The organism is Arthrobacter sp. LFS091, from assembly GCF_047977885.1.
GTDB lineage: Bacteria > Actinomycetota > Actinomycetes > Actinomycetales > Micrococcaceae > Arthrobacter.
This window is the reverse complement of record NZ_JBFPFP010000006.1, coordinates 1-113,981: the sequence shown is the minus strand read 5'-3', so window position 1 is coordinate 113,981 and position 113,981 is coordinate 1. Positions and strand designations below refer to the sequence as shown.

Annotated in this window: 101 protein-coding genes, 1 pseudogene and 1 riboswitch (1 of these 103 running past the window's edge); of the genes and pseudogenes, 51 read left to right on the top strand and 51 right to left on the bottom strand. The window is 63.4% G+C overall.

The window, feature by feature from the left end; genetic code table 11:
* The 3 genes from ACNQOP_RS12550 to ACNQOP_RS12540 all read left to right on the top strand — a co-directional run.
* On the top strand, positions 1–433 hold the 3' portion of the coding sequence (locus tag ACNQOP_RS12550) for a DUF6924 domain-containing protein (RefSeq protein ID WP_416404645.1). It extends 32 nt beyond the left edge of the window; the window shows 433 of its 465 coding nt (coding positions 33–465); its start codon lies beyond the left edge, outside the window; the stop codon is at positions 431–433.
* A gap of 183 nt (positions 434–616) precedes the next feature.
* A complete protein-coding gene (locus ACNQOP_RS12545) occupies positions 617–982 on the top strand; it encodes a DUF6188 family protein (protein WP_416404644.1) in 366 nt (121 codons plus the stop codon).
* A gap of 79 nt (positions 983–1,061) precedes the next feature.
* Positions 1,062–1,577, top strand: a complete 516-nt coding sequence (locus tag ACNQOP_RS12540) for a DUF4265 domain-containing protein (protein WP_416404643.1) — start codon at positions 1,062–1,064, stop codon at positions 1,575–1,577.
* Positions 1,578–1,645: 68 nt separating this feature from the next.
* Here ACNQOP_RS12540 and ACNQOP_RS12535 read toward each other — a convergent pair whose 3' ends face one another.
* Complete coding sequence (locus ACNQOP_RS12535) at positions 1,646–2,281, bottom strand: GNAT family N-acetyltransferase (RefSeq protein ID WP_416404642.1); 636 nt, start codon at positions 2,279–2,281, stop codon at positions 1,646–1,648.
* A gap of 261 nt (positions 2,282–2,542) precedes the next feature.
* Here ACNQOP_RS12535 and ACNQOP_RS12530 point away from each other — a divergent pair, with 261 nt between their 5' ends.
* A complete protein-coding gene (locus ACNQOP_RS12530) occupies positions 2,543–2,998 on the top strand; it encodes a hypothetical protein (protein WP_416404641.1) in 456 nt (151 codons plus the stop codon).
* A 206-nt stretch (positions 2,999–3,204) separates the two neighbouring features.
* Here the strand turns inward: ACNQOP_RS12530 and ACNQOP_RS12525 are convergent, their stop codons facing one another.
* From ACNQOP_RS12525 to ACNQOP_RS12510, 4 genes are all read right to left on the bottom strand, one after another.
* On the bottom strand, positions 3,205–3,792 hold the full coding sequence (locus ACNQOP_RS12525) for a DUF5067 domain-containing protein (RefSeq protein WP_416404640.1): 588 nt from the start codon (positions 3,790–3,792) through the stop codon (positions 3,205–3,207).
* 337 nt (positions 3,793–4,129) lie between these two features.
* Positions 4,130–4,435: a hypothetical protein gene (locus tag ACNQOP_RS12520; protein WP_416404639.1), complete on the bottom strand. Its 306-nt coding sequence runs from the start codon at positions 4,433–4,435 to the stop codon at positions 4,130–4,132.
* A gap of 609 nt (positions 4,436–5,044) precedes the next feature.
* Complete coding sequence (locus ACNQOP_RS12515; RefSeq protein ID WP_416404638.1) at positions 5,045–5,947, bottom strand: hypothetical protein; 903 nt, start codon at positions 5,945–5,947, stop codon at positions 5,045–5,047.
* Between the two features lie 9 nt (positions 5,948–5,956).
* Positions 5,957–6,976, bottom strand: coding sequence for an SPFH domain-containing protein (locus ACNQOP_RS12510; RefSeq protein ID WP_416404637.1), 1,020 nt, complete (start codon positions 6,974–6,976; stop codon positions 5,957–5,959).
* A 103-nt stretch (positions 6,977–7,079) separates the two neighbouring features.
* On the opposite strand from ACNQOP_RS12510, the gene ACNQOP_RS12505 reads away from it, so the two are divergent.
* Positions 7,080–7,817: an NUDIX hydrolase gene (locus tag ACNQOP_RS12505; RefSeq protein WP_416404636.1), complete on the top strand. Its 738-nt coding sequence runs from the start codon at positions 7,080–7,082 to the stop codon at positions 7,815–7,817.
* 137 nt (positions 7,818–7,954) lie between these two features.
* On the opposite strand, the gene ACNQOP_RS12500 is transcribed toward ACNQOP_RS12505, so the two are convergent.
* The 4 genes from ACNQOP_RS12500 to ACNQOP_RS12485 all read right to left on the bottom strand — a co-directional run bounded on the left by ACNQOP_RS12500 (position 7,955) and on the right by ACNQOP_RS12485 (position 12,068).
* Positions 7,955–8,548 carry a dTMP kinase gene (locus ACNQOP_RS12500; RefSeq protein WP_416404635.1) on the bottom strand — a complete coding sequence of 198 codons (594 nt, stop codon included), beginning with the start codon at positions 8,546–8,548 and terminating at the stop codon, positions 7,955–7,957.
* 65 nt (positions 8,549–8,613) lie between these two features.
* Positions 8,614–9,426 carry an enoyl-CoA hydratase/isomerase family protein gene (locus tag ACNQOP_RS12495; RefSeq protein WP_416404634.1) on the bottom strand — a complete coding sequence of 271 codons (813 nt, stop codon included), beginning with the start codon at positions 9,424–9,426 and terminating at the stop codon, positions 8,614–8,616.
* Positions 9,423–10,655, bottom strand: a complete 1,233-nt coding sequence (locus tag ACNQOP_RS12490) for a CaiB/BaiF CoA transferase family protein (RefSeq protein WP_416404633.1) — start codon at positions 10,653–10,655, stop codon at positions 9,423–9,425. The genes ACNQOP_RS12495 and ACNQOP_RS12490 overlap by 4 nt, the downstream gene beginning before the upstream one ends.
* 27 nt (positions 10,656–10,682) lie before the next feature.
* Positions 10,683–12,068: an SLC13 family permease gene (locus ACNQOP_RS12485; RefSeq protein WP_416404632.1), complete on the bottom strand. Its 1,386-nt coding sequence runs from the start codon at positions 12,066–12,068 to the stop codon at positions 10,683–10,685.
* A 111-nt stretch (positions 12,069–12,179) separates the two neighbouring features.
* Here ACNQOP_RS12485 and ACNQOP_RS12480 point away from each other — a divergent pair, with 111 nt between their 5' ends.
* The 12 genes from ACNQOP_RS12480 (at position 12,180) to ACNQOP_RS12425 (ending at position 22,905) form a co-directional block, all read left to right on the top strand.
* Positions 12,180–12,944, top strand: a complete 765-nt coding sequence (locus ACNQOP_RS12480) for an IclR family transcriptional regulator (RefSeq protein ID WP_257369624.1) — start codon at positions 12,180–12,182, stop codon at positions 12,942–12,944.
* 384 nt (positions 12,945–13,328) lie between these two features.
* Entirely contained in the window at positions 13,329–13,592 is a 264-nt protein-coding gene (locus tag ACNQOP_RS12475; RefSeq protein WP_235517603.1) for a hypothetical protein, read from the top strand.
* 102 nt (positions 13,593–13,694) lie between these two features.
* Entirely contained in the window at positions 13,695–13,898 is a 204-nt protein-coding gene (locus ACNQOP_RS12470) for a hypothetical protein (RefSeq protein ID WP_416404631.1), read from the top strand.
* A complete protein-coding gene (locus ACNQOP_RS12465) occupies positions 13,895–14,380 on the top strand; it encodes a hypothetical protein (RefSeq protein WP_416404630.1) in 486 nt (161 codons plus the stop codon). Before ACNQOP_RS12470 ends, ACNQOP_RS12465 begins: the two co-directional genes overlap by 4 nt.
* Positions 14,377–15,606 carry an Nramp family divalent metal transporter gene (locus tag ACNQOP_RS12460; protein WP_416404629.1) on the top strand — a complete coding sequence of 410 codons (1,230 nt, stop codon included), beginning with the start codon at positions 14,377–14,379 and terminating at the stop codon, positions 15,604–15,606. The genes ACNQOP_RS12465 and ACNQOP_RS12460 overlap by 4 nt, the downstream gene beginning before the upstream one ends.
* Positions 15,603–16,025, top strand: a complete 423-nt coding sequence (locus tag ACNQOP_RS12455) for a hypothetical protein (protein WP_309994155.1) — start codon at positions 15,603–15,605, stop codon at positions 16,023–16,025. The genes ACNQOP_RS12460 and ACNQOP_RS12455 overlap by 4 nt, the downstream gene beginning before the upstream one ends.
* Positions 16,012–16,347, top strand: a complete 336-nt coding sequence (locus ACNQOP_RS12450) for a PRC-barrel domain-containing protein (RefSeq protein ID WP_416404628.1) — start codon at positions 16,012–16,014, stop codon at positions 16,345–16,347. The genes ACNQOP_RS12455 and ACNQOP_RS12450 overlap by 14 nt, the downstream gene beginning before the upstream one ends.
* A 126-nt stretch (positions 16,348–16,473) precedes the next feature.
* The gene (locus ACNQOP_RS12445; protein ID WP_257369629.1) at positions 16,474–16,851 is read left to right on the top strand and encodes a hypothetical protein; all 378 of its coding nucleotides are present in this window, start codon (positions 16,474–16,476) and stop codon (positions 16,849–16,851) included.
* Positions 16,852–16,968: 117 nt separating this feature from the next.
* The gene (locus tag ACNQOP_RS12440; protein WP_416404627.1) at positions 16,969–17,484 is read left to right on the top strand and encodes an SRPBCC family protein; all 516 of its coding nucleotides are present in this window, start codon (positions 16,969–16,971) and stop codon (positions 17,482–17,484) included.
* Between the two features lie 129 nt (positions 17,485–17,613).
* Positions 17,614–19,137, top strand: a complete 1,524-nt coding sequence (locus ACNQOP_RS12435) for a CHAD domain-containing protein (protein WP_416404626.1) — start codon at positions 17,614–17,616, stop codon at positions 19,135–19,137.
* Positions 19,138–19,216: 79 nt separating this feature from the next.
* Positions 19,217–20,950 (top strand): ABC transporter ATP-binding protein, encoded by a 1,734-nt coding sequence (locus ACNQOP_RS12430; protein ID WP_416404625.1) that lies wholly within the window; start codon positions 19,217–19,219, stop codon positions 20,948–20,950.
* Complete coding sequence (locus tag ACNQOP_RS12425) at positions 20,947–22,905, top strand: ABC transporter ATP-binding protein (RefSeq protein ID WP_416404624.1); 1,959 nt, start codon at positions 20,947–20,949, stop codon at positions 22,903–22,905. Before ACNQOP_RS12430 ends, ACNQOP_RS12425 begins: the two co-directional genes overlap by 4 nt.
* Before the next feature lie 98 nt (positions 22,906–23,003).
* Here ACNQOP_RS12425 and ACNQOP_RS12420 read toward each other — a convergent pair whose 3' ends face one another.
* The 5 genes from ACNQOP_RS12420 to ACNQOP_RS12400 all read right to left on the bottom strand — a co-directional run bounded on the left by ACNQOP_RS12420 (position 23,004) and on the right by ACNQOP_RS12400 (position 27,191).
* The gene (locus tag ACNQOP_RS12420; protein WP_416404623.1) at positions 23,004–23,576 is read right to left on the bottom strand and encodes an MOSC domain-containing protein; all 573 of its coding nucleotides are present in this window, start codon (positions 23,574–23,576) and stop codon (positions 23,004–23,006) included.
* Entirely contained in the window at positions 23,566–24,048 is a 483-nt protein-coding gene (locus tag ACNQOP_RS12415) for an NUDIX domain-containing protein (protein ID WP_416404622.1), read from the bottom strand. The genes ACNQOP_RS12420 and ACNQOP_RS12415 overlap by 11 nt, the downstream gene beginning before the upstream one ends.
* A 79-nt stretch (positions 24,049–24,127) precedes the next feature.
* On the bottom strand, positions 24,128–25,462 hold the full coding sequence (locus tag ACNQOP_RS12410) for a hypothetical protein (RefSeq protein ID WP_416404621.1): 1,335 nt from the start codon (positions 25,460–25,462) through the stop codon (positions 24,128–24,130).
* Positions 25,459–27,075 (bottom strand): ArnT family glycosyltransferase, encoded by a 1,617-nt coding sequence (locus ACNQOP_RS12405; RefSeq protein WP_416404620.1) that lies wholly within the window; start codon positions 27,073–27,075, stop codon positions 25,459–25,461. Before ACNQOP_RS12405 ends, ACNQOP_RS12410 begins: the two co-directional genes overlap by 4 nt.
* On the bottom strand, positions 27,069–27,191 hold the full coding sequence (locus ACNQOP_RS12400; RefSeq protein ID WP_416404619.1) for a hypothetical protein: 123 nt from the start codon (positions 27,189–27,191) through the stop codon (positions 27,069–27,071). Before ACNQOP_RS12400 ends, ACNQOP_RS12405 begins: the two co-directional genes overlap by 7 nt.
* 393 nt (positions 27,192–27,584) lie before the next feature.
* Here ACNQOP_RS12400 and ACNQOP_RS12395 point away from each other — a divergent pair, with 393 nt between their 5' ends.
* Positions 27,585–28,874, top strand: a complete 1,290-nt coding sequence (locus ACNQOP_RS12395) for a hypothetical protein (protein ID WP_416404618.1) — start codon at positions 27,585–27,587, stop codon at positions 28,872–28,874.
* An 85-nt stretch (positions 28,875–28,959) separates the two neighbouring features.
* Here ACNQOP_RS12395 and ACNQOP_RS12390 read toward each other — a convergent pair whose 3' ends face one another.
* The 4 genes from ACNQOP_RS12390 to ACNQOP_RS12375 form a co-directional block, all read right to left on the bottom strand.
* Positions 28,960–29,139: a hypothetical protein gene (locus tag ACNQOP_RS12390; RefSeq protein WP_211713326.1), complete on the bottom strand. Its 180-nt coding sequence runs from the start codon at positions 29,137–29,139 to the stop codon at positions 28,960–28,962.
* A gap of 6 nt (positions 29,140–29,145) precedes the next feature.
* Positions 29,146–30,276: a glycosyltransferase gene (locus tag ACNQOP_RS12385; protein WP_416404617.1), complete on the bottom strand. Its 1,131-nt coding sequence runs from the start codon at positions 30,274–30,276 to the stop codon at positions 29,146–29,148.
* A 185-nt stretch (positions 30,277–30,461) separates the two neighbouring features.
* Positions 30,462–30,632: a hypothetical protein gene (locus tag ACNQOP_RS12380; protein WP_186313584.1), complete on the bottom strand. Its 171-nt coding sequence runs from the start codon at positions 30,630–30,632 to the stop codon at positions 30,462–30,464.
* A gap of 180 nt (positions 30,633–30,812) precedes the next feature.
* Positions 30,813–31,643: an oxidoreductase gene (locus ACNQOP_RS12375; RefSeq protein ID WP_416404616.1), complete on the bottom strand. Its 831-nt coding sequence runs from the start codon at positions 31,641–31,643 to the stop codon at positions 30,813–30,815.
* A gap of 466 nt (positions 31,644–32,109) precedes the next feature.
* Here ACNQOP_RS12375 and ACNQOP_RS12370 point away from each other — a divergent pair, with 466 nt between their 5' ends.
* From ACNQOP_RS12370 to ACNQOP_RS12360, 3 genes are all read left to right on the top strand, one after another.
* Positions 32,110–32,406, top strand: a complete 297-nt coding sequence (locus ACNQOP_RS12370; protein ID WP_416404615.1) for a hypothetical protein — start codon at positions 32,110–32,112, stop codon at positions 32,404–32,406.
* 74 nt (positions 32,407–32,480) lie between these two features.
* Complete coding sequence (locus ACNQOP_RS12365; protein WP_235517559.1) at positions 32,481–32,918, top strand: hypothetical protein; 438 nt, start codon at positions 32,481–32,483, stop codon at positions 32,916–32,918.
* A 79-nt stretch (positions 32,919–32,997) separates the two neighbouring features.
* Positions 32,998–33,720 carry a zeta toxin family protein gene (locus tag ACNQOP_RS12360; protein ID WP_416404614.1) on the top strand — a complete coding sequence of 241 codons (723 nt, stop codon included), beginning with the start codon at positions 32,998–33,000 and terminating at the stop codon, positions 33,718–33,720.
* Between the two features lie 99 nt (positions 33,721–33,819).
* On the opposite strand, the gene ACNQOP_RS12355 is transcribed toward ACNQOP_RS12360, so the two are convergent.
* From ACNQOP_RS12355 to ACNQOP_RS12345, 3 genes are read right to left on the bottom strand one after another with little or no spacing between them, the layout of a single operon-like run.
* The gene (locus tag ACNQOP_RS12355; RefSeq protein WP_416404613.1) at positions 33,820–34,359 is read right to left on the bottom strand and encodes a GNAT family N-acetyltransferase; all 540 of its coding nucleotides are present in this window, start codon (positions 34,357–34,359) and stop codon (positions 33,820–33,822) included.
* Positions 34,356–35,705 (bottom strand): LLM class flavin-dependent oxidoreductase, encoded by a 1,350-nt coding sequence (locus ACNQOP_RS12350; RefSeq protein ID WP_416404612.1) that lies wholly within the window; start codon positions 35,703–35,705, stop codon positions 34,356–34,358. The genes ACNQOP_RS12355 and ACNQOP_RS12350 overlap by 4 nt, the downstream gene beginning before the upstream one ends.
* A 56-nt stretch (positions 35,706–35,761) precedes the next feature.
* Positions 35,762–36,646, bottom strand: coding sequence for a MetQ/NlpA family ABC transporter substrate-binding protein (locus tag ACNQOP_RS12345; protein ID WP_235517552.1), 885 nt, complete (start codon positions 36,644–36,646; stop codon positions 35,762–35,764).
* Positions 36,647–36,867: 221 nt separating this feature from the next.
* Here ACNQOP_RS12345 and ACNQOP_RS12340 point away from each other — a divergent pair, with 221 nt between their 5' ends.
* From ACNQOP_RS12340 to ACNQOP_RS12330, 3 genes are read left to right on the top strand one after another with little or no spacing between them, the layout of a single operon-like run.
* Positions 36,868–37,986 carry a methionine ABC transporter ATP-binding protein gene (locus ACNQOP_RS12340; RefSeq protein ID WP_416404611.1) on the top strand — a complete coding sequence of 373 codons (1,119 nt, stop codon included), beginning with the start codon at positions 36,868–36,870 and terminating at the stop codon, positions 37,984–37,986.
* Between the two features lie 2 nt (positions 37,987–37,988).
* Entirely contained in the window at positions 37,989–38,648 is a 660-nt protein-coding gene (locus ACNQOP_RS12335; protein ID WP_144649471.1) for a methionine ABC transporter permease, read from the top strand.
* Between the two features lie 22 nt (positions 38,649–38,670).
* A complete protein-coding gene (locus tag ACNQOP_RS12330; protein ID WP_284987704.1) occupies positions 38,671–39,825 on the top strand; it encodes an LLM class flavin-dependent oxidoreductase in 1,155 nt (384 codons plus the stop codon).
* Between the two features lie 160 nt (positions 39,826–39,985).
* Here the strand turns inward: ACNQOP_RS12330 and ACNQOP_RS12325 are convergent.
* Positions 39,986–41,386, bottom strand: a pseudogene (locus ACNQOP_RS12325) (PLP-dependent cysteine synthase family protein).
* A 192-nt stretch (positions 41,387–41,578) separates the two neighbouring features.
* On the opposite strand from ACNQOP_RS12325, the gene ACNQOP_RS12320 reads away from it, so the two are divergent.
* The gene (locus ACNQOP_RS12320; protein ID WP_416404610.1) at positions 41,579–43,120 is read left to right on the top strand and encodes an MFS transporter; all 1,542 of its coding nucleotides are present in this window, start codon (positions 41,579–41,581) and stop codon (positions 43,118–43,120) included.
* Here the strand turns inward: ACNQOP_RS12320 and ACNQOP_RS12315 are convergent.
* Positions 43,084–43,539, bottom strand: coding sequence for a rhodanese-like domain-containing protein (locus ACNQOP_RS12315; RefSeq protein ID WP_416404609.1), 456 nt, complete (start codon positions 43,537–43,539; stop codon positions 43,084–43,086). The genes ACNQOP_RS12320 and ACNQOP_RS12315 overlap by 37 nt on opposite strands.
* Positions 43,540–43,578: 39 nt before the next feature.
* A complete protein-coding gene (locus ACNQOP_RS12310; RefSeq protein ID WP_416404608.1) occupies positions 43,579–44,715 on the bottom strand; it encodes an LLM class flavin-dependent oxidoreductase in 1,137 nt (378 codons plus the stop codon).
* Positions 44,716–44,937: 222 nt separating this feature from the next.
* A riboswitch (SAM riboswitch) is annotated at positions 44,938–45,047 on the top strand.
* Positions 45,048–45,083: 36 nt separating this feature from the next.
* On the opposite strand from ACNQOP_RS12310, the gene ACNQOP_RS12305 reads away from it, so the two are divergent.
* The 7 genes from ACNQOP_RS12305 (at position 45,084) to ACNQOP_RS12275 (ending at position 55,088) form a co-directional block, all read left to right on the top strand.
* On the top strand, positions 45,084–46,181 hold the full coding sequence (locus ACNQOP_RS12305) for an LLM class flavin-dependent oxidoreductase (protein ID WP_416404607.1): 1,098 nt from the start codon (positions 45,084–45,086) through the stop codon (positions 46,179–46,181).
* A gap of 54 nt (positions 46,182–46,235) precedes the next feature.
* The gene (locus ACNQOP_RS12300; RefSeq protein WP_416404606.1) at positions 46,236–47,651 is read left to right on the top strand and encodes an NtaA/DmoA family FMN-dependent monooxygenase; all 1,416 of its coding nucleotides are present in this window, start codon (positions 46,236–46,238) and stop codon (positions 47,649–47,651) included.
* On the top strand, positions 47,648–49,285 hold the full coding sequence (locus ACNQOP_RS12295; RefSeq protein WP_416404605.1) for an ABC transporter substrate-binding protein: 1,638 nt from the start codon (positions 47,648–47,650) through the stop codon (positions 49,283–49,285). The genes ACNQOP_RS12300 and ACNQOP_RS12295 overlap by 4 nt, the downstream gene beginning before the upstream one ends.
* Positions 49,286–49,292: 7 nt before the next feature.
* On the top strand, positions 49,293–50,237 hold the full coding sequence (locus ACNQOP_RS12290) for an ABC transporter permease (RefSeq protein ID WP_416404604.1): 945 nt from the start codon (positions 49,293–49,295) through the stop codon (positions 50,235–50,237).
* 10 nt (positions 50,238–50,247) lie between these two features.
* Positions 50,248–51,195: an ABC transporter permease gene (locus ACNQOP_RS12285; RefSeq protein WP_416404603.1), complete on the top strand. Its 948-nt coding sequence runs from the start codon at positions 50,248–50,250 to the stop codon at positions 51,193–51,195.
* Complete coding sequence (locus ACNQOP_RS12280; protein WP_416404602.1) at positions 51,192–52,841, top strand: dipeptide ABC transporter ATP-binding protein; 1,650 nt, start codon at positions 51,192–51,194, stop codon at positions 52,839–52,841. The genes ACNQOP_RS12285 and ACNQOP_RS12280 overlap by 4 nt, the downstream gene beginning before the upstream one ends.
* 216 nt (positions 52,842–53,057) lie before the next feature.
* Positions 53,058–55,088: a rhamnogalacturonan lyase gene (locus ACNQOP_RS12275; RefSeq protein ID WP_416404601.1), complete on the top strand. Its 2,031-nt coding sequence runs from the start codon at positions 53,058–53,060 to the stop codon at positions 55,086–55,088.
* Positions 55,089–55,148: 60 nt separating this feature from the next.
* On the opposite strand, the gene ACNQOP_RS12270 is transcribed toward ACNQOP_RS12275, so the two are convergent.
* From ACNQOP_RS12270 to ACNQOP_RS12255, 4 genes are all read right to left on the bottom strand, one after another.
* A complete protein-coding gene (locus ACNQOP_RS12270) occupies positions 55,149–55,874 on the bottom strand; it encodes an SRPBCC family protein (protein ID WP_416404600.1) in 726 nt (241 codons plus the stop codon).
* Positions 55,875–55,963: 89 nt separating this feature from the next.
* Positions 55,964–57,184 carry a metal-dependent hydrolase family protein gene (locus tag ACNQOP_RS12265; protein WP_284987710.1) on the bottom strand — a complete coding sequence of 407 codons (1,221 nt, stop codon included), beginning with the start codon at positions 57,182–57,184 and terminating at the stop codon, positions 55,964–55,966.
* Between the two features lies 1 nt (position 57,185).
* Complete coding sequence (locus ACNQOP_RS12260; protein ID WP_416404599.1) at positions 57,186–57,695, bottom strand: GAF domain-containing protein; 510 nt, start codon at positions 57,693–57,695, stop codon at positions 57,186–57,188.
* Entirely contained in the window at positions 57,692–59,095 is a 1,404-nt protein-coding gene (locus ACNQOP_RS12255; protein WP_309994211.1) for an MFS transporter, read from the bottom strand. The genes ACNQOP_RS12260 and ACNQOP_RS12255 overlap by 4 nt, the downstream gene beginning before the upstream one ends.
* A gap of 108 nt (positions 59,096–59,203) precedes the next feature.
* On the opposite strand from ACNQOP_RS12255, the gene ACNQOP_RS12250 reads away from it, so the two are divergent.
* Positions 59,204–60,082, top strand: coding sequence for a MurR/RpiR family transcriptional regulator (locus tag ACNQOP_RS12250; protein ID WP_416404598.1), 879 nt, complete (start codon positions 59,204–59,206; stop codon positions 60,080–60,082).
* A 7-nt stretch (positions 60,083–60,089) separates the two neighbouring features.
* Here ACNQOP_RS12250 and ACNQOP_RS12245 read toward each other — a convergent pair whose 3' ends face one another.
* Complete coding sequence (locus tag ACNQOP_RS12245; protein ID WP_416404597.1) at positions 60,090–62,753, bottom strand: Tat pathway signal sequence domain protein; 2,664 nt, start codon at positions 62,751–62,753, stop codon at positions 60,090–60,092.
* A 194-nt stretch (positions 62,754–62,947) separates the two neighbouring features.
* Between ACNQOP_RS12245 and ACNQOP_RS12240 the strand changes: the two genes are divergently transcribed.
* Positions 62,948–63,541 carry an adenylate kinase gene (locus tag ACNQOP_RS12240; RefSeq protein WP_416404596.1) on the top strand — a complete coding sequence of 198 codons (594 nt, stop codon included), beginning with the start codon at positions 62,948–62,950 and terminating at the stop codon, positions 63,539–63,541.
* Here ACNQOP_RS12240 and ACNQOP_RS12235 read toward each other — a convergent pair.
* Genes ACNQOP_RS12235 through ACNQOP_RS12225 form a run of 3 tightly spaced genes read right to left on the bottom strand, consistent with a single transcriptional unit; the run spans position 63,538 to position 66,730 of the window.
* Positions 63,538–64,287, bottom strand: coding sequence for a glycosyltransferase (locus tag ACNQOP_RS12235; protein ID WP_284987715.1), 750 nt, complete (start codon positions 64,285–64,287; stop codon positions 63,538–63,540). The genes ACNQOP_RS12240 and ACNQOP_RS12235 overlap by 4 nt on opposite strands.
* Positions 64,284–65,663 (bottom strand): PIG-L family deacetylase, encoded by a 1,380-nt coding sequence (locus tag ACNQOP_RS12230; RefSeq protein WP_416404595.1) that lies wholly within the window; start codon positions 65,661–65,663, stop codon positions 64,284–64,286. Before ACNQOP_RS12230 ends, ACNQOP_RS12235 begins: the two co-directional genes overlap by 4 nt.
* Entirely contained in the window at positions 65,657–66,730 is a 1,074-nt protein-coding gene (locus tag ACNQOP_RS12225; protein ID WP_416404594.1) for an acyl-CoA dehydrogenase family protein, read from the bottom strand. Before ACNQOP_RS12225 ends, ACNQOP_RS12230 begins: the two co-directional genes overlap by 7 nt.
* A 263-nt stretch (positions 66,731–66,993) precedes the next feature.
* On the opposite strand from ACNQOP_RS12225, the gene ACNQOP_RS12220 reads away from it, so the two are divergent.
* Together ACNQOP_RS12220 and ACNQOP_RS12215 are read left to right on the top strand one after the other, a co-directional pair.
* Positions 66,994–69,273: a SulP family inorganic anion transporter gene (locus ACNQOP_RS12220; protein WP_416404593.1), complete on the top strand. Its 2,280-nt coding sequence runs from the start codon at positions 66,994–66,996 to the stop codon at positions 69,271–69,273.
* Positions 69,274–69,472: 199 nt separating this feature from the next.
* Positions 69,473–70,069: a DUF1992 domain-containing protein gene (locus tag ACNQOP_RS12215; protein WP_284987719.1), complete on the top strand. Its 597-nt coding sequence runs from the start codon at positions 69,473–69,475 to the stop codon at positions 70,067–70,069.
* Positions 70,070–70,144: 75 nt separating this feature from the next.
* On the opposite strand, the gene ACNQOP_RS12210 is transcribed toward ACNQOP_RS12215, so the two are convergent.
* Together ACNQOP_RS12210 and ACNQOP_RS12205 are read right to left on the bottom strand one after the other, a co-directional pair.
* Positions 70,145–71,473, bottom strand: a complete 1,329-nt coding sequence (locus tag ACNQOP_RS12210) for an ammonium transporter (RefSeq protein ID WP_257369676.1) — start codon at positions 71,471–71,473, stop codon at positions 70,145–70,147.
* A 170-nt stretch (positions 71,474–71,643) separates the two neighbouring features.
* Positions 71,644–72,885, bottom strand: coding sequence for an MFS transporter (locus ACNQOP_RS12205; protein ID WP_416404592.1), 1,242 nt, complete (start codon positions 72,883–72,885; stop codon positions 71,644–71,646).
* 148 nt (positions 72,886–73,033) lie between these two features.
* Here ACNQOP_RS12205 and ACNQOP_RS12200 point away from each other — a divergent pair, with 148 nt between their 5' ends.
* Complete coding sequence (locus tag ACNQOP_RS12200) at positions 73,034–73,765, top strand: glutamine amidotransferase (RefSeq protein ID WP_416404591.1); 732 nt, start codon at positions 73,034–73,036, stop codon at positions 73,763–73,765.
* Between the two features lie 343 nt (positions 73,766–74,108).
* Here ACNQOP_RS12200 and ACNQOP_RS12195 read toward each other — a convergent pair whose 3' ends face one another.
* From ACNQOP_RS12195 to ACNQOP_RS12180, 4 genes are all read right to left on the bottom strand, one after another.
* Positions 74,109–75,737 carry an FAD-dependent oxidoreductase gene (locus ACNQOP_RS12195; RefSeq protein ID WP_416404590.1) on the bottom strand — a complete coding sequence of 543 codons (1,629 nt, stop codon included), beginning with the start codon at positions 75,735–75,737 and terminating at the stop codon, positions 74,109–74,111.
* Positions 75,734–76,783: an alcohol dehydrogenase catalytic domain-containing protein gene (locus tag ACNQOP_RS12190; protein ID WP_416404589.1), complete on the bottom strand. Its 1,050-nt coding sequence runs from the start codon at positions 76,781–76,783 to the stop codon at positions 75,734–75,736. Before ACNQOP_RS12190 ends, ACNQOP_RS12195 begins: the two co-directional genes overlap by 4 nt.
* Positions 76,784–76,792: 9 nt before the next feature.
* A complete protein-coding gene (locus tag ACNQOP_RS12185) occupies positions 76,793–77,122 on the bottom strand; it encodes a YciI family protein (protein ID WP_416404588.1) in 330 nt (109 codons plus the stop codon).
* A 124-nt stretch (positions 77,123–77,246) separates the two neighbouring features.
* Entirely contained in the window at positions 77,247–78,143 is an 897-nt protein-coding gene (locus tag ACNQOP_RS12180) for a LysR family transcriptional regulator (RefSeq protein ID WP_416404587.1), read from the bottom strand.
* Between the two features lie 89 nt (positions 78,144–78,232).
* On the opposite strand from ACNQOP_RS12180, the gene ACNQOP_RS12175 reads away from it, so the two are divergent.
* The 5 genes from ACNQOP_RS12175 (at position 78,233) to ACNQOP_RS12155 (ending at position 86,751) form a co-directional block, all read left to right on the top strand.
* Positions 78,233–79,039, top strand: a complete 807-nt coding sequence (locus ACNQOP_RS12175; RefSeq protein ID WP_416404586.1) for an IclR family transcriptional regulator — start codon at positions 78,233–78,235, stop codon at positions 79,037–79,039.
* A gap of 238 nt (positions 79,040–79,277) precedes the next feature.
* Entirely contained in the window at positions 79,278–80,666 is a 1,389-nt protein-coding gene (locus ACNQOP_RS12170) for an MFS transporter (RefSeq protein WP_416404585.1), read from the top strand.
* Between the two features lie 192 nt (positions 80,667–80,858).
* Complete coding sequence (locus tag ACNQOP_RS12165; protein WP_416404584.1) at positions 80,859–81,998, top strand: Gfo/Idh/MocA family protein; 1,140 nt, start codon at positions 80,859–80,861, stop codon at positions 81,996–81,998.
* Positions 81,999–82,000: 2 nt separating this feature from the next.
* Positions 82,001–84,961, top strand: coding sequence for an FAD-dependent oxidoreductase (locus ACNQOP_RS12160; RefSeq protein WP_416404583.1), 2,961 nt, complete (start codon positions 82,001–82,003; stop codon positions 84,959–84,961).
* On the top strand, positions 84,958–86,751 hold the full coding sequence (locus ACNQOP_RS12155) for an FAD-dependent oxidoreductase (RefSeq protein WP_416404582.1): 1,794 nt from the start codon (positions 84,958–84,960) through the stop codon (positions 86,749–86,751). The genes ACNQOP_RS12160 and ACNQOP_RS12155 overlap by 4 nt, the downstream gene beginning before the upstream one ends.
* Here ACNQOP_RS12155 and ACNQOP_RS12150 read toward each other — a convergent pair.
* From ACNQOP_RS12150 to ACNQOP_RS12120, 7 genes are all read right to left on the bottom strand, one after another.
* Positions 86,676–88,853, bottom strand: coding sequence for a transglycosylase domain-containing protein (locus tag ACNQOP_RS12150; protein WP_416404825.1), 2,178 nt, complete (start codon positions 88,851–88,853; stop codon positions 86,676–86,678). The two genes, ACNQOP_RS12155 and ACNQOP_RS12150, sit on opposite strands and share 76 nt — an antisense overlap.
* A gap of 108 nt (positions 88,854–88,961) precedes the next feature.
* Positions 88,962–89,462: a sensor histidine kinase gene (locus ACNQOP_RS12145; protein WP_416404581.1), complete on the bottom strand. Its 501-nt coding sequence runs from the start codon at positions 89,460–89,462 to the stop codon at positions 88,962–88,964.
* 195 nt (positions 89,463–89,657) lie between these two features.
* Complete coding sequence (locus ACNQOP_RS12140; RefSeq protein WP_416404580.1) at positions 89,658–90,245, bottom strand: DinB family protein; 588 nt, start codon at positions 90,243–90,245, stop codon at positions 89,658–89,660.
* A 250-nt stretch (positions 90,246–90,495) separates the two neighbouring features.
* Complete coding sequence (locus tag ACNQOP_RS12135) at positions 90,496–91,308, bottom strand: bifunctional allantoicase/(S)-ureidoglycine aminohydrolase (protein ID WP_235517474.1); 813 nt, start codon at positions 91,306–91,308, stop codon at positions 90,496–90,498.
* A 14-nt stretch (positions 91,309–91,322) separates the two neighbouring features.
* Entirely contained in the window at positions 91,323–92,585 is a 1,263-nt protein-coding gene (locus ACNQOP_RS12130; RefSeq protein ID WP_416404579.1) for a DUF6986 family protein, read from the bottom strand.
* Position 92,586: 1 nt separating this feature from the next.
* Positions 92,587–94,200: a malate synthase A gene (gene aceB, locus ACNQOP_RS12125; RefSeq protein WP_284987735.1), complete on the bottom strand. Its 1,614-nt coding sequence runs from the start codon at positions 94,198–94,200 to the stop codon at positions 92,587–92,589.
* Positions 94,201–94,234: 34 nt separating this feature from the next.
* Complete coding sequence (locus tag ACNQOP_RS12120) at positions 94,235–95,635, bottom strand: NAD-dependent malic enzyme (RefSeq protein WP_416404578.1); 1,401 nt, start codon at positions 95,633–95,635, stop codon at positions 94,235–94,237.
* Between the two features lie 220 nt (positions 95,636–95,855).
* Here ACNQOP_RS12120 and ACNQOP_RS12115 point away from each other — a divergent pair, with 220 nt between their 5' ends.
* Positions 95,856–96,611, top strand: coding sequence for an IclR family transcriptional regulator (locus tag ACNQOP_RS12115; protein ID WP_062071662.1), 756 nt, complete (start codon positions 95,856–95,858; stop codon positions 96,609–96,611).
* Between the two features lie 187 nt (positions 96,612–96,798).
* Here the strand turns inward: ACNQOP_RS12115 and ACNQOP_RS12110 are convergent, their stop codons facing one another.
* Positions 96,799–98,316 carry a nucleobase:cation symporter-2 family protein gene (locus tag ACNQOP_RS12110; protein ID WP_416404577.1) on the bottom strand — a complete coding sequence of 506 codons (1,518 nt, stop codon included), beginning with the start codon at positions 98,314–98,316 and terminating at the stop codon, positions 96,799–96,801.
* A 165-nt stretch (positions 98,317–98,481) separates the two neighbouring features.
* Positions 98,482–99,396, bottom strand: a complete 915-nt coding sequence (gene pucL / locus ACNQOP_RS12105; protein WP_416404576.1) for a factor-independent urate hydroxylase — start codon at positions 99,394–99,396, stop codon at positions 98,482–98,484.
* Between the two features lie 370 nt (positions 99,397–99,766).
* Here pucL and ACNQOP_RS12100 point away from each other — a divergent pair, with 370 nt between their 5' ends.
* Positions 99,767–99,943, top strand: coding sequence for a hypothetical protein (locus tag ACNQOP_RS12100; protein WP_014922716.1), 177 nt, complete (start codon positions 99,767–99,769; stop codon positions 99,941–99,943).
* A 162-nt stretch (positions 99,944–100,105) separates the two neighbouring features.
* On the opposite strand, the gene ACNQOP_RS12095 is transcribed toward ACNQOP_RS12100, so the two are convergent.
* Entirely contained in the window at positions 100,106–101,032 is a 927-nt protein-coding gene (locus ACNQOP_RS12095; RefSeq protein WP_416404824.1) for a hypothetical protein, read from the bottom strand.
* A gap of 451 nt (positions 101,033–101,483) precedes the next feature.
* Between ACNQOP_RS12095 and ACNQOP_RS12090 the strand changes: the two genes are divergently transcribed.
* On the top strand, positions 101,484–103,049 hold the full coding sequence (locus ACNQOP_RS12090) for a hypothetical protein (RefSeq protein ID WP_416404575.1): 1,566 nt from the start codon (positions 101,484–101,486) through the stop codon (positions 103,047–103,049).
* A gap of 108 nt (positions 103,050–103,157) precedes the next feature.
* Here ACNQOP_RS12090 and ACNQOP_RS12085 read toward each other — a convergent pair whose 3' ends face one another.
* On the bottom strand, positions 103,158–104,498 hold the full coding sequence (locus tag ACNQOP_RS12085) for an 8-oxoguanine deaminase (RefSeq protein WP_416404574.1): 1,341 nt from the start codon (positions 104,496–104,498) through the stop codon (positions 103,158–103,160).
* A 408-nt stretch (positions 104,499–104,906) separates the two neighbouring features.
* Here ACNQOP_RS12085 and ACNQOP_RS12080 point away from each other — a divergent pair, with 408 nt between their 5' ends.
* The 5 genes from ACNQOP_RS12080 (at position 104,907) to ACNQOP_RS12060 (ending at position 112,307) form a co-directional block, all read left to right on the top strand.
* Complete coding sequence (locus ACNQOP_RS12080; protein ID WP_142937997.1) at positions 104,907–105,401, top strand: nucleoside deaminase; 495 nt, start codon at positions 104,907–104,909, stop codon at positions 105,399–105,401.
* A gap of 6 nt (positions 105,402–105,407) precedes the next feature.
* Positions 105,408–106,997: an NCS2 family permease gene (locus tag ACNQOP_RS12075; RefSeq protein WP_257369706.1), complete on the top strand. Its 1,590-nt coding sequence runs from the start codon at positions 105,408–105,410 to the stop codon at positions 106,995–106,997.
* 330 nt (positions 106,998–107,327) lie between these two features.
* Positions 107,328–108,563: an XdhC family protein gene (locus ACNQOP_RS12070; protein WP_416404573.1), complete on the top strand. Its 1,236-nt coding sequence runs from the start codon at positions 107,328–107,330 to the stop codon at positions 108,561–108,563.
* Positions 108,554–109,489: an FAD binding domain-containing protein gene (locus tag ACNQOP_RS12065; RefSeq protein ID WP_416404572.1), complete on the top strand. Its 936-nt coding sequence runs from the start codon at positions 108,554–108,556 to the stop codon at positions 109,487–109,489. Before ACNQOP_RS12070 ends, ACNQOP_RS12065 begins: the two co-directional genes overlap by 10 nt.
* Positions 109,479–112,307, top strand: coding sequence for a molybdopterin-dependent oxidoreductase (locus ACNQOP_RS12060; protein ID WP_416404571.1), 2,829 nt, complete (start codon positions 109,479–109,481; stop codon positions 112,305–112,307). The genes ACNQOP_RS12065 and ACNQOP_RS12060 overlap by 11 nt, the downstream gene beginning before the upstream one ends.
* A gap of 18 nt (positions 112,308–112,325) precedes the next feature.
* Here the strand turns inward: ACNQOP_RS12060 and ACNQOP_RS12055 are convergent, their stop codons facing one another.
* The gene (locus ACNQOP_RS12055) at positions 112,326–112,784 is read right to left on the bottom strand and encodes a GNAT family N-acetyltransferase (RefSeq protein WP_416404570.1); all 459 of its coding nucleotides are present in this window, start codon (positions 112,782–112,784) and stop codon (positions 112,326–112,328) included.
* 19 nt (positions 112,785–112,803) lie between these two features.
* Positions 112,804–113,439 (bottom strand): nicotine blue oxidoreductase, encoded by a 636-nt coding sequence (gene nboR / locus ACNQOP_RS12050; protein WP_284987745.1) that lies wholly within the window; start codon positions 113,437–113,439, stop codon positions 112,804–112,806.
* 159 nt (positions 113,440–113,598) lie between these two features.
* Between nboR and ACNQOP_RS12045 the strand changes: the two genes are divergently transcribed.
* A complete protein-coding gene (locus ACNQOP_RS12045; RefSeq protein ID WP_044569301.1) occupies positions 113,599–113,790 on the top strand; it encodes a YegP family protein in 192 nt (63 codons plus the stop codon).
* Positions 113,791–113,981 lie beyond the last annotated feature (191 nt).

Sequence of the window (113,981 nt, the reverse complement as noted above, 5' to 3'; positions counted from 1 at the left end):
CGATGATTCACTGCTGATTCGTACTGCTTTTGAAGGCGAAGAGGCTTGGAGCAGGGCCATGTTGACGGCCATATCACCGGATGACGCCGGGTTCCGTGCTTACGTTCAGGTCGTTGACGACAGGGGCTGGGACGGAGTCTGTTGGGAAGATCTCCGCAAAGCGGTGACTGCCACGGGACGCCAAGCCTCTGTTCTCTTTGTTGTCGATGAAGCGGCACTGGATCCTGGGTACCCCATCTTGGTCGTCGATCTGGTGGGCGATAAAGAGACTTTCCGCTGCATCGCCAGTGAAGTCGGCAACGTCGAAAACAACTTGAACATCGCCAATATGGACTGGGAAGACTTCGCAGGGCGAGCTGACGACGACGGAGTTTTCAGGGGTTTTCCTGAGAGGCTCAGCAGAATAGACATCCACTTCCAGCAGCACCGGTAGGGGATCGGCAAACGGGCGCTCCTTTGGATTACCCGACGCCGTGAGAAACGCTCTTCGTTTTGGGATGCCGGCCCATGGGTCGGGCTAGGGTGGAGCGGATCGTAGTAGGAAGGGGCTGTTGTGGCATATGTTCCGGCGTCCATGAGCGGGGCTCAGAGATTCGAGGGTTACTGGCTTCTAGACGTGAGTGGGCAACTCATCCTGCAACTCGTCCTGGATTTCCAGGTAACTCTGGTTCTCGAACATTTCAGAATCACCATCGAGGAGAGCTTCGTTATTGAACACCCCGATGGCAGTTCATACGTAGTCGAACCGGGCGGCGGTTTCGACCAGCTCAGTCCCGTTCTGCCGCTCTCACGGTCCAAGGTGGTTGCTGAGGCAAGAGCCTTCGACGACGGACGGCTTGAAATTGTCATCCAGGACGGCTTCCGGCTTAGTGTGGTGCCGGAACCCAAGTCGGCGTACGAAGCGTGGAACGTCACTGGTCCAGACGGCCTACTGATCGTATCCACGCCCGGAGGTGAGCTAGCCCTTTGGGGCAGCCCGTAGAGGGATCCCTCATCGGACACGGGGAATGCATGCCCACGGGAGCGCTCTCACGGATGCGTCCATCGGGTAGTCTCAGCTGGTGACTGACTACCGGCAACATCCCAGCGTCGTGGCACATTGGCGCGATGGTTCACTCCAGCCGCTTCCGGAAGCTCAGGAAGCGGAAGAGACCATATGGTTTGCGGTGCCCCCTGAACCTGACACGGAGCAGATGTGGGAGGGTCTTCGGGGTCGCTTGGAAAAGGATGGCACAGCTACTGTCCTGGCCGTCCCCGCGTATCTTTATGACGTGAACTTTGGCGACCGGGTTAACGTGATGCGATCAGCTGAGAATGCGCTCGTTGTCACCGGAGTGGAGCGCGACTCTCTCAACTTCACATTCAGAGTCCTGCTGAAATCGGACGACCCCAACGCCTGGCAGCCCCTGGCGTCTGAACTGGCCGAGCAAGGTTGCCTCATCGATTTCATCTCTCCGCGGTTCTTCGCCATATCTTGCGGCGAGCCCCAGGCGCAGGAAGTCGCCGACAGATTGTTCGCATTGGAACGCGATGGCGTCCTTCATTATGAGACCGGCCGAACACAACAGTTGAGGTAGGCAGCCGACGAAATGGGTGTCCGGCGAAGGATCCTTTACCAGGCACTTACCTGCTCGAATGTTCGCGCCTACCCTGACGTGACTGGTTTAGGGTCCTTTGGCTGAGCCGCTAGGCGCTGTTCAAGGCGAGTGCGCACGTGGGGCCATTCCTCGCGCAGTATGGAATAGATGGCCGTGTCGCGCCAGCTGCCGTCAGCACGTCGTTGGACGTGTCTGAGCACGCCCTCCGGTTGTGCACCTATTCGCTCTATGGCCGCCCGTGAACGAATGTTGAGTACATCGGCCTGTAGGCGGACGCGCTCAAAACCGTGGGTGAATGCAGCGTTCAGCAGGAGCTGTTTGGCGTCCGCGTTCACTCCGCTTCCCCAGAAGTGGGGTGAATATGCGGTCCACCCAATGTGCGCAGACTCATTTTCCAGGTCAAAGTCCCCCAGGGTGGTGGTGCCAATGACCCGGTCGTCCTCAGAGCGAAGGCATACGGCGTACACATTGCATTGCTGCCATGGCAGCCACTGGCGGAGGAACTCTGACCACTGCTCGAAGTCGTCACGGTAAGCCCCCATACCGCCGCCCCAGCCGCCGGCGAAAATCTCGGGTCGCCCGATAGCCGTGAACAAGGCTGGCAGGTCCTTCTCTTCCAAGGCGCGAAGAAGTACGACGGTCCCTTCAAAACGGGCCAGAGGGTCAGGTCGGCAAGCAGTCATGCCATAAATCATGTCAGGCCGGATAGCGGCACTCTAACCTCAATGCCTTGTCGGCACGATTGGTCTCGATCTCCCCAGGGTCGGTCTTGTTCACCCGCCCGTTAGCCGGTGGCTCTGCGGACGCTTCAAATGCCCTATATAGGATCGGCTTACGGGCAGTGGTTCGGGTAGATCTCAACCTTGGTTCTTACCGCAATTTGCTTCATTCCGTAAGGAATCGACTGATGGGTCTCGTGACGGTTTCTCGTGGATAATCAGCGCATGCTTATTCGAGACGCCAAGGACTGCTTAGAGCAACTGCTCGCGGATGTAGAGACTGGTGAGCGCAACGAGACTCCGAACCCTGATGCCGTGCTGAAAGTCTTCCAGACGTTCGCGGCCATCCCAGCGGACGACTGCGCTCCTATGGACGAAGATGGTGACGGCGTTTTGGCCCAGTTCGGAACTTATGGCCTGCGAGGCACACAGGAATTTAGTGTGGACCTCACCCGTCAATTCATTGAGGCTGGCGATGATGGGCTGATATGGCAGTTGTCATGCACGCTCTACTGGGATCCGACACCGAATACGACGGCCCTTGGCAACGGCAGCCTTTGGTCCTTCGATTCTGAATTCGGAGACTTCTTTAGGAACGCAGCCCTACTACCCGGATGGAAGTGGGCGCTAGGCACAAGCCAGGTACCCACTTCACTGGACATTAAGCTCGAGGAAGCTTGAAACAAGAGGTGCGCGGTAGAGGATCCTTTACCGGACGGGCCCCATGGACCCGACCGAAGACCTAAGCCACAGCGTCGCATTCCATTCTTCGGCAAAGTCCCTTCAGTTACACCAAGGGACTTGCTTGCATCCAGGTGACGCAAGCAAGTCCCTTTAGGAAGCTACCTTCCCTTCAGCATGAAGGGCTCACATGGGCGGTTCTCTGTCTATTGGAGCTTGTACGTAACCTTGCCGATCTCGCCTGATCCCAGGCCCTTGGTCGCTACAAGATCTACATCTGTGGTGAGATCGTCAAGCTCGTAGGCGATGGCGTTTTCGACTGTTCCGCCCTTCTTGACTTTCTCAGTTTGGCTGCTCAGGAATCTGTCATCAGGCAAAGAACCTACATCGAGTTTGTTTTCGGCGTTCGGGTTGTTGTCTTGGTACGCCGTGATAGAGAATATAAAGTTCATCGGGCTGACTTCTTTGTCGCCGTTGTTTGTCACTTTGTACCAGAAAGCAATGACAGGCTTCTTGCCATACTCGTTGCCTTTTTCGCCCACCTGGAGGACCTTGTGGTCAGTGATCTCGATCTTCAAATCAGGCGTGGTGAGCACTCCAGACTCAAAGGTTGAGTCAGCTTTGGACGCTGATGGTGTTGAGCTTGCTTGGGTTGAGCTACTCGCATTGGTGCTGCCACCATTAGCCGACGTTGTCCCGCAACCGCCGACCAAGACCGCAACGGACACACATAAAATACTTACCAGCGACCGCTTCATAAATTCCCCTTTGTCCTTGCCTGAATACAGGCTCATGTCTACAAACAAGAACTTTATCAAGGTCGGGGTTAGTTACGCCGTGGCCAAATATTATTACGCACCGTACCAACAAGAGCTCCGGATTTATGTGACTTTCGTTAAACGCAGACCACTATTCAGCGGAGTCAAAATTGTGCTTGGGGTTAGCGCCTAGACCACTTGCACGCACAACCCTTCCTGACCCGTTGAGATACACATCGACTGTTACCAGGTCGCCGTCACGACACGTGAGTTCAGAACTTACTGATTCTCCGTCGTCGTAGGTCTCCCAAGGGGATGTGATTCTGCAGTTTTCTATTGCACGCATGACGGCCTTCGCGTTGAAGAGCACGTCTTATGCGATGTACTCAAAGGCTGTCCCATCGCCGCCAGCAGCTAACGCTGCGATCAGGATTCCTGCAGCTTTCGCTTCCGCGGCGGTCGCTGAGCGGTTGCCTTTCTCCAAAGACTTCAGTTCGTCTTCAACTTCCTTGTTGATGTATTTCTCAGCTCCCGTTGGCCGGGCTGAGTTCGATGCCGTCAGCCACACGTATCCCGCCGCTACAACCAGTACGAGCAGGAACCCGATCAACACACGCGTCGGTGTGTCCATTGCCTTTCGACGCGGATTCTTCGGACCGAACCATGTCACGTCGCTCATTGACACTTGCCGCGGCTCTGGTGCTGGATTCCGGTGTGGCGGTTGTCTAGGAGGAATAGGGTGGCCCGTGGAGACGTCGAGAACACGCACACCTGACAACTGCGTTAACGGCAAGGTTTGTAACCATTGATTCCCGTCCCAGTAGCTTGCTACGTCAGGGCGAGCACGATCCCGGTACCAGGCTGCAGTGTTCACTCTCTACCCGTTTCTCAAAGCCCGGAGGATTCAGCCGGGCGATAAATGTTGTATTTGATACTGTCATGGCCCGAGGAGCCAATCCGCCTCATGAATGTGAGTGTCAACTTAGACCCTTGTCGTCCGCCCGTTAGCCGGTCCTCCACCGGCCGCCGTTCAGGCTCGCTCGGCGCGGTTGGCACTCCCTGCGTTCCAGGGGCTTCCTGATTCCCGTAAGACCTGCCCGCAAAACTGCCCGGTGAGGGTGCGCCCTAAACGCTACACATCCGCCCTGCAAGTAGCGGGGGACCTTCACACGGCCCGTGGACCATGAAAGTTCACAGCACTCCTGTTGCGAAGATCAGTGGAAACGGCCCCTTGTGCTGCAAGGATTCTGTGCCGCATGCCGCCCCAAACCTTAAAAAGCGCTGCTGCTCAAACAACCAGCCGCAGCGGCCGCTGTCCCAGCTGAACCGTGATCTCCTGCCCCCAGGACGCCGTCAGCCGGTCGTCCTCCATCCCATCCCCGAACACCACCAACTGATCGGATGCCACGGTGATCCGGAGGACCTCGCCGGCTTCCAGTACGCCTTCGGTGAGCGAAGCACCCGTAACCGGGGACGGCCACGCTTCCCGCACGAACCAGGCAAGCCGTGGATCAGTGGGCGCCGGCAAGGCACGTCCGCCGCGCTCCAAAGCGATCGATGCGCACCAGCCCGTGGCGCCCGTGCCGGTGGAGACAATAAGGCCCGACGACGACTGCCGCTCCGTCTGTCCTCCTGCTTGGGTGAAACTGGGTACGGAAAGGGAGTACTTCGCTGACTGATGCGAGGCGTGCCCGACGAAAACTTCATTGAGCGCCGAAAGCTGCTGACCGTCGTCGAGCGTTGCTGTCACGGTGGTGAGGTCCTGGCAGCGCAGCCGCCCCGGGTCTCCGATGCGCAGCAGCGCGGCGGCGGCGGCCGGTGTGTGGCGGACCAGGACGCCGGGGTTGGCGCCGGGTTCAGGATCGACGCCGATGACCGGCTGGCCATTCAGGTATTTGGCCACGTTGGCCACCAATCCGTCCTGCCCCACCACGGCGATGATGTCCTCGGCGGTCAGCAGGAACCGGCTGAGGTCGGCGCGTTCCACTTCGGCTTGGCGCCAATCCGACGGTACGGAAGCCCTGATAGTTGCCAGGGCGTTGGCTAGACGGTCGTGCCGGTCCTGTACGTCCTGGATGCTGCGGCCCCGGGTGCTGAGGAAGAACTCCGCCTGCCCGCGGGTGGCGTGCCGGTCCAGGAGCTCCTGCAGTTCGGTTCGCCTGTGGACAATGACGATACGCGGGGTTGCCATGGTGGGTCCTTACTTGGTGATTTCGGCGGGGGCAGCGGGTTCCTTGAACAGCCCGGCGAGTGCTCCGCTGAGCAGGTCCGGGGTGATGGTGAGATTCCCGATGTTCGGGAGGCTACCGGCGGCGTCCTTGAGCGCGAGGGCCAGCAAAGTGGCTTGTTCCATCCCGCGGTACACCTCCATCGTGGCCGCTTCGCGGGCTGCGGCAGCTTCGCCAACCAGACGGATCTGGTTCGCTTCGGCGGCCGCTCCGATGCCCTTTCGCTCGGCTGATCCTTGGGCTTCGATGAGTCCGGCTGCGGCCTTTTCTTCGGCGGCGCGGCGGGCGTTGGCGCCCTCTTGCGCCACCAGGTTCTCGCGGCGGACGGCCAGTTCGATCTGGCTCGCCATCTCGTTCTCGGAGATAGTGCGTTCACGTTCGACGGCGACCGCTCGCCTTTCGTAAACCGCCCGGTCCGCTTCGGCCTGGAGTTGTTCGCGCACCGGGGTCTGCAGGGCGCGTTCGACGTCGGATTCGGGGCGAACCGCGAGGACCTGGACACCGAGGATCTCGATACCTGTGGATTGGAGCCGTGCATCGGCCCGCAGTGCGTCGGTGAGCACCAGGCGGAGTTGGCTGACTCCGCGTTCCAGGGCTTCGGCGAGCGTAGTGGTGGCGATCTGGTCGATCGCGTGGCTCTGGCAGAGCTGGCCGATGATCGTCGAAACTTGCTCGCGTCCGGTGGCCGGCGCCTTGCCTGCGGTCTGCAGCCCGAAGTCGAGGCGGGTGGAAACAGCCACGGGGTCGATGAAGCGGTAGGTCACGTTTGCCTGGACACTGACGTCCTGGTGGTCGCGGGTGATGGCGTGGAAAAGAGTGGGGAGCTCCTGATCGTCCACAGGAACCTCGCTGAGTACTGAGTTGGCGGGGCGGAAGAAGAACGCCTGGCCCACGCCTTGGTGCTTGACTGCACCCTTCTGCAGGTGCACGACGTAGCCGGTGGGGCTGCCAAGGAAGTGGCTGATCCAGGGGTAGCGCTTGATGGTTGCCATGTTGTTCTCTCCTTCATTTCTTCTCGTCAACTTGACGATAAATCGACTGTAGGGCCGGCGCAGCATTATTGTCAACATGACGATAATTACCTACGATTGATGCATGCCTCAATTCCACCCGGCGCCCCAGCGCTTCCCGGTGACCGTCGACGTCGTCGCCCTCACCGTGCGCGATGGCGTGCTGAACGCCCTGCTGATCACCCGACTCATCGAGCCATATCGCGGCAAACTGGCGCTTCCCGGTGGCTTCGTTCTGGCGGGGGAGGACTTGCTGGAAGCGGCGGGCCGGGAGCTCGCGGAGGAGACCGGCGTCGAGCATCTGCCCGGGCACCTTGAGCAATTGGGGAGTTATGGTCCGAAAGGGCGCGACCCCCGCGGTGACATCCTGACCGTCGCCCACCTGCTGCTTGCGCCCGACTTTCCCGTTTTGGCGGCGGGCAGCGACGCCGAACATGCCGCCTGGTATCCGGTTCGGGACATCCAGGATGGCACGCTTGAGCTCGCTTTCGACCATGCACAGATCCTCGAAGACGCGTTGGAGCGGGCCAAGTCGAAGCTGGAATATTCACCCCTCGGAGCGGCCTTCTGCGGCGAGGAGTTCACCATCGCCCAGCTTCGCGCCGTCTATGAGGCGGTCTGGGGTACGCGCCTGGACCCGCGGAATTTCCATCGGAAGGCAACAGGGACGCCCGGATTCCTAGAGGACACCGGTCGAATGACAACGGGCGACGCCGGCCGTCCCGCCGCGCTGTTCAGGCTCGCCCCGGCGGCGCGTCCGACGGCGGGTCAGCCCACCCGGGCGGTTCTCAATCCGCCGCTGATGCGCCCAAGGGAATCATGATAGCCAAGCCCCTCCAACGTCGTCCCCGCGGGGCGCGTCTCTCGGGAATAGCTTATTTTTCATCCAAAAGAAGCTATGTGCTTATACGTATGCGCACCTTGGCGCGGCAGAGGATCTCAAGCGGAAGCCAAAGACGCTCAAACCCGGGCCGGCTCGACTGCGGCCATCGCCCGGGTGACCTGAGCCAGTACGTCCTCGGGCATACCGTGCGCATCCACCACTACGAAGTCATTGAATTCCGAGAGCGATCGGTATGCCGCCCGGAAAGCCTCCAGGTCGGCGAGGGATTCCTTGTCGGTGCCGCGCGCCAGGACCCGCTCGTGGGCAACCCGCGGATCGACGTCGAAGTGGAACATGAGGTCCGGAGCGGGAAGCTTCCCCAGCAGCCACGGAATCAAACGGCCGCGACCCAATCCGTTGGCCTGGCGCAACGCGAGTTGGCAGTGGAGGTGGCGGTCCATCACCACCAGCCCGTCGAACTTTCGAGCGGCAGACGAGGCGCGGGCGTGATTTACCAGCACGTTGAAAACTCGAATGAAGGTCTCAACAAAATCGGCAAACCAAGGCTGCAGATGCCAGCCGAATCTTTCGGAAAGAAGCGACAAATGCCTGCGGCCGGCGTGGTTGCTGAGTAGCACGGCGTCGCGTCCGGCGGCGCGGGCCGAGTCGACCAAGGCGCGGGCCGCCGTCGTCTTTCCTGAACCGTCAATTCCCGTCAGAACAATGAGCATGAGGCCTCCCCTCGTTTCCTGTCCAACGAAACGAGGGGAGGGATTGTCCCGCGATGCGGCGCAGATCACCCCATGGGCCGCCATTGGAACTGAGGTAGCTGGCGGCTCAGGAACGCATTGATGCCGATCTCCATGTCCGGGTTGGCAGGCATCGCAGCCCAGGCAGCGGCCCATTCCTGGTCCACGACCGGTTCACCCGCTGACCCCTCACAATCCACCAGCCGCTTCATCGCGTGCATGGAGAAACGGGATCGGCTGCGCAGCGCGTTGATCAGTGCTGCGCACTTCTCTTCAAAGGACTCAGAGGGAACGACGTCGGCCACCAGGCCAAGCGCTTTGGCTTCAGTGGCGCTGAACGTCTGTCCCGTGAGGAGGATGTACTTTGCGTTGGCGTGGCCCACCAAACGGACAAGCCGTTCCAAGCCGGGACGGGGATAGATGATGCCGATCTTCGCCGGGGTCAGCCCAATGACGGCGCGTTCGTTGGCGATGACGAAGTCGCACGCTGCTGCAATCTGCCAGCCGCCACCCATGCACGCGCCGTCCACCAAGGCCACCGTCGGCTTCGCCACGGAAGCAATGGCGGAATCGGCCAGGCTGAGATGGTCCACCGTGGAGCCGTCGGGTTGTGGGTCGGTGAGGACGGAGGAGAGCTCGCTGATGGACGCGCCGGCGCAAAACGTGTCCCCGGCACCGCGCAACACGATTACTGAGACATCAGGATCGGCGTCCAAGCGAGGCATGATTTCCTGGAACTCCAGGCACATGGCTTTAGTCAGGGCGTTGCGTTGGGCAAGGTTGGAGATCTCCACTGTCGCCACGCCGTCGGCAACTGAAACGGACAAACGTCCGGTGCGCACTTCGGAAACGATGCTCATGACAGTGTTCCTGCTTCTACGGAAGCCCGGAATGCCGGCCCGCACACAACGCGACCTTCTCGCTCAAGCCGGGACACGTCGTCGTGCGTCATTCCACGTTCCAACAGAACCTCCGCTGTGTGCTCGCCAAGAAGCGGCGGCGGCGTATGGATTTCGCTCGCCTCGCCGTCCAGGCTCAGCGGCCCGCGCAGGAGGGGGAGTTCGGAACCGTCCCGTCGCTGGCGGCGCTGAACGAGCTTCAACGCGGCCACTTGCTCAGTAGCCAGCGCCTGCGTGTAGTTGAAGATGGGCCCGCAAGGGATACCGGCTTGGCTGATCAGCGGAACCCACTCGGAAGCGGGCCTGGTGGCAAGCGAGGACTCAATGAGTTCTGTCAGCTGATCACGGTTGGCCGAACGATCCGCGCCGGTGGCGAACCGAGGATCCTCCAGCGCGGAGGGAACGCCGATCAGCGTGCAGAACGCCCGCCATTGCTTGTCGCTTCCCACGGCGATGTTGATGGATTCCGTGGCGGTGGCAAACGTGCCGTAAGGCGCGATGACGGGGTGGTTGTTGCCTTGCGGGGTGGCTGCTTCACCAAGGCTAAGGGCTTTCTGGCCCTGGAATGCGGACAGATTCAGTGCGGTTTCCAGCAGTGAGGTGGACACCCGGCCGGGACGTTCACCGTTCCGGGCGCCGAGCAGCGCGGAGACGATGCCGAACGCACAAACCATCCCGGAAGTGATGTCCACGATCGGAAGACCCACACGATATGGTTCCCCGGGACCGGGCCCTGTGACGGACATCAGCCCCGACATTCCCTGAATGACCTGGTCCAGCCCCGCGTCGTCCTTGAGGGGCCCGGTGTTCCCGAACCCGCTGACGGAACCCAGCACCAGGCCAGGGTTGAGTTCCTCCAGTCGCGCGGCAGTGAAGCCCATCTTGTCCAGGGTCCCGGGTTTGAAGTTCTCCACCAGGACATCGGCATCGGCGATCAAGCCGGCGAGGATGTCGCGACCCTCGGCAGAATAGAAGTCCAGGCACACAGATGCCTTGTTGCGATTGACGGAGTCGAAATAGAGGCTGTGGCCGTCCTGGAATGGCGGCCATTGCCGGGCGGTGTCACCGCCGTTGACGCTTTCCACCTTGATGATCCTGGCGCCCATGTCAGCCAGGAGTGCCGTGCAATAGGGCCCGGCGAGAGCCCGGCTGAGGTCGATCACGGTGATCCCGCGGAGTGGTTTGAGCATGGTTGTGTACCTAACGTTGGAGCGGATTCAGAGGCTGGAGGGCAATACCAGGGCACCCACCAGAAGGAGCGGGCCGACCACCACCATGGACAGACCCCACCGGGTGAGGAGGGCGGTGATGCGGGGACGTTCGTCGGCGTCGACTGTGGCTACGAACGTGGCGCCGACAGTGGAGAACGGTGAAACGTCCACGATGGATGAACACACACCCAGCGCCGCGATGACCGCCCACCCGGCGATGTCACCGGAGGCCACCAGTGGCAAGGCAAGCGGCACAAGGGCCGCGAGCATGCCGGTGGTGGAAGCGAACGCGGACACGAGGCCGCCGATCGCGCAGATCACCAGCGCGGCCAGGAGCGGGGTTCCGACGGCGCCGGCTGCTTCGCCGAGCAGGGTGACCGCTCCCATGGTCTGAAGCACTCCGACGAACGTGATGATCCCGCCCACCAGCAGGACCGTGGACCAGTCGATCTTGGCCACGGCCGACTTGCCGGACTGCGGATCGCACAAGGTGAGGACCGAGGCGAAAGCGAAACACAGAACGCCGATGTCCGGGCTGGCGCCGAGCGCGGACATCAGGATGACGGTGATGACCAAACCCGCCATGCAGAGCACAGTGATGACCTGGTTGCGGTTGAGTTGAGGGCCCGACGCCGGTGCCTCCGTGCGCGGTCCATCCAGGACCTGGATGGTTTGTTGCACCGCTTGCTTGCCCCGCGCGATGTTGCCGTCGCGCTCAAAGGGGTGTGACGGCGTCGGGCGTTCTTTGCTGAAGCGTGGCACGGCTGTGCCAAAACCGTCCGTGGTACGGGTGTTGAGCAGCTTGAAGCCGCCGAAGAGGACGTAGGCGGCAGCTACGAGAGCCAGGTTGGTGCCAAGTGCCACGGTGAAGAGAACCAACGGATCGAGGTCGATCCCCGCTGCCCGCGCCGTGCCATAGGTAACGATTCCGAACAAACTGGTGGGGGCGAATCCTCCAGCGCTGAGGCCCGAGCCGATGGCGATCCCCATGAGCATGCGGTCGATGCCGTACCGTTTGGCCAGCGGCATCCCAATGGGCGCCATGACCAGTCCGGCCAGGGGCGACCCCATGGCAGAGATTCCAATGGTCAGCGCGAAGAAGGCCAGCGGCAGGAAGAATGCCCGGTCACCGACTTTGGCAATGGCCCGCTCAATGATCACGTCGATGGTCCCGTTCGCTTGGGCGATCGCGAAGAAATAGGTGACGCCTACCAGCAGGACCAGGATTCCGATGGGGAATCCCGCTACTACCTTGTCGATGGTCATCCCTGCCATCCACACGCCCACACCCGCTGCCGCTGCAAACATGAGCACTCCGATGTGCACTTTGCGCAGGGTAGCCAGGACGAACACGCCCACAAAGATGGCGAGAGCCGCAATTTGCAATTCCATAGCCCGTTCTCCAATCAAACTTCTTCGGTTCACTGGATGAACCAACGGTTCATTTTGGGAAGTCGCCTGTAATGTAGAGGACAGGGAAAAGGCCGTCAAGCGGGAGAGTGGATGAGTACGCAGAGTGTGGTCACGGCAATCCGGGTGCTTGAAGCGGTCTCCGACAACCAGCCGGCGGGTTTGTCCGAACTCAGCCGGGAAGTGGATGTTCCCAAGGCCACGGTTCTCCGGGTTCTGAGGACACTGGGGGAGCTGGGCTGGGTCTCGCAGTCCGAAGCCCAAGCCGGCAAATGGGTCCTGACCAATCACGCGTTCGCTGTTGCCAGCCGTGGAAGCAGCGGATCTGTTATCCGCGACGCCGCCATGGGCCCACTCAACGCGCTGCAGCTGGACACCACCGAAACAGTCCACCTGGCGGTGCCGGACCGCCGCTATATGCTCATCATCGAGCGCCTGGACACGCCGCACGTCCTCCGGGCTTTCCTGCCGCTGGGCTCGCGTCTGCCCATGCACGCCTCCTCGACCGGCATGGCGTACCTGTCAGCCGCCGATGAAGCTTTCGTCGAGGAATACCTGGCTGGTCCGCTTGAAGCACTGACACCGCAAACGGTCGTGGACCCGGCCAAGCTCCGGGCGATGATCGGAGACACGCGGGCCCGAGGGTATTCCATCAACGAGCAGGGGCTCAGCACTGGCATCACCTCGATCGGTGTTCCGCTTCTGGGGCCCGGCGGCGTGGCGGCGGGATCGATCTCCATTTCGGGGCCCTCAAGCAGGATTGTTCCCACCAAGTACCAGGAGTACGGCGAGGCTGCAGCAGGAACCGCCCGGGAGATCAGTCGTGCTCTGGGAGCTTCTTCATCAAAAGGTTACTAAGTTTCCTGACCAACTACTGCGCTGGAAGTCATTGCACGCCTATCATGATGCTGTGAACGTGCTTCTGCCGGGCAATTGTTCGTTTGAACTCTTTTCCGGGAGGGTACGTAAGCGATAAGGAGATGAATTTCTCCGATCGGTGCCCGTTGGCATGGGTGGCGCTCCTCCGGGGGTACCAGCGGACGCCTTCCTGAATAGACAAACATTTATTGAAGGGATGCGTAGCTCAATGAACACACTCCTGATAATCGCTGGCGTAATTGCGATCATCTTGCTTCTCGTCGGTGGATTTAACCAAGCCCTCAGTTTCCTGCTGTGGGTAGGAATTATCCTGCTGGTACTGGCTCTCATTGGATGGGTGCTGGGCCGGGGCCGGTCTCGCGTATGACAACTGATCCAAGCGAAGTTGCCGGCTACGCCCAGGTTCGCGACGGAACAACTACGCCCGGGCGCCCCCTTCCCAGGGACCCGGACGTGCCCGGAACCGGTGGGCAGGTGCCGGTCAGCGACGGTCCCGAGGAAGCTCCAGAGGATGCCGTTGATGCCGGACCCAGTGAATCAGCAAATCCGCCGGGACCGGCAGAGGAAAAGGATGAGAAAACCGCGGATAATCGCGGTTTGACCACCGAAACCAATCCCACGGACTGACAGTGGGCTTTTGCGGCCGCGGGCGGAAGAAATTCCGGCTGCGGCCGCACTCGTAATCAGTGACTGCGGCGGGGTGCAGCCAACTCAGCGATTGAGGTTGATATGCGGTTCGGTTCAATCATCGGGATTCTGGCAGTGGTGTGGCTGGTTATTGGTGCGGTAGCTGCGGGCCAGCGGGGTTACTACAGCGACCCGCCCGCGCAATGCTCGCAGTTTGCAACCATTGCGCTCAACATCGTCGCGGGTCCACTGAATTACACCGGCCTGAATCCCCAAGGCGGGTGTGAGATTCCGAAGCCGTCATGACCCGAAGCTGGAAGCTTCTGGCAGCAACCCTGGCCGCCTTGGTCTTCGTGGGCGGACTGCTTTCCGGGTGCGCCCAAAGCCCTTCAGCGGACTCCCTTAAAGGCCCTGCCAAGGAAGCCGCCTCCGCTGTTCGCGCCGCTTCCCTGGCGGTGGACCTCAGGCTCCAGGAACGCGCGACGGCGGCAGCGGCGACTACCACTGCGGACGACATGCTCAAGGGCATGCAATCCGCCACCGATCAGCTGGAACATTTCGGCGCGAAAACGCAGGATGAACAGTCGCTGCGGGACAGCATGCTGGCCTGCTTCTCCGCCATTTCACGGTCTCTCCTCCACGCCAGGGACGCCCTAGCCGCACCCACATCAACACCTGACGGCGGAACGGACCTCGCAGGAAGTGTCCAGCTCCCGGCGGTCCAGGGTGAACTCCGAACGGCTTCTGAACAACTTGACGCCCTCATGACCAAGGCCGGCATCCAGTGAAACGGCTCCTCGGTGTTGCACTCGGCATCCTGACGGCGATCGGGGGCTTTGTCGACATCGGGGATCTTGTGACCAACGCCGTCGTTGGCTCCCGCTTTGGACTCTCGCTGGCTTGGGTAGTTGTGGTTGGCGTGGTGGGCATTTGCCTCTTCGCCAATATGTCGGGACGGGTCGCCGCCGTCTCTGGGCGGGCCACCTTCGAGGTGATTCGCGAGCGCATGGGACCGCGGGCGGGCCTTGCCAATCTCACCGCATCCTTCCTGATCAACCTCATGACTGTCACTGCGGAGATCGGCGGAATTGCCCTGGCCCTCCAGCTGGCCAGCGGCGTTTCCTACATGCTGTGGGTTCCGTTCGCCTTGATCGCGGTATGGCTGGTGATATGGCGGGTGAAGTTCAGCATCATGGAAAACGTGACAGGGCTTGTAGGCCTGTCCCTGGTGGTCTTCGCCGTAGCGCTCTTCCTCCTCAAGCCGGACTGGGGTTCGCTCGCCTCCCAGGCGCTGAACCCCTCAATCCCCTCGGAGGAGGGTTCCGGCGTGTACTGGTACTACGCGATCGCCCTGTTTGGAGCGGCCATGACGCCCTACGAAGTGTTCTTCTTCTCCTCCGGTGCCGTGGAGGAACGCTGGAAGGTCAAGGACTTGGTGCAATCACGGATCAACGTCCTGTTGGGCTTCCCGCTGGGAGGTTTCCTGTCCCTCGCCATCGCGGCGTGCGCCGCCGTCGTCCTCCTGCCGGCCGGCATCAGCGTGACGACGCTGTCGCAGGTCGCGCTGCCAGTCATCCAGGCGGGCGGGCAACTGGCGTTGGCTGTCCTGATCCTCGGCGTTGTCGCCGCGACTTTCGGTGCTGCGTTGGAAACGACCCTGTCCAGCGGGTACACGCTGGCCCAGTTCTTCGGTTGGTCCTGGGGTAAGTTCCGGCGCCCGGCGGAGGCGGCCCGCTTCCACGTGGCCATGATCGTGGTCCTGCTGGCGGGTGTCGCTGTCCTGGCCACCGGTGTGGACCCTATCCTGGTCACCGAATATTCCGTGGTGTTTTCCGCGATCGCGTTGCCGCTGACCTACCTGCCCATCCTGATCGTGGCGAACGATCCCCAGTACATGGGCAAGCACGTCAACGGCCGGGCTGTGAACATTGTGGCCTTCATTTACCTGGTCATCATCCTGGTGGCCTCTGTGGCGGCCATCCCCCTCATGATTGCGACGGGAGCAGGGGCATGAGCAAAGCGAAGCCGATTCCGGCTCAGGACATCAAGCCCGCGCCGCGCCCGGCCGGCTTGGTGCTGGATGCCCAGCTGCACTTGCTGGACCGGCAAATACTGGACGTCGACGGCGTACCCGTCACCACGGTTGACGATGTGGAGTTGAGCGGCCCCGCACCTGATGAACCCATCCCCGAAGGAGCCGAGGCTCCCCACATCACGGGATTGCTGACGGGGCCGGTCCTGGGCACGCGGATCTTTGGCGGCAGGCCGCCGTCGAGCAGGTTCATCAGGATCCCGTGGGACATGGTGGCTGGCGTGGACACGGTGGTTTCGCTGGGAGTCCGAGCCAATTCACTCGATGCCTCCTGGGTTGAGCGGTGGATGCGGGACCAGGTCATCGCGAAAATTCCAGGAGGCCGGCATGATCCTGAATGACATTCTGGGCAGGGACGTCATGGACAGCAATGGCGAACGGTTGGGTGAGGTGTCGGACGTCAGGTTCGCCCTGGACGATGCACCGGCGCAGCTCTTGAGCCGTGCCCGGATGGTGGGCATCGTGGTGAGTCCCCGGACGGCGACGTCGTTCCTCGGGTATGAGCGGCAGGACCTGTCCCAGCCTTGGCCCGTGGCACAGCTGCTGCGATGGCGGCATCGGGGATCGTTCCTGGTGTTGTGGGAGGACATCGCCGTGATGGGTCCCGACGGTGTGACGCTGCGGCCGGCATTCACGGCGTATGAATCCACGCTGCCAAGGTAGTCGCTGTTTGCAAATGCTAAGTTTGCTGATTAGTTTGGTAGTAGGGCATGGACATGCCACAGAACGCCCTTAGGGGTTCGAAGAGTTCCATATACACGTTCACCGCTTTTGGAAAGGACAGGTCGCATGGACAAGCAGAACGCCACACCGGAAGAGGAAGTGGGCGGCTACGGCACCCCCACCGCGGAGCAGGAAGCCGGCGGCGGCCAAGCGCAGCCCCGGGTGGAGGAAGACCTCTCCGAAGCCGGACTCAGCCAGGACAGCCCCGACGGCGAAACGTTCGCCACCGGTGCGCCGAACCTCAGCCACTTGGACCCCGAAGACTCGGACAGCTCAGGGGAGCCGGGCGCTGGGCGCTTCGGCGGGACTGAAGAACAGTCGCACGCCGAGCAGTCCTTGCAGCCGGACGGCAACGACGATGACTTGCCGGACGGCAGCGGCAACGACCTCCCCCAAGAGGAGTCTCCGAATGACGATGACGAAGAAGATTTCGACGCCGGCTAAAAACTCCAGCTGGCGCGCTTAAGCAGGCGCGCCTCCGGTTAAGCAGCCAGCCGGCTGGCGTGCCACTGGCACCACCCGCAATAAAGCACCCGAGACACGATCGAAGGAGCAAAACCTATGGCCACCGTAAACAAGTCAATTGAAGTAGACGTCCCCGTATCCGTCGCCTACAACCAATGGACGCAGTTCGAGACGTTCCCCGAGTTCATGAACGGGGTGGACGCTGTTGAGCAGATCGACGAAACGGGCCTCCACTTCTCAACCAACGTGGGCGGGGTAAAGCGCGAGTACAACGCGCAAATCGTGGAACAGGTCCCGGACACCTTGGTCAGCTGGGCCAGCGTGGACGGCCCCCGCAACGGCGGCACGGTGAGCTTCGAGTCGCTCGAACCTGCCAGGACCCGGGTCTCGGTCGAGATCGTGTGGGAGCCGGAGAGCCTCACTGAAAAGGCTGGTTCGGCCCTTGGGGTGGACAGCCTGCGTGTTGGCGCGGACCTGGACAAGTTCAAGAAGTTCATTGAGGCCCAGGGTCACGAAACCGGTGCCTGGCGCGGGACGGTGTCTGGTGGCGACGTGGATGACACAGGCGAAGGAACGCTGGATTCCACCCGCCCCCGCTCGGTAGGCATCTAGCGCGGCGCTGCGGACTCGTTCACACTGGTAACAGCACCAAATAGATAGCTCCAACGAGGGCCGGCCACTGATACGGGCCGGCCCTCGCGGCATATCCGGGAGCTGAAACGGCAGAGGAGCACGGAGTACATGGCAACGGCCAGCAACATCGAGACTGAGCGGAAATTCGACGCCGATGAGTCCACGCCGCTCCCAGACCTGGAGTCCATCGAGGGCGTCGGGAGAGTCGGTGAGCCCGCGGTCCATCACCTGGAGGCCGTCTACTTCGACACCAGCCGTCTGGCCCTGGCCGCCCGCGGGATCACGCTGCGCCGCCGCACCGGCGGTACCGATGCTGGCTGGCACCTGAAACTTCCGCATAGCCCGGGCAACAGGACGGAAGTCCAGGCCCCACTGGGCTCCGTGGATTCCGTTCCCGACGAACTCCTGGAACGCGTCCTTGCCTACACCCGGGGTCGGCCATTGGCGGCGATCGCCACATTGAAAACCGAACGCACCAGCTTCGCCCTCTACGGTGACGACGGCGAACGCCTTGCCGATTTCGTCGACGACCACGTGATAGCCCACGTAGTCATCGATGGGCCGCGTGAGTCCCGCTGGCGCGAGTGGGAGCTCGAACTGGCGGCGACGGACGGGCAGGACAATGCCTTGCTGGACGCCCTCGCCGGACAGTTGGCGGACGCCGGAGCGAAGCCCAGCAAGCGTGCCTCCAAGTTGGCCACGGCTCTGGGAGATTCATGGCGAGCGCCCCGGGAAGCGGCAAGGCAATCCTCCAGCGGCAAGGCCCCGGCGGCGACTCCGGTACTGGAGTACCTGGACGCACAAATAGCAGACCTGCTCCTCCAAGACGCCCACGTCCGGCAGGACCGGGACGACGCCGTGCATCAAATGCGCTCCCTGATCCGACGCATCCGTTCCGTGCTGCACACCTACCGAAAGCTCTTTGATCCCGCGGCCGTGGAAGGGCTTGAATCTGAACTGAAGTCCTTGGCCGAAACGCTGGGCCGCTACCGGGATGCGGAGGTCCTGCACGAACGGCTTCGCGCGTCCCTGGACGAGTTACCGGCGAAGCTGGTGCTGGGTCCCGTGCATGACGAACTCGACCAGCGCATGCAGGTCAGGTTGGACACGGCGTTGTCGGCCATCCGGGAGCGATTGGACAGTGCCCGTTACTACAAGCTGCTGGAACAGCTCGAGGAGTTCACCCAAGCCCCACCCACCACCCTCAAGGGGAGCCGTCCGGCCGGCAAAACGACCGCCAAGCTCGTCAACAAGGCCGCCCAACGGCTCGGCAAACGCCATGACGCAGCGGTGGGTGCCGCCGTCGGGCCTCAACGCGACAAGGCCTTCCATGAGGTCCGGAAGGCAGCCAAGAAGCTGCGTTTCGCCGCCGCGGCTGTAGGAAGCGTGCACGGCAAGCGCGCCGGCAGGATTGAGGACGCAGCCCACAAGGTGCAGTCGATCCTGGGCGAGCACCAGGACAGTGCCATGGCCCGCGAAGAGCTGCTGAAACTGGGCTCGGCGTCGGACGTCGGGAACGCGGCGTTCACCTACGGGGTGCTTCACGCGCAGGAGCGCAGTGCCGCAGATGCGACAGAGCTCCAGTACCTGCAGAGTGGCAAGAAATCGCGAAAACTACGACTCAAGCCCTGACACAGCATTGCCCCTAGTTGCCCGCGGCAACCAGACGTAAACTGGCCTTCGGTTCATACAGCGTCTGCTTGGAGATCTCATGCTTTGGAAGGTCCTTGTCCGGTTCCTGCGGCCGCATCAGCGGCTGTTGATTGCCGTCGTCGTCTTCCAGCTGGCGCAGTCCATCGCCTCCCTGTACCTGCCCACGCTCAACGCGGACATCATCGATAACGGTGTGGCCGCCGGCGATACCGACTACATCCTGCGCATGGGCGGCCTCATGCTGCTGATTACCCTGCTGCAGATAGCGTGTGCCGTCGTGGCTGTGTACTTCGGCGCGAAAGCGGCCATGGGCATGGGTCGCGACGTCCGCGACGCGATCTTCAGCCGGGTCGGCGAGTTTTCCGAGCAGGAGGTCACCAGGTTCGGGGCGCCGTCCCTGATCACACGCTCCACCAACGACGTCCAGCAGATCCAGCAGCTGGTCCTCATGTCCTGCACCCTGATGGTCGCGGCCCCCATGCTCAGCATCGGCGGGGTGATCATGGCCGTGCGACAGGACGCGCAACTGTCCTGGCTGATTGCGGTCTGCGTCCCGGTGCTGCTGGTGGCGGTCGGCCTGATCGTGACCCGGATGGTGCCGCTGTTCCGCAAGATGCAGGTGAGGATCGACGCCGTCAACCGGGTCTTGCGCGAGCAGCTCACCGGTATTCGGGTGGTCCGGGCGTTCGTGCGCGAAGACATGGAGACAGCCCGTTTCGGTAAAGCGAACGACGACGTCACTGACGTAGCGCTGCGGGCGGGCCGTTTGATGTCGCTCATGTTCCCTGTGGTCATGCTGGTCATGAACGTCTCCAGTGTGGCGGTGATCTGGTTCGGGTCCTTCAGGATCGAGGACGGGTCCATGCAAGTGGGCACCCTGATCGCGTTCCTGAGCTACCTGATGCAGATCCTCATGTCCGTCATGATGGCCACGTTCATGGCCGTGATGATTCCCCGGGCGTCCGTCTCCGCCGACCGGATCGGTGAGGTGCTCGATACCCCCTCAAGCGTCCAGCCGCCGTCGAACCCGGTAGCCGCCGGTATCCGCCGGGGCGAACTGGCCATGCACGACGTCGGATTCGCCTACCCGGGTGCCGAGCAACCTGTACTGAGCGGTGTCACTTTCACCGCCGCCGCAGGGCAGACCACAGCGATCATCGGCAGCACCGGTGCCGGTAAAACCACTCTGGTGAACCTCATGCCGCGCCTTTTCGATGCCACCAGCGGATCCGTGCGAATGGATGGCGTGGACGTCCGCGACCTGCACCCAGACAAATTATGGGGCCACATCGGCCTGGTGCCGCAACGGCCATACCTGTTCTCCGGAACGGTCCGCAGCAACCTCCAATACGGCAAACCCGACGCTACCGAGGAAGAGATGTGGCAGGCACTGTCCGTGGCCCAGGCGCGGGACTTCGTCGAAGAAATGGAAGGTGGCCTCGACGCGGCCATCTCCCAGGGCGGCACAAACGTCTCGGGCGGGCAGCGCCAGCGGCTCGCGATTGCCCGGGCCCTGGTGAAGCAGCCGGAACTGTACATTTTTGATGATTCGTTCTCCTCGCTGGACACCGCAACGGACGCCCGGCTGCGGCAGGCACTCAAACGGCACACCAACGGAGCCACCCTGGTGATCATCGCCCAGCGCGTGTCCAGCATCGCCGACGCGGACCAGATCCTGGTGCTCGACGACGGCAGGATCGTGGGGCAGGGAACGCACGATGAGTTGCTGGAGTCCTCCGAAACCTACCGCGAAATCGTGTCGTCCCAGCTGGCATCGGAGGAAGCAGCATGAGCACGGCCACCCGGGGACCCCAACGGCCCGCCATGGGTCCAGGACGCGGCGGACCCTTCGCCGGGATGAATGTCCCGGCCGAGAAAGCATCCAACTTCGGCGCCTCCGCCCGGCGCCTGCTGGGCACCCTCCATCCGGAGCGGTTCTGGCTGACCATGGTCCTGGTGTTCGCCGTGGTCAGCGTCGCGCTGTCCGTGATCGGGCCCCGGCTGCTTGGCGAAGGCACTAACCAGATCTTTGCCGGCGTCGTCTCCAAACAGCTGCCCGCAGGAGTCACCAAAGCCGAGGTGATCGACAGGCTCCGCGCCTCAGGCGAGGGCAGCAAAGCCGACATGCTCAGCGCTATGACCCTCACTCCCGGCGTCGGAATCGACTTCGGCGCGCTGTCCTCCGTGCTGCTCTGGGCGCTGGCCCTGTATGTCCTGGCCTCAGCGTTCGGTTGGATGCAGGCGTACGTCCTCAACGGCGTCGTCCAGCGCACCGTCTACCGGCTGCGTGAGCGGATAGAAGCCAAAATCCACCGGCTGCCGCTCCGGTACTTCGACTCCATCCAGCGCGGCGAGCTACTCAGCCGGGTGACCAATGATGTGGACAACATCTCCCAAAGCCTGCAGCAATCCATCAGCCAGGTAGTATCGTCCCTGCTCACCGTGTTGGGCGTGCTGGTGATGATGTTCATCCTCTCGCCACTGCTGGCACTGATCGCCCTGGTGACCATCCCCCTGACCCTGGGCATCACCATGCTGATCGCCAAACGGTCCCAGAAAATGTTCGTGGCCCAGTGGAAAAACACCGGCGAACTCAACGGCCAGATCGAGGAAACCTACACCGGCCACGCGTTGGTGAAGGTGTTCGGGCGGCAGAACGAGGTCCAGGAGAAGTTCCGCGCGAAGAACGCGGAGCTGTACCAGGCCAGCTTCGGGGCGCAGTTCGTGAGTGGGCTGATCATGCCGGCCATGACATTCATCGGCAACCTCGTCTATGTGGGTATCGCCGTGGTGGGAGGCCTGCAGGTCGCCTCCGGTGCCATGCAACTGGGCGATGTGCAGGCGTTCATCCAGTACTCGCGGCAGTTCACCATGCCGCTGGCCCAGCTCGGATCCATGGCCAACATGCTCCAATCCGGGGTCGCATCCGCCGAACGCGTCTTCAACCTGCTCGATGAGGAGGAAGAGTCCGAAGAGCCGATGGCCAGCGCAACCGGTCCCTCCCGCGGCCGGCTCGTGTTCGAGAACGTGTCCTTCCGCTACTCGCCGGACAAGCCGCTGATCACGGACCTCAGCCTGGTCGCCGAGCCCGGGCAGAGCATTGCGATCGTTGGGCCCACGGGTGCCGGCAAGACAACGCTGGTGAACCTCATGATGCGGTTCTACGACCTCGACGGCGGCCGGATCACCTTGGACGGCGTGGACATCGCGTCCCTGTCACGGCAGGAACTGCGCTCGCGGATGGGCATGGTGCTGCAGGATACGTGGCTGTTTGGCGGGACCATCCGGGACAACATCGCCTACGGGCGGCCCACAGCTTCCGAATCCGAGATTGTTGAAGCCGCACAGGCAACCTATGTCGACCGCTTCGTGCGGTCGCTCCCGGAAGGTTACGACACCCTGCTCGACGACGAGGGCGGCAATGTGTCGGCAGGTGAGAAGCAGTTGCTGACCATCGCGCGTGCTTTCCTTTCCCGTCCGTCCGTGCTGATCCTGGATGAAGCGACCAGCTCCGTTGATACGCGGACCGAGGTGTTGGTGCAGAAAGCCATGAACGCTCTGCGCTCGGACCGGACCAGCTTCGTGATCGCGCACCGGCTCTCCACCATCCGGGACGCCGACCTCATTCTGGTCATGGAGGCCGGGCAGATTGTGGAACAGGGGACGCACTCGGAGCTGTTGGCCGCCGGGGGAGCGTACTCCAGGCTGTACGAGGCACAATTCGCAGCGCCGGCCGCCGAAGTGTAGGAGCTCCAGTGTCCACGGCCCACGTCCAAGAGCGGCACGGAACGCCCTGGGTTCGACGGGCAATTGTCCAGGTCCTTCAATGGTGCGTGCTGTGCTCCCTAGGGCAGGCGTGACGGTCGAAGCACGTTGGCATCTCCGGCCTTGGTGGGATCCAGGGGCACCGGGCTAACCAGTACCGCGGGCCCTCGATGAAGCAGGCCACCCGAGATGACCTGGCATCGCATGCCGCCGCGGCCCCGCATCGCTTTGTGGGCGCCGGGAGCCAACATTTGGTCCATCCATGCGCACGGGTGGGCTGGGCGACCCGCCTTCAACCGCACCGCATCGTCCCCGGACTCCAGGGTGAATTCGTGGCCGAGCAAGGGCGCCAGCTCGGCACCCCTGAGCACAACATTGCGGCGCGTCAGCAACGGGTCAAAAGGCCCGGCGTCGAGTTCGTCCGCGATTGCCTCCAACGCCTCGACAGAGAAGAGCGTGACTGCTGCGTCCATGTGGGCGGCCTTGCCGAAGAACCTGTCCCCAACAATTCCCTTCCCGGTGACCAGTTCCGCGTGGTGGGCATCCGTGGTGGGGACATCCGCAGCCCCCTCCCGGGCACGACCAAAGTAGGCATGCGCCGGCGACACCAATAGGTGCAGAACCTCGACGTCGTACCTGTATTCAGTGGCCATCCCTTAACGCTAGCCGACTGACCAACGCATCAACGATGGGCAGCTGCCCTTTGACCAGCTTGGTCCGGGCCGTGGCTTCATCAAACCAACGTGCGTCATCAATCTCGGGGTATTCCTTGATGGCCCCTGAGCCTTTTGGCCACTCCATGGGGAAGGTGTTGCTGACAATTGTGTCCGGCTGAAATTCCCTGGCTTCGGCGGCGAAAGCAGTGATGAGTTTGCCGGAGGGCTGCCGGAAAACCCCCAACAATTCGTAGTCCACGGATGGGGGAGGGGAGCCAATTTCCTCCAGAAATTCCCGTTTCGCTGCGTCCAGGGCGTCTTCATCGTCAGTGAATTCGCCCTTGGGAATGGACCACGCGTGCTGGTCTTTCCGTGACCAGAATGGGCCGCCCATGTGGGCTATCCATAGTTCCAACGGACCAGATGGAGGCTGCCGGTAAAGAATTATTCCTGCGCTGCGAATTGCCATGTTTTCCTTCGAACCACCCAGGACGTCCAAGGTCAGGAACCGAGCCTACCGGATGCGTTGGCCCTCGGGGATTGCCGCGTCAACGCCCGTCTGCCCGGAGCTGCTGGATCACCCTGCCGTAGTCCGCTACGCCCACCTCTTTTCCGGCGTGGCCCTCGCCCCGGAAGAGGTCCTCCTCGAAGCCGAAAAGGAACATGCTCATCCCGCACTCCGCGGCGTACTCGGGCGCCAGCCGCAACTGATCGGCAAGGCTGTGGGAGAGCGGCGACCCCCCGGTGAACGGCGCATCTGGAGGGCCGGGATTTTCACCAACCAACCCGAGCCCGGAGCGCCTCGCCAATGCAGTGGTGTATCTGTGGGACGACCATTCAGAGACGTCATCCTGGACCACCCTGGTTTGGTCCTCCGGGCGACAGCGGTCCTGCGGCGGATCGGCGGCCCCCGCCACCACATCAGAGACGTCGTCCAAACCAGTGAAGTCAATAGCCAGTCCGGGCAACGCTGCCAAAACCGCGAACTGCGCAACGTAATCAAGGCCGCGTTCCAGGGCACCATCCGGGTTGGCGCGGCCATCGAGGCGTCCCTCCACCGCTTTCCCGACGTCGGCAGGCAAGGCGCCCCGGCCGGCCACCGGAACGTGAACCAGCCCTTGGTAGCCGAGCTTCCGCAACTCGCCCACCTGCCAAACCACCGCATCCACAGCTGATCCCGTGTACCAGTCCCACCAGTTCCGGACCTGCTCAGGCGTTACCAATCGTCCGTTCCACGATCGGGAGCCCGGAACCCAACCTGGCATGGGCGACCGTGCCGCGCCTTCGGCCAGTCCGATCCCGTGTTGGGGAGCGTCGCCAAAGGCCCAATACTCGCGTTCATTTCCGCCATCCTCGGGTCCCGGATATCCCAGCTCACCGCTGGCATCCGTACCAACCCTTATGGCCGTGAAGTGCTCCAGCCCGAGATCCGATGCGACGCGGGCCAGGTATTTTTGGGCGGCATCCCGGGTTGCGGCGCTGAAGATCAGCTCCGCTCCGCCGTGGCGGGCTACGCCTCCGGAGCTGCCCTTCAGGACACCTCCAGTCAACCGCCGGACCCAGTTCGGCGCATAGTGAAGGCCAGGAGACAGGACCACTCCCATCCCGGCCTGGCGGCACGCGTCCAACCGTGCCTGCACCTCAGCGACGTAGCGTGAATCCACCCGGCCTTCCACTGGCTCGTAGCGATCCCAAGCCAGTGGCAGCTCCACTACGGTAACTCCAACCGTCCGAAGCGCGGCCAGACGGTCCGGGGAACAGCTGGAGCCCAGGACGCCGAAAGCCATCGGGGCCGCACTGACACGGCTCGTTCCGGCAGAGCAGCCGGCGCCCGATCCGAGGATTACCAGTGCCAGGACCGCGATGAGGACCACGCGGCTCACGGGTAACCCCCGGTCACCGGTGGCAGCGTCATTCCGCCCGCCACAGCGGCGTCCAGCTTGTCGTGATCCAGTTTCCACACCACCGTGTTCCCGGACGTTGGCCCGGAGAAGGTGAAGACGGGCTGGGCATTCTTCTCTAGCCAGTCCAGGAATGCAGGTGATGCGTAGCCGTAGCCTTCGCCCAGTTGCCTGCCCTGCGTCAGGACATACTCCGCGTTCCGGTCATGCAGTGACTGCAAGGACGGCAAAACCTCCCAGCCCTCGTGCGGCAAAAGTGCGAACTCACCCGTGACGGACGTCAGCCCTACTATCGCGGACGCAGGCAGCTCCGTGTTCATGAAGGCTCGCGCACGGACCAGCCCGTCGTCAACCACCGACCTTGCCTGAACACCCAAAAACAGGCCCAGGCCTGTCATGAGGATGACGACGGCGGTTACGGCACCCCGCAGGCGGGGTCGCCACGTCACCACCATGACCGTGGCTACAGGCGTTGAAACCAAAGCCGCCAGCACCACGCAATAGCCGAACTGTTCCTCGGCGGCACCGAAAAACACGGAGTAGACGCCCACCAGGCCGGTGATTAATGAGAACAAACCAATGATGCGTCGTTCCACCAGAGGGGAGGCCGCGGCCAGCACGCCGGCCACGATGGAAAGTCCCAGGAGCACGTAGCTTGTGCCGAAGCGCCCCAACAGAACCATCAGCCGATCCAGCAGCCCGACGCCAGGGACGGCATTGAAGCCGGTCATTTGCACCACGCCGGCCATTCTCAGGACACCCACGGACTTTTGTTCCAGGAACTGGGGGAGCAAACCACCCGTAGTGATCAAGCTCAGATAGATGAGGTACGGAACCACGGAACAACCCACAATCCGCAGTGCAGCCAGCGGAGGAACCGTTCGCCGCCAGAGCACACCGGCCAGCAATGGGACCACCGTGAAAATCGCCGTCATGTCTTTCATGACGATCGCCAAACCAAAAACCAGTCCTGCTGCTATTTCGAGCCACAGCCTGGTGTGTCCGCGTTCCCGCTTGAGCAGCAGCAGGACCAGGAGCCAACCGGACAGGACCGCCAGGCCAGTGGGCGTCTCCATCATCAACCGCCCGTCCATGCGGAGCACGAAGGGGTCGCTGGCCAGGATGATGCCGGCCACGGTGGCGGGCCCCAGCCCTACCAGACGGCGGACCAGCATGAAGCAGACAACAACGGTGGCCACACCCAGGAAGGCGTTGAACCAGCGCAGTTGAAGTGCCAGGTCCATGGGATGCCCATCGAGGCCCATGATCCGGATAACCAAGGCATTGAGTGCGTAGGAGCCGGGCGGATGAAGGAAAAAGGGAGACCCGGACGTTGAAGGAACCTGTCCAGCCGCCAGTTGCCTGGCCAGATCGGCGTATGTCACCTCGTCGATGAAGACGTCGTTGGCCCGCTCGACTCCTGTCACCCGGAACACCAGGGCGAGCAAACCCACTAGCCCGGCAAACCACACAGGCTGCCGGGCGAGCTTCGAGGTCCAGGACTCCTTCCGGATCCGGACCCGCAGCATGGGTGTCCCGGATTGGTCCTGTGCGTTCGTGGGATGCCCGGGAGTTATTGTGCTCGAGGTCAGCATGTAGGGGCTTGGGTGTTCCCGATGTGCGGTGTCTTGGCTTCGGCGGAGGACAGCTCACCCGGGGCTGCGTAGTGCAAAACCGGTCCGGGCTCAGCGGTGCCGCTGCGGCTTTTCATTGGATGAGTCTCCGATCTAACGTCCATGTCTTTCTGCATCAAGGCATGTGTCCTGTCACTTTGTTAGTGCGGGCAAACGAGTGATCGTGACGCGGCCGGAGTCGCCCCGGAATGCAGCGCCAGAGGTAGTGCGACGTCCCGCCGTTATCCAATTGATGTAGTAGTGCCGATTTTGCTGGCCCATTTCGCTTCCGACAGGACCCTGCCTAATCGATAATCGAGGAGTTGCACGTTCCTCGGGGGTGGAACGTCACGGCGGCCTCGGGCAATTGCCGGAGGCATTTCTGGGCGCATCAGCAGGAGGACACAGCTATGGCATTGTCAGTGAAGCTCCTTCCACATGGGGGAAGAAAAGCAATGGGATTGGCCGTCATTGCGGCGGTAGGTTTATCGATGTTCACGGGTATGGGCCCCTCAAGTGCCGCGGATACCACGCCGATGGCTGATGATCCCGGGCCGGTGGGCAGTTTTGCGTGGAAGGGATTCAACTGGCAAAAGCGTTTTTGGGGTGGGGCGCCCATGTACAACGCCAGCTGGGACGCCAACAATGTGAGCAATCCTGACGCCAACGGGTACGTCAAACTCTCCATCACCAATCCCACCGGGTCCGCTCCCAAGGGGGCGGAGTTCCAGTCCACCCGTGAAGGATTTGGCTATGGCACCTACAGCACCACGGTGGAAAAGGACGTCAGCGCCCTGCAGAAGGAAGTTGTATGGGGTTGTCTGTTCACGTACGACCCCGCAGCGGAACCCGGGTACACCGAAATCGATCTATGCGAAGCGTCGGCGTGGGGTGGCGGAGCGGCTTACGGCGAGAACTGGCCGGTAACGCAGGGGCATGGCTACTGGTTCGATGCCACCAAGCATCCAGGGCAGGGCAATAACACTGTCACCTTCGATGTCACCAACGCTCCGATTCTCACCCACAGGATGGTGTGGGAGCCGGGCAAGCTGACTTTCGAGACGTTTGCAGGGGAGGGCTACACCGGACCGCTGCTGAAGAGGACCGTCCTCCAGGGATCCACGGTTCCGGTTCCCGCCAAGGAACAGATCCATTTCAACCTTTGGGTGACCGGGGGTGGCGGTGGAAACGCCGCAGCTGTTGCTCCGGAATCCGTCACCATCCGCGATTTCTCCTTTGTCCCGGGCATCCCGCTGACAGCCCCGACTCCCACGGTGACCGGTACGGCAGCGGTGGGTTCAACGTTGACGGCCGCGCCGGGAACGTGGACCACAGGCACCGCATTGACGTATCAGTGGTACAGGAATGGAGTGGCGATTGCAGGCGGCACCAACGCAACCCGCGTCCTGGCTGCGGCAGACCAAGGCACCAAATTGACTGTCCGGGTCACCGGAACCAAAGCCGGGTACGCAACAACAACCAAGGAGTCCGCGCCAACGGCAACAGTTGTCGCAGGCACCCTGGTGGCACCGGTTCCCACCATCACTGGGACGTTGACCGTGGGCTCCACACTGACAGCCAATACGGGCACCTGGACCTCAGGAACCACCCTGACGTACCAGTGGTATCGGTCAGGGGTGGCGATTTCGGGGGCAACGGCTAAAACCTACACGCTGGTGAGCGCTGACCAGGCCGACACGATGAGTGTGAAGGTCACCGGCACCAACCCTGGTTACACCACGGCGGCCAAAACATCCGCCAGCACAGCGGTTGTGGCCTGAGTCTTAAAACAACGGGCCCGCAGTTGTGTCGCGCTGGGGGGAAAGCGACACACCTGCGGGCCTGTTGGGCTTTGGGGAGAAGCGGCTAGGCCTTCTTCTCGGCACGGACTGGGACGATCCTCTTGATGGCGAGGCCCAGGGCGAGCATTGCGAAGGCAGCCAGGGCGAACCAGAACAGATCGCCTGCGCCTGTCATGGCGAGCGTTCCTGAGCCTGTGGCACCTACGAATGCGCCTGCTGCGGGTCCTGCTGGGTTGTTGTACATCAGTGATTACCAAACTTTCTTGCGGTTGAGGGCTGCATCCAGGTAGGCCTTGGCGTGCACGGCCTGGAGGAAGATATCGATGACGGTTTCGTACATGGTGGCGGCCAGCAGCATGTACCTCCAGCCGCGGAAACGCAGTGTGACGATGCGTTCCAGGACGAAGATGCCGGTGACTGCGATCCAGAATGGCTGGAGGTTCAGGCCCATTCCGGTGGTCAAAGCAAAAATGATGGAGCCGAAGTAGGCGATGGTTACTACGACGCCGATCATGGACAGGAACTGCCGGCCCCAGTAAGCGCGCGTTACCTTGGTCCAGCCGTACTGCACGCAGTTCTCCACAGCGCCCCGCTTCCAGCGGAGCCGTTGCGCCCAGAGTTCACGCCAGGTGGGCATGACCTCGGTGACCAGGGTGCAATTGGAGGGCGAAGCGATGCGGTACCCGAGGGTCAGCAGGGCGAAGGAAAGCTCGTTGTCTTCGGTGAGGACGGAGGTGTCGTAGACGCCGCCCTTGCCGTTTCCGGGAGGCAAGGTGCCCGCCAAACGGGCTGCGACCACATCGCGCAACGTCTTGACCCTGAACAGTGCGGCCGTTCCGGTCACCACCAGGCATTTGCCGTGGAGGCGCTTGACGTCCCTTGCGTAGCGGGCGTACTCGTTGCGCTGCAGGTGGCCCACAAAACCGCCGCCGGGACCACCGCTGAACACGCCACCAACGGCGCCGAGCAGATCGTCCTTGAGCAGGTTGGCGGTGGCGTTCTCGATGAAGTCCAGGGCCAGCTGGGAGTCGGCGTCCTGGACCAGGACCAAGTCTTCGGGGTCGGCGTCCGGAAGCAATTGGCTGAGTGCGAAGTTCAAGGCACCGGCCTTCTTGTCCTTGTTACCGACGGTTGGCAGGACCTCAACGCCCTGGGCAAGTGCCAAAGCCTCGGTGTCATCGGTGCAGTTATCGGCGACCACGATGATGCGGTCCGGGCGGCGGGTTTGGTTCTTCAGAGATACCAGCGTCTCGGTGATTCCGGCAGATTCGTTGTGGGCCGGGACCAGGACTGTTACTACTCCGCCGGCGGCACGGTGGGATCCGCGCGGTGAGGCATCCGTGTCCGGTGCGTCTGCACGAACCGTGATTTCCGTGAGCATTGTGATCCCTCCGTTCGTTTGTTGAAGCGTTGACTCACTTAGAGTTCCAACGCCAACGCAAGAAATACGCAGGCAAAGCGTCAAGGAAAACTCAAGGTTTGCTCAGGACTTCCAGACGGACTTAAACGCAAGAGGACGACGCCGGCAATTACCGGCGTCGTCCTCTTGCGTTTGGTTTGGGCTGCTTAGCGGCTCAAGGCGACCGTGAAGGTTTTCGGTCCGCTGAGCGTCACTGCGATGCCGCAGTTTTCGGCGGCGGCGCGGTGTGAGAGGGACTGGATGGCGGCATCGATGGTGTGGTCGATGGCCGACTTGTCCCAGATTTTCAGCGTGATGGAGTCAGTATGTGTCGTCATTGTCAGTACTTTCACTCAGGCCGTTATCAGCCCCAAGCCTCTTCGCCCGGGGCCGCATCCTCGTCGGTGAGGATTGCTGATTCAGCTTGTAAGGGAACGAATTCCCTCATTCATGGTTCATGTTGCGCACCGCGATTGACAAGCGAATCCGGCCAAGTGTGACCGATTACACGTTGCTCGTTACTCCGTGTAACCAGTGCTGGCACTGTGCTCGCGCCAACGGTCAACCTCTGCGCGCATCGCTTCCTCCACAGCGTCGTAGGCATAAACGGCATCCGCTCCAAGCAACAGGAAAGCCGGGGTCTGCTCGGCTTCGACTGCGCTGATGATCACTTGGGCAGCCTTGTCCGGATCGCCCGGCTGGGTGCCGTGGACAGTGTCGTTTTCCTTACGGCGTTTCCCGGCCGTGTCAGCGTAGTCCGCGATTGCCTCGGCCGACTGGGTGAGCGAACGCCCGGCGAAGTCGGTTCGGAATCCACCCGGTTCCACGGCAGTGACGGAGATCCCCAACGGCTGGAGTTCTTTGTGCAGCGAACCCGAGATTCCCTCCAGGGCGGCCTTGGACGCAGAGTAGTACCCCGATCCGGGCGGGCAGATCCGGGCACCAATGGAGGAGATATTCACGATCGCGCCCGAGCGCGTGGAGCGCATGCCCGGGAGGACAGCCTTGATCATGGCGACGGGGCCGAACACGTTGGTGTCGAACAGTGCGCGGACGTCGGCGTCGTCGCCCTCTTCAATGGCTGCACGGTAACCGTAGCCGGCGTTGTTGACCAGGACGTCCACGCCGCCGAAACGCTCCGTTGCCTGCTGAACCGCCGCGTCCACCTGGGACTGATCGGTGACGTCGAGCGACACGGCGAGGGCCGTCGTCGGGAATTCCGTAGTCAGGTCCTGCAGCGAATCCGTGTTGCGGGCAGTGACGACGGCGTTATCGCCTTTTGCGAGGACCGCTTGGGCGAGGGCCCGGCCGAGTCCGGTGGAGCAGCCTGTGATGAGCCAGGTAGTCATGATGTTCCTTTTCCTAGGGGACCATTCCATTGGAACGCTACTCCTGGGAATGCGGGAGTGCCCGGCCTTCCGGGTATTGCCGGGGCCCCTCTTATGCCGCCGGGAGGATCTCGTTGTTGCTCAGGCCGAAAACCGGGCTCTGAGGGCAGGGACGGTGATCAGGTGCGTGCTGATAGTCTGCATCGGCCCACGGCGCTTCAGTTGTGTGGCTCAAGGGAATGGACCATCGGGGGAAACCGTGCCAAGAACAGACAGAAACAACAACGAGTGGCCGACTTGGATGAAAGTAGTCCAGTACACGCTGCTAGGGGCAGGGCTGGTGGCGACTCTTGCATTACCTATCTATCTGCTTCATTTGGCAACAAATGCCCTTGCAGACAACAAATCGCTGGCGGATCAGTACAGCGCCTGGTCTTCAGCGCTAGTGGCACTTGGCCCCTCCCTCTACACGACAAGTCTTCTGGCCATGTTCAGTAGGCTGCCTCTGTTTGCACGTATCGGATTTAGCCTCATTGCCCCCGCCCTAGCCGTTTACAGCTACGTTCAGTTGTGGCAAATCGGCAAGGATTTCTATATCCCCATGGTTTTGGGTATCGCAGGCGTTATTTACTGCGTTCTTGCCGACCTCTTCACTCCGGTTAGCCCGCCTAAGGCAAAGGCTTCCACAGCGGGTCTCGTCCCCACGTTGGTGACGTTGGCGGTCGCGTTCGTTTTCGCTGTCGTCCTCGGTGCGCGTGACAACCACTCCTCACGGAATCGGTGACGATTACAGCAGCCTACCTTCTTGATTCATGGTGAATCAGGAAGGTAGGCTGACAGCAGAAGAGGAGGTGTCGAATGATCACCATGGACAGCAATCTTGCTGCAATGCATCATGAGGCGCTGCAGCGTCAGGCTCGACAGCGGGTCGATTTGCTTGATGAGCTTCGGGCGGTTCGGAACGTCGCGAATCGGAACTTCAATCAGCGTGATATCGCCGAGATCCTTGTGACAAGCCAGGCCAAAGTGCACCGGTTGCTAAAGGCCATCGAACGCAGAGGCGGAGACCTGAGCCCCGATCCGGAGGAAGTGATCCTCCGCGCCTTCGCCTATGACACGTCCCGCGACAAACTTGTGGCTGATCTGAAAGCGTTCGCGTACTCCTTCGGCGAAGATGCACCATACCCGAACGAAGGTCGTGTGCCCGGGACGTGGGACCAAGTAGTGGTGGCCGTGGCCCAGGGTCTCCTCAGCGAAACCGAGTTCCAGGAGGTAAGGGCGGCAATTGGCCGTTGACCGGGACGACGTCCATTCCGCTCTTACCCAACTCTTTTCTCCAGGTGGTGCACTGGAAACGCCACCTTCAGAACTGGCCGTGCACTTCGATGACTTAGCTATAGCGCGCACCGCTAAGGCATACATGCGTCTTCAGGACGATGTGTCAACGGGCGGCCATGCGGTGGTAGTCACGCCTGGTCCGCCTGGTGCGGGAAAGTCGGAGGCAAGAGAGACGATGGCGCTTCAGAGGTATCGCGTCATCGACCCCGATGTGGCCAAAGATCTGCTCCTCAGGGATGCGGATGCCAATGGTCTGCTGGCATACAGGCACACTCACGTCCTGCCTGACGGAAAGCCCGTCGGCATACGGGAACTTGCCGCGCACATCCATTCAGCTTCTTCGCGGACCACGGATGTCGTACGGCGGTTGGCGTTGAGCGCAGGCGAGAACGTCGTCTTGGACGGAACCCTATCTTGGAGGCCACTCATCGATGTCTACATCAACGAGTTGTTCAGCGCAGGATACGAGGACCTGGAAGTAGTGAACGTTGAGGCTCCTCTGCATGTCGCAACTGAGCGCGCCAGAACACGATGGTGGCACGGGAGGCAACGTGATCTTGACCTCGGTGGGAGGTTCGTTGCCGAAAAGGTCATTCAGGGTTACTACGAAAATCACTCATGGCAATCTTCGTGCGCGGCCAACGCCTTGATTCTGGCCGAGCGCGCGGCAGACGAACTGGGTGCCGGTAAGCTAAGCCGGTTCGACGTAGATCCTGCAACAGGGGTTGTGACCTTGTCTTCTGAAACGGTTTTCAGGTAGCCATGCCACGGTCGATGTCGAACCAAAACCCCTGATGATTTTCAGAGACCGCAGAAGTTCGAACTCTGCAGCCATCGGGCATGTGCGGTGGGGCCTCCCTTATGCCGGCGGGAGCTCCAGCGTGTAGACCACCAGCTGCACCTTTGGCGCGGGGCGCTCCTTCTCGCGCTCGGGACGTCGAATATAGCCAAGGCGTCGGTAAAGGCGTTGGGACGCTTCATTGTCGACGGCGGTGTCCAGCACCACGCGCAGGGCACCCTGTGCGGCGGCCAAGCGGGCGGATTCGTCCAGGATTTTCTGGCCAAGGCCTGTCCTGCGCGCGTCCGGGTGCACAGCCAGCAACCGCAGCTCCACCTCGCCTTCCTCCGCCTGACGGCTGAGGCGTGAACCAAAGGGGAGGAGGCTCGCCGTGCCCACCAGACGCTTGGTTTCCAGGTCCTCGGCGACCAGCAGGAGTCCTTCGGCGGCCCGTGCAGAGGCGTCGAGCAAAAGCTCCAGCCGTTGTTCGTCCGGTTGGCGGGCGCCTGGGAGATGATGACCGAACCCTTCGTACGTCAGCCGCCCCACGGCGTCGTACTCCTCGGGGCGAGCCTGGCGGATCGCGTGGGTGGCGGTGGCGACGGTTGGTGTGGTGGTCATGGTTGTCCTTTCGGCTGCGGATCGAGTCCCAGATGCGATTTCAAGGTGGTGCCGGCGTACTCAGTGCGTGCGAGGCCGCGTTCCTGGAGCAGCGGAATGACGCCCGTGGTGAAGCGCTCCAGGTCCTGGGGGAGGAGCGAGAACATGAGGTTGAAACCGTCGGCTGCGCCCTCAGCGTGCCATCGCTCCAAGGAGTCGGCCACGTGCTGCGGGGTGCCGATGAAGTCGTGGTTCCGTTTGTCGCCAGTGAGGATTGAGTAGAGGTCCTTGAGCGTGACCTCGTCTTCACGCCCACTGATCTGTTCGCCGGCGGAACGGAAATCGGTCCGGGGTTGTGCGATGGTGGGGATCCCGGACTGGTTCACCGTGGCGTCCGCCCCGAGGCCCGTGAAGTCCAACTGGCCTGCGAAATACTCCTGCAGGAAGTCCAGGACCTGCTGATCCGTGATGAGGCTGTCCAGTTCCCGGATTCGTTCCAAGGCCTCGTCGCGGGTGTCCGCCACTACAGGGGAGATGGCTTGGTAGACGTAGAGTTCGTCGGGATTCCGGCCAAACGCCTTTGCTTGGGCCCTTACGGAATCGCGGTATTGCCTCGCCTGCGGAATGTCGGGATGGCTGGCGAAGAGGGCGTTGGCGAACCGGGCACCCAGCTGCTGGCCGGGCACCGAAGTGCCCGCCTGGGCCAGCAAAGGGGAATGCTGCGGTGATGGCCCAATGTTGAGCGGACCTGCAACCTTGAAGAACTCGCCCTTGTACTCAAGGCGGCGGAGTTTGTGGCGGTCGAAGAATCGGCCGTTGTCCTTGTCATAGAGGAAGGCGTCCGTGTCCCAGGAATTCCAGAGGCCTTGGGTCACCTCAACGAACTCTTCGGCGCGTCGGTACCGGAGGCTGTGGTCGAAGTGCTCATCGGCGCTGAAGTTGCCGGCCGTGCTGTTGGTGAGGTCGCGCGTGGTGACGATGTTCCAGCCGACGCGGCCACCGCTGATGTGGTCCGCGGTGAGGGCAGCCCGGGCAAAGTTGAAGGGCTCGTCATAAGAGGTGGAGGACGTGGCGATGAGGCCGATCCTGTTGGTGACCGCGCCAAGGGCCGTGACCAGGCCGATGGGGTCGAACCTGTTGAGGATGCCCGGGTTGGACGTCTCATCGATCGCCAGGGAATCGCCCAGGAAGATGGCGTCGAATTTCGCGTCCTCGGCTGTCCGGGCGAGCTTTACTTGGTGCTCAAAGTCGATGCTGGCCTGGGGAAAGGCCGTTTCGTGCCGCCAGGAAGCCAAATGGATGCCGGTGCCCACAAGGTAGGCAAAGAAATGGATCTGCTGGCGTTCACGGGTGAGTCTCTGGTTCATGGCCTGTTCCTGGGTGCCGTTAGGGTGCCCGCCGCGTGGCGGGCACCCTTGTGCGGCTACTTGGTCTTCTTGATGGCGTCTTCTTCGGCGGTCAGGACTTCCTGCAGCTTGGCAGCGGTCCAGTCAGCCTTGAACTGCAGGTTGCCGTCGTTGAGCTTGGTGACCGCAGCTTCGACTTCGGGCGTGTGATAGGCGTCCACAATCTTCTTCCACGTGGGATCATCCTTTCGGTCAGCCTTCACCACGAAGCCGTTGATGTACGGCGCCAGGGACTCAGAGTTGAGGTCTTCCTTGAAGATGATCTTGTCATCGCCAAGTCCGCCCTTCTGTGCCTGGGTGTTGTTAACAACCGCGGCTTCAGTGGTGCCCTTGAGCGCATTGACTGTCTGGTTGCTGTCCACCGGGACAACCTTGATCTTGCTTGACGTAATTTCGGCGGGCGTGGAGAGCGAGTTGCCGCCATCCTTGAGCTGCAGCAAGCCTGCCGTCTGAAGGTTGAGCAGGGCGCGCGCCTGGTTGGTGGGGTTGTTGGGGATGGCAACCTCGGCATCGGCCGGAAGCTCCTGCACGGACTTGAACTTCTCCGAGTACAACGCCAGCGGGTAGACGGCAGTAGCTCCGACTGGGACCAGTGTGCCGTTGCTGTTCACGTTGAACTGCGACAAGTACTTCAGGTGCTGGAACAGGTTGATGTCTACCTGTCCCTGCTGGGTTGCCGTGTTGATCTGGGCGCCGTCGGTGAAGTTCTTAACTTCGAGGTCGATGCCTTGGTCCTTGAGCTTGTTCTTCAGGATGGTCCAGTGTTGTTCGGCGCCGTCGTCGACGCCGATAACCACCTTGGTGTTCGCAGAGGTCGTGGAACCGCTTGACGCACCTCCGCAGGCCGAGAGCGATAGGGCGGCGATGAGGCCGACGGCGGCGACTAACAAGCGGTTCTTCATGATGCTTCTCCGTACAAAGGGTCTGATGCGAATGGAAAGGTACGGGGTGTTCCCCCTGCCTCACGCTAGGCAGGGTGACCGGTGGGAATCGAACGCTTTCGCAACACTCCGACGCGCGCCGTCAAGGAAAGAAACCGCAGGTCACAAGGGGTCACGGGGTTCGATCTGCAGGCTTGCGCGCTGTTGGAATGGGCATCCAAACAACCCCAAAGGAGGCTCCGGTGAGCGCGATCGTTTCGCTGCGCGGCGTCAGCAAACTGTTCCCGGTCCAAGGTGGCAACCGCGCCCAAGGAAGCAAACGCGCGGGCAACAGGACCACGGAGCCGGTACGCGCCGTCGACCATGTCACCTTGGACGTGGAGGAGGGGACCGTCGTGGGCATCGTCGGATACTCGGGAGCGGGCAAATCCACCCTCGTCCGGCTGCTCAACGGGCTGGAGCGTCGCACGGAGGGGCAGGTCTTCGTCAAAGGCCAGGACATCTCGTCCCTCCCGGAAAGCGAACTCCGGAAGGTTCGCGCCGGCATCGGCATGATCTTCCAACAGTTCAACCTCCTGAAGTCCCGCACCGTGTTCGGAAACGTCGCCTACCCGCTCAAGGTGGCCGGCTGGCCCAAGGACAAAATCAAGCCACGAGTGGACGAGCTCCTGGAGTTCGTGGGCATCGCTGACAAGGCGGGCTCCTACCCTCGGCGGCTTTCCGGCGGGCAGCAGCAACGCGTCGGCATCGCCCGCGCCCTGGCGAACGCTCCGGACATCCTTCTCGCCGACGAAGCCACCAGCGCACTGGACCCGGAAACCACCCGCGACGTCCTCCGTCTGCTCCGGCGTATCAACAAGGAACTTGGGACCACCGTTGTGGTTATTACCCACGAGATGCACGTGGTCCGGGAGATCTGCGACACCGTGGTGATGATGGAATCCGGCAAGGTGGTGGAAGCCGGGCCGACGTACTCCGTGTTCGCCAACCCGCAGAGCGACTCCACCCAGCGCTTCGTCTCCACAGCTGTCCACGGCACACCGGAACCGGACACTGTCAGCCGGCTAGCTGCCGCGCATCCGGGCCGGCTCGTCTCCATCGGCATCTCCGAGGCTGCGCCCACTCCCTTGGTTGCTGCCACTTTTGAACGCCACGGTGTCGGCTCCAGCGTCGTGTTCGGCGGTGTCACGGAGATCCAGAACAAGATCCTCGGCACCCTCACCTACGAACTCACGGGCAGCGACGACGCCATTGACGCCGCGCTCGCCGACCTAGCCGACGTCACCGCCGTCGAGCGCCAGACAGCCGCCGCCGATAGTGCCGTACCGCACCTGCCCGTCCCCGCGAACGCCGGAGAATAGCCATGACCGACTGGACAACCCTCCTGCCCGTCCTGGGCGAATCCTTCCAACAGACCATCTACATGGTGGTCATCACGGTCCTGCTCAGCGGTCTTGCCGGGCTCGCGTTGGGGGTCACGCTCTACGCCACCCGGCCGGGCAACCTGTTCGCCAACAAGGCCGTGTTCTCCTTCCTGAACTTCCTGGTCAACATCATCCGGCCCATCCCGTTCATCATCTTCATCACGGCCATCGCCCCGCTGACGCTGATTGTCATGGGAACCACCATCGGCACCACGGCCGCGATCCTGCCCATGGCGCTCATGGCCGGCGTCGTCATTGGGCGTGTGGTGGAACAAAACCTGGTCGCATCCGATCCCGGTGTTGTGGAAGCCGCCCGGGCCATGGGTGACAGCCGCCTGCACATCCTGTGGTCCGTGGTGATTCCCGAGTCGCTGGCGCCGCTGATCCTGGGCTACACGTTCATGATCATCGCCATCGTGGATATGTCCGCCATGGCCGGGTACATCGGCGGCGGTGGCTTGGGCAACTTCGCCATCATGTACGGCTACCAGCAGTTCAACTGGGAAGTCACCCTGGTGACCGTCCTCATCATCATCGTCATGGTGCAGGCCGCGCAGTTGCTGGGCAACTTCCTGGCCCAGCGCATCCTCCGCCGCTAACTCGTTTTAAGGGAGAACCACAGTGCCTATCGAATTCCTCGGCATGGGTGCCGGCAACGATTCCACCGAGACGTCGCCAGCCACGACGTCCTTCTTCGATCCCCAGTACGCTGCCCGTATCGCGAGGATCCATGAGGACAACAACTGGGACCACGTCCTGTTCGCTTACAACTCCACTACCCAAGACCCTTCAGTCCACGCAGCGTGGGTCGCCGCTCATACCGAGCGGATTCAGTTGCGGCTGGCGCACCGGCCCAACGTTTCCCACCCGACGTTCGCGGCGCGCTCCTTCCTGACGCTCGACCACATCGCCCAAGGCCGACTGACCGTGCACTTCATCACCGGCGGCAGCCAGGCGGACCAAGCCCGCGAAGGTGATTTCCTTGCCAAGGATGCCCGGTACGGCCGGACGCAGGAATATATGCAGATCGTCCGGCGGGCATGGTCCGGTGATTCGTTCAGTTGGGACAGTGAGCACTACCGGTTTGAAGACTTCGCTTCTGGTCTGGCGCCCTTTGCGGGGAAACGCCCGGGTATTTCCTTTGGCGGATCCTCCGAGGCTGCCTGGTCCGTGGGTGCCGCGGAGGCCGATATCTATGCGCTCTTCGGGGAGCCGTTGGCGGATGCTGCCGGGCAGCAGGAGCAGATCCTTGCTCGGGCCGCTGCCCTCGGACGCACTCATCCCCTGCGCTGGCAAATCGCCTTCCGGCCCATTGTTGGGCCAACTGATGAGCTCGCGTGGGAGAAAGCACACGCCATCCTGGGCACCTTCGAGGCGCGACGGTCGGCCGGCGAGGTGATTGATCCTGTCCGCCACTACAACCAGAAGCCCGAGGCCGCCGGCACCCAGCGACTCCTCGCTGCAGCCGAGCGCGGGGACCTCCACGACCGCGCGCTGTGGACGGCCCTCGCCAAAGCGGCAGGTGGCGGGGGAGGAAGCGCGACGGCGTTGGTTGGCTCCTACGACACCGTCACCCAGGCGATCCTGGACTACCACGACCTCGGATTCGAGATCTTCGGCCTCCGTGGCTACGACTTCGTCCCGGACGCCCTTGAGTTCGGGCAGCACGTTATTCCGCAGCTGAAGCAGGAAGTGGCGCATCGGGAGCAAGGCCGCACCGCCGAGGAGATCCGGGCAAGCCAAGCCGCCGCCCGCGCCCGCCTCCTCCGCCCGTGACCCTCGCTCACGTTCCGCCCGTTTGGGGCTGTCCCTCTCTCACGTTCCGCGGCTTTTCCCGATCCCTCTCTCACGTTCCGCCCTGTGAGAGAGGGTTTGGGGGTTTGGGGCGGTTTGGTGAGAGAGGGTTTGGGGTTTGGGGCGGTTTGGTGAGAGAGGGTTAGGGGACGGTGGCGGCGATTCGGCCATCAACCAGGACCGCGATGACCTCCTGCTCGGCCCGCTGCCCTTCTTCAGCTGTTTCCGGCGAACCTCGGCCCACGGATCTGTTCCCCGCAACTACAAGGCTTGCCGGGAGCCCCGCGGCAACCGTGCGGTGGGGGATGGCCGCGGTGAATGCCAAAGCGGCGGGCTCAACCGTTCCCAACGAACGCAGGGTCACCACTCCCACCACTTCACGCGGATGGACGGTTCCAAAGGTCTCGCCACGGTCCAGGACCAAGAACGCCGGATCGTCCGGCGCCATTTCCCGCCCATGAAGTTCGACGGCGGCCTCCGCCGCCGTAAGGCCGCTCGCCAGAAGCTGGACTCCGGCAGGCACGGTGGTGAGCAATGAACGGACGGTTCCTTCCGGCGTCGTGGGTTCCAGGAAGCCGAGTGAGATGAGCCAGTTGTCATCGAAGTAGGTGGAGAGATAATTCCGTCCGGAGTCGGGCAGGATCACCACGATGGTGTGTTGCTCGTCCAGGGTCGCGGCAAGGTTCAAAGCTGCTGCCAGGGCGGTGCCGCCGGTGGCACCGATCAAGAGGCCTTCCTCGCGGGCAGCACGGCGGGCGGTGAAGATGGCGTCGCGATCGCTGACGCTGATGTACTTGTCCACCAGTGCGGTGTCGAATGCTTCGGGCCAGATGTCCTCCGCCGATGCCGGGTGCAAGGGGTGACCGGCGCCTGCGGCTTATTTGAGCGATCCGTTGCCGCCGCCGTAGCGGGAGTGCTCGGGGTCTGCGGCAATGACCTGCACGCGTCCGTCGCTTGCTTGCTTCAGGAATCGCCCTGTCCCGGAGATGGTTCCGCCGGTCCCGACGCTCGCCACAAAGTGGGTGACCGACCCCTGGGTGTCGCTCCAGATCTCCGGCCCCGTGCTTTCCTGATGGGCTTGCGGGTTGGCCGGGTTGTCGTACTGCAACGCGAGCCAGGCCCCGGGAGTGGCGGCCGCGAAAGCTGCGGCCCGGTTGGCCAGATGACCGGGATCGGACCGCGGAACGAAGTCAGCCACCAGATGTACTTCGGCACCGAAGGCCCCCAGAAGCCGTACCTTATCCGCAGCAGTGGCGGCGGGTGCGAAGATCACCGAGCGGTAGCCCAACTGTGCAGCCACCAAGCTCAGACCGATGCCGGTGTTGCCGCTGGTGCCCTCCACCACAGTCCCGCCGGGGCCAAGGAGGCCGGCACTTTCTGCGGCGCGGATCATGGCCAGAGCGGCGCGGTCCTTCACGCTCCCGCCGATGTTCTGGAACTCGAGCTTCGCGTAGATGCGGGGCCGGGCACCGGCGCCAAGCCGCTTCAGCCGAAGCAGGGGAGTGCCGCCGATCGCATCCAGGACTGATTCATACACGGTCATGCCGCCCACGCTAGGACGCGGGTATTCCCTCGCAAAAAAGCGTTTCCCACCGCGTCCTTCCGTGACCGGAGCCATGCCGGGATTGCCCCAAAGAGTCACATAGGAGTCACCGGCGGTAACCCGGATTCACGCCCCTTAACCGGGTGACTTGCGATACCCAAAGCCAGCAGGAACACGCCTAGAGTCCACATCATGGGCCACGGAAACCACGCTAAACGTTCCGCTCTCTGGCTTTGCTTGGGCGCAGGGTTCATCACGCTCCTGGACCAGTCAATGTTCGTGCTGGCGGTACCGGCTATGTCTGCGTCACTGCACGCCGATTCCGGGTCCGTGCAGTGGATCCTGGCGAGCTACTCGCTGGCGTTCGGCGTCGCGCTGGTTCCCGCGGGCAGACTGGGCGACATCGTGGGACGGCGCACGCTCTTCATTGCGGGTATTGCTGTTTTCGGTGCATCCAGCTTGGTGGGTGGCCTGGCCACGGACCCGTCGCTGGTCATCATCGCCAGGCTCCTCCAAGGACTCGGCGCCGGCACCCTGAATCCGCAGGTGCTGGGTCTCCTGCAGGACATCTATTCCGGACACGACCGCGCGAAAGCGCTCGGTGCGTACGCTGCCGCCGGGGGTTCCGCTGCGGTCTGCGGACCGCTGCTCGGCGGAGTGGTCCTTTCCTTGGGCGACCCCTCGATCGGATGGAGGATCCTGTTCCTCGCCAACGTTCCCTTGGTGATGGTCCTGGTGCCGCTTGCCTTCCGGCTCCTCCCGAGGGCGGCCGGCAAACACCCCGACAACGGGACAGCGAAACCTTCCATCGACGTCCTGGGTGCCTTGCTGCTCGGCGGAGTGGTGATCGCCTCGCTCATTCCCACGATCTACGGTGCGGGCATCATTGCAGTGACATCGCTGGCGGTCGGTGCGGGGACGCTTCTGGCCTTCGCTGGCTGGGAGCTCCTTTATCAACGGCGCGGCCGAACCCCGTTGCTCAGTGCCTCCTTGGTGAAATCCAGGGGCTACGCCTTGGGTACGGTGGTGGCGCTCTGCCAGTTCGGCGTCGGTGCCGGAATGGCCGCCGTGACTGCCTTCTACTTCCTCTCCGGGGCGGGGATGGCGCCGTTGGCGGCCGCAGCGATCCTCGCGCCGCAAGCAGCAGGAATGCTGTTGGCGTCCAGCTTCAGTTGGCGCTTCCTGGCCCGATACGGTCGCGCCGGGATCGTCTACGCGCTGGTGGGCAGCCTGGCCTGCCTGATTGCCAAGGACCTCTTCGTGCAAGGGCTCGACGGCGGTACGGCGGCTCTGGCGGTGGCCGCCGTCGGACTTATCCAAGGTGTGGCAACAGGCCTTGTGGTGGCGCCAAACCAGACACTCACGCTTGCCCATGCGCCCGCAGGTGCCGCAGGAGTGGCTGCAGGCTTCTACCAGCTCAGCCAACGTTTCGCGGCGGCCCTGTGCTCAGCTGCGGCCGCAGGCATGTTCCTTCAAGCGCACGGAGCGGCCACCGGCCAAGCCTCCAAGGACGCCTTCCACCAAGGCATCGTGATGTGCTGCGTTTTGCTGGGGGTCGCACTGCTCGCCGGCGGACTCGACTGGCTTCGCGAGGGAAGGGACCGCAGAAACGCACGAGCCGCCGTCGTGGCTTCCGGAAAGGAAACCGCGACGACGGCGGCAGTGCAAACGCCGGAACGTCCGACGGCGGGAGGTACTCAGCGTTCGGAGGCCACCGAATCGGTGGACGCCTGAGCCGATTCGACAGGCGGGGCCGGTTCGACGGGCGGGGCGGTCGGCCCGGTGGTGGGGACGCCGGCGTCGCGCAGGGCCGGGAAGCCGCCGTCCACGTGGACGGCGTTGGCGTAGCCGAGGATCTGGAGCTTCTGCGCGACGGGACGTGAACCGTTGACGGAGCCGCAGAACACCACGATCTTCTGGTCCGTACCGCTGACCTGGGTCAGGCGGTGGGCGGACTCCGGGCTGAAGTCCTCCTCCACATGCTCGCGGTTGACCACCACGGCACCGGGGACGGCTCCGGTGCTGGCGCGGCCGCCTTCGCTGCGGACATCGATCAGCAGCGCGCCTTCTTCGATGAGTTTGGCCGCTTCCTGGGCGGTGATCAGCTGGGTATCCTGCACGTCGTTTTCCGGTACGGCGGTTTCGATGGACATGGTGCTCCCTTGGTTGGTGGTGGGTGGAAAATCGGATAGCTAGAGACCCCAGGCCTCGGCGAGCAACTGGTATGAGCTCTGCCGATCGGCGGGGTCATGGGCAATGGTGGTGATGAGCAGTTCCTGGGCGCCTGTGGCCCGCTGCAGAGTGCGCAGCTTGTCCCTGACCTGGTGCGGGTCGCCCACCAGCCGGGTGTCCACACGGTCTTTGACAAGGTCTTTGGCGTCAGCGTCCAAGGGCAGATCCAAGGCATCCTCCGGGGAGGGGTAGGGGATGGCACCCTGTCCGCTGCGAATACCGTGTACCCACTGGGCATAGCCGCGGGCGAGGCGCTGTGCTTGGTGTTCGTCCGGGGCCACCAGCACGTCCGCCGAGACGATCACCTGTGGTTCCTGCAGGGAAGCAGACGGTTCAAAGTGGGCCCGGTATTCGGCAATGGAGTCCAATACGCCGGCCGGTGCTACGTGATAATTCGCGCCGAAGGGAAGGCCCAACTTGCCGGCGAGGCGGGCGCTGGGACCCGCTGTTGAACCGTGGATCCAGAACTGTGGCGACTGCCCGAGGGCCGGCGTCGCGGTGACTTCTTCGCCATGCCTGGTTCGGTACCCGCCGGTGAAGAACCCGATGATGTCCTGGACGTCGTTCTCGAAGTTGTCGGTGTCTCCCGGGAAGCGGCCCAGCAGTTCACCTTGCAAACGGAATTTCCTGGGGAGGACGGCACCGAAGATGGGCCGCGGTGAAGGAATCAGCAAACCGTCAACAACGCGGTCGCCGGGTGTGTCCGTCGGGGTCACTACTCCGGGAGCCGGTTCGCTGGGCGACTTCGGCGGCCCGGAACGGCCAAAGCCAAGGTCCACACGGTCCGGGAACACCGCAGCGAGAGTGCCGATGCTCTCTGCAATCTGGAGCGGCTTGTAGTTCCCCAACAGGGTGGCCGCCGTGCCGACACGGATGGTTTTGGTGGCAGACGCAACCAACCCGGCGAGGATGTGCGGGGCAGAACCAGCAACGCCGGTGTTGAGGTGGTGCTCGGCCAGCCAGTACCGCGAGTAGCCGGAAGCCTCGGCAGTGGCAGCGAGAGCAATGGTGCTGCGCAGGGCCTCGCCGGGGGACTGCCCGGCAGAGACCGGAGTCAGGTCAAGGACGGACAGGGGAGTGACTGAAGGCTTCGGCATGGCACGACACTACGGAGCGCAGTGCCTTGGCCAAAGCCGATCCGTCACCCCGCTCAACCGGGCTAAATCCAGCGAAATGCGGCGAAACGGACCGTCACAAGGGCGCCCCCGCCGGCCTGAAGATGACGATTCTGGCAGCCCGTTGACGCGGTATTTCCCGCGTTGACGCCGCGAGTCCAGCGGTTTGTACATTCTTTGGACAGCCTCCTAGATTCAAGTTCAGGTCAAGAGTCAGCACGCCAAGGACCGGCTCGTGCTGCGGCAACCCTCAGGCATTACGTGGCGGGGTGCTCCGGAAACAGACCAGGCCGCAAGAGCGGCAAGTGAATGTCGTCCCGGCCGCTGTGCGGCCTCTGAAAGAGAGAATCATGCCTTCCACACCCGTACCCGAATTCCGCTCCCGCGTCATCGCGTTGGAGCTCGACGGCGATGGGGCCCACCCCGCGTCGTGGCGCAAGGCCCATCATGATCCGCAGGCACTATTGGGGGGCCAGCGGATCCGTGAGACCGTGCAAGCTGCGGATATCGCGGGCTTCCATATAGCTACTTTCAAGGACACCCGGGTGGTGGACCCGGGAACCACAGGAATCGCCGGCCGGATCGATGCGATCCAGCGCGCAGCTTTCGCAGCTCCGATCACCCGGTCCATCGGTCTGGTGCCCGAGGCTGGGACGATCTTTACCGAGCCGTTCCACGTGGCCACCCAGTTGGCCAGCCTGGACTATTCCTCCTTGGGCAGGGCCGGATGGCTGGTCAACGCGGAAAACCTGGAGAGGGAAGCCCTGTCAGTGGGACGCGTACAACTGAACGAAGGCGACGTCACCAGCGAAGCAGCCGACGTGGTCCAGGCAGCCCGCCGCCTATGGGACTCCTGGGAAGATGACGCGGTGATCCGCGACGTCTCCACCGGACGGTATGTGGATCGGGACAAGCTGCACTACGCCGACTTTGAAGGTGAACGCTTTTCCGTCAAGGGACCGTCCATCATTCCGCGCCCGCTTCAAGGCCAACTGGTGGTGTTCGCGCCCGCAGTGCTGCTTCCCGCCGTCGAGGCTGATGTCGCCTTGGTGTCTGCTGACACCGTTGACGATCTTCCCCGGGCCGCCCAAGCGGCTGCGACGGCAGGGGCTCCGCGGACACTCGTGGAGCTGGACGTCATCCTCGATTCCCGTGGACAAACCGCGGAGGACCGCTTTGCCGAGCTCGATTACTACGAGGAGTGGACGGGCGGCGCGCGGTACGTGGGCAGGGCTGAAGGACTGGTGGAACTGCTCACCACGCTGTTCGCATCAGCCGACGGCGTCCGCCTCAAGCCCGCAGTCCTGGACGTGGACCTCCCCGAACTTGCCACCAGGGTCCTGCCGGAACTGCATCGCTCAGGACTGGTGGTGCCGCCGCTGCCGCACGCCACGCTCCGTGAAACCTTCGGGCTTCCCCGTCCCGCAAACCGCTTCGCCGCGGCCTGACCGACGCCCGCCACAAGAGCCAACGGCCATCAGCCAGATTCAGAGAGCAGAACCATGACCAACCGTCACCGCATCGCAGGCAACGGGCAGATCCAGTTCGGTGTCTTTTTCCAAGGGGTAAACCACACCACCGTTTGGAAAGACGCACACAGCGGCTCGCAAACGGACTTCGAGTCGTTCCGCCGGGTAGCCCAAACCGCTGAACGCGGGCTCTTCTCCGCCTTCTTCCTCGGTGAAGGGCTGCGCCTCAGGGAGCACCTCGGGAAGATCCACGACCTCGATGTCGTCGGCCGTCCCGACGCCCAAACCGCACTGGCAGCGCTGGCAGCCATCACCACCAACATCGGTTTGGTGGCAACGCAGAACACTACATACAACGATCCCGCGGACCTCGCCCACCGCCTGGCCAGCCTGGACCTCCTGTCCGGCGGCCGTGCGGCCTGGAACATCGTCACCACGGACAATGCATGGACCGGCGCCAATTTCAGGCGCGGCGGGTTCCTCAAGCACGAGGACCGCTATGTCCGGGCCGAGGCGTTCGTCCAGACAGCGAAGGCCATCTGGGATTCCTGGGCTGACGGCGCAATCGCCGGGTCCCGGAATGATCCACGCTGGCTCCGCGAGGACGCCATCACCACGGTCAAGCGCCAGGATGAGAGTTTCGACGTCGAAGTCACCGGCCGGTTGCCGCGCTCCAGCCAGCAGCATCCCGTCCTGTTCCAGGCCGGCGACTCGCCGGACGGCCGTGACTTCGCCGTCAGGAATGCCGATGTGATCTTCTCGGCACACCCGGAACTGGAGGATGCCAAGAAGTTCCGCGACGACATCGTGGCCCGCACGCTCAAGGCCGGCCGCCCCGCCGACGACGTGAAGATCTTCCCCGGCCAGGAGTTCATCCTCGGTGCCACGCCTGCAGAAGCGGAAGAAAAGCACCAGTGGGTCCGCTCGCTGCAGGTGGGTCCGGAGACGGCCATCGCCTACCTTGAACAGTTCTGGGGACGGACCCTCACCGAATACGACCCCGATGGTCCTTTGCCGGACATCGACCCCGTTGTGGACGTCACCAACCCCACCCGCGGCAACGCCTTCCATGGGAAGAGCGCCAAGGACCTCGCGGCCCAGTGGCGTGCGGACGCCAAGGAAAACGGCCACTCGATCAGGCAGTTCGTGGCTGCACGTTCCCGGCTCAATGGCCGTGGCCTGGTGGGATCGTATGACGACATTGCGGACAAACTCGCCGAATATGCCCATGCCGGTGCCGTTGATGGTTTCAACATCACTCCGTGGATCGTCCCCGGCGGACTGGACGACATCGTCAACGAGCTGGTTCCCCGCCTGCAGGACCGCGGCGTCTACCGCACCGAATACGAAGGCACCAACCTCCGCGAGAACCTGGGCCTCCGTGCCCCGCTGACCCGCCGCGGATCACTCACCAGCACCCAACTCAGTGAAAGCGAAGAAGTCGCATGAGCGTCCCCAACCGTCCCGCAACCCGCACGCTGCGGAAACCTGCCGCCGTCGTCGCCGTCCTGGGAGCCGTTGCGCTCCTCGCCTCAGCTTGCGCTGGAGGGGCCGACGCCGGCACACAGCAAAGTGCCGACGCCACACCTGTGTCGGGTGGGAACCTGAACTTCGCGGTGTCGGTGGACCGTGGTTGCATCGACCCGCAGCAGGTGGGCAATAACGATGCCATCGCCATTGCCCGCCAAACGGTGGCGTCGCTGACGTCGCAGGACCCAAAGACCGGCGACATTGTCCCGTGGCTTGCCGAGAGGTTCGAAACCAACGCGAACGCCACCAGCTTTACGTTCACCCTCCGCAGCGGTGCAACGTTCGCGGACGGAACAGCGATTGACGCTCAATCCGTGAAGACCAACTTCGAGGCGATCAAGGCACTCGGTGCCAAGGCCACGCTGGGCTCCACCTACCTGAGCGACGTCAGCGCGATCACCGTGAAGGATCCGCAAACAGTGGTGGTGGACTTCTCCAAGCCGAACGCGCAGTTCCTCCAGGCAACGTCCACGTTCACACTCGGCCTGTTGTCCCCGGCCTCTGCAACTCTTTCCGAAGCTGACCGTTGCGCCGGGAAGTTCTCCGGCTCCGGCCCGTTCAGCGTGAAGAGCTACACCGTAGACAAGGAAGCTGTCTTGGAACGCAGGGCCGGTTACAACTGGCCCGCCGCCACCAACAGCAACAAGGGCGAGGCCTACCTGGACACTGTCACCTTCAAGATCATTCCGGAGGCGGGTAACCGTACAGGCAGCCTGCAGTCCGGCCAGATCGACGCCACGGCGGCAATTTCCGCCGCTGACATCAGCCTGTTCAACGGCAACGGTTTCTGGAATGACACGCGCGCCAACCCGGGTGTCGTCTACAACCTGTACGCCAACCAGTCCAACCCGAAGCTCAAGGAAACCGCCGTCCGCCAGGCCATCTCCAAGGCCATCAACCGTGAGGAAATTACCAAGACCCTGCTGACCGAAGCGGACCAACCTGCCAAGGGCGTTCTCTCACACACCACTCCGTACTTCAAGGACTACAGCGAGCTTCTGAAGAACGATCCCGACGGCGCCAAGAAACTGCTGGACGATGCCGGCTGGAAGGTTGGCGCGGACGGGGTCCGCGAAAAGAACGGCGAGAAGCTGTCCTTCAAGGTCACCTACTGGCAATCGCCCAAGGAAGTGCTGGAACTCGTGCAGCAGCAGCTCAAGGTTATCGGCGTGGACCTGCAGCTGAAGTTCACCACCATCGCGGACGTGACGGCTGCCCAGGCGGACAAGACCTATGACTTCTCCTACGGCAACCTGACCCGAAGCGACCCGGACGTCCTCCGCACCGTCTTCGCCTCCACCACAGCCCGTGGCGGAAGCAACCTCCGCGAGAAGCTGCCCGTGGACGATGTCCTGGGCGAGCAGGCCGCGGCGCTGGACAAGGACGCACGCCAGAAACTGGTGGACGAAGCACAGGAAATCCTGATCAAGGACGCCCACTCCATCCCGCTGTATGAGCTGTCCACCACCATTTCCGCCAGCGACAAAGTCAAAGGTCTGAAGTTTGAAGCTTCCAGCCGCCTGGACTTCTACGACGCCTGGCTGAGCAAGTAGGAATCCCATGATCCGCTACATCGGCCAACGACTCCTGCAGGGCGCCTTCGTCCTGTGGGCCGCCTACACCGTGTCCTTCCTGATCCTGTACCTGCTGCCCGGCGACGCCGTGAGCATCATGGCCAGCGGGGACGAACAGAACGCGGTGGATCCGGCACTCGTGGAGAAGCTGCGGGCGGAGTATGGCCTGGACAGGCCTCTTTACGAGCAATACATCATTGCCCTGTTCAAGGCGCTCCAGCTGGATTTCGGGTTGTCCATCAAGAATGGCGTTCCGGCCACCCAAACGGTGGCGGAAGTCCTGCCTGAGACCATCAAGTTGGCTGTAGCGGGCTTCGCCCTGGCAGTTCTTCTTGGCAGTGCCTTGGCAGTGGTTGCGGCTTTCAGCCGCAACCGCTGGATCCGCCAGGCATTCTCCTCCCTGCCACCCTTGGGTATCGCCGTGCCGACCTTCTGGATCGGGCTCCTGCTGCTCCAGTTCTTCTCGTTCAGGTTGCGGTTGTTTCCGGCGATAGGGAACGACGGCGGCCAGAGCCTGGTGCTTCCCGCCTTGACTCTGGCGATACCCACGTCAGCCGTGATCGCCCAGCTGCTGACGCGCTGCTTGCGCCAAACCTTGGGCGAGCCGTACATCGAACAGATCCGGGCAAAAGGCGCCAGCGAAGCGCTGATCAACTTCGGCCATGCTCTCCGCAACGCGGCCATTCCCACGCTGACCATGCTGGGCATCCTGGTGGGAAACCTCTTGGCCGGAGCTGTGGTGAGCGAGACGGTGTTCTCCCGCGCAGGCATTGGGCGGCTCACCGTGACGGCAGTCAACAGCAGGGACATCCCAGTGGTGCAGACACTGGTAGTGCTGGCCGCTGCCATCTTCGTGATCACCAGCTTGATCGTTGACCTGATCTATCCGCTCGTGGACCCGCGCATCAACACCGCGCGGGCCAAGGCCTAGGAGGACCATCATGACGCAGCAACTTGTGAGGGAGACACGGCCTCTGGGGGACTCCGCACCGGGGCATCCGCTCGCGGGCTCCGTCATCCCGGAGCCGGGACCGCCTGCCAGGCCCCGGGTTTCCACTTCCGGCTGGGCTGCCAAGGGCCGCACGTTCCTGGCCAGTCCGGGGCTGGTGCTGTCCGTCGCGGTGCTGGTGCTGGTGATCCTTTGGGCGTTGATTCCCACGGCTTTCACGCACTGGCCGCCGGATACTGGAGTCCCCTCTGACCGGCTCAAGCCGCCATCCGCCGATCACTGGTTCGGCACCGACAGCCTTGGACGCGACCTGTTCTCCCGGGTGGTCCACGGCTCGGCGACGTCCTTGGCTGCTACGGCCGTGGCGGTAGCTGTCGGCTTGGTTGCGGGATCCGCCTTGGGTTTGCTGGCCGGCTCCACCAGGGGGTGGGTGGATGACGCCATCATGCGTGTCATGGACGTGCTGTTGGCCATCCCCAGCCTGCTGCTTTCGCTGGCACTCATCACAGTGCTGGGCTTCGGGACCATCAACATCGCCATCGCGGTCGGTATTGCCAGCGTGGCCAACTTCGCCCGGATCATGCGGGCTGAAACCCTCCGAGTGAGCACCGCTGTGTACGTGGAAGCCGCGAGGTCCTCAGGTGTCCGGTGGCATTCCATCCTGCTCCGACATGTCCTCCCCAACGCTGCGGGCCCTGTTCTGGCGCTGTCCGCGCTGGAGTTCGGCATGGCCGTCCTGTCCATCTCTTCCCTGAGCTTCCTTGGCTTCGGAGCTCCGCCGCCTGCCGCCGAATGGGGTTCGCTCGTAGCCGGAGGCCGCGACTACCTCGTGGCCGCATGGTGGCTGGTGACGTTGCCGGGCGTGGTGATTGCCGCCGTCGTGCTGTCCACCAACCGAATTTCGCATGCTTTCCAAAACTCTGAAAGGAACCGGGCATGAGCTCCGCACTGCTGACGGTTGAGAACCTCCGCATCGACTATCTGGTGGACGGGTCACCCCGGACAGCCGTGGCCGGTGTCAGCTTCGAGGTCAACGCCGGGGAAGTGGTAGCCATTGTGGGGGAGTCCGGTTCCGGGAAGACCACCACGGCGCAGTCCATTATCAACCTGCTCCCCGGCAATGCCCGGGTTTCCGCCGGCACAGTGAGCTTCGACGGTACCGACCTGACGAAGCTGACGCGCAAGGAATGGCAGGGCACCCGAGGCAAGGAAATCGGGCTGATCCCGCAGGACCCCACGGCATCGTTGGATCCGCTGCAACGTGTAGGCGACCAAGTTGCAGAGGCTCTCACCATCCACCGGATCCAACCCAGGAAGGCTGCACGCCACAGTGTCGTGCGGCTCCTTGAGGAGTCCGGAATCCGTGATGCCCCGACCCGCGCACGTCAATTTCCGCACCAGTTCTCCGGTGGCATGCGGCAGCGTGTGCTCATTGCCACAGCGCTTGCTGCGCGGCCGAAGCTGGTCATCGCTGATGAACCCACCAGCGCCCTTGACGTCACGGTCCAGCGGCAGATCCTGGACAACATCGCAGCCCTTACTGCCGAGCGGGGGACGGCCGTACTGCTCATCACGCACGACCTTGGCGTCGCTGCCGACCGTGCCGACCGGATCATCGTGATGCGCGGCGGCGAGATTGTGGAGGAAGGGTCCGCCGCCGCTGTCCTGGGGAGTCCGCAGCACAGCTACACCCGGCAACTCATCGCGGCGGCACCGGGACTCAACCCCCGGCGGTTGCGGCCTTCGGTTTCGGTTCCGGACCCAGGCGCGACGCCGGGCGGCGCAGTGCCCGACTCGCCGCTGGTGGAGGCGAAGTCCCTCCGGAAAGTGTTCAGCCTGCCGCGGACCGCCGGTGGCGCCAGGACCTTGATCGCCGTCGACGATGTCTCCCTGGACATTCGCCGCGGCGAGACCTTGGCGCTGGTGGGGGAGTCAGGCTCGGGAAAGAGCACCGTGGCCCGTTTGTTGCTGCGTTTGGACAAGCCGACCTCCGGTTCCGTGGAGTTCGACGGCGTGGACCTGGCCAGCGCGAAGGGGGAGAAGCTGCGCCAACTGCGGCGCCGGTTCCAAGTGGTGTTCCAAAGTCCTTACGCATCCCTGGACCCACGTTTCACTGTGGAGGACATCATTGCCGAGCCGCTCCGGGCTTTCGCGGAGGGATCTACCCTTGACCGGAAACGCCGGGTGGAGGCCTTGTTGGACGAGGTTCACCTCCCTGCGGACTATGCGGGACGTCGTCCGGCCGAACTCTCCGGAGGGCAGCGGCAACGCGTCGCGATTGCCCGTGCCTTGGCGCTGAAGCCGGAACTGGTGGTGCTCGACGAAGCAGTGTCCGCTTTGGACGTTTCCGTGCAGGCGCAGATCCTCACGCTACTGGCGGAACTGCAGGTCCAGGAGGCTTTGAGCTACCTGTTCATTTCCCATGACCTGGCCGTGGTGCAACAGATCTCGGACCGGGTGGCCGTCATGCAGGCAGGCAAGCTCGTGGAGATGGGAGGTGCCATCGACGTGCTGGAGAACCCCGCTGAGGACTACACCCGCCAGCTGGTCTCGGCGATTCCCGGGCGGGTTCCGGCGCTCGGATGACGCACAAGCGTGAACATTTTCTCACGTCGCCTCACAGTCATTTCCTGTCAAACCCTTGACCGGGCCGTTGAGGCGCTGGTAAACCTTGTGGGCGGAAAGCGTTTTCTAGCACAACCCACTCCTGGCGCCTGAGCAGGCCGGCGTTGCCGGCAGTGTGAGTGAAACGTTCCAAAAAGTGCGTGCAGACCCACTGCCGCCCATCAAAGGAGATGTTCTTTGGCCTACCTCTCGAAATGTTCCTACCGCCCCTCCCGTGGCCGTGCGTGGAAAGCAGTCCCGCTCGCGGCCTCCGCTTCACTCGCTGCCGCGGCCATCGCGCTGACGGGTGTCCCACTCGCCCAAGCAGCCCCCGCCCACCTCCCGCAGGCAGCGCAAGCCGGCCTTCCCGGCGTCGTGCCTGCCGCGAAAGACGCAGCACCGCTGAAGCGGCAAGTGGAAAACCTCGACCGGGCGCCGGTTGCAGTCCTGACGGACCAGGGTGTCACCGTGAGTTGGCGCATGCTGGGCCTGGACAAGGACAGCATCGGCTTCCAGGTGCTGCGCGATGGTGTCAACATCACTCCCGAGCCCATCCGCAACGCCACCATGTTCGTGGACCCCGCAGGCACGGCACAGTCCAGCTATGTCATCAAGACCGTCGGAAACGGACAGGGCCAGGACAAGCTGACCGAAGCCGTGACGCCAATGGCGCAGAACTACCTGGCCATCAAGCTGGACAAGCCTGCCGACGGCGTTACCCTGGATGGCAAGCCGTCCACCTACTCGGCCAATGACGCGACGGTGGCGGACCTGGACGGAGACGGTAAGTACGAAGTCATCCAGACCTGGTCCCCTTCCAACGCCAAGGACAACTCCCAGTCCGGCTACACGGGCAACGTCTACGTTGATGCGTACAAGCTGGATGGCACCAAGCTCTGGCGCATCGACCTCGGCCGCAACATCCGCGCCGGCGCGCACTACACTCAGGTTCTGGCCTACGACTTCGACGGCGACGGTAAGGCGGAGGTTTCGTTCAAGACGGCCGACGGCACCCGCGATGCGGCCGGCACCGTGATTGGAAACGCCGACGCCGACTTCCGCAACAGTGCCGGTTACGTCCTGTCCGGTCCCGAATTCCTTACCGTCTTCAAGGGGGAAATCGGAACCATCATGGACACCGTGGCCTACGAGCCCGATCGCGGCACGGTAGCCAGCTGGGGCGACAACTACGGCAACCGGGTGGACCGCTTCCTGGCTGGAGTGGCGTACCTCGACGGGGAACACCCTTCCATGATGTTCAGCCGCGGCTACTACACCCGCACTGTCCTGGTCACCTATGACCTCGTCAACGGCAAGCTTCAAAAACGGTGGACGTTCGACTCCAACCATGCGGGTGACCAATATAAGGGTCAAGGCAACCACAACTTGTCCGTGGCTGACGTTGACCAGGACGGCAAGGACGAATTCGTCTTCGGTTCCATGACCATTGACGACGATGGCAAGCCGCTCTACAACACCAAGCTCGGCCATGGCGATGCGATCCACACCGGCGACCTTGATCCGTCCAGGCCCGGCTTGGAGACCTTCGCCGTCCACGAGAACATGGGTGCCAGCGGCAATCGCGGGGCAACTTTCCGTGACGCTGCGACAGGCGAGGTGTTGTGGAGCATCCCGGCCATTAAGGACACAGGCCGCGGCGCTGCAGGTGACATCGATCCGCGTTACGCCGGGGCCGAGGGCTGGGCCGTGGGCGGTTCCGCTGCCTGGGATTCGCCAGTGGGTCAGCTGATTTCCGCAAAGGGTGAGCTGATCGCGGAGAACATCCCGGCCGCGAACTTCCTGGCTTGGTGGGACGGCGACCTGCTCCGTGAGATCGTGGACCACGATTACGACGCCACCGTGTCCCGCGGCGTTCCCACCATTTCCAAGTGGAACTGGGAAACGGAAACCAGTGACCGGCTCCTGACCGCTGAGGGTGCCCGCAGCAACAACACCACAAAGGGGAACCCGTCCATCCAGGCTGACATCCTGGGCGACTGGCGCGAAGAGATCGCGTGGCCCTCCACGGACAGCTCCGAGCTGCGGATCTACACCACCACGGCTCCCACCGAGGTCCGTCTCCGGACCCTGATGCACGACACCGTGTACCGCGCGGCGGTGGCCCGGGAAAACGTGGCGTACAACCAGCCGCCGCACCCGAGTTTCTTCATTGGTGAGGGCATGCAGGCACCGGCGATGCCCGCCGTCGTCTACACCGGCAAGAAGTAGCCCACACAAACAAAGCCGCCCGGGTCGTGTTGACCCGGGCGGCTTTTGGCGTCGGCGGACCTAGTGCTGTCCCGGCAGCCATCCGCTCTGCGGCGGTATGAATCCGGGACCGCGGTCTGCGTCGTCGTCCCCACGTTCCGCGGCGCTGCGGGTATCGCTTTCCGCGGTTCCGTCCGAGTCGCCGTCGTCGTCGGCCAACCCGTTCGTCTGGTCGAAGGGATGGGTGACGGGATCGACGATCGGCGTCGTGTCCGTTGCGCTGGTGTCATGCCCGACGGCGGTGGCCGCGGTTCCGGTGGCGGTCGCCGGAGTCGGGGTGCCGGTCGCCGGAGCGGCAGTGGTGGTCCCGGCAGTAGACGCGGTTTCCGGTGCCTGCTTTTCGATGTACTCCTTGAACTTCTTCAAGTCCGACTCCGCCTGCCTTTCAATAACGTGCAGCTTGTCGCCCAGGAACTCCAGGACGCCGTGGGGTTCGTATTCCAACGACAGGTGCAGGGACGTCTGGCTGGGCCCGGCTTCCTTGAACTCCACCCACCCTGCGTTCTTGACGCCCTCGACGGCGGCCCATGCCACGGCCCGGTTGACATCCAGCTGGACGATCTTTGCTTCCCACTTGCGGTGGACGCCCGCGATTTCGGCGACCCATTCCAGGCGGTCGTCGCCAAGCCGCGTCACCCGTTCGACTCCGCCCATGAAATGCGGGAATTCTTCGAACTGGGTCCACTGCCTGTAGGCCGTACTGATCGGAACGTTGACCATGATTGTCTTGTTCACTTTCGTGGTCATGGTGTCTTCCTCCTTGACTCGATATTGATCAGCATACTTACATTATCGAGCTTTTTGGAGGGTAAAGACAGGCCCTGGTGACGCAGGAACTAGGAGATCTCGCGGCCGTTCTGGATCAGGTGTTCCAAATGCTCGGAGATGTCGGCCAGTACGGCGATGTCAGCCACCGGATCCGCATCCAGGATCAGCATGTCCGCGTCCGCGCCAGGTGCGACCACGCCAAGTTCACCTTCGCGCTCAAGCAGCTGGGCCGCCGTCGTGGTTGCAGAACGGATGGCATCAATGGCTGGCTGGACCTTGCCGAGTAGCCTGAACTGTTCGTTCTGGTGGCGGTGCATGCCACCCAGGAGGTCGGAACCGAAGGCCATTTTCACTCCGGCCTCATGGGCGCGGGCGATTGCCTCGAGGCCGCTGGTGAGCACCGAGTCCACCTTGGCCCACATTTCTTCCGTGAGCCCAAACTCCTTGCCCTCTTCCTTGAGCGCCCAGTAGGTGACCAGGGTGGGAACCAGGAAGGCGTCCTTTTCGAGGAACAATTTCAGGCTTTCGTCGTCCAGCAGGTTGCCGTGTTCGATCGAGCGGACACCAGCTTCCAGTGCGCGGTTGATGGCGCGTGCAGTGTAGGCGTGGGCGGCGACGTAGCGGTTTGCGGCCTGGGCTTCTTCCACTGCTGCACGCATTTCCTCCATGGAGTACTGGGTGGAGTCGATGCGGTCAGTAGGTGACGAGACCCCGCCGGATGCCATGATCTTGATGTGGTGGGCGCCCTTGCGGATCTCGTCCCTGGCGGCCGCGCGAACGGCATCCACGCCGTCGGCCACCCGGCCGATCCCGCAGCAGCCCCGGCCGTTGGGGTCATGGTCTTCGCCGGGGAGGCGCATGTCGCCGTGGCCGCCGGTCTGGCTCAACGCGTGGCCGCAGAAGTGGATCTTCGGACCCTCCAGGAGTCCTTCTTCCTGGGCCATCGCCAGGCCAAAGTCGGCACCTGAGAGGTCGCGGACAGTGGTGAAGCCGCGGCGGAGCATCTCGCCCATGATCCGGGCGGTTTGCGCATAGACATACGACGCCGGTGTGTAGGTGAGGGAGCGGAAGTCGGCGCTGGAAGCAACGACGTGGACGTGGGCATCAATCAGGCCCGGGATGACGAACTTGCCGGTGCCATCGATGACCCGCGCACCTTCAGGAGCGTCGGCGTTCGGCCCGACGCTGCTGATCTTTCCGTCAACGCTGACGACGTCGGCGGTGGAGTACGTGCCTGCGTCGACGTCCAGGACGCTGGCATTGCGTATAACGAGGGGTGTGGTGCTCATGTTAAACGGTGTCCTTCGCAGGTGCTTCAGTGGATTCGGGGACTTCGACTTCAGTGGGGTGGGCTTCGAAGGCCTGTATAAGTTGTGCCTGGTTTGCGTTGACGAGGCCGACGGCGCTGTCCACACTTTGCTGCGTGTACTTGCCTTCAGCGTCGAGGAGGGCAAGGACGCCCACCACGTTGCTTTCCGGATCGAGGACCGGCACGTTGATCACGGCACCGCAGCCGAGTTGTTGGATGAGCCCGGAGTCGGCAAAGACTTCCTTCAGCGCGTCCAGGTCTGCCGCGAGGAACGGCTTCTTGTCCTCGATGACGGTTCCGAGCCACCCGGGGGAGATCTCAACTGTCTTTTCGCCGCCCACCGGATACTCTGCGGGGTGGCTTGTGAAGAGGCGCTTCAGGCTGGAGCGCTGGGGGATCCATTGAAGGGCCGTAAAAAGGACGACGCCTGGGTCCTGCTGCAGCGCATCGTAGGCCTGCTGGAAAGTAGTGTCCGATTCCATGAAGCTCATTTGGTGACCGTTCCTGCGTGGTTGTCTGGCGCTGCGTCATGCTCGGCGCGGGCGTTGATGTCCTCCAAGGACTTACCGGCCGTGGAAGCTCCGAAGATCACGACGCCCAGGACGCCGATGGTCAGGACCACCGTGGTCATGGTGAACACGCCGCCGAAGCCGAGCGAGGCTGCGAAAATGCCGATGATGGATGGTGCCAGGATGCTGCCGATGCGGCCAACGGCACTGGCCAGGCCAACGCCCGTAGCGCGCATCCAGGTGGGGAAGAGCTCCGGGGTGTAGGCGTAGACGCCGGCGTAGGTGCCGTTGAGGAAGAAGGACAGTGTTGCGGCGGCCAGCAGGATCATGCCGGAATCGTTGGACTGGCTTAGCCAGAAGGCACTAATGGCCGATCCCGCCAAGTAGAGGGCGATGGTGTTCTTGCGGTCGATCCGGTCGCACAACCAGGCAGCGGAGAAGTACCCGGGGATCTGTGCAAGGTAGATCAGGATGGAGAACTCGAAGCTCTTGGTGACCGTGATGCCGCGGCCGACCAGCAAGGTGGGGATCCAGGAGAAGAAGCCGTAGTAGGAGAACGTAATCACGAACCAGATCAGCCAGATCACCGCTGTCCGGCGACGCATCGCCTTGGACCACATGAACTTCAGGGCATTCCAGACGCTGATTTTCTGCTCGTGCTTGGTGATCTCTTCAGTACCGGGTTCCAGGGGCGCGAGTTCCTTGCCGGTGGCTTTCACAACGCTCTGCTCGAAGCGTTCCACTACCGCCGTCGCCTCCGCGACGCGCCCCCGGCTGATCAGGAAGCGGGGTGATTCGGGCAGTCCCCGGCGCCACCAGAGCAGGAGGAGGATGGGGATTGCCGTAATGACCTGGGCCCAGCGCCAGCCGTCCTCGCCCATGGGAACCACGAACCGGCCAATCAATGCTGCGGCGACAAAGCCGAAGGAGAAGAATCCGGCAAGGGTTCCAATGAACCAGCCGCGGCGCTTTGGGGGAATGAACTCTGACAGGAACGGCGCTATGATCACGCTTTCCGCGCCTGCGCCCAGTCCTGCAAAGATCCGTGCAATCAGGAAGATCTCGAAGTTCGGGGCCATCGCCGCGATGATCGACATGAGGCAGTAGAACGCGAGAGCCCACAGCATGACCTTCTTGCGGCCGAAGCGGTCGCCCATCCAGCCGGACAGGATCGCGCCGAAGAAGAAGCCGAAGGGGGCTGCCGAACCTACCAGTCCGAGGCTGGCGGTGCTGAGGCCCCACAGTTCCTGGATGCGCGGGAGCAGGAAAGCAACCACTGCCCCGTCCATGCCGTCGAACGAGTAGCCGAGGCCTCCGATGAGGAGAAGCTTGTAGTGTGGTCGACTGAGAGCCAGACGATCCAGGCGTGCTGTGAGAGACATGGTGATTCCTGCCAAAGTGGGCCAAGTTGTACATTTTGAGGAATATGCACGGATCTGTGCAGAAGTGATGTATCGAAATTACGGCCAAAGTGTGAGGTAGGTCAATAGGTGGAAGAAGATTTCGACTCGTCAACATTGACCGAGTGGCTGGACGATCGTGTCCAGGGGCGGAAGCTCGCGGCCCGGCAGATGCAGGTCATCGGCATCCTCCGGTCCCAGCCGCGGCTCGCCTCTTATGGCTCCGTCAGCGACATCGCCGCGGTTGCTGCTTCCAACGCCTCCACGGTGACCAGAACCGCGCAATCATTGGGATTCAAGGGTTGGGTGGATTTCCAATTCGAGCTCAGGTCGCGGTTCCTGGCATCACTTAGTGCCGTGGAAGTCGCGGCCGAACACAACGGCCACATCAGTAGTCCTGCACAGGCTGCGGTCTCCACGGACCGGGCCAATTTGGCGCACTTCGAGCGCACGCTGGATGCCAACACTGTTCATGAAATTGCGAAGTTGATCGCGGGGGCGCGGCAGACCTTCATCATCGCGGCAGGCAGCTACGCCATTCCCGGCAAGGCCCTGGAGCACAACGCCATCATTGCCGGCTACAACGTTCGGCTCCTGGATGCCGACGTCGCCGCCCTCACCAACGCCATAGCCCGGCTCGGCGCCGAAGATCTGGTCATCGCGATCAGCCTTTGGCGGGTCTACGACAGCACCATGAGGGCCGTCGACATCGCCCACAACCTGGGCACGCCCATAGTTTCCATTACTGATAGCGCGGGATCACCGGTGGCGGTGCACGCGGACCACAGGATCGTGGTGCCCACCGAGGGTGCCGGGTTCTTTCCCTCCCTGACAGGTGCGGTGACCGCGGTCCAGGCGATCGCCGTCGAGCTGGCATCCCTGGACCGCGAACGGTCAAACCTCAACATCGCCGCGTCGGAGCGGACTTGGGACCAGATGCGGATCATGCATCCCAGGTCCAGCTCCTAGCAAGAAGTTACGACGCCGGTTCCTCCTCCCGCGCCTCGGTGGACGCCGGCAGCCGGTCGCCGATCAGGGCCAGGTTCTGGACGACCGCGAGCCCAAATTGCGCGGTGTCATTGGTGGATACCGTCGGCGCTTCATCGACAGGCTGAAGCACGTACGGGGGAAGGATTTTCCTGAGCGTAAAGGCCTCGGCGTGGTTCAGGTTTTCTCCGCCCTCGGCAAAGCTCTCCCAGGCCAATTCCGCCAATTCCGGGGAGCCCAGCTTGGCCGCAGCGTAGGCCGTGAGCCTGCTGTGCGCCTGAGTGAGGTAGATGCCGGCGAGGGGCTGGCCCACCTCCGCGATCTGCTCTTCCGGAGTGGCCAGGAACAGCCGGCAATACTGCATCCAGGCTTCCTCGAAGTCCTTGTCCGGCACCAGGCTGATAAGTTCGCTGCAGATTTCCACCAAACCGAACACGGCACTCAGGTGCGAGACGCTGATGACTTCCCGGCCGGCGTCGAACCTTCCCGCATCAAGGTCATAGAGCGCCTCGCCGGTCAGGAAACCGTACTTCAGGGCACCGATATCGGCCATGGTTCCCAGCAGGCGATCACGGGAGCGGGGATTGCCCGTGCGCTCCCAGTCGGTGAGCCACGTGGCGGCAAGTGAACCCCAATCGGTCCCCAGCCCGACGCCCAAGGCGCCGCGGTCCGGGCGGTAAGTGTCGGCGTCGGGCCTTACTTTGCGGACAGGGTCCAAGCCGAGGAAGTTCCGATCGCTGTCCACGAGCTCGGTGAGGAGGTCGCCGGTGCGTTCGTCGGCGGTCAGGTAGTAGTAGAAGCGCCGGTACGCCGGGGTGCTGATGCGCAACTGCTTGGCGCTGCAACCCCAGTGCTGAACGTTGTGCCGGGAACCCAGCCCACGCCAGGGTCCCAGATGGTAGACGTCCACCTCGCCGGTATGGCGGGTCATCGCCTCGGCGTAGCGGAAGACGTCCGCGCGGCCTGTGCGCAGGTACATGTACCAAAGCCAGAGGTCCGGGGAGAGCTCGGAGTTGTCCCACGCGTAACCGCCCACGTCGTAGCGCCACACGTGCCGGTCCGTGTCGTAGGTGTGCATGACGTCGCCGTAATTCCAGAACCCGTACCAGCGCCGCTGCTCCGTTTGGCCCTGGTAGAAATCGAACAGGAAGTCCAGCTTGTCTTCCAGCTCTGCACGGGCGGGGGTGCTGCGGTCCACGGGAGCCCAGTCACCGAAGACGCCGGCTTGGTGAAGGTACTCCGGGGAGGGCTGCAGCAGCGGGGGAGTGGAGGCTGCCCGGGCGTCGGCGGCGAGGCTCTCCGTGCTGGGCGTTGAGTCGTAGGCGTACAGCGTGAGTTCGTGCGTCCGGGCGATCCCGGTGGGGTTTCCGAAGCCCGGCTCGTAGTCCTCGTAGGTGATTTCAAGGCCTTCAAGCTGGTCCTCGAACGTGTCCTGGCCCAGGCCGTCGTGGTAGAAGCGGAGATCCATCGGCTGGGCTTCGGGGGAATAGAGCCAAGCGGTCACTGTCGCGTTGCTTGTTGCGGCGCCGCGGATATCCAGCTGCCCCGGGTGCGACTGCCAAAAGTTCCTCACTCCGATACCGAAACCGCCGCGTAGATCGCTCAGCGAACAGAAACCAGCTGACCGGGTTCCGCCGGAAATGCCCACCCATCCGTGGCCGGGCGCCGTCCGTTTGCGCAGCTCGAAGCCGTCAGCAGACAGTTGGGTGAGGGTGTAGTCGTTCCAGCTGGGTATGAGGCGGAGGCGCTCCGAAACCAGCGGGCTCCACTCACTGAGCGGCGGGGTGGCCTCACCGGCAATCTGCGCGGCGCGGACAGCTTCTCCCGGATCCCGGCGCAAACCAGTCAGGCCCCGGACCGCTTCGACCAGGAATCCGCCGTCAGAACCGGCGATGCGTACGTGGCGGTCATGAAATTCACTGGCAAGCGGTACCGTGAATTCAACACCGAGACCCGCAAGGAAGTCTTCCTCCGCATTGCCGTCCCAAATGAACGAGTGCATCATCCGTATGCTGCTGGCGCCCGCGTAGAAGTATAAGCGGACAGTGAAGGGGAGCCATTCCCTGCCGCCATCCTTGGCACTGTGCCGCCCCTCGATCCGAACTACCGCCCGGACCGGGCCACGCTGTTCCACTGTGACGCCTGAAACCTGGCTGGTGTAGGCCTCGCGCGGAGCGCTGCCTGCTCCCTCTGCCAGGTTGTTCTGCAGCAGGCTTACCAGCCGGGCATCCTTGGCTACGGCCTCGCCGGCGCGACGGAGTTCGCTGAACAGGGTTTCCCCGCGCCTGGGGATGACCATGTCGAGCACGCCCGTGGAGACGGTGACGGCGTCGTCCGTTTCGGCGACCGTCACCCCGGGTGAGTGTTCGACGGCGGCTGCCGGGCCGCCGTCGTGCCTATCGGTTGAGTGGGTGACCTGGTAGGCGTCGGAGGGCTGATCCGTTGCCCCGATGGCGATGCCGGCCCATTTGAGGGAACCGTCGGGCCACGTGGCGAGCGGCCAGGCCTGGGCATTGACGGCAACTCCATTCATGTCGCGCACCTGGAGGTGGTCCGCGCCCGCTGCGGTGCCGCGCTGGAACGGCATGCCCCAGGTCGTGCCGCTGCTGAGCCTGACGGGCGGTTCGGCGTCGATCCACCTGAGCTGAGTCATGTTCATTCCACCTAAAGTCTGGGAAAACGCTTTCTTTGAGACGTTTCAATAACTTACCCGCGCGCGCGATTGGCTGCAAGGGGGTGGTTGGATACTGGGATCGATGAACCAACAAATTCGTGTGACCCGGGCGCTCCGACCTGCCGCGGGCGTATGGTTTAAGTCCCGGCCGCCTCTCGAAACGGACCAGACTCATGGCGCGACTGATCATCATGGGCCCTCCCGGTTCCGGCAAAGGCACACAGGCGGAGCACATCGCCAGGCACTTCCGGATCCCTGCCATTTCCACAGGAGAGTTGTTCCGCGACCACATTCGCCAAAAGACGGAGTTGGGGGAGGAGGCCAGTGCGTACATTGACCACGGCGAATTCGTGCCGGACCATGTCACCACGGCCATGTTGAAGCAACGCCTGGACGAAGATGATGCCGGAGAGGGGTTCCTCCTGGACGGCTATCCGCGAACGGTCATCCAGGTTGCTGCCCTGGACGAGATGCTCACCGATCGGGGACAGGCGCTTGACGCAGCCCTCGCGTTGACGGTCGACGATCATGAGTTGCTGGACCGGATGCTCCGCCGCGCCCAGGAACAGGGACGCAGCGATGACACTGCGCCGGTTATTCGTCGCCGTTTGGAACTCTACCGTGAGCATACAAGGCCGGTTCTGGAGGCCTACTCAAAGCGTGGGATATTGCTGACGGTGAATGGATCCGGCGAGAGGGAAGCGATTACTGAGGCCGCGATTGCCGCCATCGAAGGGGCCTTGGCGAATAAGGCCGTAGGAGCCTAGCTCCCTGTCGCGGCAGGAACGTCAGCGCCGAGTGCCAGCAGATACGCTGCGAATCCCTCGGGTGCCCGGGCCTCAGTCCGGCCGGAGGTGAGAACCCTGATGGAATCCGTGGCAACCACCCTGAATCCTTGGTGACGGGTGCGCTCCACCAGGCGCCTGTCCTCATGGGCCCGGAGATGCGGGAAACCCCCTGCGGCGAGGTACGCCGAGGCCCTGATACCCAGGTTGGCGCCGTAGATGTGCTGATGGTTTTCGCGAAAGGGGTGTAGTTCCAGCCATCGACGAAGCACGGCTGGGTCCACATCGTAGGCATCCGGTTCCACCGACCCCAGAACCACGTCAGCGCCGGCGTTGGCCAACCCGACTTGGCGTACCAGCCAGTTCGGCGGGACCACCGAGTCGGCATCGGTGTTGGCGAGCCACAAGCTCCCTGTTGCTTCCGCCGGATGGGGGAGCAGGGCCGTCCGGATGCCGTAGTCCCGGCAAGCTCCTGCGCTCCGCAGTTGGACGCTGACGGACGTGAAACGCGGGTCCGCCGCGACGTGGGCGGCGGTGATCCCGGCCGAACTGTCGGTGCAGCTGTCCAGGACCACAGTGACAGTGGCAGGCATACCCGGATGCTCCCGCTCCAGGGTGTCCAACGCTGTACCCAGTGCTGCCAACGCCCTGCCGATGTGCTGTTCCTCGTCGTGGGCGGGCATGGTGACCGCGATGCGTTGGATCCGCTGCCTGGTGCCCCCGGTCATGTCGGTCCGTCACTGACGGCCGGGGCCGGTGCGACCAGGGTTTCCAGCACGAAATCCTTCTCGCGGTAGACCCCCAACGTTGGCCAGGCAAGTTGCTGCCGGGCCATCGAGTGAACGGCTTCCGCGTCCAACTGCCAGCCTGAGATGGGGTGGCGCCAGTGGCACAGGAGCAGGGTGCCGCCCGGTTTCATGGCGGCCTTGATGTGCCCGAAAACTTCAGCCAGCTCTTCCGGTGCCAGGTAATAGCCCATCTCGGAGAGCACTACCAGGTCAAAGGAGCCCTCGGGCCACTCATGGGGGATGGTGAGGTGCCGCGCTTCGGCGGAGGGGTACGCGGAAAGCCGCTCGGCCGCCTTTTTGGCCGCAATACCGCTGGCTTCAACACCGAGGAACGCCTGGCAACGTTGAGCGAGTTCCTCGCTGAGGGTGCCGATGGAGCAACCGAGTTCCAGCCCGGATTCGTACGATTCCTCCGGGAGGGCAGCCAAGGTCAGTGCGCGTTTTCGGCGCTCGTACCAGCTGGTTGTATAGGCCCAGGGGTCGTCTCCCTTGGCGTGGACTTCGTCAAAGATCCGTTCAGCGTCGGCCGCGGTGTTGTTGCCTGCCTTCGACGGTTGCCAGGCGAAGGTTTCCCACGGCCTTTCGAAGTGCTCCAGGAACGTCCCCGACAAGAGTGTTCCGTCGCCGGGTTCCTCCGACAACGGTTCGATCTGGGACGTGTGGGCGCCCATGGCCTTTCCCTTCGTTTCCAGCTCACGCCCGGACAAAGGCACCCGCACCCAGGATTGCCATGCTGGGTCGTGCAAGCCCGCCCACAACCAGTACCAGATGGGGTATTCCAGGAGGCCGTGGCCGTCCTCTTCAGCAACCTTGGCTGCTGTTGCGCCGAGAGCATCGTGGTCGGTGTGGCCGTCCTCGCGGTACGGGGCAACGATGACGATGTTCTCCGGTGGCCGGTTGTGCGCGGAAATGGCGTCGCGTATGGCCTCGGCAATGCGGCCCGCGTTGGCGGCCAACTTGCCGTCGGGCAGTCCCAGGAACTTCCAGGTCGCGCTGGGAGCCAGCCCGGACACAGCCGCGTCGAACTCAGCGAGCCGGACGGCGGCAAGCTGTTCCGGCGTCGTGGTTGGTGATTCCGGGTGGGATGCTTCACCGGCCGTGCACAGCAGGAGTTCCACCGCAGCTCCGGATGAATGCAGTTTGGCCACGAACCCGCCCGCGCCCAAAGTTTCATCGTCCGGGTGCGCAGCCAGGACGACGAAAGCCATGTCCGCGAGTTCGTCCTGGCCCAAAGGGAGCTCGGGCAGCGCAGCCACGCCGCTGGACAGCCATTCCGCCTCGGTCGTGCCTGTGTCTGTGTGCGAAAAAGCTACCACCGGCGGTCCCCCTTCAACACCAGCGCCCCCAGCTGGGCGTCGTCCCGCATGGCGTGATGCTGGCGGACATAGAGGGACAAATCCGCCATCCTCTTGCCGTACTGTTCGTTGAACGCCAACGGGCCGGGGCCCAAGTTTTGCGTCACCAGGGTCTGGATACGTTCGACGGCGGAGGCAACAGTTCCGCGGACGCGCAAGGCTTCGGGCCAAGGGCTTTCGCCCGGTTCGCCTGGATCTGCGAGGTCGCCGGCGTCGATGCGCTCAGCCGTTTGAGCCAGGTATCCGGTGACGGACGCGATGATCCTGTCTACCTCGCCCAGGGAGGCGAGAGCGATCTGGTCCGGTTCCCGGCCGTTGTCCGATGCCCTGGCCAGGGAGTCGCAGAAGTCGCGGGCCACGGCTACTGCGCCTCCAAGCCAGCAGGCGGCGACTCCCATGCCACCCCACGCGAAGCCGGGGCGCTCGAAATACCAGCCCGCGCCGCCAACGGGCGTAGCGGGGACGTGGTCGAAGTGCAGCGTTCCGCTCGGGATTTCCTTGAGTCCGCGGCTGGTCCACTCGGGTGTTTCGGCTCTCACGCCGGAGTGCTTAAGGTCCACTGCGAAGGCGCCCCGGGTGTTGTCTCCAGCGACATGGGCGGTGACGACGGCCCCGTCCAGTTGTGCAGCGAGGGAGCACCACGGCTTTGAGCCACTGAGCACGTAGCTGCCGTCAGCTTCCTGCTTGGCCTCGAGCTTCAGGCCTGGACCTTCGGCTGCGAAAACTCCCCATGCTCCCTCGGGTTGAGGCTGTTCCGCCTGGGCCAGGATTCCGACGGCGTCAAGGTGCGGCTCGAGAACCCGCCCCGCCGCGACATCCACGGACGTGACCGAGGCCAGAAGTTCCCAGAGCTTGGCCGTGTTCCCGCTCCCGGGCGTAGGAGCTGTCCGTCCGATGTCCTCGGCGATGGCCAAAAGGGCTGGAACGTCGCCGACGGCTGCGCTCACCTTTCCCATTATGGGATCCAGTGCTTGCAGCTGTACGGGCGCGGAGCTGATGCGTACGGGCTGCACTTCTGTATTGCTCATGGACCCAGCCTATTCTAAGGAACCTTAGTTTTGGTGCGCCCGGCAAGACGGCGACGGCGTGAGTTGCCCGCCGGCGTGTTCTCGCCTTGCGGACGTCGAACCACGGACCCCTCCAACGCGCTTAACCCCCGTGAAAGTTCCCCTTGGTCCCAAGATGAAGCGCATCTTCACAGCTTTTGTCATGCTTGTCACATGTTGTTGTCATTAACCGTGACAGGTTCCGTAGCTTGGAGGAGTCAGTACTGCCGAGCCAAAGGAACACCATGCCGCAGTCCAACGAATCCGCCACCATCCCCACCGATTCCCACAGCCCGCCGGGACGAACCAAGCCAAGCTTCCTCAGCAACCTGGGGGCGGATCTCCCCGCGTCCCTGGTGGTGTTCCTGGTCGCCCTTCCCCTGTCCCTCGGCATCGCCGCAGCCTCAGGGGCTCCCATCATGGCCGGGCTCATCGCAGCCGCGGTCGGAGGAATCGTCGCGGGCAGCCTGGGTGGTTCGCCTCTGCAGGTGAGTGGCCCAGCCGCCGGGCTCACCGTCGTCGTCGCCGGCCTGGTAGCCGAGTTCGGCTGGCAGGTGACCTGTGCGATCACCGCTGCGGCCGGCGTCGTGCAGTTGCTGATGGGTGTGAGCCGTATCGGCCGGGCAGCGCTGGCAGTGTCGCCGGTAGTGGTCAAGGCCATGCTCGCGGGCATCGGCATCACGATCATCCTGCAACAACTCCATGTGCTGCTGGGTGGCCAAGCCGCGGGGTCCGCCGTCGAAAACCTGGCGGGCCTGCCCGCGGCCATCACCAACGTCGAGCTGCATTCGGCGCTGCTGGGCCTGGCCGTCGTCGTGATTCTCCTGGCCTGGAAGTACCTTCCCGCGATGGTGCGGAAAGTTCCCGGGCCGCTGGCCGCCGTCGTCGCCGTGACAGCGCTGTCAGTAGCAGTGGCCCCGAGCGTTGAGCGCATCAGCTTCAGCGGTTCAATCCTGGACGCCGTCGCGCTGCCCAGCCTGCCCGACGGCAACTGGCGCGCCGCAGCGATGGCCGTCATCACTGTGGCGCTGATCGCGAGCATCGAATCGCTGCTGTCCGCCGTGGCCGTTGACAAGATGCACGGCAGTTCGCGGACCAACCTGAACCGAGAGCTCGTCGGCCAAGGCTCCGCCAACATGGTCTCCGGCATGCTCGGCGGACTCCCGGTAACCGGCGTGATCGTCCGCAGCGCCACCAACGTCGAAGCCGGAGCGAAAAGCCGTACCTCGGCCATCCTGCACGGCGTGTGGGTCCTGGTGTTCTCCTTGCTGTTCGCCGGCCTCATCCAGTTGATTCCCCTGTCCGTGCTGGCGGGCCTGCTGCTGGTGATCGGTGCCAAGCTCATCAAGGTCGCCGACATCCGCACCAGCCTTCGCACCGGCGACCTGCTGGTCTACGCGGTGACGTTGGTGTGCGTGGTGGCCCTGAACTTGCTCGAAGGCGTGCTCATTGGCCTGGCACTCGCTGCTGTTTCTGTACTGTGGCGGGTGCTCCGCGCTCAAATCCACGCTCACGCCCCGGCCGGTTCCGGACTGCCGTGGCGGGTCACCATCGCCGGCTCTTGCAGCTTCTTCGCCTTGCCGCGGCTCAACCGCGTCCTGCATTCGGTGCCCGAAGGCCATGATGCCGTAGTGGAACTCAACGCCGACTACCTCGACCACGCCTTCCGCGAAGCCCTGGTTGCCTGGCAGAAGCAGCACCGCAACACCGGCGCCTCCGTGGCCCTGGAAGAGCACGGCACCACTGCTTTCACCGACGCCGAGGACAACACTCCCCAGCGCCAGGACCCCCGTGAACTTCCGCTTCCGCCCAAGACGTCTTGGTTGCCGTCCGCCGGCGGCCCAACAGCGGACGACGACGGCGGGCGGCTGCCGCTGCGCTCTATCCTCCTGGGCATCGACAAATACCACCGCCGCCACGCGGACAAGGTCCGGCCGTTGGTGCAAGACCTGACAGAAGGCCAGAATCCGGACACATTGTTCGTTGCCTGCGTGGATTCCCGGGTCAATCCCAACCTCATCACCAGCAGCGGACCCGGCGACCTCCTGACCCTCCGGAACATCGGAAACGTGGTGTGCAGCGACGGTCGCGATGCTTCGATCGACTCCGCGCTCTCCTTCGCAGTCAAAGGGTTGTCCGTGGACTCGATCGTCATCTGCGGGCATTCGAACTGCGGTGCGATGAACGCCGTCATCGCCGACTTTGAAGGAGCTGCGCCTGCCTTGGGCGGCGGATTCGATACCTGGCTGGAACATGCGCGGCCAAGCTACTCGGCCCTGCTTTCCGGACATCCCGTGGCAGTGGCCGCGGCTGCCGAAGGGTACAGCTGCGTGGACCAGCTCAGCATGGTCAACGTGGCTTTGCAGCTCAGGAAGCTTGAGGACCACCCTGTGACCGGCCCGGCGCTTCTGTCCGGCCGGGTGCAGCCCATTGGCTTGTTTTACGACATCTGCACGGCCCGCGTAGTGCTGGTCACTCCCGAGGGCATCGAACAACTCGATCCAAGCATGGCGGTTCGGTCCTAGATCCGGAGCCGTACCTCCGACACCCACTCTGGGCCTACAAGCAGCCCCGACACCCCGCTTCCACGGCGTGCCGGGGCTGGCTTGTTTCCACAGCCGGTGGCGGGGGTACAGGCCCAGGCAGGCGCAGTTTGCGGAATACTGGGAATCAGAACCACGATGTCCGGCAGGGGAGGACTGCCGTGCGAGGAGGTGTCCACAAGTGAACTCCGGGAACAATGCCTTCAGGCGGAAACTCGAGCGCGGCGCTGAGTTGCGCGCTGTCCGCGGCTGGGGTGGGAACGCGGAAGAAGACGCGGAGATCGAAGCCGCGGACGCCGCGGAACGGGAGAAACGCCGGAAGGTGGACGACGCCGCCCGGGTTGAGTACCTGATCCGGGACGCCATGGACCAGGGCAAGTTCGACAACCTCAAGTATGCCGGCAAACCCATTCCGGGCCTGGGCGAGCACTACGATCCCGATTGGTGGGTCAAAGGGCTCATTCAACGGGAGAAGCTCAGTGGCATCGGACCTCCCGCGATCCTGCTGCGGATCGAGGATTCCGAACTCGATGCCAAACTGGACCAGCAGTACACGGAGAAACAAGTCCGGGACATCCTCGAGGACTTCAACAAGCGGGTGATCGAGGCCCGACGGCAACTCCAGGGCGGCCCACCCGTGATCACCAAGCTCAGGGACGTGGATGCTGAGCTGGAGCGGTGGCGCGAGCGGAGGGCCGCCGCAGCTCCTCCCGAGCCCGAGGCTGGACCAGTGGCCAGGCGCACGTGGTGGCAGCGCATCTGGAACGGTTCAGGATGAAACCTTAGCGACGCAAACAGCAGCCGACGGCGGAACCCGGGTTCCGCCGTCGGCTGCTGTCTGAGTGTGGTGCCGTCAGGCGAAGCTGTCTTCCTTGACCTGTTCGGATTTCGGTGCCGCGGGCTTCCGGCCAATCAGCGCGGAAAGGTGCGCCTGCTGCTGGCGGAAGTGGCCGTGGGCGGTGAGCCCGAATTCGTAGGCCGATTCGGCGTGCTGGGTGAGGTCCACTCCGGTGACTTCGTGCTCCAAGGGAACCCGGAAGCCGATGGCCTTATGGATGGCCCGGCCGATGACCAGGGTGCCCACGCCGGAGAGTGCGATGGTGATCAGCACGGCCATGGTCTGTGCAATGAGTTGTTGGGGACCGCCGCCGTAGAGCAGGCCGCCCGCGACGCCGTCCTGCGGGAAGGCGATGAAGCCGAGAGAGAGCGTGCCGATGACACCGGCGCCGAAGTGGACGCCCACGACGTCGAGGGAATCGTCGAAACCGAACTTGTACTTCAGGTCCACGAACACAGCGCAGGCGGCGCCGGCCACCAAGCCCAGGCCCAATGCGGCGAGCGGGGTGATGTTGGCGCAGGACGGGGTGATGGCCACCAAGCCCGCCACCACGCCTGATGCCGCACCCAGCGAAGTGGGGTGTCCGTGGCGGACCTTCTCGACGACGAGCCAGCTGAGCATGGCCGCCGCCGGGGCCACCAGGGTATTGACCCAGATGAGGCCGGCCTGCGCGGCGGTAGTAGCAGCGCCGCCGTTGAAACCGAACCAGCCGAACCAGAGGATGGCTGCGCCGATCATGATGAACGGCACGTTGTGTGGGCGGTGGTTGGGGTCCTTGGCGAAGCCGTGACGCTTTCCCACGATCAATGCGAGGACGAAAGCGGCGGTTCCGGAACTGACCTCAACCACTGCACCACCGGCGAAGTCGATGACCTGGCCGAAGATCTGAGTGAGGGCACCGCCGGCGCTCATCAGGCCACCGCCCCACACCATGTACGCCAGGGGGCAGTAGACCACGGTGACCCAGATCGGTACGAACAAGGCCCAGGCGCCGAACTTGGTCCGGTCAGCGATTGCACCGCTGATGAGGGCCACAGTGATGATGGCGAAGGTTGCTGCAAAGGTGGCCTTGATGAGGTCGGGGGATCCCATCAAGTCCTGCAGGCCGAAGTGCGCGAACGGATTGCCGAACAGGCCCAGGATGCCGTCGCCGGTGGTCATCGAGTAGCCCCACAGGACCCACACCACGCCCACGATGCCGGCGGAGATGAAGCTCATCATGATCATGTTCAGGGCGGCCTTGGCGCGGGTCATGCCGCCGTAGAAAAGGCCGAGGCCTGGGGTCATGAATAGCACCATCGCCGATGACAACATCAGCCAGACGTGTTGCGCAGAGATCTCCACCTGCGTTCCCTTCAAGCTTGTCCGAAACGGGGCCGTTGTTGCACGGCCCACACCTACCCCCCGATCAATATTCGGTGAGCTATGTTTCCGACTCCGAAGAGCTAAGTTGCAGGAAAGTTACAGAAATCCTTCGTTCGTGAAGATCACGTCACTGGCATGTTTCGGCAATGTTAACGGCGCTTCTCCCGGGGCCCGGCCGGGTAGCCGCCGCGACGACTGGCAATAATGATCACCAGCGCAATGGCAGTGGGAATCGCCGCGGCAAATGGGACCAGTTGCGCTCCGACGCTGGTGAGGGCGAAGGCCCCATAGACCGCTCCGACGGCGATACCCAGTTGGATGGTGACCACGGTGAGGCCGTTGGCTGCATCTTTGTGTTCTCCACCCGCACGCAGGATCGCAGCCTGGTTGTAGATACCCACTGCACCGAACGCGATACCCCACAAGGTCATGAGGCCGAACGCACCTACCCACGTGCCGCCCAGCGCGGGGAGCAGGGCGAACGCCAGCGTCAGGAGCCCGACGGCGGCAATCACCGAGCGTCGTGGGTGGGAGTCGGCGGTCATGCCGGCAATCCAGATGCCCACCAGGCTGGCAACTCCCACCACGGAGAGCGAGAGGCTCGTAGCGGATTCCGGGAGTCCGGAGGCGAGGAGGAACGGGGCGACGTAGGTGAAAAGTGTGAAGTGGGCCAGTAGCAGGAGGGGCCAGGCGATGGCTATGGCCACGACGCCGGGCAGTTTCATGGCTGCCCGGAGGGAGGGCGTTTTTTGGCTGGCGTGGTCGTGGGCACCGGGGAGCAGCCAGAAGACCAGCACTGCCAGAAGCACACCCACTCCGGCCAGGACCAGGAAGGAAGTACGCCACGTCATGAGCGAGCCCATGAGCGTGCCAATCGGAGCGCCGACTGCCAGTGCGATGCTGTTGCCACTAAAGACCACAGCCATGGATTTACCTACGGAGTGGGCCGGGACGATGCGCGCCACGTAGGGAGCCATGCTGGACCACAGCATGCCGTGCGCGATGCCGCCAAGGAGCCTGGCCCCGATCGCCCACCCCAGAGCGGGGCTCAACGCCAAGAGCACATTGCTCAGGGCGAAGGCCAGCACAGTGGCGATCAGCAGGGTCTTCCGGGGAACCCTTCCGGCAAGGAACCGTGAAAGAGGCAAGGCCGTGAAGACGATGATGGCCGCATACACCGCTGTCAGGGAGCCCACGGCAGATTCGTCGACACCGAGGTCGCGGCTGATTTGGGGGAGCAAGCCCGACGGCAGGAGTTCGGTGGTCACCGCCGTGAAGCCCGCTGCTGCCAGAACAAGGAGTCCGCCCCACGGGATCTTCTTGGGCTGCTGCCTTTCCAGGGCCGGCGTTTTGGGCGTTTGCGGTTGGACGGCCACAGGGTCTTGCTTCAAAAATTGCTCCTCCGGGGATGGGGTGTGCTGTTCATAGGGGGTCAAGCCAACGATATGCGGCGACACCGGCGCGAGGGAGTCACTGTTAGTCACCCCTTTACCCGCAACACACTTTGTCCGCCAGCCATTCCGCGCGCAGACTGTCCTTGTGAAGCCCTTCCTCCTGCTGGCCACCCGCGCCGAAGATGCCGCAGCCGATGACGAGTATCAGGCCTACCTCCGGTACTGCGGACTGAAACCTGAAGAACTGGTCCGTTTGCGCTTGGAATCCGAGCCGTTGCCGCCCCTTGAACTTTCCGAGTACTCCGGAGTGATCGTCGGTGGCAGTCCCTATACGTCCAGCGATCCTGTGGAAGAGAAGAGCGCAGCCCAGATTCGGGTGGAGGCGGAACTCTCAGCGCTGCTGGACCGCATAGTTGCCGAGGACTTCCCGTTCTTGGGTGCCTGCTATGGGGTCGGCACTCTGGGTGTTCACCAAGGGGCCACCATCGACCGCCGTTTTGGCGAACCTGTGGGGCCAACGGAGATCAAGCTCACTGCTGAGGGGGAGCGCGATCCCATGCTGCGGGGCATTCCGCACACCTTCGACGCTTTTGTGGGTCACAAAGAAGCGTGCAGCAAACTGCCTGCCCACGCGGTTTTGTTGGCGAGCTCGGCCGCGTGCCGTGTGCACATGTTCCGGATCAAGAACAATCTCTACGCCACGCAATTCCACCCCGAGCTCGACGCCGACGGCCTCATCACCCGCATCAATATCTACAAGAACTCCGGCTACTTCCCGCCGCACACCGCGGACGAACTCATCGAAACGGCCCGGAGCTCATCGGTGACCGAGCCGATGCGGGTCCTGAGGAACTTCACGGAGCTCTACGCCCGCTAGCACCCCGTTGTGGGGCCTGCTTTGCGTGCCTCGGCCATGGGTTGCCGCGCAGAGTGGGCCTCGCATGGTGGGGTGGGTGTGTTGTGGGGCCTGCTTTGCGGGCTTGGGCCATGGGTTGCCGGGCAGAGTGGGCCTCGCATGGTGGGGTGGTGTGTTGTGGGGCCTGCTTTGCGGGCTTGGGCCATGGGTTGCCGCGTAGAGCGGGCCTCGCATGGTGGGGTGGTGTGTTGTGGGGCCTGCTTTGCGGGCTTGGGCCATGGGTTGCCGCGTAGAGCGGGCCTGGCAACGCAAACGCCCGACGGCGGTAGTCGCCGTCGAGCGTTTGTGTCCCCCCAAGGTGCGGCTACGCGAGCCGGGCCGCGAGATCTTCCCCAACCGCGAAGGCCCGCGTGATCGCAGAGCCCAGGGTTGCCCCACCGCCCGGATAGTTGTTCCGGAAGACACCGGCCGAGACGTTGCCCGCAGCGTAGAGCCCCGGAATGGCTTGCTGCCGATGGTCCAGCACACGCCCGTCGAAGTCCGTGGCCAGCCCGCCCGAGGTACCCAGCACCCCGGCGTGGATGGGCACGGCGTAGAACGGGGCAGTGACCAGGGGTGCCAAGCAAGGGTTGGGCGTGTTGCCGGCATCGCCCAGGAAGCGGTCCTGCGGTGTCGCACCCCGCCCAAACTCCGTGTCCACGCCCACGGCCGCGTCGGCGTTGAACCGAGCAACCGTCGACTCCAGACCGGCCGAATTGATGCCCACCTCCCTGGCCAGCAGCTCAAGGCTCGGCGCGGACACCATCCATTCAGCGGGTTCGCCGGGCAGAGACCCCGCCACCGGGTACTTGGCGAGATAGTCCGCATCGAACACCAACCACGCGGGATTGTTTTGCTGCCTGCCCGTGTGCGGATTAATGGAAGCGAACACCCGGCTGGCATCGTGATAATTCAAGGCCTCGTTGACGAAGCGTTGGCCGTCGCTGTTCACAGTGATGGAACCCGGAAGCGTCATTTCCACGTTCCCCATGCGGCCCGAACGCCGGCCGTCGTACTGATGGGCCGCCGTCGAAATAACCGGGACACCCCACACAGCCGACATGTCCTCCACAGCCGCCCCCGCCTTCAGTCCCAGCTGCAGGCCGTCGCCCTCGTTGGATGGGGCACTGATCGGCGTCACGGGATAGGGCAGGAAAGCGGAACGGAGCCGCGGGTTCCATTCGAAGCCGCCGGAAGCAAGCACGACGGCGGTCGCGGCCACCGACACCCCGGCGGCGGTACCGCCAAGAGTCACCAGCCACCCGGACTCGTCACGCGACAACTCCTCCACAGGGCACGACACCACGATGTGGACCCCGCGGTCCAAGGCGCTCGCAACCAGGCTTCCCACCAGTGCCCCGCCCATGGTTCGGATGCCCGTGGCGGCGCGGTGCTCGAGGAGCGAAGGGTCGGCTGCGCGGCCGTTGAGTTCGTCCCGCTCGGTCATGGTGAGCAACGGAAAGTACGACGACGGCCGGATCAGCTCCGCCAAGCCCGGGTACTCCTGGGGGTCGAACGCGTTGTTGTCCAAGCCCCTGCCGCCGTTCGCGGCACCTTTCCACTCCATGTGGTAATCGGGGCGGGCGATGGGAACCATGGAGACTCTGGTGTTCGTGTTGAGGAACTCCACGGCTCGCGGCGCAGTGGAGACGTACCAGTCGATTTCCCCGGCCGTCATCACGTGGCCAGCCGCCTCTGAGAGGTAAGCAACGCCGTCGGCACGGCTGTCCTGGTACCCGGCCGCCCTGGCGAGGTGATTGTTGGGCGCCCACATGACGCCGCCGCCTGCCGCCGTCGTACCGCCCAAGAGCGAAGCCTTTTCAACCACCAGGACGCTCAGTCCGGCGTCGGCCGCGCGGACGGCGGCGACCAGCCCTGCCGCGCCACTGCCCATAATCACGACGTCGTAACTTGGGTTGAGCTGGCTGGTTTCGGTGAGGACAGGGGTACTCATGCGACACCAGCCGCCGGCATCCCGATGAGGATCTTGCCGATCTTTTCCGTGCGTCCCTGAATGAGCTGGAATGCCTGCTGGAGATCAGAGAAGGCGAAGCGGTGCGTCATGAGCGCCCGGGCTTGTTCAGGATGGCGTGACAACAATGCCAGGCCGTCAGGAATGAGGTTCAGGCTCATGCGGCTGCCCATGATGTCCAGTTCCTTATAGGGGATGTCCTTCATGGAAACGTTGGCCTGCCGGGGCGAGATACCCACTTGGACGATCCTCCCGGCGCTGGCAACAAGCCTGATGGCGTTCTCCAGCGATGAAGGAACGCCCGTTGCCTCCATGACCAGTTGTGGCCCGTAACCGTCGGTTAGTGCGTCCAGGCGCTGAGCCTGATGTGCGTCCGGGAACTCGATTCCTTGAGTCACCAGGAGGGTGTCTGCAGCCCCGAAGTCGATAGCGAGGTCCAAGCGGTGCTGCTCGGTATCGGCACAGATCACCTTGACGCCCAATTCCGTCAAGTAGAGCGTGGCCAGCAAACCGATAGGCCCGCTTCCGAGCACCAGCGCAGTCTCCCCAGCTTCTGGCCTGCCTCGGTTCACCGCCTGCATGGCGATGGAAGCAGGTTCGCCCATGGCTGCGATGTCCAACGGCAGCTCGTCGGGAACAGGGTGGAGTTTGCCCAGCGGGACGCTGATCAGTTCAGTGAGCGCTCCATCGGAGTAACAGCCCAGGCAACCGACATTCCGGCAGACGTTGTACCGGCCGCTCAGGCACGGGCGGCACTGGCCGCAGGAGATGATGGGGTTCACGGCAACTCGATCACCCACAGCGATGCCTTGGGTGTTCCCTGTGGCAATGGCTTCGACGATTCCGGAGAATTCGTGCCCCTGGATCAGCGGCAACTCCGTGGGGTAGTCGTCCTCCCAGATGTGGAGATCGGTGCCGCAGAGGGTGACGTTGTGGACTCGCACCAGGGCATGGCCGGGCTCCAGGGCGGGCTCGGCGGATTCCCGGAATTCAATCGTTTCCCGGGAGACGGTGATTGCTGACAGCATGTGGGAACCTCAGTTCCGGCCAGCGGTCTGGCCGGTCGGTTGAGCGGGCTGTACGGCGTCGGCGCCGAAGAAGATGTTCCACTGCCGAACCGTGCGCTCTTCAATGAGACCGGCTTCGTGGAAAGGGTCCCGGTTCATGAGGGATTCGACGTCGGCCTTGGACTCACCCGCGATGATCAGGAGGGCGCCCGGAGCTTCTTCCGGTCCGAAGGGCCCGCTTTTCAGGAGCCGTCCGTTGTCGAACTGGGCTTTGAGGAACTCCACGTGGACTGGCCGGACAGCGTCCCGGCCAGCGGACGTGGAATCGGAATAGGAGTAGGTGACGGCAAAAGTGGCCATGAGGGTGTCCTCTTCATTGAGTTGATGGGGCTTCCTCAATGTTGGGCAACGTATTAGGCCCTGTCCAATACTTAGTTGGTCAAGAACTATGTAAAATCCCCACATAGTCGGCATGGGGGCAAGCTCAGGTCGTGGGTGTGGGGAGTACTTTCTCGGCTACCTGAAGGGCGGCCCGGAGCGCGGGGGCCACGGCACCCGGGTTCCACGCCAGCCCGGAGAACAGCAGGACGTCGTCGCCGTCGAGCGGCAGGAACACTGTCCCCGCCGGCATGATCCCCTCGATCGATTCCGGCATGAGGCTGATCCCCACCCCACTGGCCACCAGGGAAAGCGCAGTGTACGGATCCGCAACCTCTTGGCTGATCCCTGGCCGGAAGCCTACGGCAGCGCAGGCAGCAAAAGTGACTTCCCGCAGGGTGGACCCCTGCGCGGCCGGCATGGTGATGAAGGGGTCCCCCGCGAGGTCCAGCAGGTCAACCGACGACCGACCCGCAAGGGGGTGGTCTGTGGGCAAGGTGGCGCCCAAACGCTCAGTAGCTATGCGGCGGGTGGCCAAGGACGGGGCATCCACGGGAAGGCCGATGAATGCAAGGTCCAACGCCCCGTTACCCAGTTGCTGGAGAGCTTCCTGGGTCAGCAATCCACCGTGCAGCGTCACATCGAGTTGGGGATACTCCTGGCGCAAGGCACGGGTCAGCGGGGGCAGCGTGGTGTGGTTCAGGGCACCGGAGAAGCCGATGGCCAGCTTGCCGTAGACGGTTCCGTTGCCCGCATTTACGGCCCTCCGCGCCAGATCTACTTCTTCAAGGATCCTGCGGGCGTGCGGGAGCAGTGAGTGACCCGCAGTGGTCAGCGTAACGGACCTGGTGTTCCGCTCAAAAAGTGGTGCGCCCAGGCCTTTCTCGAGCTTCTTGATGGTCTGGCTCAGTGGTGATTGTGCCATGCGGAGCCGCTCAGCCGCCCGGCCGAAGTGCAGTTCCTCGGCTACAGCCAGGAAGGCCTCGATCTGCCGCAGTTCCACAGTCCCTCCCAGGTTTTACGGATCCAGTGCAAGGCTATATTGGGTTCTGGTTCCGGGTGAAAGCAGCCGGACGGTTCAACGGAGGCACCATGGCTAACTCGGCGTCGGGGGAGTCCGTCATTGAGCGCGTCGTGAAGATCATGGATGCGTTTTCCAAGGGTCAGCCGTGGCTACCGCTCAAGGAACTCGTCCGGATCACCGGGATGTCCAGCAGCACGGTGCACCGGCTTGCCATGGACCTGGCATCCAATGGCCTCCTTGTTCGAAACGAGGCCGGTGAATTCAGCGTCGGCATGAAGATGTGGGAGCTGGCATCCCGCAGCAATCCGCTTGAGGAGTTCCGGCGTCGTGGACTGCCGTTCCTGGAAGGTGTCCATGCAGCCGTCAGGGAACATGTGTCCTTGTCGATCCCGGATGTCGAATCCAACAGCGTCCTCTACCTGGAACGGTTGGACCGGCACGGGACGGTCATGAACCTGGCCGAGGTCGCCGGGCGCTTGGACATCCATACCACGTCCTCAGGAATGGCCATGATGGCGCACATGCCAGGCTGGGTCCAGGATCGGTTCATCGCCGGGAAGTTGGAGAAGACTACCCCCGCCACTGAGACAGATCCGGCCCGTCTCAGGAGCAACCTTGCCCTCATCCGCGAGCGCGGCTATGCCCGTCTGGTGGGTGTTCTGGTGGCTGAAAACACCGCCTTTTCGGTGCCTGTGTTTGGCCAGGGCCAGGCAGTCATAGGTGCCATATCCGTCGTCGTGCCTTCTGTCGACGAAGATGCCGGGCTGATCCTGCCGGTGTTGGTGGCCGCAGGCCGCGGCCTGTCCAGAACCATGGGCGCTGAGCGCCGACCGTACGGCTCCCGGCCATGGTTGTCGCAGGCTGGTTCCGCGTAGTCAAAGAGCTTGTCCCGTTCAACGGGAAGTTCGTCCATGCGGTGTGACCTGGGTCCTACAGTCGATCCCAGAGGAACAATCGTCAGTGATCTGGAGCATACATCCGGAGCCGTTATCAACGGCAACATGATGGGCTGCACAACAAAGCGGCACCCGGCGATCCGGACCTCATCTAATTCTTTGCCGGGCAAGGCACCATGGCGGTGCCACTTCCCGCGGCACTCAATGAGGAGACAGTATGGGACACGTGCAGCAGCACTCGCCCTCGGATGTAAACGAACCGGCAGCACCGCTTGGAACCGCGCCGCTTGGAACAGCGCCGGTTGAACACGTCAAAATGCCCAAGAAAGCGGCACTTGCCTCCTTCCTGGGATCCACCCTGGAGTACTACGACTTCTTCATCTACGGCACGGCCGCAGCGCTGATCTTCCCCAAGATCTTCTTCCCGGGAGGCGACCCCGTGGTTGCCTTGCTCGGAGCCATGGCGACGTTCGGCGTGGGCTACCTTGCCCGGCCGCTGGGCGGGCTCGTGATGAGCCACTACGGCGACAAGATCGGACGCAAGCAGGCGCTGATGGTCACGCTGGTGATCATGGGCCTCGCCTCGATCGGTATCGGGTTCCTGCCCACGTACGGGCAGATCGGCTACTGGGCAACAGCGCTGTTGCTGGTGGGCCGCCTTGCCCAGGGCTTCTCCGCCGGTGCCGAGTCCGCAGGTGCCTCGACCCTGACCATGGAGCACTCACCGGAAGGCCGCAGGGCTTTCTTCACCAGCTTCGTGATGACCGGCTACGCCTCGGGAATGGTGTTGTCCACCATCGTGTTCATCCCGCTCGCAGCCCTGCCCGAAGACCAGCTCCTCAGTTGGGGTTGGCGGGTGCCGTTCTGGCTCTCGGTTGTGGTGCTGGCTGTGGCGTACTGGATCCGGACCCGTTTGGACGAGCCGCCCGTCTTCGAAGAAATCGTGGAGACCAGCAAGCCCAAAGCCATCCCCGCCGTCGCCGTCCTCAAGACCCAGTGGCGCGACGTCCTGCGCGTTGGCGTGGTGATGCTGTTCTCTGTCATGCAAACCACCTTCACCGTGTACGCACTGGCCTACGCAACCGGACCGGCCGTGGGCATCGACCGCACGCTCATGCTTACGGTGAACGCTGTGACGATCGGCCTTTCGATGGTCACCATCCCCATCTCAGCCATGATCTCCGACCGTATTGGCCGGAAGAAGGTCCTGCTGGTGGGTGCCCTCGGCTGCGCACTGACCACGGTGGGCTACTTCTGGGCCATTAGCGAGCAGAACATCGCCTTGGTCTTCCTGTTCGGCTTCCTCAACATGACGGTCTTCTATTCCTGCTGGAACGGCGTGTGGACGGTCTTCTTCCCGGAAATGTTCCCCGCCGCTGTCCGCTACTCCGGCATGGCAATCGGCAGCCAGATCGGCCTCATCCTGGCCGGTTTCGCACCCGCTATCGCTACGCTGCTGGCCCAGCCCGGACCGAACGGTTGGATGCCCGTGGCGGGCTTCACCATCCTCTGCCTGGCGGCCTCGGCCATCGCCATCATGACGGCCCGCGAGACCTACAACGTTCCGCTTGGGGATCTCGGCAAACCGAGCAAAGCAAGCAAGTAAGCGAACAAAGCACGACGCCGGGCGGCACCTTCCAGCCGCCCGGCACCTTGCCTTGGGCACCGGCACCGGCACCGGCACCGGCACCGGCACCGGCACCCGTCCCCGGGCCCGCTGGCCCGGCACCCGCCCCCGCTGGCCCGGCACCCGGGCTCAACCATCCAAGCAACCCCAGTTCCGAAAGTTGGATACCCCATGACTTCCCCAGCACCGGCAACCCGCACCTTCCGCGTTGGAATCGCGGGTTGCGGCGCCATTTCCCGCAATCACCTGGAGGCTTTCAAGGCCCTGGACAACGTCCAGGTGATCGGCGTCTGCGACGTGGATGCAGACCGCGCCGCGGCAACAGCGAGAGCCTGGGACATCCCCAACGCGGTCACCAGCGTGGATGAGCTCCTGGCGCTGGAGGTGGACATCATCTCCGTCTGCACGCCGCACCCCACGCACGAGGAAGTGGTCCTGAAGGCCGCGGCCGCTGGTGTTAACGTCCTCTGTGAGAAGCCCATCGCCACCAGACTGGAGTCCGCCGAGCGCATGGTCGCAGCCTGCGAGGAAGCAGGAGTCCAACTGGGTGTCCTGTTCCAGCGCCGATTCTGGCCGGCGTCGCAGAAGATCCGTGCAGCCATCGACGACGGCACGTTGGGTAGGGCAATCATGGCCCAATGCTCGGTCATGCTTCACCGGGCACCGGACTATTACAACCGCGACGCCTGGCGAGGCACCTGGGACAGCGACGGCGGTGGGGTCCTCATGTCCCAGGCTGTACACCAGATCGACCTCCTCCAGTGGTACCTGGGCGACGTGGCCGAGGTCTATGGGAAGGTCAACACCTACCGCCACGGTGACTACATAGAGGTAGAGGATTCCGCGACGGCGGTGATCACCTTCACCTCCGGTGCCATGGCTACCTTGGAGGCCTCCACTGCAGTATCGCCAAACCTGGGGATCCAGCTCCGTATCACCGGCGAAACAGGTGCCTCGGCTTCCCTGACGGAGTTCCCGGAAGGCAGCCACGGACGGTTGGACCTGTGGGCGGTGGGCGAGCGGATCGTCGTCGAACCTGTCCACCCGGAAGGCGTGGAGCCGAACGTCGATCTCTCCGCCATCAACGGCCAGCTGATCCCATTCCACAAACTCCAGGTCCAGGACTTCGTCCAGGCACTCGAGGCTGGCACCGAACCAGCCATCACGGGTAAGGACGCGTTGAAGTCTCTCCGCATTCTCCTCGCCGTGTACGAATCTTCACGAACCGGCCAACCAGTCCGCTTCGCACCCGTTCACCCCGCACACCAGGCGATCCCCGGGCTCCGCGACCTCCAGAAGGTGGCTGGCTGACCATGGCACAGACACGAATTGCCGGAACACCCGTGACCCTTGGCCGCAACGGCCGCACCCCCAAGACCCTCCGCAACCGACTGGCCTCCGCGCCCATGGAGCGCAACTACGGCACCACGGACGGCTACATCACGGAGCAATACATCGACTACCTGGTCACCCGTGCCAAGGCCGGACTGGGCATGGTCACCACTGAGGCCACCTACGTCCGGGCCGACGGCAAGGGCCGCACCCACCAACTTGGCCTGCACACCGATGACATGATCCCCGGACTTCGCCGGCTCACTGAGGCCCTGCACGCGGAGGGTGCGCTCGCCGCCGTCGAACTTAACCATGGCGGCCGCACCGCGCAGGCCGCAGTTTCCGGTTTCAAGAACCTCGCGCCGTCGCCCGTTCCATGCCCGACGGCGGGAGGCGAGGTTCCGCGCGAACTCACCGCTGCCGAGTGTTACGAGCTTGTGGCCGCATATGCGGCCGCGGCCCGCCGTGCTGTTGCCGCCGGGTTTGACGTCATCAACCTCCACGGCGCGCACGGGTACCTGATCCACCAGTTCATGTCGCCCATTTCGAACCACCGGACCGACGAGTTCGCAGCTCCCTGGTTCTTCATGAACCTCGTGATCGACGCTGTGCGGGAGGCCGTGCCGGACACGATCGTGGGCATGCGGGTTTCGGTGGTGGAAGGCCCGGCCGACGGCATCAGCGCCGAGCAGCAAGTAGCCATCATCGCCAAGGCCCACCTTGACAAACTCGACTTCCTGGACCTCTCGGCCGGCAGTTACGACGCCGGCCAATGGATCGTGCAGTCGGGGGAGTGGAAGCCCGGGATCCTGGCCGACTATGCCAAGGCATACAGGCAGTTCGGGCTTCCCCTGGGCATGGCTGGGCGTTTGAATTCGCCGGAGATCATTGAGGAAGTCCTGTCTCAGGGCACCTGCGACTTCGTGAGCCTGGCCCGTGCCATCCATGCAGACCCTGCCTTTGTTGGCGGCGTCCTTCGGGGCGAACGCTACCGGCCCTGCATCGCGTGCAACGTCTGCATCGATAACCTCGGGCTCGGCCAGGTCACCTGTACGGTCAATCCTGAGGTTGGACGCTCACGGGTTCCAGTTCCGACTCCCGCTGTCCGTCCCGACTCGAGGGTGCTGGTGGTGGGGGCCGGACCCGCTGGCCTCACAGCCGCCCGCGAACTCGCCGAAGCCGGTGCCCGAGTGACGCTCATGGACGACGGCGTGCGGCCAGGCGGCCAGTTTGCCATGGCTGAGCGCATGAAATCGACGCCGGACTTTCATCGCTTTGCCGATTGGTCCAGTGCGGAAAACGAGCGGCTGGGCGTGGAGGTCCGCTTGGGAGCCCGCGTTGACACCTCCGACGCAGGCAAGCTGGCCCGCGAGGTCGGCGCCGATGCCGTGGTCCTTGCTACCGGTGGGCTGCGGCCGACGCCAGGGTTTATCGGGGTCGACTTGCCGCAGGTGTCCGATGTGCGGGACTGGCTGTCCGCCCATCCGGACATCCTGGACGGCGATTCATCGGCTGCTGTTCCCGAGGCCGTGACCATATGGGGTGGGGACTCCGTGGCCATGAGTGTGGCGGACACCCTCGCGTCCCTGGGCACAGCCGTGCTGATCGTGGGCCCCCAGGCGGCGCTGGCTCCTGAGTCGGGGCGCCGTGCCAAGATCCTTGCCGTGCCACGGCTCAAGGCCAACCCAAAGGTGCGGATTTTCCTGTCCAGCACCATCGAGGAGTATGAGGGTTCCCGGGTCCGAATTAGCCGAGCGGGTGTTGAGGACCAGTGGGTTGAGGCTCCGGGCGATCTCCTGGTTTCGCGTTCCGTGCTGCCGCTGGATGGTTCCATCACGCACGAGGAACGGGAAGCAGGGCTCAGCCTGGCTGCGTCCGTACCGGTCGCGCTGGCCGGGACGGTTGTGGATACCTCCCCGGCTATCGTGTCCAACGCTGTGAAGAGCGGGTACGACGCCGCGCAGCGCATCGCAGCGACGTTGGCCGGAAGCGGCATGGGAGCCGAGTTCGCCGGAAAGGTGCCAAGTCGCTGGAGCTCTCCAGCGAAGCCGCACGCTTCCGGCGAATTCGGCGCAGAGCAGAGCGAGCGTCAGCCCCGGCGGCTCGGATTGGCCCAGCTTTCCCTTGTCGGCACCGCGCCCCCGGACCTGGTGACCATCGCAGCCAAGGCCGGATTCGACTTCATTGGCGCACGGGTCCGGCCGGTTACTGCTTCCGAGCGGCCCTATGACCTTCAGCCGGGCTCGCCCATGCTTCGGGAAACCCTGGCCCGCATGGCTGACACAGGGATCACGGTTGAAGACATCGAGTTCCTGCTCTTGGACGGAACAGGGTTGCAGAACGGGACCGATCAGCGCCAGGCGTGGCTGCAGATGATGGAAGCCGGCCAAGCCTTGGGTGCCTCGACCCTGACGGTGGCATGCGCGGACCCGGACCTTGATCGCTTTGGGGACCACCTCGCCCAGATGACCCTGGATGGCAAGGCCTACGGCATCATGCCTACCTTGGAACCCATTGCTTACCAGGCAGTCCGTTCCATACCGCAGGCGGCAGCGCTGGCACGCCGGGCGGGCTGCAAGATCGTGGTGGACGCCCTCCACGTCAACCGCTTCGGCGGTTCACTGGATCAGCTTGTGGCCGCGGCGGACCTTGTTCCTTTGATCCAACTTTGCGATGGACCTTCCTCACCGCCAAGCACCAGGGAGGAACTGATCAAGGAGTCCCGTTCCGAGCGCGGCGTGCCGGGAGAAGGAGAATTCGACCTTGCGTCCCTCGTAGCTGCCTTACCTGCCGGCACTCCGGTCAGCGTCGAAACCCCATCGGACAGCCGGGTCGCGGCACTGGGCGAATCCGGATGGGCCAAGCACCTCAAAGCGGCAGCCGGAGCTGTCCTCACCACCCTCACAATCAACAACGCAGCACTTACCGGGAGCACCAAATGAACACCAAGCAACCTCTGCCCACCGTGGACTGCGACGTCCTGGTGATCGGCTCAGGGGCCGGAGGCCTTTCAGCGGCAGTGACGGCCGCCTATCACGGGCTGAAAGTCATCGTGGTGGAAAAAGCCGACGTGTGCGGCGGTGCAACATCCTGGTCCGGCGGCTGGGCCTGGGCACCGGGCAATCCCCTCGCCAAGAAGGAAGGCGTCAACGAGGATATGGACACCTTCCGCACCTACCTCAAAGGGGTCCTTGGGGACGACTATCAGGCCGACAAAGTGGATGCCTTCCTGAACGCTGCCCCTGACATGGTGGGCTTCTTCCACGAAAAAACATCCCTGCAGTTCGTTCCCGGCAGCAAGATCAACGACATCTACGGCAAGCTGCCCGGAGCAGGAACCGGCAACCGGTCCGTGGGGCCCAAACCCCTGAACGCCCGCGCCATCAAACCCACCGTGCGAGCCATGATGCGCCACCAACTATATGAAACATCGTTCCTCGGCATGGGCATCATGGCCGGTCCGGACCTGGGCAAGTTCCTCTCGGCATCACAGGGAAACCCCAAAGGACTGTTCCACGCGGGCTGGCGTTTCGGCTTCCACCTCCTGGACCTCCTGACACACCGCCGCAACATGCAACTGGTCAACGGCACAGCGCTTACCGGCCGGCTCATGAAATCGGCTGATGACCTCGGCGTCGACATCCGCGTTTCCACGCCAGCCACAGCGTTACTCAGCGACGACGACGGCACGGTGACTGGCGCCGTCGTGCGTTCACTGGAAGGTGAGCTGCAGATCAACGCGGCCCGCGGCGTCGTGCTGGCGTCCGGCGGGTTCCCCAACGATGTGCAGCGACGGAAAGAGTTGTTCCCCAAAACCCCAACGGGCCGTGAGCACTGGACGCTTGCGCCACGGGAGACCACCGGCGACGGCATCAACCTGGCCCAGTCTGTGGGGGCCAGCTTCAAGACTGCGGTGAAATCGCCTGCCGCGTGGTGCCCGGTGTCCCTGGTGCCGTACCGCAACGGCAGGACGGGGGTGTTCCCGCACATCATGGACCGGGCCAAGCCGGGCAGCATCGGTGTCCGCGCGGACGGTCAGCGGTTCGTGAACGAGGCCAACGGCTACTACGACTACGTCGAGGCGCTCCTGGCCGCAACGCCTGAAGGCGAAACCGTGGAGTCGTGGCAGATCGCGGACAGCCGCTTTGTCCGCAGGTTCCCGCTCGGCATGGCCAAACCTTTGCCCGTGCCTCTGTTCCCGTACCTCCGCTCGGGATACCTGATCAAGGGCAGGACGATCGAAGAACTGGCGGAGAAGTGCGGCATAGACCCCGCCGGTCTACGTCGAACAGTGGCCAGATTCAACGCCAACGCGCGTGCCGGCGTCGACCCCGACTTCGGCCGGGGCGAGACCGCTTTTAACCGGTACGGCGGCGATGCCGGCAACAAGCCCAACCCGTCGTTGGGTCCCATCGAGAAGGGCCCGTTCTATGCCGTGCGGGTGGTTCCGGGCAGCTTCGGCACGTTCGCTGGCGTGGAGACGGACGGCCGCAGCCGCGCCCTCAACCACGACGGCGAACCCATCCCCGGTTTATACGTCACCGGCAATGACCAAGCCAACGTCATGGGCGGCCACTACCCGGCGGGCGGCATCAACCTCGGTCCCGCGCTGACGTTCGGCTACATCGCCGGGCGGGATCTCGCCGGCGTGGACACCTACCGCGGCGCAGTAGGTGCAGGGGTGACCGGAGCCGGTGGGGGAGCCGGTGCAGGGAAGGGACCACTGGGGTAGAGCGCCGTGGCTTCCATCATGTAGTTTGCCCACTGTGGACCTGCGATCATGTAGCCGTCCAGCGACCTGTAGAACTTGCCGTTGATGGTGACGTTTTGGCCCGCCCGTTGCTGGCCCGCCGAGGTATCCCCGAAGAACGACGCCGTAGCGAGCGCCGTGGTGAAGCCGGCCACCCAGGTGGCTCCGTTGTTGTTCGAGGTTCCGGTTTTTGCTGCGACAGGGACCTGGTTCTGAACCTTGGGTTCGATGTAGACGCCGGAACCCATCTTCAGTACGTCCTGCAACACGGCGTTGACTCCGCGGGCAACGGAAGGTTTGACGGCATCCCGGCACTCGGGTTGCTGGGCATCGTATTGCCGCCCCTGGGCGTCCTTGATTTCTGTAATGGCGATGGGGGCGCAGTAGGTGCCGTCGTTGGCGAAGGTGGCGTAAGCACTCGCCAGGACCACGGGCGCCACGCCGATGGAACCGAGCAGGTTGCCGATCTGGTGCATGTTGACCGGCGCGTTGTCCAGGCCGCTGTGCAGGCCCACGGTGTCCACCATCCGCTGGATACCGCAGAAATCCAGTTGCGCGGCAGTAGCGAACGTGGCCGTATTGATCGAGTTGTAGAGCCCGTAGTTGATGGGCATGGGCCGGTAGTAGCCGGGGTCGTTGTTTTGCAGGTCGTCGTCGGCGCCCAGGTTGGCCGCTTTCTGGGCCGTGCTGTAGCCACCCATCACTTTCCCGCAACTGTCACGCCACGGGAAGCCCACCGGGTAGACCCGGCGGGAAGCATCCACCACCGCGGTTGGATTCTTGCCCTCATTGAGCCACTCGGCATAGATGAACGGCTTCATGGTGGACCCGGGTTGGAAGCCGCCGGCCCCGTTGAGGTCGTAGCCGTTCGCGTCCTTGGCGTCCACGTTGAAGTTCAGCTGGGTATCGTACTTCCCTTCCTCCGGGACGAACACCGTATTCTGCGCCATCGCAAGGATTTTGCCGGTACCGGGCTGCACCGTGGTCATGGCCGCGCCCCACTTGTCAGGATTGTCGCCTGCCGAGGCATCGACCTGTTTTTGCGCGGCGGCCTGGAGCCTGCTGTCCAGCGTGGTGGTGATGGTGAGGCCGCCGCGGAATAGGAGCCGCTCGCGTTCCTCCAAAGTTGAGCCATAGGCGTCGTTGTTGAGGATGAGATGCGAAACGTAGTCGCAGAAATACGTGGCGATGGTGGCCCCCGCGCAGCCCTGCATGGACGGGGTGATGTTGAGTTCCAACGGTGCCGCCACTGCAACACCGTGGTCCACGGCGGTGATCTTGCCCTGCTCCAGCATCCTGTCCAACACGAGGTTTCGCCTGGCGACTGCGGCGTCCGGGGCAACGGTTGGATCGTAGACACTGGGCCCGTTCACCAAGCCGGCCAGGAGTGCGGCCTGCGGCAAGGTCAGGTCCTTGGCGGACGTACTGAAGAAGTAGCGCGACGCCGCTTCGATGCCGTAGGCGTTCCGGTTGAAGAAGACAATGTTCAGGTAGCCCTCAAGGATTTGGTCCTTGCTGAACCGCTTTTCCAATTCCAGGGCCAGCTTGATCTCGCGGAGCTTGTCTCCCATGGTCTTTTCGCCGCTCAGGACCACATCCTCCGGACGTCCCTGAGTGAGCCGCGACTCGTTGAGGACATTCGTCACGTACTGCTGCGTCAGCGTGGAGGCGCCCTGCCTGGTTCCCTTGGTCAGGTTGGAGCTCAGCGCCCGCATGATGCCTTGGGCGTCCACACCCGGATGCTCGTAGAACCGGCTGTCTTCAATGGCGACGATAGCCTCACGGATGAAGGGTGACATCTCCTCCAGCGGAACCTTCACCCGGTTCTCGGCATAGAAGGTGGCAATGTGTTGGCCGTCGGCAGTGACAACAGTGCTGGAAAGGGACGGCGAGTCAACGTTGAGTTCGCTGGGCAGGCTCTCATAGAACCCGATGGAACCGCCCACTGTGGTGCTGGTGAAGGCGACTACGGGCACCACGAACCCGGAGATCAGCACGCCGCAGAGGATACTTACAAAGAAGAAACCGAAGATCCTGAGCAGGACCCTCCCGAGAGCTGGCTTACGACCCTTGTTCCGCGCCATTTTCGATGCCATTCCGTAGGGATATGAGGCTGAAAAGTAGGTACAGAATACGTCCGGCTCTGCCGCCGATCCATGGGGTCGAAGCCTAAATAAGGTTCCAAATAGGACTCAATCCAGGGGAAGGGTGACCCTTACGCTGGTGCCCCGTCCAACCTCGGAGTCGATGTCCACTGTCCCGCCGGCGTCGTGCACTGCGATCGACATCATGAGGAGCCCGAAACCGTGCCGCCGTCCACTGGGCGCGGCATGGATTTCGAAGCCGCTGCCATCATCGGTGATGGTGAGTTGGATGCCGTGGTAAACCGCGTTCAGGCGGATGGTGAGCTCGCTGGCTCCCGCGTAGTTCAGGGTGTTGCTGAAAGCTTCCTGGGCCACGTGATACAAAAGGGCCGCCGCGGAAGAGGAGATCTCGATTCCGTGGTGCGGGGTGTGCCAATGCACTGTTACACCGGCCCTGCGAAGCGGAGCGGCCAGCCGGTCGATGCATCCCGCAACGCCCAGCGCGTAGAAATCCACGGGGTGTTGATCCTGGATGATGCCCTTGATGGCCATCACCTCACTGAGAGCTGCTGACTGGTCCATTGGGTCCCCCACATCGTCGTGATTCATACCGGAAATTCGATGCCGAAGACTCCGTGTATTGGTGCTTCGACTGCTTCCAGCGTGGCGCTGATGTATCAAGGAACCTTTTCGATTAGCTCAAGTTCGTATCAAGTTTGCGGGGCGGACTTGCGCCGGTGGACTTCCCGAATAACAGCGCCCGACGGCGGCACGTGAGTACCGTCGTCGGGCGCTGCCAGGGTGTCAGCGGTTGCTGTGGCCAGCCTCCACTGCTGCTTGCTCGATGCGGGCCCGGTACGCCGCCCATTCCTCCGTGGACTTTCCGGGCACGTTCGGATCCCCTGGCCGCTGGCCGGCCGAACCGTCAATGAGTTCACGGAGAATATCCGCATGCCCGGCATGGCGGGCCGTCTCGACGCACATGTGCACCAGGATCTGGTGAAGCGTTACGTTCTTCTTTGCCTCGTTCCACCAGGGCACCACGCCCGCCGCGTCCAATGGCAGTGCCTCGATGGTGGCGTCGCTGTGCTCGGCAGAGAAACGGTGGAGTTCCATGATCTCTTCGCGGCTTTCGTTGGCCGGAACCCACATGTCCCCATCAGGCTCGGCACCATCGGCAAACCACGGAAGTTCCCGGCCACTGGGCCGCCCGAACGTCACACCGAAGTAGTCCAACTGGACGCTGGCGACGTGCTTGACGAGCCCTAAAAGATTAGTGCCGGTGGGCGTCGTGGGCCTGCGGGCGTCGTACTCGCTGAGGTCCTCGACTTTGCTGAGGAGATCCTCCCGCCGATTCCTGAGGTATGTGAGCAGCGTCGCTTTGTCATCCATGTTGTGCACTCTACAGAAGGGGACCGACACGGGTTCGCGGGAAACGTGCCAAACGCTGGGAATGCTTCGGCGATTTCGCCGCGTTCCAGCGAACTCGCTTGGCCTTACGAATTCGCACGCAGGTTAGACTCGGGCGCATGGGGGACAACAACACGGGGCGTCAGCACCGAGTCCGCCGGAAAACGACGAAATCGCCGGAAAACTCCAGCGAACTGGCAGCTTTCCGGCGATCTCGGCGCAAGCATCAAACCTAGGTGAGCTTCACCTGGCGGTTCATGTCCTTGTACAACAGGTACCGGAACTCGCCCGGGCCGCCGGCGTAGCAAGCTTGCGGGCAGAACGCGCGCAGCCACATGAAGTCGCCGGCCTCCACCTCAACCCAGTCGTTGTTGAGCAGGTACATGGCCTTGCCCTCCAGCACGTACAGGCCGTGCTCCATGACGTGGGTTTCCGGGAAGGGGATCACGCCGCCGGGCTGGAAGGTGACGATGTTGACCTGCATGTCGTGGGCCAGGTCGCTGGAGTCCGTGAAGCGGGTGGTCTTCCAGACGTCGTTGGTGTCCGGCATGGAGGTGGGCTCCACGTCCTTCTCATTGGTCACGAAGGACTTCGCTTCGAACCCTTCGAGCCGCTCGTACGCCTTGCGGATCCAGTGGAAGGAAACGATGTCGTCGGACACGTTTTCCAGGCCCCACTCCGCACCGGCTGCGAGGTAGGCGTAGCCGCCCTCTTCGAGGTGGTGCAGCTCGCCGTCGAGGGTCAGGTTGACCTGGCCCTTGGTCACGAAGATAACGCCCTCAACGCCGGACTCGAACTCGGCCTTGGGAGCGCCGCCGCCCGGGCCGATCTCCACAATCAGCTGGGAGAACGTGGTGGCGAAGCCGGAAATCGGCCGCGCGATGATCCAGGAGCGGGTATTGGAGAAGCCCGGCAGGTTGCTGGTGACGATGTCCGTCATGACACCCTTGGGGATCACCGTGTAGGCCTCGGTGACGATGGCCCGCTCGGTGGTCAGGTGGGTCTGCGGGGGCAGCCCGCCCTCGGGGTAGTAGTACTTGCCCATGCGAAATGCTCCTATCAGTGGGAAGTCGGTTGTGCGAGCCGCGGGTGCGCCAGCGCGGTCAGCTGTGAAAGTTCGACGCCGGCAAGCGCCTTGACCTCGTCGGTCCCCACTGCGCCGCACTGGACGCCGCGGAGGACGAAGCCGGCCAAAGCGCGGGCCGTGGCGGGCTCATCCATGACGCCGCCTTCGGTCCGCTCCACATAGTTGCGCAGGCGCAATGCCGCGGCGGGCAGGCCTTCGCGGTAGAAAGCGTACGACGCCGAGAAGCGGCTGGGGAGCTGGGCGGCGTGGAGATCCCAGCCCTGGTAGTAGCCGTTTTCCAGGGAACGTCGGACCAGGCGGCCATGCAGTTTCCAGGCGTCTTCCACTGCGTCACCGACGGGGATGATGTTGGTGGAACCGTCGGACAGGCGGATGCCTGTGCCGGCGACGGCCAGTTGCATGACCTGCTTGGCGAAGTCTGCCACGGGGTGTTCCATGGACTGGTATTCCGCAGAGATACCCAGCGACGCGCTGTAGTCGTAAGTCCCGTAGTGCAGGGCGCTAATGCGGCCGGGCACCACGTGGGGGAGCTGGGCCACAGGCGAGGTTCCATCCGCGCCGATGATGAGCTGCGGGGTTTCCACCTGCACCTCAAAGCGGAGCCGGCCAGCGGGGAGCCCAAGGACTTCCTCCAGGCGGGACACTGCGTAATCCATGGCCTGGACCTGGGCCACAGTGGTGACCTTGGGCAGGGTGAGGATCAGGCCGACGGGGAGCTCCCCGGCTGCTGCGAGCGTGGACACGAACAAGTCAAGGGTTCGCAGGCCGCGGGCCCGGGTGGGGGCTTCGAAGCACTTGAAGCGGATACCGATGAACGGCGGTGCTGTTCCGGCTGCGACAGCAGCTGCAACGGCGTTGGCGGCAGCAACGGCGTCGGCATCTTCTGCCTCATCGCCGCGGTCACCGTAGCCGTCTTCGAAGTCCAGGCGAAGGTCCTCGATCGGCTCGGAGGCGAGCTTCGCGGCCACACGCGCTGCGACGGCTGCAGCCAAGTCGGGCTCCTGGCCCAACAGCTGTCCGAGTTTTTCGAGACCGCCGTGGGCTTCCGCCGTCGCGAGTGCCTGGGCGCCCCAGTCCGCCAGGAAGGTGGGCGTGAAGCGGTCCGCCGGGATGTAGACGGTGTGGATGGGCTGGCGGGAGCCGTCGTCGCCGGGGTAGTTGCGGTCCAGCAACTGGTCCGTCGCGGTCAGCTGTTCCTCGATGTGGGCCAGGTCAGATGAACTCAGTGAACCCATCTCAGCCCACCAGCTCATACGCCGGCGTGGTCAGGAAGTCCGTGTACTCATCGGAGAGACAGATGTCCTCGATCAGCTTGGACGCGGGCTCGTAGTACTTGGTGAAGTTCTCGTCGCCGAATTCGATGCGCAGGCGCTCGGTCTCTTCGCCCAGGATGCGGGTGACCAGTTCGCGGGTCACTGTGTTGCCGGTGTCCGCGAGGATCGACTTGTTGCGGAGCTGCTGCCACACCTGCGAGCGGGAGATCTCCGCAGTCGCGGCGTCTTCCATCAGATTGTGGATGGCCACGGCACCACTGCCGGAGATCCACACGCCGGTGTAGGCGACGGCGACATACAGGTTCAGGCGCAGCCCGGCTTCGGTGACGGTACCGCCGGCGGACGCGACGTCGATCAGCTGCTCAGCAGTGACGTTCACCTCGGGGCGCTGCTTATCCAGCTGATTCTTCTTACCGCCGTTGGCAGGGTCGCCAAGCACGGAATCGAAGACTTCGCGACAGGTGGGCACCAGGTCCGGGTGGGCAACCCAGGAACCGTCAAAGCCATCGTTTGCTTCGCGGGTCTTGTCGGCGCGGACTTTGTCGAAGGCTGCGGCGGTGACGTCCGGCTGCTTGCGGTTGGGGATGACGGCGGCCATGCCACCCATGGCGAAGGCGCCGCGCTTGTGGCAGGTCTTGACCAGGAGCTCGGTGTAGGCACGCATGAAGGGTGCCGTCATGGCAACGGTGGCGCGGTCCGGGAGGACGAACTCTTCGCCGGCATCACGGAAGTACTTGATGATGCTGAAGAGGTAATCCCAACGCCCGGCATTGAGGCCGGAAGCGTGATCACGCAGTTCGTAGAGGATCTCGTCCATCTCGAACGCTGCCGGGATGGTTTCGATCAGCACGGTGGCGCGGACGCTGCCCTGCGGGACGCCGAGGTAGTCCTGTGCGAAGACGAAGACGTCGTTCCAGAGGCGCGCCTCAAGGTGGCTCTCCATCTTGGGCAGGTAGTAGTACGGGCCGTGACCGTTCTCCAGCAACTGCTTGGCGATGTGGAAGAAGTGGAGGCCGAAGTCCACCAGCGCACCGACGGCGGGTTCGCCGTCGAGCAGTACGTGGCTTTCCTCCATGTGCCAGCCGCGGGGGCGGGCAACAACGACGGCCAGGGGAGCGTCCGTGCGGAGCCGGTATTCCTTGCCCTCGGGGGAGGTGAAGCTCAAGGTGCCCCGGGCGGCGTCGCGGAGGTTCAGGATGGCGTCGACGACGTTAGGCCACGTGGGCGTCGAAGCGTCTTCGAGGTCGGCAAGCCATACCTTGGCGCCGGAGTTCAGGGCGTTGATGGCCATCTTGGCCGGGGTTGCCGGACCGGTCATCTCAACGCGGCGGTCCTGCAAAGCCGCAGGAGCCTCGGCGACTTTCCAGTCGCCGTCGCGGATTTCCTGGGTTTCCGGAAGGAAGTCGAGGCGGGACGTGTCCGCAACCTTCTGGCGCTTGACCTTCCGTGCCTGGAGAAGCTCGTTGCGGGTGCCGGCAAAGCGGGTGTGCAGTTCTTCGATGAAGGCCAGTGCCTCCGGGGTGAGGATCTCCTCGGCGCGATCGATCGGCCGGGGATCAGTGACTGTAATAGCCATGTGAGCGGATTCCTTCTTCTAGGGTGCGCTGGTGCTACAGCGCGCTGGCGGCGTTTGCGTGCGCGGCGGCTGCCACCGCAGCAGCAACATCGGCAGCAACGTGGGGATCGAAGACGCTGGGGATAATGTAACTCGCGTTCAGCTCATCGTCAGCCACCCGGTTGGCGATCGCCTCGGCGGCGGCCACCAGCATGTCAGGCGTAATGTCCGATGCCCCTGCGTCCAGTAGCCCGCGGAAGAATCCGGGGAAAGCCAGCACGTTGTTGATCTGGTTGGGGAAGTCACTGCGGCCGGTAGCTACGACGGCGGCGTGCTTGGAAGCGATCACGGGATCGATTTCCGGCGTCGGGTTGGCCATGGCGAACACAATCGCATTTTCGGCCATCGAGGCGACCTGGTCCTCGCCGATCACGTGCGGTGCGCTGACGCCGATGAACACGTCAGCACCCTTGAGGGCATCGTGCAGGGTGCCGGAGAAGCCTTCTTCGTTGGTGTTCGCGGCGATCCAGCTGCGGTGCTCGTCGCTGTATTCCTCGCCCGAGTGGATGGCGCCCGAGCGGCCCGCGGCGATGATGTGCTGCCCACCCTGGGCCTTGAGGAGCTGGATGATGGCGGAGCCGGCAGCACCGACGCCCGAAACCACGATCTTGACCTCGGACAGCTTCTTGTCCACGACGCGCAGGGCGTTGACCAGGGCTGCGAGCGTAACGATCGCGGTGCCGTGCTGGTCGTCGTGGAAGACCGGGATGTCCAGCTCTTCGCGGAGGCGGTTCTCGATTTCGAAGCAGCGCGGTGCGGCGATGTCTTCAAGGTTGATGCCGCCGTAAACGGGGGCCATGGCCTTGGCGATCATGATGATCTCTTCGGTGTCCTGGGTGTCCAGGCAAACCGGCCAGGCGTCAACGTTGGCGAACTGCTTGAACAGCGCCGCCTTGCCTTCCATGACCGGAAGTGCGGCCGCGGGGCCAATGTTGCCCAGGCCCAGGACGGCGGAACCGTCAGTGAGGACAGCAATGGTGTTGCGCTTGACCGTGAGGTTGCGGGCAGCAGCCGGGTCTTCTGCGATGGCCATGCAAACGCGGGCGACGCCGGGAGTGTAGGCGCGCGAAAGATCGTCGCGGTTGCGCAGGGCTACTTTGGGGACGACCTCGAGCTTGCCGCCGAGGTGCATGAGGAAAGTGCGGTCCGAAACGTGCTGGACGGTGACGCCGTCGAGTGCGTTCAGGGCGTCCTTGACGCGGGCTGCGTGGTCGTCGTCGGTGGTGTTGCAGGTGACGTCGACAACGATCTTCTCGTGGTGGGATTCCGTGACGTCCAGGGCGGTGATTGCTGCACCGGCTGCGCCGACGGCTGCTGCCAGTTCGCTGGTAGCGGTGAAGCTCGACGGTGCGGCGACGCGCAGGGTGATCGAGTTTCCGGGGCTCGGATTCGCCATTGAAATTCCTCCTGTTAGGCCCGTTCCCGGGCCGCCGTTCCTACAAAATATTTTCGTATTATGGATATTATTATCTACAAAGTGGAAACACAACCCCTTGCTTGGTCATGTTCGGTGTCATCGCGCCGCTTGCATGCGTGCTGTATGTTGGGTGTTCTAAGCAATTCTTTTCACGATGCGGATAAGAGTTGTCGGAATCTGAGTCATTGGAGACAAGGGAATGGCTGAAAAAGCCTCCGGAGGCGTGCAGTCCGTTGAGCGCGTCTTTGAACTGTTGGAACTGATCACGGACGCCGGTGGCGACGTCACCTTGAGCGAGCTCTCCTCGTCCACGGATTTGCCCCTGCCTACCATCCATCGCCTGCTGAGGACCCTGGTCTCCCTCGGCTACATCCGCCAGCTGCCTAATCGCCGCTACGCCCTGGGCCCTCGGCTCATCCGGCTCGGCGAAGGTGCCAGCAAGCAACTCGGTGCCGTAGCCCGCCCTCAGCTCAAGACCCTCGTAGAACGACTCGGAGAGACCTCCAACATGGCGGTCCTGGACTCGGACATGGTCATCTACGTGGCCCAGGTTCCGTCCATGCACTCCATGCGCATGTTCACCGAGGTTGGCCGTCGCGCCCACACGCACGATACCGGCGTCGGCAAGGCCATCCTGGCCCAGCTGGATGACGAGGTTGTCCGCGGCATCGTGGCCCGCACCGGCATGCCCACCCCCACGGCCAAGAGCATCGGGGACATCGACTCTCTGCTCGCTGACCTGGCATTGATCCGTGAGCGCGGCTACTCCATTGACGAGGAAGAGCAGGAGCTCGGCGTGCGCTGCTTCGCCATGGCCGTCCCCAACGCGCCCACGCCCACTGCGATCTCCGTTTCCGGGCCGATTACCCGCGTGGACCAGAGCTTCGCCGACCGTGCTGTGCCCATGCTGCGCGAGGCGGCCAAGGCGATCTCCGCGGAGCTCAACCAAAACTAATCCCTGCCAGATGGCACTAGATGGCAATGTTCCCCGCGAACATTGCCATCTTTTGTTATCTGGACGGCCCCTGGAAGGTGGGCGGCGCGCTCTGGGCGAGTGCCGCCGTCGTGCGCTTCCGTGGCACCGCGAAAGGCGGCAGTGTCCCCCAAGGAAACACTGCCGCCTTTCATCCGCGGAAGAGTGGTCAGTGCTCTGACGCGCTGGAAGTCTTGAGCGGGACCTCGTTGCCGTCGGCGTCGATCAACTTGCCGTTCTCAAAGCGGTCGCCTTCGCTGAGGCACTTGATGTCCTCTTCGCTGACAATCCGGTCCGTTCCTGCAACGAATACCGACTGGTTGTCCGAGTTGCCGGCCTTGAAGTGGTTGAACAGGATGTTCAGCAGGATCGCCATGACCGCGGCCGAGCTGATGCCGGAGTGGAAGATCGTGGAGAACCAGGACGGGAACTGGTCGTAGAACTTCGGGGCGGCGATCGGGATCATGCCGAAGCCGATCGAAGCAGCCACGATGATCAGGTTCATGTTGTTCTTGTATTCGACCTTGGCCAGGGTGCGGATACCGCTGGCGGCAACCGTACCGAAAAGTACGACGCCGGCACCGCCCAGGACGGGCGTCGGAACCGCTGCGACCACGCGGCCGAGGATCGGCAGGAGGCCCAGGATCACAAGGATGAGGCCGCCGGCGCTGACCACGAAGCGGCTCTTGATGCCCGTGATGGCAACGAGGCCAACGTTCTGGGCGAAAGCGCTCTGCGTGAAGGAGTTGAACAGGGGGGAGATGGCGCTGGAGAGCATGTCGGCGCGGAGTCCGTCACCGATGCGGCGGGAATCAACCTTGGTGTCCACGATCTCGCCCACCGCGATGATGTCTGCGGAGGTCTCGGTGAGGGTCACCAGGATAACGATCAGCATGGAGATGATGGCGGCTACTTCGAAGGTGGGGGCACCGAAAGCGAAGGGTGTGGGGAACGCGACGACGTCGCCCTGGCCCACCTTGGAGAAGTCGGCCATGCCGGCAATGAGCGCAATGATGGTGCCGATCACCATGGCCAGCAGGATCGAGAGCCGGGAGATCGCGGCGTTGCCAACCTTGCTCAGGAGAAGCACGACGCCCATGGTTGCTGCGGCCAATCCGATGTTGGCCATGCTGCCGTAGTTGTCAGCCTTGGCGTTACCGCCCATGGCCCAGTTCGCGGCCACCGGCATCAGGGTGAGCCCAATGGTGGTGATTACTGTGCCCGTAACCACAGGTGGGAAGAATTTGATGATTTTCGAGAACAGGGGAGTGATGGCCAAACCGATCAGCGAGGCCACGATCACCGAGCCGAACACCGCCTGGATCCCGCCGCCACCCTGGACGATCGCCACCATGGTGGAAACGCCGGCGAAGGACACGCCCTGGACCAGCGGCAGCTGCGAGCCGAACCACGGGATGCCCACCGTCTGAAGGATGGTGGCGAGCCCGCCTACGAACAAACAGGCGGCGATCAAAAGGCCGATGTCCTGTGAGTTCATGCCGGCCGCTGCACCGATGATCAGCGGCGGGGCAATGATTCCGCCGTACATGGTGAGGACGTGCTGGAAGCCGTAGGCAAACGTGCTTCCGATGGAGAGGCGCTTGTCCTCGGGCCGTTCGGGCTTGTTCGCGCGGTCCGTCCGGGACGAGGTGGTATTCGCGGGGCGGGATTTCTTCTTGATGTTCATGGCAGACTTTCTGGGTTCATGGCAGACGTCTTCGTCTGGCTAACTGTGTCTGGCTAACAAATCTTGGGGTTTTAGGGGTCGGGTTTGTGTACAGGTGATGCCTTTAAAGGGGCTCTTAGGGACAGCACCTGTACACAAACCCAGGGGTTGGCCTTCGCCGGGTGGTTAGCAGAAGCCGGCGATGCCGCTCCATGCAACGGGTGCAGCGTCGATGTCTTCGCGCTGGACGGTTGCTTCGATGAGGCCGTACGGGCGATCAGCCGCGAAGAAGACCTCGTTGGGGTTGTCCAGGCCGAACGGACTCAGGTCAACCAGGAAGTGGTGCTTGTTGGGCATGGAGAACTTGATTTCGTCCACTTCGCTGTGTGCTTCGAGGACCTTCTTGCCCATGTCGAACAGCGTCTGCTGCAGGGCGTGGGAGTAGTTCTCGGTGAAGCCTTCCAGCAGGAGCGCCCGGATGTCTTCGTAGCTCTTGTTGAAGTCCGTGCCAGCGACGTCCAGGTTGGTGTTGTAGCGCCAGCGGGCGGAGACATCCGTTGCGAGGATGCGGTCCGTGGTCTCCGGCAGGGTGGTGTACTTATCCCGCGGGTAGCCGACAAAACCTGACTGGGTGGTCTTCAGGACGGTCAGGTCCTTGAGGCCGCTGATGAGGTGGGTGGTTGCGCCATCACGGACGACGACGGCGGTACGCACCTCTTGTCCGTTGCGGACGAAGCTGTGGTCGTGTCCCTCGCCGTGTGCCTGGATACGATCCCAGCTGTAGGCCTCGGCTTCCCAGCGTCCGCCGGTTACCCAGTCGAACCCACCGGTGAAGTGATCGGCAAGGCGCAGGAGGAAGGCTTCGGGGGAGCCGATGCCTTCACGAGCGAAAGCGTAGACCGTGTTCTTCTGGGTGTCGGTGGCAACGACGTGGCCGTTGTCGCCTTCGAGGTGGGCTGCCTGGAAGTCGCCGCGCAGCTGCGAGGTGACGTTCAGGTCTTCGATGTGGTGGCGGTCCGTATCCCGAGTGACCTTGACGACGCGGACTTCTGCTTTGCCGTACTGGTTTTCGCCGAGGACGATGTTGTTGCTCATGGTCATATCCCAACTTCTGTGAGGTGGAACCTAGGTTCCATCAATGAAATTAAGCGCGTGTTTCCACCGCGTTTCTGGTGGAGCCGACCCAACAAAAAAGAGCCGACATCCATTGATGCCAGCTCATTACGACCCTGCCTGCTGCTCTCAGGTTACGTGACCTACGCCACGAACTGATTCGAGAGTAGCGCATGGTTTTGGCCTGTGTATACGGGTTCCCAAGGATCGTTATGAACTACCCGAATGTGACCGGGGCAACTCGGTTTGGCTTTTCGGGGGTCTTGACGCTTGCTTTGCCGCCTGCCTACACTTTCCACATAACAATAAAAGTTTTCCGAAGTACGGAAACTGAGTGCATGAGAAAGAGGAGGAACAGATGGACTCGAAGGATACGAACAACGTCGTGGAATTCCCGGCACCGGGTCAGGAGCTGTACCTGCCCTTCGGTGCAACAGATCCGGACTTCTATATTCCGGCCGACTGCGACCGCAAAGCCGGCGGGTTCTCCCGTTGGCTGCGCGCGCTTCCGGTGTTCGGCCGGCAGCGCCCCTGATTTTCCTGCATCACGGGCGCGGACTCTGCGCAACAGAGCCAACGAGGCGGGCGATACCTGGGGAGGTGTCGCCCGCTTTTCGGTGCTCGCCTCCATTTAGACGCCTCGCTGCGCAGGATGCCGTGCGCAACATCGAATGCGCAGCGAGTCAGCGAATTGGCCCTAATCACGGAGGGCGCGTAGTACCCGCACTTTGAACTCCTGCTCACGGAATAGGTCCTGCCACTTGATCCGAATGAACCTCCAGCCGAGTTCGGTGAGTGACTTCTCGCGCTGGCGTTCCCGGTAGAGGACTTCGCCCGTGGGGGCGTAGTCGAAGTACTTGACCTTCCCGTCGAACTCCAGCGCCAGTTTCTTCCTGCGCCAGGCAAAGTCGAGCCGATGGCGACCCTCCGCTGACATCACCTCTACCTGGAGCTCGGGGAGCTCGATGCCAAGTCGTTGGAGCAACTCACGGGTGAGGGTTTCTCCGGGCGATTCCGACCTTGCGTCCGCATTCTCCAATGCTCTGCGGAGCCTGCTGACGCCATTGCGCCCGACGAGGCTGCCGCACATCTGCTCCAGGGCGGTGGTGTGGGCACCTATCCTGAGCGCGTGGTCTACCACGATGAGGGCTTGCTTGTAGGTCAACATAAGGCAGCAGTCCGCTACCGTTCGTTCGAGCGAGGTGCAGGGCATTCCCTGCACGGTAACCACCTCGTTGGGGTTCAATGTCCGAGTATGGGGGACGACGTCACCTCCATGGGATGTCCGAGAGGGGGTAGTCCCGGTGGTCACGTGCACGCGGTCATCGACGTCCCACAGAAATAGCCCATGCAGGCGCGCTGCAGAGGTGTGGCTGTAAACCAAGCCACCAACCGACGTCGTCAGTGTTCCGTGGGCGTGTGCGGCTATGAGTTGCAGGCTGCGCGACCAAGGTTTTTGGGCTGCCCATGTGCTGCCTCGGATGTAACAGCCCCGACGAAGCCGGACCAAGCCTCCCGTGCGCAACATAGCGGCGATGTTTCTGTCGTTGAAGCCGAGTTCGTGGAGTTCGCTGGTTCGCCACAGGTGTATTCCTGCTGGCAGCTCTCCTGGGGCGTTTTTCATCACGTCATAAGCCTCGAATGGCGCCCCCGCAGGGAGAAGGTGTGGGCTGGCCTATGTGGATAAACCCATTTCGATGCGTAGCTGCGTACTGTGCCGTGCGAACGGCTCAGTACGCAGCGCGGCGACGAATTGGCCAAAAAATGGGCTCGTCATATTCCGATGGGGTGTGGCGTGGGTCACGTATGCTGGGGTGACGGCCGCCCTTGGGTACCTACAGGTCGTCGTGGCCCCCATTTGGGCCGCACTTGCTGGCTCGATGGCGTCGGACGAGGTCCGCGAGCGTCGCACTGCAGCACGTTGAGCAATAGCTGCCGCTCGTCGTCGAGCTGTGCCGGGACATGGACGCCTGGCTGATAACGCCTGCCGCGGTAGGTCTCAGAAAGAGCTGGATCTGGGGGTTCAGCGCCGCACAGCAGCAATCAGGCTGCTTCCCCAAAGGAAAACATTTGTCATGAAACGCACCCTCGTCACGCTCGGGGCGGTGATTGTGGTGGCCCTTGCCGGATGCACGGATCCAGGCACGCCGCCACCTACCGAGAGCCCCAGCGCAACGTCAACAGCCGAACCGACCGCCACTCCCACGGACCCTAGCGAAACGCCCACCGGAACTCCCGAACCGACAACGACGTCGACGGCCACGCCGACGGCTGAACCGACGACGACCCCCACCCCGACTCCGACAGAGACGACGACCCCGACCCCCACCCCGACTCCGACAGAGACGACGACCCCGACCCCCACCCCGACTCCGACAGAGACGACGACCCCGACCCCAACCCCCACCGCCACGCCGACCCCGACGGTCACGCCTACGCCCACGCCAACTGCAACGCCCACCCCCACACCAACACCCACAGGCAGCCTTGCCAATCTCGCCCGTGTCCCGTGGGACGGCGGCCCTGCGTACTGGTCAAAGTTCCCGGGTGCGGCGAAACTCAACAACCCGAATCTTTTCCCCATCAGCGTCTACTACGGCAAGCCCGAGCACGCCGCCCAGTTGAAGGACATCGGCGTCAACGTGTACCAAAACGCCGAGCACGATGGGTCTTCCCTGGCGTCAATTACGGACACAGGAATGCTGGTGATCGCCGGGACAGAGTGGTCGCGCGCTGAGGTGGGCAGCAACCCCGGAGTGGTGGGTTGGGATACCTACGATGAGTGCGACATGCTCGGCTTGGGTTGCGATGGCGCAACCTATGCCCAGAATCTCCAACAGATGGAGGACAAGGTGGCCCAGATCCATGGGTTCAACGATGGCAGGTTCGCGTTCGCCAACTATTCCAAGGGCATCCTGGGAACCTACTGGGCTCCGGGGCTGATGGACGATTTCATGTCCGCGGTGGACGCTGCGTCCGTGGACAACTACATGTACGCCCGGGCGGACCTTCAGGATGAACTGAACCGGACTCCGTCGTGGCCGCAGGGCGCCATCACGGCAACCTCCGCGGCTTACGGCTGGCAGGTGGATCAGATGCGAAGCTTCCAATCCTCGCCAGGCGTCCACCCGAATTGGATCTTCGTGGAGTCCGCAAAACCGTTCCTCAATGATGTGAATGACCGGACCATCACCCCGGAACAGATGGAGGGTGCCATGTGGTCCGGCATCATCCACGAGGCCCGGGGGATCAGCATTTTCCAGCACAACAACAATGGCCAAGCTGGATTCGGCACGTATTCACTGGTCCAGGCGCCCGCTGATCGCAAGGCAAAGATCAAGGTAGCGCTGGCCGGCATCCAGGCGCTGGCACCTGTCCTCAACACCCAGAGCTATGTGTGGAACGCAGGCGCCGCAGGAACGGACACCATGCTGAAGGCCAAGGATGGCAGCGCCTACCTCTTTGCTGGCATTGGCTTGAAAGGCAGTACTGGTTCCAAGACCTTCACCCTGCCTGACGGTGTCACCGGTACACAGGTGGAGGTTGTGGGCGAGAACCGGAGCATTTCCGTGCAAAACGGTAAGTTCACGGACTCCTTTGCCAACGAATACACGCACCACGTTTACAAGGTCACCATCTAGGGAGGGCCGCACCACCCGCGGGTTCGCGGGAAGAGTGCGAAATCGCCGGAACGCTCCCTGCGAAGTGGCAGCGTTCCGGCGAACTCGCGCAAAACCATAACCAACGAGCTACCCGGCCACCAGCTTCCGCGCAGCCGCAGAGTGTTCCGCGATCAGCCCGGCCACGTCCAGGTCCGGGATTCCCCCGTCAATGACGCGCCAGGATCCGCCCACCATCACCCGGTCGGCCCGGTCTGCCCCGCAGAGCAGCAACGCAGCTACGGGGTCGTGGCTGCCGGAAAACCTCAACGAGTCGAGCTTGAACAGTGCCAGGTCCGCCTGCATCCCGGGAGCCAGCTGGCCGATGTCGGACCGCCCAAGAACTGCCGCGGACCCGCGCGTGGCCCATCCAAGTGCGCGTGACACGGGGACCGACGCGCCATACCGCAAGCGCTGCAAATACAGGGCTTGCCGGGCTTCGAGGATCATGTTGGACGCGTCGTTGGAAGCAGATCCGTCCACGCCCAGCCCCACGGGAACGCCCGCGGCTTCCAGTTCCAGCACGCGTGCCGTCCCGGAGGCCAGGCGCATGTTCGACGTCGGGCAGTGGGCCACCGCTGTTCCGGCAGCTCCCAGACGCGCGATCTCCTCGTCATTGAAGTGGATGCCGTGTCCCAGCCAGGTCCGGGATCCGAGCCACCCCACGGACTCCAGGTAATCCACGGTCCGCAGCCCGAACATGGACTGGCAGAAGTCCTCCTCGTCGATGGTTTCGGCAAGATGCGTGTGCAGCCGGACATCGAAGCGCTCGGCCATGGCCGCGGACTCGGCCATGATTTCCTTCGTTACGGAGAACGGCGAGCATGGGGCCAGGGCAATCTGGACAACGGCCCCATCGCCGGTCTCGTGATACCTGCGAATCAGGCGTTCGCTGTCCGCGAGGATCGCCTCAGGTGACTGCACCGTGGTCCTGGGCGGCAGCCCGCCGTCGTCCTCTCCCAGGGTCATGGACCCGCGCGTCAAGGTTGCCCGCATTCCCATGGACCGTACTGCAGACACCTCGATGTCGATGGCGTCTTCCATGCCGTCGGGGAAGAGGTAGTGGTGGTCGGCTGCGGTGGTGCAGCCGGACAGCAGCAGCTCGGCCAGGGCAACTTGCACGGCAAGCTCAAGGCTGCGCGGAGTGAGCCGCGCCCACACGGGGTAGAGGTTCTGCAGCCACGGGAACAGGGGTGCGTTGGCCACGGGGCCCCAGGCGCGGGTGAGGGTTTGGTAGAAGTGGTGGTGCGTGTTGATGAGGCCCGGTAGCACCACGTGGGAGGACGCGTCGAACACGGAACACGGCATGGAAGGCTCAGCGCCGGAGGGCACGAGTTCAACGATGGTTCCGTCGTCGGAGACCACCAGGCCGTTGCCGGCGTCGAGGTCGTTGGCGGTGAAGATACCCAGCGGGTTTTTGATCCAAAGCATGGAGGTCCTTGTCTGGTCGGCGTGTTCGCGTTCCAGCTCAGTTAGGCCCTGTCTGCTGATCCAGGTTTCCCGGGCGCCGGGGGCGTCGGGTCCCCAAAGCGTAGAATGCACGACGGCGGCCGTCAACGCCCGCTTCCCGCCTGCGGTCACATTCCGGCGCTAAAAGCACGGCTCAAGTAATTTCGCATGACGAAATTAAATTTTCAAAAAACTATGGCGCGGCTCACAACCCTGGTGCTACGCTCTAACTGCCAAAGGCGGGCACCCGGACTTCGGGAAGCTATCTACCAGGCGCAACTTAACCTTCATCGCACATGCTGAAGCCTGGTAACCAAGCTAACTGGAGCTCCTTTTTGCAGCGCGCTCAAACAGGTCACCTGGCTTCCACAGCACTAAGGAAGTCGCAACATGAGTACAACCGTCACGGCCGAGCAATTCCTGGCCACCTCCATTGAGCTGGCAACAGCCAATGTCCTGAACAGTGGTGGCCCTTTCGGCGCCGTCATTGTCACCGCGGACGGACGAGCCTTCGAAGGCGTCAACCGCGTGACCGCCACGAACGATCCCACAGCGCACGCAGAAGTCACGGCAATCCGTAACGCCTGCCGTGAACTGGGAACGTTCGATCTGAGCGGAGCAACCCTCTACACCAGCTGCGAGCCATGCCCCATGTGCCTGGCTTCCGCGCTCTGGGCACGCGTGGACCGCGTGTTCTTCGCCGCAGACCGTCACGACGCCGCATCCGTGGGCTTCGACGACGCCGTCTTCTACGAGTACTTCGAGAACGACAACCGGGACGCGCTGATGCCGGTAGCCAAGCTGGAACTGGGCGATCCCCAGGCTCCGGAGGCCCTCCAGCCGTTCACCACATGGAACACGCTTGATTCCAGGATTGATTACTAGGGCCCGGTGGCTGACATGGAAATCCTGGGTACCGCAGAAATGCACACAGCAGCTGAAAAGCAGGCTGCGCTCTTCCCCAACGGTGAGAACAGCGCAGAGCCCACAGCGGCAGAAGCAAAGCACACGGCAGCCGGCCTGGCAGGTGGCAACAAGAAGCCCCCGGCGTCGAACTCCTTCCTGGACAAGTTCTTCCAGATCTCCCAGCGTGGCTCCACACTGGCCCGCGAATTCCGCGGCGGCCTGGTCACGTTCTTCACCATGGCCTACATCGTCATCCTGAATCCGCTCATCCTGGGTGGCTTCTCGGCAGAGAACGCGCCGACTGATGTGGCGGGCGGTTGGTTGTCGGCCGCGCAGGTCGGTGCGGTCACTGGCCTCACTGCCGGCGTCATGACCATCATTTTCGGTCTGGTCGCCAACCTTCCCTTCGGCCTGGCCGCAGGTTTGGGCATCAATTCGTTCCTGGCCGTTGCGGTCATCCAGGAAGTCACATGGCCAGAAGCCATGGGCCTGGTGGTCATCAACGGCATCCTCATTGTCCTCTTCGGTGCTACCGGGGCCCGGACAGCGATCTTCAAGGCAGTGCCCAAGGAACTGAAGGCAGCCATCACCGTTGGCATCGGCCTGTTCATTGCCTTCATCGGCTTCGTGGACTCAGGGTTCGTCCGTCCCACAGCGGGCGGCCCACCGGTCCAGCTGGGTAACGACGGCTCCATCACCTCCCTACCTACGCTTGTCTTCATCGTCGGTTTGCTGGCCATGGGCATCCTTGTGGCCCGCAAGATCCAGGGTGGCCTGCTGATCGGCATCGTCGCCACCACCGTCCTCGCCGCAGTTGTCGAGGCCGTATTCAAGATCGGCCCTGGCAGCGCCACCAATCCCGGCGGCTGGCACCTGAACGTGCCTATCTTGTCCAGCCAGTTGGTGTCCGTGCCGGATCTTAGCCTGGTGGGCCACTTCGATCTCTTCGGCTCGTTCGCCCGGATCGGTGGACTTGCCGCCACCATGTTGGTCTTCACCCTGGTGTTCACCAACTTCTTCGACGCCATGGGCACCATGACCGGGCTGGCGAAGAGCGCTGGGGTGGCGCACAAGGACGGTACGTTCCCCAGGCTGAAGTCGGCATTCATCGTTGAAGGCATGGGTGCCGTGGTGGGTGGGGCAACCTCCGGATCATCGAACACTGTGTACATCGACTCCGCTGCCGGTATTGGCGAAGGTGCCCGCACGGGCTTGGCGTCGGTGGTCACCGGCCTCCTGTTCCTGGGGTCCATGTTCTTCACGCCGCTCACTTCGGTGGTTCCGCTGGAAGTTGCTGCGGCCGCACTGGTTGTTGTGGGCGCGATGATGATGGCGCAGATCCGCGAGATCAAGTTCACCAAGTTCTCGGTCGCCTTGCCTGCGTTCCTGACCATCGTGACCATGCCGCTGACCTACTCCATCGCCAACGGCATTGGGGTCGGGTTCATCTCCTTCGCCGTGGTCAACGCCGCCTCTGGTAAAGCCAAGAAGGTGCATCCGCTCATGTGGGTGGTCACGGCCGGCTTCATCATCTACTTCGCACGGGGTCCCATCAACGCCCTGATGGGCGTTTAGCCAGGAACCCCAGCCCGCGCCGGCGGGTCATCATCCGGCACTCCGATCGACGGTCCCCCGATTCCCTCCGCACGAATAGGCGCCCGCCGTCGTCGTCCCTGAAAACAGGCACGACGGCGGGCGGCGGCAGGGTGCCGGTGCTCCGTCAGGGAACGGGGGCAGGGAGATGAAGCCCTTGCCCCCGTTCCTATGAACCCTTACTGACTGAACTTTTACTGAACAGCCGCGACTGCCCCTCAACAGCCTCTGCGAATGAGATTATGGGGCAAGATCGCGCACTGCTCCGGCCGGGCCACCTGGCCGGGACACCTGGAATAAGGATGTGTTGCCATGCTGGATCTGATGCCTTCACTGGGCGGCTGGCGGACGGCGGTCTCCGGCCAACGATGCGCTGTGGCCACGATCGTAGGGACCGGCGGCTCTGTGCCGCGGCCCCTGGGGACGTCCATGATGGTCTCCGAACACGGCGAAATTTTGGGCAGCTTGTCCGGCGGCTGCGTGGAGGGCGCCGTTGTGGAGGCGGCTTTGGAAGCCATGCGCGACGGCGGCCCCCGCCTTGAGTCCTTCGGCTTCAGTCCCGAGGACGCGTTCGCGGTGGGACTCACCTGTGGAGGGGAACTGGAAGTCCACATCCAGCCGCTGCAGGAAGGCTCGCCAGAACTCTCAATGCTGGCCGAAACCCGACGCCCTGGCGCACTCATCCGCCGCCTTGATGCTGGTGGTGGAGTCATGGTGGTGGATGATCCCGCACGGTTCCGTGCCATGGAATCCGAAGAACTGGCCAGACTGGTGGGGGACCACCCGGCTACCCTTTTCGCGGCAGCCGCCCAAGTGGAGCCCCTCCTCCAAGGGGGCCGCGCAGGCCTTGTCCGGCTGGCCCCGCCCGAGGGCTGCATCGATGGGTGGGTAACAACCGAGAGGTTGGCTGCGCCGCCCCGGGAAAAGGAAGAACCTCAACCCATCACCTTGCTGGTCGAAAGCAGGTTGCCGGCAGCGAGGATGCTGGTCTTTGGCGCCAACGACTTTGGTGCCGCGTTGCTTCCCGCTGGACAACTGCTCGGCTACGACGTCACGCTGTGCGATGCCCGGCCTGCTTTCACTCAACAAAGTCGATTCGCCGGAGCCGACCAGGTGGTGACGGACTGGCCGCACCGCTACCTCGAAGCAGAGGCCGCAGCAGGACGGATCGACTCCCGGACCGTGGTCTGCGTCCTGACCCACGATCCCAAGTTCGACATCCCCTTGCTGGAGACGGCCCTCCGCCTCAACCTGGCCTACGTTGGCGCGATGGGTTCGCGCCGGAGCCACCGCCAACGGGTCGATGCCCTCCTCGAGTCAGGCACTCCCTCAGAGTCCTTGGCGCGGCTGCACTCACCCATCGGCCTGAACCTTGGTGCCGTGACACCAGCAGAGGTGGCGGTTTCCATTACGGCCGAGATCATCGCCGAGCGCGGACCCGGTACCCGGGAAACGCACGGCACGCCCGGTTTTCCGTCCCTCAAAGACGGCACCGGCCCGATTCACCCAGCACCTCAACACCTCACCCAGGAGGACCCATGGACATGAACACCATCGAGGCCGTGGTGCCCACGACGGACCCGGCCCTGTGGCGCGACGGCGATGCCTGGCTCGCCGGCGGTACAGTCCTTTTCTCCTACGGAAGCACTGTCCTCAAACGGCTCCTCGACCTCGGCGAAGCCAACTGGCCCGCCGTGACCGTGACCGATGACGGCATCGAACTGGCTGCCACCTGCACTGTGGCTGAGCTCTACGCCTTGCCTGCCAGCGAAGAAGCAGCCCACCGCGAATGGCCCGGACTGGCTCTGATCCGGCCTAGCTGCGACTCGTTCGTGGCGTCCTTCAAAATCTGGAACATGTCCACGGTGGGTGGCAACATCTGCACGGGCTTGCCCGCAGGACCCATGACGTCGCTGTGCGCCGGACTCGACGGCCTCGCCACCATCCTCAGCCCGGATGGTTCCAGCCGCACGGTCCCGGTTGCCGACTTTGTGATCGGCGATATGCAGACCGTCCTGGCCCCGGGGGAGTTGCTCCGCAGCATTCATCTCCCCGCCGAGGCACTCTCGGCGCGCGTAGCATTCAGGCGCTTGTCGCTGAGCAACCTTGGCCGCTCAGGGGTGCTGCTGATTGGCAGGATCGATCCCGTCTTCGGCTTGGTCATCACGGTGACTGCTTCGACCAAGCGCCCGGTGCAACTCAGGTTCCCGGCCGGGAAGGTTCCGGACGCGCGGACGCTGGCCGACGCCGTCGAACATTCCATTCCCTGGCCGCTGTACCACGACGATATCCACGGGCTCCCGGCATGGCGCCGCGACATGACGCTCAAGCTGGCCGAGGAAATACGGGCGGAGTTGATGGACGAGTCGATGACTGTCTCCGGCGATTTCTGGCCCCCGCATGCCACGTCGCCCCAGCCGTCCACGCAACCCGAAACCACAGGCACCCAGAAGGAGGCCTCCCATGGCAATTGAGATCAACGGCACTGCCTCGCAGGCCACACCCCGTCCGGGCCAATGCCTGCGCACCTTCCTGAGGGAGGAGGGCAACTTCGGCGTCAAGAAGGGCTGCGACGGCGGCGACTGCGGAGCTTGCACCGTCCACGTCGACGGAACTCCCGTGCACAGCTGCATCTACCCGGCCGTCCGCGCCGAAGGCAAGACGGTCACCACAATCGAGGGCCTCGCCAAGGAAGGACAGCTCCACCCTGTGCAGGAGCAGTTCAACGCGGGGCAGGGTTTCCAGTGCGGCTTCTGTACCGCAGGCATGATGATGACCGTCGCGACCTTCGACGACGAGCAACGCGCCAACCTGCCCCGCAACCTCAAGGGAAACCTGTGCCGATGCACCGGCTACCGCTCCATTGCGGACGCCGTCTGTGGCCACGGCGGAGGCCACGGCGGCCAACACCAGCACGAAGATCACGACGCCGGAGCTGACGTTTCAGGCGCAAAGTCGCCTGCTGTTGTGGAGGCGACCCCCGGCCAACTTGGCGACAACGTCCCCGCCCTGGCCAGCGACGCCGTGATCACGGGAACCGCCAGGTACGCCCTGGACGTTCCGGCGGAGCAACTCCCCGGCTTGCTGCACCTCAAAGTGGCGCGCTCGCCACATCCGCACGCCCGGATCGTTTCCATTGACAAGGCTCCAGCGTTGGCCGTGCCGGGCGTGGTTGCAGTGTTCACGCACGAGGACGCACCGCAGCAGCTCTTCTCCACGGCACAACACGAGAATTTCACCGACGACCCCGATGACACCCGCGTCCTGGACAACGTTGTACGGTTCATCGGGCAACGCGTTGCAGCTGTCGTTGCCGAAACCGTGGGTGCAGCCGAAGCTGGAGCCCGGGCTTTGGCCGTGGAGTACGAAATCCTGGACCCGGTTTTCACGCCCCAGGAAGCCATCCTTCCCGGTGCCCCGGCGATTCACGGCGAGAAAGACGGTGTCGAGTCCCGTATTTCGCGGCCGCTCCAGAATGTTGTGGCCGAGGTCCACGCGGAACTGGGCAGCGTGGAAGACGGCTTCGCCGCCGCGGACTACATCCACGAGCACACGTACCAGACCCAGCGGGTGCAGCACGTAGCCATGGAAACCCATTCGTCCATCTCCTGGCTCGATCAGGAGGGCCGTTTGGTTGTCCGTTCCTCCACCCAGGTCCCGTTCCTGGTGAAGCGGACATTGAGCCGGTTGTTCAACCTGGCGCCGGAAACCATCCGTGTTGTGGCCGGCCGGGTCGGCGGCGGTTTCGGTGGAAAGCAGGAAGTCCTCACCGAAGATTTGGTGGCTTTGGCAACCCTTGCACTGAAGCGTCCCGTGCAGTTGGAGTTCACCCGGACCGAGCAGTTCACGGCAACCACCACCCGCCACCCCTTCACCATCCACCTCAAAGCCGGTGCCAACAAGGACGGATACCTGACGGCCCTGCAGCTGAACGTCCTGACCAACACTGGTGCCTACGGAAACCACGCTCCCGGCGTGATGTTCCACGGCTGCGGAGAGTCGTTGGCCGTGTACAAGTGCGTGAACAAGAAAGTGGACGCCCACGCCGTCTACACCAACACAGTTCCCGCCGGGGCCTTCCGCGGCTACGGGCTGAGCCAGATGATCTTTGCCATCGAATCGGCCATCGACGAATTGGCCATTGGGATCGGCATGGATCCGCTTGAGTTCCGGCTGAAGAACATGGTCCGGCCCGGTGACCACATGCTGTCCACAACCCCGGAGCCCGAAGAAGACGTCCACTACGGAAGCTACGGCCTGGACCAGTGCATCGCCTTGGTGCGCGACGCCCTGGACCGCGGGAAGGAACGCTACCGGGCCGCAGGCCTTGATGACCTGGGCCCGGAGTGGGTCACCGGTGAGGGGTCAGCCCTGTCCATGATCGACACCGTCCCGCCCCGCGGCCACTTCGCCCACACCCGGGTGAGCCTGGAAGCGGACGGACGGTTCGCCGTCGACGTCGGTACTGCCGAATTCGGGAACGGCACTACCACTGTGCACGCGCAGCTGGCGGCCACGGCGTTGGCGACCTCAGCGTCCAAGGTGACCGTGCGCCAGTCCGATACCGACCTTGTGGAGCACGACACCGGTGCGTTCGGGTCCGCGGGAACGGTGGTTGCCGGCAAGGCGACGCTCGGTGCGGCGCTGGAACTGGCCACCCGCATCCAGACAGTCGCGGCCTCGCTCACAGGGGTGGCGCTGGCGGACTGCCGGTTGGTGGATGGCGCTGTCCAGTGCGGCGAGCGTACCGTGCAGCTGACGGACATCGTCGACGCCGCCCGGCTGCAAGGCGTCCGGCTCGCCACCGACGGAAACTGGGGAGGGACGCCGCGTTCGGTGGCATTCAACGTCCACGGCTTCCGGGTTGCCGTAAACACGGGGACCGGTGAGCTGCGGATCCTGCAGAGCGTGCAGGCCGCCGACGCCGGAGTGGTGGTCAACCCGCGGCAGTGCCGTGGGCAGATCGAGGGCGGGATCGCGCAGGCCCTCGGTGCGGTGCTGTACGAGGAAGTGAAAGTGGACGACGCCGGTCGGGTCACCACGGATATCCTGCGGCAGTATCACATTCCCTCGTTCGCGGATGTGCCGAGGAGTGAGGTCTACTTCGCCACAACCAACGACAGCACGGGTCCCCTCGGGGCCAAGTCCATGAGTGAGAGCCCGTTCAATCCTGTGGCCCCGGCGCTGGCGAACGCCATCCGCAACGCTACCGGGATCCGTTTCGGTGAGCTCCCCATCGCCCGGGACAAGATCTACCTGGCGCTCCGCGACCGGAGCCCTGCCTCCGTGTAGCCCGCCTGCCCAATCGGGTTAGAGGGGGAGCTCCATGAAGACGCTGTTCGGGTCCAGGGTGTAGTCCGCAAAGGGCCTGCACTCCGTAAAGCCGTGCCTTTCATACAGACGCCGTGCCGGGGCGAAATAGTCCTCGGTGCCCGTTTCCAGGCACAGCCGCTGGTACCCGCGGCTTCGGGCGTCGGCGACGATGTGTTCCAGCATCAATGTCGCCACGCCCCGGCCGCGGGCGCTGGCCGTGGTGCGCATGGACTTGATCTCGGCCAGTCCACCGTCGTGGTCTTTCAGGGCACCGGATCCCAGCAGTTGTCCATCCTCCCTGGCAGTCCAGAACGTGATGGACTCGTGGGACAACGCGGAATGATCCAGCGCATGGACGCTCTCCGCGGGGGAGGTGGCGAACATGTCAGCCAGGTGTTCACTGAGGAGCTGATGGACATCCGGGCGTGCGGGATCGTCTGTTTCGATGCGGATCATGCACCCAATGTACCTGCCGCTATCCGTCCAGAAGATGCAGCTGATCCTTGGTGTCCAAGTCCTCACCCGAGCACAAATCACTGCAGTCCACCAGGTCCACCAGGCCCGGGTGCGCCTTGAGGAAGGACCGCGCGCCGGTGTCGCCATTGGCGGCGTCGGCGGCCTGTCCGCGAAGCCCGACGTCGAATATCACCGGGTGCCCGCGCTTCAGCCTTCCTGACTCGTCAGGGTAGGCGGCGGCGGTGACCCGCCCTGGACGATGGCTGCCCAGCAACCTGCTCACCGCCGTCAGGGTAAGCCCGGGCTGATCCACCAGAGCCACCATGATGTTGTTCCCAGGGGCTGCCGCTTCGATGCCCGCGCGGAAGGATCCGGCCATCCCCTTGGCCCAATTCTGGTTTTCTACGACGGTGTGCGCGCCCAGGTCTGTACTGTTCCGCACGTTTTCGGCTTCGGCTCCGAGAACCACCACCACCTCGCTGCAGCCGCCGTCGAAAAGGGTGTCGGCGAGTACTTCCACCAGCGTGCGTCCGCGGAAGGGCAGCAGCGCTTTGGGGCCGCGCCCCAAGCGGGTGCCGGCGCCCGCAGCGAGCAGGACGCCCGTAGTGGGCGTGCCGGATGGAGTCATATCCTCACCATACGCGCGGGGTTCCATGCGGTCTGTAGCTCCACGGTTGCTTTCAAAGAGATCTACCGATATCGGTTGTAAATTACCCATCAGTAGGGCTTTTGGTGGTCGGAAATGGCCGTTAGGGTCGGTGGGGAGTTATGAAGTCAGCTCGTGTACGCAGCGACGCGTAAGGAACAGGGGAAAATGGCGGGCAGTTTCGAGATTCTCAAAGCAGGTACCAACTCATTCCGATTTCGGCTCACTGCCGAAGACGGCACGGTTGTGGCAGTGTCGCCACAGTTTCCGAATTTGAAGGCCGTTGTGGCCGGTATCAACGCAGTCCGCGAAAATGCGGCAACGGGCTTTGTCGTCGACAGGCGGAACCTGGGCACCTGACGTTGCCCGTCCTGGTCGGAAACAACAATCGGCGGCAGTGTTCATCACGAACACTGCCGCCGATTGTTGTTTGTTGGAGCTTTAGGCGTCGCCGCCTGCTCCGCCGGTGGTGCCGGCGTTGACATCCAGGAGCCGATACTTCTCGATGGCCTTCTCCAGTGCGTCCTCCGCAACTTCGCCCTTGGCGGCGA

Bases quoted from the DNA above. Each gene is read 5' to 3' on its own strand.
- ACNQOP_RS12235 (WP_284987715.1), bottom strand. From the start codon at position 64,287: ATGACCGGGGGCACCAGGCAGCGGATCCAACGCATCGCGGTCACCATG.
- ACNQOP_RS12475 (WP_235517603.1), top strand. From the start codon at position 13,329: ATGACAACTGATCCAAGCGAAGTTGCCGGCTACGCCCAGGTTCGCGAC.
- ACNQOP_RS12140 (WP_416404580.1), bottom strand. From the start codon at position 90,245: ATGGATGACAAAGCGACGCTGCTCACATACCTCAGGAATCGGCGGGAG.
- ACNQOP_RS12295 (WP_416404605.1), top strand. From the start codon at position 47,648: ATGAGCGTCCCCAACCGTCCCGCAACCCGCACGCTGCGGAAACCTGCC.
- ACNQOP_RS12455 (WP_309994155.1), top strand. From the start codon at position 15,603: ATGAGCAAAGCGAAGCCGATTCCGGCTCAGGACATCAAGCCCGCGCCG.
- ACNQOP_RS12510 (WP_416404637.1), bottom strand. From the start codon at position 6,976: ATGGCAACCATCAAGCGCTACCCCTGGATCAGCCACTTCCTTGGCAGC.
- ACNQOP_RS12085 (WP_416404574.1), bottom strand. From the start codon at position 104,498: ATGCTTTGGATCAAAAACCCGCTGGGTATCTTCACCGCCAACGACCTC.
- ACNQOP_RS12315 (WP_416404609.1), bottom strand. From the start codon at position 43,539: ATGTCCATCGAAACCGCCGTACCGGAAAACGACGTGCAGGATACCCAG.
- ACNQOP_RS12060 (WP_416404571.1), top strand. From the start codon at position 109,479: ATGGCAATTGAGATCAACGGCACTGCCTCGCAGGCCACACCCCGTCCG.
- ACNQOP_RS12365 (WP_235517559.1), top strand. From the start codon at position 32,481: ATGATCACCATGGACAGCAATCTTGCTGCAATGCATCATGAGGCGCTG.
- ACNQOP_RS12185 (WP_416404588.1), bottom strand. From the start codon at position 77,122: ATGGCCACTTTTGCCGTCACCTACTCCTATTCCGATTCCACGTCCGCT.
- ACNQOP_RS12535 (WP_416404642.1), bottom strand. From the start codon at position 2,281: ATGACTGCTTGCCGACCTGACCCTCTGGCCCGTTTTGAAGGGACCGTC.
- ACNQOP_RS12120 (WP_416404578.1), bottom strand. From the start codon at position 95,635: ATGGCGAATCCGAGCCCCGGAAACTCGATCACCCTGCGCGTCGCCGCA.
- ACNQOP_RS12425 (WP_416404624.1), top strand. From the start codon at position 20,947: ATGAGCACGGCCACCCGGGGACCCCAACGGCCCGCCATGGGTCCAGGA.
- ACNQOP_RS12430 (WP_416404625.1), top strand. From the start codon at position 19,217: ATGCTTTGGAAGGTCCTTGTCCGGTTCCTGCGGCCGCATCAGCGGCTG.
- ACNQOP_RS12305 (WP_416404607.1), top strand. From the start codon at position 45,084: ATGCCTTCCACACCCGTACCCGAATTCCGCTCCCGCGTCATCGCGTTG.
- ACNQOP_RS12440 (WP_416404627.1), top strand. From the start codon at position 16,969: ATGGCCACCGTAAACAAGTCAATTGAAGTAGACGTCCCCGTATCCGTC.
- ACNQOP_RS12505 (WP_416404636.1), top strand. From the start codon at position 7,080: ATGCCTCAATTCCACCCGGCGCCCCAGCGCTTCCCGGTGACCGTCGAC.
- ACNQOP_RS12345 (WP_235517552.1), bottom strand. From the start codon at position 36,646: ATGAAGAACCGCTTGTTAGTCGCCGCCGTCGGCCTCATCGCCGCCCTA.
- ACNQOP_RS12450 (WP_416404628.1), top strand. From the start codon at position 16,012: ATGATCCTGAATGACATTCTGGGCAGGGACGTCATGGACAGCAATGGC.
- ACNQOP_RS12165 (WP_416404584.1), top strand. From the start codon at position 80,859: ATGACTTCCCCAGCACCGGCAACCCGCACCTTCCGCGTTGGAATCGCG.
- ACNQOP_RS12240 (WP_416404596.1), top strand. From the start codon at position 62,948: ATGGCGCGACTGATCATCATGGGCCCTCCCGGTTCCGGCAAAGGCACA.
- ACNQOP_RS12495 (WP_416404634.1), bottom strand. From the start codon at position 9,426: ATGAGCATCGTTTCCGAAGTGCGCACCGGACGTTTGTCCGTTTCAGTT.
- ACNQOP_RS12375 (WP_416404616.1), bottom strand. From the start codon at position 31,643: ATGACTACCTGGCTCATCACAGGCTGCTCCACCGGACTCGGCCGGGCC.
- ACNQOP_RS12155 (WP_416404582.1), top strand. From the start codon at position 84,958: ATGAACACCAAGCAACCTCTGCCCACCGTGGACTGCGACGTCCTGGTG.
- ACNQOP_RS12470 (WP_416404631.1), top strand. From the start codon at position 13,695: ATGCGGTTCGGTTCAATCATCGGGATTCTGGCAGTGGTGTGGCTGGTT.
- ACNQOP_RS12335 (WP_144649471.1), top strand. From the start codon at position 37,989: ATGACCGACTGGACAACCCTCCTGCCCGTCCTGGGCGAATCCTTCCAA.
- ACNQOP_RS12055 (WP_416404570.1), bottom strand. From the start codon at position 112,784: ATGATCCGCATCGAAACAGACGATCCCGCACGCCCGGATGTCCATCAG.
- ACNQOP_RS12385 (WP_416404617.1), bottom strand. From the start codon at position 30,276: ATGCTCACGGAAATCACGGTTCGTGCAGACGCACCGGACACGGATGCC.
- ACNQOP_RS12480 (WP_257369624.1), top strand. From the start codon at position 12,180: ATGAGTACGCAGAGTGTGGTCACGGCAATCCGGGTGCTTGAAGCGGTC.
- ACNQOP_RS12095 (WP_416404824.1), bottom strand. From the start codon at position 101,032: ATGAAAAACGCCCCAGGAGAGCTGCCAGCAGGAATACACCTGTGGCGA.
- nboR (WP_284987745.1), bottom strand. From the start codon at position 113,439: ATGGAACCCCGCGCGTATGGTGAGGATATGACTCCATCCGGCACGCCC.
- pucL (WP_416404576.1), bottom strand. From the start codon at position 99,396: ATGACCATGAGCAACAACATCGTCCTCGGCGAAAACCAGTACGGCAAA.
- ACNQOP_RS12190 (WP_416404589.1), bottom strand. From the start codon at position 76,783: ATGCTGTCAGCAATCACCGTCTCCCGGGAAACGATTGAATTCCGGGAA.
- ACNQOP_RS12270 (WP_416404600.1), bottom strand. From the start codon at position 55,874: ATGACCACGAAAGTGAACAAGACAATCATGGTCAACGTTCCGATCAGT.
- ACNQOP_RS12380 (WP_186313584.1), bottom strand. From the start codon at position 30,632: ATGACGACACATACTGACTCCATCACGCTGAAAATCTGGGACAAGTCG.
- ACNQOP_RS12110 (WP_416404577.1), bottom strand. From the start codon at position 98,316: ATGAACATCAAGAAGAAATCCCGCCCCGCGAATACCACCTCGTCCCGG.
- ACNQOP_RS12175 (WP_416404586.1), top strand. From the start codon at position 78,233: ATGGCTAACTCGGCGTCGGGGGAGTCCGTCATTGAGCGCGTCGTGAAG.
- ACNQOP_RS12150 (WP_416404825.1), bottom strand. From the start codon at position 88,853: ATGGCGCGGAACAAGGGTCGTAAGCCAGCTCTCGGGAGGGTCCTGCTC.
- ACNQOP_RS12220 (WP_416404593.1), top strand. From the start codon at position 66,994: ATGCCGCAGTCCAACGAATCCGCCACCATCCCCACCGATTCCCACAGC.
- ACNQOP_RS12390 (WP_211713326.1), bottom strand. From the start codon at position 29,139: ATGTACAACAACCCAGCAGGACCCGCAGCAGGCGCATTCGTAGGTGCC.
- ACNQOP_RS12065 (WP_416404572.1), top strand. From the start codon at position 108,554: ATGGACATGAACACCATCGAGGCCGTGGTGCCCACGACGGACCCGGCC.
- ACNQOP_RS12525 (WP_416404640.1), bottom strand. From the start codon at position 3,792: ATGAGCCTGTATTCAGGCAAGGACAAAGGGGAATTTATGAAGCGGTCG.
- ACNQOP_RS12225 (WP_416404594.1), bottom strand. From the start codon at position 66,730: ATGAGCAATACAGAAGTGCAGCCCGTACGCATCAGCTCCGCGCCCGTA.
- ACNQOP_RS12395 (WP_416404618.1), top strand. From the start codon at position 27,585: ATGTTCACGGGTATGGGCCCCTCAAGTGCCGCGGATACCACGCCGATG.
- ACNQOP_RS12045 (WP_044569301.1), top strand. From the start codon at position 113,599: ATGGCGGGCAGTTTCGAGATTCTCAAAGCAGGTACCAACTCATTCCGA.
- ACNQOP_RS12405 (WP_416404620.1), bottom strand. From the start codon at position 27,075: ATGCTGACCTCGAGCACAATAACTCCCGGGCATCCCACGAACGCACAG.
- ACNQOP_RS12170 (WP_416404585.1), top strand. From the start codon at position 79,278: ATGGGACACGTGCAGCAGCACTCGCCCTCGGATGTAAACGAACCGGCA.
- ACNQOP_RS12280 (WP_416404602.1), top strand. From the start codon at position 51,192: ATGAGCTCCGCACTGCTGACGGTTGAGAACCTCCGCATCGACTATCTG.
- ACNQOP_RS12255 (WP_309994211.1), bottom strand. From the start codon at position 59,095: ATGTCTCTCACAGCACGCCTGGATCGTCTGGCTCTCAGTCGACCACAC.
- ACNQOP_RS12435 (WP_416404626.1), top strand. From the start codon at position 17,614: ATGGCAACGGCCAGCAACATCGAGACTGAGCGGAAATTCGACGCCGAT.
- ACNQOP_RS12485 (WP_416404632.1), bottom strand. From the start codon at position 12,068: ATGGAATTGCAAATTGCGGCTCTCGCCATCTTTGTGGGCGTGTTCGTC.
- ACNQOP_RS12160 (WP_416404583.1), top strand. From the start codon at position 82,001: ATGGCACAGACACGAATTGCCGGAACACCCGTGACCCTTGGCCGCAAC.
- ACNQOP_RS12420 (WP_416404623.1), bottom strand. From the start codon at position 23,576: ATGGCCACTGAATACAGGTACGACGTCGAGGTTCTGCACCTATTGGTG.
- ACNQOP_RS12320 (WP_416404610.1), top strand. From the start codon at position 41,579: ATGGGCCACGGAAACCACGCTAAACGTTCCGCTCTCTGGCTTTGCTTG.
- ACNQOP_RS12465 (WP_416404630.1), top strand. From the start codon at position 13,895: ATGACCCGAAGCTGGAAGCTTCTGGCAGCAACCCTGGCCGCCTTGGTC.
- ACNQOP_RS12415 (WP_416404622.1), bottom strand. From the start codon at position 24,048: ATGGCAATTCGCAGCGCAGGAATAATTCTTTACCGGCAGCCTCCATCT.
- ACNQOP_RS12115 (WP_062071662.1), top strand. From the start codon at position 95,856: ATGGCTGAAAAAGCCTCCGGAGGCGTGCAGTCCGTTGAGCGCGTCTTT.
- ACNQOP_RS12350 (WP_416404612.1), bottom strand. From the start codon at position 35,705: ATGAACCAGAGACTCACCCGTGAACGCCAGCAGATCCATTTCTTTGCC.
- ACNQOP_RS12130 (WP_416404579.1), bottom strand. From the start codon at position 92,585: ATGGGTTCACTGAGTTCATCTGACCTGGCCCACATCGAGGAACAGCTG.
- ACNQOP_RS12090 (WP_416404575.1), top strand. From the start codon at position 101,484: ATGAAACGCACCCTCGTCACGCTCGGGGCGGTGATTGTGGTGGCCCTT.
- ACNQOP_RS12355 (WP_416404613.1), bottom strand. From the start codon at position 34,359: ATGACCACCACACCAACCGTCGCCACCGCCACCCACGCGATCCGCCAG.
- ACNQOP_RS12265 (WP_284987710.1), bottom strand. From the start codon at position 57,184: ATGAGCACCACACCCCTCGTTATACGCAATGCCAGCGTCCTGGACGTC.
- ACNQOP_RS12500 (WP_416404635.1), bottom strand. From the start codon at position 8,548: ATGCTCATTGTTCTGACGGGAATTGACGGTTCAGGAAAGACGACGGCG.
- ACNQOP_RS12530 (WP_416404641.1), top strand. From the start codon at position 2,543: ATGCTTATTCGAGACGCCAAGGACTGCTTAGAGCAACTGCTCGCGGAT.
- ACNQOP_RS12400 (WP_416404619.1), bottom strand. From the start codon at position 27,191: ATGAAAAGCCGCAGCGGCACCGCTGAGCCCGGACCGGTTTTGCACTAC.
- ACNQOP_RS12100 (WP_014922716.1), top strand. From the start codon at position 99,767: ATGGACTCGAAGGATACGAACAACGTCGTGGAATTCCCGGCACCGGGT.
- ACNQOP_RS12290 (WP_416404604.1), top strand. From the start codon at position 49,293: ATGATCCGCTACATCGGCCAACGACTCCTGCAGGGCGCCTTCGTCCTG.
- ACNQOP_RS12285 (WP_416404603.1), top strand. From the start codon at position 50,248: ATGACGCAGCAACTTGTGAGGGAGACACGGCCTCTGGGGGACTCCGCA.
- ACNQOP_RS12515 (WP_416404638.1), bottom strand. From the start codon at position 5,947: ATGGCAACCCCGCGTATCGTCATTGTCCACAGGCGAACCGAACTGCAG.
- ACNQOP_RS12490 (WP_416404633.1), bottom strand. From the start codon at position 10,655: ATGCTCAAACCACTCCGCGGGATCACCGTGATCGACCTCAGCCGGGCT.
- ACNQOP_RS12260 (WP_416404599.1), bottom strand. From the start codon at position 57,695: ATGAGCTTCATGGAATCGGACACTACTTTCCAGCAGGCCTACGATGCG.
- ACNQOP_RS12520 (WP_416404639.1), bottom strand. From the start codon at position 4,435: ATGAGCGACGTGACATGGTTCGGTCCGAAGAATCCGCGTCGAAAGGCA.
- ACNQOP_RS12195 (WP_416404590.1), bottom strand. From the start codon at position 75,737: ATGAGTACCCCTGTCCTCACCGAAACCAGCCAGCTCAACCCAAGTTAC.
- ACNQOP_RS12145 (WP_416404581.1), bottom strand. From the start codon at position 89,462: ATGAATCACGACGATGTGGGGGACCCAATGGACCAGTCAGCAGCTCTC.
- ACNQOP_RS12245 (WP_416404597.1), bottom strand. From the start codon at position 62,753: ATGACTCAGCTCAGGTGGATCGACGCCGAACCGCCCGTCAGGCTCAGC.
- ACNQOP_RS12135 (WP_235517474.1), bottom strand. From the start codon at position 91,308: ATGGGCAAGTACTACTACCCCGAGGGCGGGCTGCCCCCGCAGACCCAC.
- ACNQOP_RS12445 (WP_257369629.1), top strand. From the start codon at position 16,474: ATGGACAAGCAGAACGCCACACCGGAAGAGGAAGTGGGCGGCTACGGC.
- ACNQOP_RS12300 (WP_416404606.1), top strand. From the start codon at position 46,236: ATGACCAACCGTCACCGCATCGCAGGCAACGGGCAGATCCAGTTCGGT.
- aceB (WP_284987735.1), bottom strand. From the start codon at position 94,200: ATGGCTATTACAGTCACTGATCCCCGGCCGATCGATCGCGCCGAGGAG.
- ACNQOP_RS12080 (WP_142937997.1), top strand. From the start codon at position 104,907: ATGAGTACAACCGTCACGGCCGAGCAATTCCTGGCCACCTCCATTGAG.
- ACNQOP_RS12070 (WP_416404573.1), top strand. From the start codon at position 107,328: ATGCTGGATCTGATGCCTTCACTGGGCGGCTGGCGGACGGCGGTCTCC.
- ACNQOP_RS12310 (WP_416404608.1), bottom strand. From the start codon at position 44,715: ATGCCGAAGCCTTCAGTCACTCCCCTGTCCGTCCTTGACCTGACTCCG.
- ACNQOP_RS12370 (WP_416404615.1), top strand. From the start codon at position 32,110: ATGTTCAGTAGGCTGCCTCTGTTTGCACGTATCGGATTTAGCCTCATT.